Annotated in this window: 84 protein-coding genes and 1 riboswitch (1 of these 85 only partly in view); of the genes, 36 read left to right on the forward strand and 48 right to left on the reverse strand. The window is 62.2% G+C overall.

Annotation, left to right across the window (positions count from 1 at the left end; genetic code table 11):
• Positions 1-152 carry the 5' portion of a CbtB-domain containing protein gene (locus ACGYLA_RS01180; protein ID WP_082849519.1) on the reverse strand. The gene continues 19 nt to the left of window position 1, outside the view, so 152 of the gene's 171 nt are visible here — the first part of the coding sequence; it begins with the start codon at positions 150-152; its stop codon lies off the left edge, out of view.
• Between the two features lie 33 nt (positions 153-185).
• Positions 186-403, reverse strand: a riboswitch (cobalamin riboswitch).
• 165 nt (positions 404-568) lie between these two features.
• On the opposite strand from ACGYLA_RS01180, the gene ACGYLA_RS01185 reads away from it, so the two are divergent.
• The gene (locus ACGYLA_RS01185) at positions 569-1579 is read left to right on the forward strand and encodes a PAS domain-containing protein (protein WP_394429654.1); all 1011 of its coding nucleotides are present in this window, start codon (positions 569-571) and stop codon (positions 1577-1579) included.
• Positions 1580-1582: 3 nt separating this feature from the next.
• Here ACGYLA_RS01185 and pncB read toward each other — a convergent pair whose 3' ends face one another.
• Both pncB and pncA read right to left on the reverse strand, forming a co-directional pair.
• A complete protein-coding gene (gene pncB, locus ACGYLA_RS01190) occupies positions 1583-2875 on the reverse strand; it encodes a nicotinate phosphoribosyltransferase (protein ID WP_394429656.1) in 1293 nt (430 codons plus the stop codon).
• Between the two features lie 69 nt (positions 2876-2944).
• Positions 2945-3541, reverse strand: a complete 597-nt coding sequence (pncA, locus tag ACGYLA_RS01195; protein WP_394429658.1) for a bifunctional nicotinamidase/pyrazinamidase — start codon at positions 3539-3541, stop codon at positions 2945-2947.
• Between the two features lie 98 nt (positions 3542-3639).
• Between pncA and ACGYLA_RS01200 the strand changes: the two genes are divergently transcribed.
• Positions 3640-4539, forward strand: a complete 900-nt coding sequence (locus ACGYLA_RS01200; protein WP_394429766.1) for a rhodanese-related sulfurtransferase — start codon at positions 3640-3642, stop codon at positions 4537-4539.
• A 9-nt stretch (positions 4540-4548) separates the two neighbouring features.
• On the opposite strand, the gene ACGYLA_RS01205 is transcribed toward ACGYLA_RS01200, so the two are convergent.
• The 5 genes from ACGYLA_RS01205 to ACGYLA_RS01225 form a co-directional block, all read right to left on the reverse strand.
• Positions 4549-5877: an NAD(P)/FAD-dependent oxidoreductase gene (locus ACGYLA_RS01205; RefSeq protein WP_394429660.1), complete on the reverse strand. Its 1329-nt coding sequence runs from the start codon at positions 5875-5877 to the stop codon at positions 4549-4551.
• Entirely contained in the window at positions 5874-6695 is an 822-nt protein-coding gene (locus ACGYLA_RS01210) for an ABC transporter permease (protein ID WP_067265716.1), read from the reverse strand. Before ACGYLA_RS01210 ends, ACGYLA_RS01205 begins: the two co-directional genes overlap by 4 nt.
• Positions 6692-7567 (reverse strand): ABC transporter permease subunit, encoded by an 876-nt coding sequence (locus ACGYLA_RS01215; RefSeq protein ID WP_067265718.1) that lies wholly within the window; start codon positions 7565-7567, stop codon positions 6692-6694. The genes ACGYLA_RS01210 and ACGYLA_RS01215 overlap by 4 nt, the downstream gene beginning before the upstream one ends.
• Before the next feature lie 2 nt (positions 7568-7569).
• Positions 7570-8697 carry an ABC transporter ATP-binding protein gene (locus ACGYLA_RS01220; RefSeq protein WP_394429662.1) on the reverse strand — a complete coding sequence of 376 codons (1128 nt, stop codon included), beginning with the start codon at positions 8695-8697 and terminating at the stop codon, positions 7570-7572.
• A gap of 100 nt (positions 8698-8797) precedes the next feature.
• A complete protein-coding gene (locus ACGYLA_RS01225) occupies positions 8798-9883 on the reverse strand; it encodes a polyamine ABC transporter substrate-binding protein (protein ID WP_394429664.1) in 1086 nt (361 codons plus the stop codon).
• A 145-nt stretch (positions 9884-10028) separates the two neighbouring features.
• Here ACGYLA_RS01225 and ACGYLA_RS01230 point away from each other — a divergent pair, with 145 nt between their 5' ends.
• A complete protein-coding gene (locus ACGYLA_RS01230) occupies positions 10029-10730 on the forward strand; it encodes a GntR family transcriptional regulator (RefSeq protein WP_394429667.1) in 702 nt (233 codons plus the stop codon).
• Positions 10731-10805: 75 nt separating this feature from the next.
• Complete coding sequence (locus tag ACGYLA_RS01235) at positions 10806-12200, forward strand: aspartate aminotransferase family protein (RefSeq protein WP_394429669.1); 1395 nt, start codon at positions 10806-10808, stop codon at positions 12198-12200.
• Positions 12201-12233: 33 nt separating this feature from the next.
• Here the strand turns inward: ACGYLA_RS01235 and ACGYLA_RS01240 are convergent, their stop codons facing one another.
• The 7 genes from ACGYLA_RS01240 to dapD form a co-directional block, all read right to left on the reverse strand.
• A complete protein-coding gene (locus ACGYLA_RS01240) occupies positions 12234-13532 on the reverse strand; it encodes a lytic murein transglycosylase (RefSeq protein ID WP_394429671.1) in 1299 nt (432 codons plus the stop codon).
• Between the two features lie 101 nt (positions 13533-13633).
• Positions 13634-15904, reverse strand: coding sequence for a ribonuclease R (rnr, locus tag ACGYLA_RS01245; RefSeq protein WP_394429673.1), 2271 nt, complete (start codon positions 15902-15904; stop codon positions 13634-13636).
• Between the two features lie 32 nt (positions 15905-15936).
• Positions 15937-16506 carry a TIGR04282 family arsenosugar biosynthesis glycosyltransferase gene (locus tag ACGYLA_RS01250; protein WP_394429675.1) on the reverse strand — a complete coding sequence of 190 codons (570 nt, stop codon included), beginning with the start codon at positions 16504-16506 and terminating at the stop codon, positions 15937-15939.
• Positions 16503-17648, reverse strand: a complete 1146-nt coding sequence (dapE, locus tag ACGYLA_RS01255) for a succinyl-diaminopimelate desuccinylase (protein WP_394429677.1) — start codon at positions 17646-17648, stop codon at positions 16503-16505. The genes ACGYLA_RS01250 and dapE overlap by 4 nt, the downstream gene beginning before the upstream one ends.
• 101 nt (positions 17649-17749) lie before the next feature.
• Positions 17750-18088, reverse strand: coding sequence for a hypothetical protein (locus ACGYLA_RS01260; protein WP_067261079.1), 339 nt, complete (start codon positions 18086-18088; stop codon positions 17750-17752).
• A gap of 74 nt (positions 18089-18162) precedes the next feature.
• A complete protein-coding gene (locus ACGYLA_RS01265) occupies positions 18163-18417 on the reverse strand; it encodes a GlsB/YeaQ/YmgE family stress response membrane protein (RefSeq protein ID WP_394429679.1) in 255 nt (84 codons plus the stop codon).
• A gap of 57 nt (positions 18418-18474) precedes the next feature.
• A complete protein-coding gene (gene dapD / locus ACGYLA_RS01270; protein ID WP_067261075.1) occupies positions 18475-19302 on the reverse strand; it encodes a 2,3,4,5-tetrahydropyridine-2,6-dicarboxylate N-succinyltransferase in 828 nt (275 codons plus the stop codon).
• A 173-nt stretch (positions 19303-19475) separates the two neighbouring features.
• Here dapD and ACGYLA_RS01275 point away from each other — a divergent pair, with 173 nt between their 5' ends.
• On the forward strand, positions 19476-20339 hold the full coding sequence (locus ACGYLA_RS01275; protein WP_394429681.1) for an LOG family protein: 864 nt from the start codon (positions 19476-19478) through the stop codon (positions 20337-20339).
• Positions 20340-20367: 28 nt separating this feature from the next.
• On the opposite strand, the gene ACGYLA_RS01280 is transcribed toward ACGYLA_RS01275, so the two are convergent.
• Both ACGYLA_RS01280 and ACGYLA_RS01285 read right to left on the reverse strand, forming a co-directional pair.
• Positions 20368-21333, reverse strand: coding sequence for an NAD(P)H-dependent flavin oxidoreductase (locus ACGYLA_RS01280; protein WP_394429683.1), 966 nt, complete (start codon positions 21331-21333; stop codon positions 20368-20370).
• Between the two features lie 3 nt (positions 21334-21336).
• The gene (locus tag ACGYLA_RS01285; protein WP_394429685.1) at positions 21337-22950 is read right to left on the reverse strand and encodes a GMC family oxidoreductase; all 1614 of its coding nucleotides are present in this window, start codon (positions 22948-22950) and stop codon (positions 21337-21339) included.
• A gap of 280 nt (positions 22951-23230) precedes the next feature.
• Between ACGYLA_RS01285 and ACGYLA_RS01290 the strand changes: the two genes are divergently transcribed.
• From ACGYLA_RS01290 to ACGYLA_RS01300, 3 genes are all read left to right on the forward strand, one after another.
• Positions 23231-26431, forward strand: coding sequence for a CHASE domain-containing protein (locus tag ACGYLA_RS01290; protein ID WP_394429687.1), 3201 nt, complete (start codon positions 23231-23233; stop codon positions 26429-26431).
• A gap of 153 nt (positions 26432-26584) precedes the next feature.
• Positions 26585-28237: an ATP-binding protein gene (locus ACGYLA_RS01295; RefSeq protein ID WP_394429689.1), complete on the forward strand. Its 1653-nt coding sequence runs from the start codon at positions 26585-26587 to the stop codon at positions 28235-28237.
• Between the two features lie 12 nt (positions 28238-28249).
• A complete protein-coding gene (locus ACGYLA_RS01300; RefSeq protein ID WP_067261066.1) occupies positions 28250-28621 on the forward strand; it encodes a response regulator in 372 nt (123 codons plus the stop codon).
• A gap of 89 nt (positions 28622-28710) precedes the next feature.
• Here ACGYLA_RS01300 and ACGYLA_RS01305 read toward each other — a convergent pair whose 3' ends face one another.
• From ACGYLA_RS01305 to ACGYLA_RS01325, 5 genes are all read right to left on the reverse strand, one after another.
• Positions 28711-29070 carry an Hpt domain-containing protein gene (locus ACGYLA_RS01305; protein WP_067261064.1) on the reverse strand — a complete coding sequence of 120 codons (360 nt, stop codon included), beginning with the start codon at positions 29068-29070 and terminating at the stop codon, positions 28711-28713.
• Positions 29067-30038, reverse strand: a complete 972-nt coding sequence (locus tag ACGYLA_RS01310; protein WP_168612990.1) for a PleD family two-component system response regulator — start codon at positions 30036-30038, stop codon at positions 29067-29069. Before ACGYLA_RS01310 ends, ACGYLA_RS01305 begins: the two co-directional genes overlap by 4 nt.
• 288 nt (positions 30039-30326) lie before the next feature.
• Positions 30327-31697 (reverse strand): aspartate aminotransferase family protein, encoded by a 1371-nt coding sequence (locus tag ACGYLA_RS01315; RefSeq protein WP_394429691.1) that lies wholly within the window; start codon positions 31695-31697, stop codon positions 30327-30329.
• 48 nt (positions 31698-31745) lie between these two features.
• Positions 31746-33230, reverse strand: a complete 1485-nt coding sequence (locus ACGYLA_RS01320) for an NAD-dependent succinate-semialdehyde dehydrogenase (RefSeq protein ID WP_394429693.1) — start codon at positions 33228-33230, stop codon at positions 31746-31748.
• Positions 33231-33358: 128 nt separating this feature from the next.
• Complete coding sequence (locus ACGYLA_RS01325) at positions 33359-33892, reverse strand: Lrp/AsnC family transcriptional regulator (protein WP_394429695.1); 534 nt, start codon at positions 33890-33892, stop codon at positions 33359-33361.
• Positions 33893-33914: 22 nt separating this feature from the next.
• On the opposite strand from ACGYLA_RS01325, the gene ACGYLA_RS01330 reads away from it, so the two are divergent.
• The 8 genes from ACGYLA_RS01330 (at position 33915) to doeB (ending at position 41931) form a co-directional block, all read left to right on the forward strand.
• On the forward strand, positions 33915-35291 hold the full coding sequence (locus ACGYLA_RS01330; RefSeq protein WP_394429697.1) for a PLP-dependent aminotransferase family protein: 1377 nt from the start codon (positions 33915-33917) through the stop codon (positions 35289-35291).
• Between the two features lie 137 nt (positions 35292-35428).
• Positions 35429-36439 carry a TRAP transporter substrate-binding protein DctP gene (gene dctP / locus ACGYLA_RS01335; RefSeq protein WP_394429699.1) on the forward strand — a complete coding sequence of 337 codons (1011 nt, stop codon included), beginning with the start codon at positions 35429-35431 and terminating at the stop codon, positions 36437-36439.
• A 73-nt stretch (positions 36440-36512) separates the two neighbouring features.
• Positions 36513-37151 (forward strand): TRAP transporter small permease, encoded by a 639-nt coding sequence (locus ACGYLA_RS01340; protein ID WP_271692590.1) that lies wholly within the window; start codon positions 36513-36515, stop codon positions 37149-37151.
• Between the two features lie 3 nt (positions 37152-37154).
• On the forward strand, positions 37155-38441 hold the full coding sequence (locus ACGYLA_RS01345) for a TRAP transporter large permease (RefSeq protein WP_067262546.1): 1287 nt from the start codon (positions 37155-37157) through the stop codon (positions 38439-38441).
• A gap of 12 nt (positions 38442-38453) precedes the next feature.
• Positions 38454-38894 carry a universal stress protein gene (locus ACGYLA_RS01350; RefSeq protein WP_067262549.1) on the forward strand — a complete coding sequence of 147 codons (441 nt, stop codon included), beginning with the start codon at positions 38454-38456 and terminating at the stop codon, positions 38892-38894.
• A gap of 17 nt (positions 38895-38911) precedes the next feature.
• Positions 38912-39703: an ectoine utilization protein EutA gene (locus tag ACGYLA_RS01355; protein ID WP_394429702.1), complete on the forward strand. Its 792-nt coding sequence runs from the start codon at positions 38912-38914 to the stop codon at positions 39701-39703.
• 60 nt (positions 39704-39763) lie between these two features.
• Entirely contained in the window at positions 39764-40945 is a 1182-nt protein-coding gene (gene doeA, locus ACGYLA_RS01360; protein ID WP_394401580.1) for an ectoine hydrolase DoeA, read from the forward strand.
• Entirely contained in the window at positions 40942-41931 is a 990-nt protein-coding gene (gene doeB, locus ACGYLA_RS01365) for a N(2)-acetyl-L-2,4-diaminobutanoate deacetylase DoeB (protein ID WP_394429704.1), read from the forward strand. The genes doeA and doeB overlap by 4 nt, the downstream gene beginning before the upstream one ends.
• A gap of 16 nt (positions 41932-41947) precedes the next feature.
• Here doeB and ACGYLA_RS01370 read toward each other — a convergent pair whose 3' ends face one another.
• From ACGYLA_RS01370 to ACGYLA_RS01430, 13 genes are all read right to left on the reverse strand, one after another.
• On the reverse strand, positions 41948-42907 hold the full coding sequence (locus ACGYLA_RS01370; protein WP_209216794.1) for an ABC transporter ATP-binding protein: 960 nt from the start codon (positions 42905-42907) through the stop codon (positions 41948-41950).
• Positions 42904-43881 carry an ABC transporter ATP-binding protein gene (locus tag ACGYLA_RS01375; protein ID WP_067262560.1) on the reverse strand — a complete coding sequence of 326 codons (978 nt, stop codon included), beginning with the start codon at positions 43879-43881 and terminating at the stop codon, positions 42904-42906. Before ACGYLA_RS01375 ends, ACGYLA_RS01370 begins: the two co-directional genes overlap by 4 nt.
• 3 nt (positions 43882-43884) lie before the next feature.
• Positions 43885-44790 carry an ABC transporter permease subunit gene (locus tag ACGYLA_RS01380; protein WP_394429707.1) on the reverse strand — a complete coding sequence of 302 codons (906 nt, stop codon included), beginning with the start codon at positions 44788-44790 and terminating at the stop codon, positions 43885-43887.
• Positions 44790-45797 (reverse strand): ABC transporter permease subunit, encoded by a 1008-nt coding sequence (locus ACGYLA_RS01385; protein ID WP_209216797.1) that lies wholly within the window; start codon positions 45795-45797, stop codon positions 44790-44792. Before ACGYLA_RS01385 ends, ACGYLA_RS01380 begins: the two co-directional genes overlap by 1 nt.
• Positions 45791-46900 (reverse strand): M24 family metallopeptidase, encoded by a 1110-nt coding sequence (locus tag ACGYLA_RS01390; RefSeq protein WP_394418654.1) that lies wholly within the window; start codon positions 46898-46900, stop codon positions 45791-45793. Before ACGYLA_RS01390 ends, ACGYLA_RS01385 begins: the two co-directional genes overlap by 7 nt.
• Positions 46901-46978: 78 nt before the next feature.
• On the reverse strand, positions 46979-48571 hold the full coding sequence (locus ACGYLA_RS01395) for an ABC transporter substrate-binding protein (RefSeq protein WP_067262570.1): 1593 nt from the start codon (positions 48569-48571) through the stop codon (positions 46979-46981).
• Between the two features lie 64 nt (positions 48572-48635).
• Complete coding sequence (locus ACGYLA_RS01400; RefSeq protein WP_394402040.1) at positions 48636-49226, reverse strand: helix-turn-helix domain-containing protein; 591 nt, start codon at positions 49224-49226, stop codon at positions 48636-48638.
• A gap of 202 nt (positions 49227-49428) precedes the next feature.
• A complete protein-coding gene (locus ACGYLA_RS01405; RefSeq protein ID WP_394429709.1) occupies positions 49429-50235 on the reverse strand; it encodes a metallophosphoesterase family protein in 807 nt (268 codons plus the stop codon).
• Positions 50232-51020, reverse strand: coding sequence for an ATP-binding cassette domain-containing protein (locus ACGYLA_RS01410; protein WP_394429711.1), 789 nt, complete (start codon positions 51018-51020; stop codon positions 50232-50234). The genes ACGYLA_RS01405 and ACGYLA_RS01410 overlap by 4 nt, the downstream gene beginning before the upstream one ends.
• Positions 51013-51987, reverse strand: coding sequence for an ABC transporter ATP-binding protein (locus tag ACGYLA_RS01415; protein ID WP_394429713.1), 975 nt, complete (start codon positions 51985-51987; stop codon positions 51013-51015). Before ACGYLA_RS01415 ends, ACGYLA_RS01410 begins: the two co-directional genes overlap by 8 nt.
• Positions 51984-52802 (reverse strand): ABC transporter permease, encoded by an 819-nt coding sequence (locus tag ACGYLA_RS01420; protein WP_394429715.1) that lies wholly within the window; start codon positions 52800-52802, stop codon positions 51984-51986. Before ACGYLA_RS01420 ends, ACGYLA_RS01415 begins: the two co-directional genes overlap by 4 nt.
• Positions 52799-53743, reverse strand: coding sequence for an ABC transporter permease (locus ACGYLA_RS01425; protein WP_394429717.1), 945 nt, complete (start codon positions 53741-53743; stop codon positions 52799-52801). The genes ACGYLA_RS01420 and ACGYLA_RS01425 overlap by 4 nt, the downstream gene beginning before the upstream one ends.
• A 50-nt stretch (positions 53744-53793) precedes the next feature.
• Positions 53794-55287: an ABC transporter substrate-binding protein gene (locus tag ACGYLA_RS01430; RefSeq protein WP_394429719.1), complete on the reverse strand. Its 1494-nt coding sequence runs from the start codon at positions 55285-55287 to the stop codon at positions 53794-53796.
• Between the two features lie 236 nt (positions 55288-55523).
• Here ACGYLA_RS01430 and ACGYLA_RS01435 point away from each other — a divergent pair, with 236 nt between their 5' ends.
• The gene (locus tag ACGYLA_RS01435) at positions 55524-56654 is read left to right on the forward strand and encodes an NAD(P)/FAD-dependent oxidoreductase (protein WP_394429721.1); all 1131 of its coding nucleotides are present in this window, start codon (positions 55524-55526) and stop codon (positions 56652-56654) included.
• On the opposite strand, the gene rlmN is transcribed toward ACGYLA_RS01435, so the two are convergent.
• Together rlmN and ACGYLA_RS01445 are read right to left on the reverse strand one after the other, a co-directional pair.
• The gene (rlmN, locus tag ACGYLA_RS01440) at positions 56651-57832 is read right to left on the reverse strand and encodes a 23S rRNA (adenine(2503)-C(2))-methyltransferase RlmN (protein WP_394429723.1); all 1182 of its coding nucleotides are present in this window, start codon (positions 57830-57832) and stop codon (positions 56651-56653) included. The two genes, ACGYLA_RS01435 and rlmN, sit on opposite strands and share 4 nt — an antisense overlap.
• 89 nt (positions 57833-57921) lie before the next feature.
• Complete coding sequence (locus tag ACGYLA_RS01445; RefSeq protein ID WP_271688566.1) at positions 57922-58422, reverse strand: MarR family winged helix-turn-helix transcriptional regulator; 501 nt, start codon at positions 58420-58422, stop codon at positions 57922-57924.
• 234 nt (positions 58423-58656) lie between these two features.
• Between ACGYLA_RS01445 and ectA the strand changes: the two genes are divergently transcribed.
• From ectA to ACGYLA_RS01465, 4 genes are read left to right on the forward strand one after another with little or no spacing between them, the layout of a single operon-like run.
• Positions 58657-59190: a diaminobutyrate acetyltransferase gene (ectA, locus tag ACGYLA_RS01450; RefSeq protein WP_067261582.1), complete on the forward strand. Its 534-nt coding sequence runs from the start codon at positions 58657-58659 to the stop codon at positions 59188-59190.
• Between the two features lie 52 nt (positions 59191-59242).
• The gene (ectB, locus tag ACGYLA_RS01455) at positions 59243-60535 is read left to right on the forward strand and encodes a diaminobutyrate--2-oxoglutarate transaminase (RefSeq protein WP_394429725.1); all 1293 of its coding nucleotides are present in this window, start codon (positions 59243-59245) and stop codon (positions 60533-60535) included.
• 5 nt (positions 60536-60540) lie between these two features.
• A complete protein-coding gene (locus ACGYLA_RS01460; RefSeq protein ID WP_067261585.1) occupies positions 60541-60933 on the forward strand; it encodes an ectoine synthase in 393 nt (130 codons plus the stop codon).
• 5 nt (positions 60934-60938) lie between these two features.
• Positions 60939-62375 carry an aspartate kinase gene (locus ACGYLA_RS01465; protein WP_394429727.1) on the forward strand — a complete coding sequence of 479 codons (1437 nt, stop codon included), beginning with the start codon at positions 60939-60941 and terminating at the stop codon, positions 62373-62375.
• A gap of 169 nt (positions 62376-62544) precedes the next feature.
• On the opposite strand, the gene ACGYLA_RS01470 is transcribed toward ACGYLA_RS01465, so the two are convergent.
• Entirely contained in the window at positions 62545-63069 is a 525-nt protein-coding gene (locus tag ACGYLA_RS01470) for an invasion associated locus B family protein (RefSeq protein WP_082851954.1), read from the reverse strand.
• 186 nt (positions 63070-63255) lie between these two features.
• Here ACGYLA_RS01470 and ACGYLA_RS01475 point away from each other — a divergent pair, with 186 nt between their 5' ends.
• Positions 63256-64236, forward strand: coding sequence for an asparaginase (locus ACGYLA_RS01475; protein WP_209216824.1), 981 nt, complete (start codon positions 63256-63258; stop codon positions 64234-64236).
• A 54-nt stretch (positions 64237-64290) separates the two neighbouring features.
• On the opposite strand, the gene serB is transcribed toward ACGYLA_RS01475, so the two are convergent.
• A complete protein-coding gene (gene serB, locus ACGYLA_RS01480; RefSeq protein ID WP_394429729.1) occupies positions 64291-65166 on the reverse strand; it encodes a phosphoserine phosphatase SerB in 876 nt (291 codons plus the stop codon).
• Between the two features lie 154 nt (positions 65167-65320).
• Between serB and ACGYLA_RS01485 the strand changes: the two genes are divergently transcribed.
• The 3 genes from ACGYLA_RS01485 to ACGYLA_RS01495 all read left to right on the forward strand — a co-directional run bounded on the left by ACGYLA_RS01485 (position 65321) and on the right by ACGYLA_RS01495 (position 69039).
• A complete protein-coding gene (locus ACGYLA_RS01485) occupies positions 65321-66484 on the forward strand; it encodes a phosphoserine transaminase (RefSeq protein ID WP_394429731.1) in 1164 nt (387 codons plus the stop codon).
• Positions 66485-66579: 95 nt separating this feature from the next.
• Positions 66580-68175: a phosphoglycerate dehydrogenase gene (serA, locus tag ACGYLA_RS01490; RefSeq protein ID WP_394429733.1), complete on the forward strand. Its 1596-nt coding sequence runs from the start codon at positions 66580-66582 to the stop codon at positions 68173-68175.
• Positions 68176-68310: 135 nt separating this feature from the next.
• A complete protein-coding gene (locus tag ACGYLA_RS01495) occupies positions 68311-69039 on the forward strand; it encodes a metallophosphoesterase family protein (protein ID WP_394429735.1) in 729 nt (242 codons plus the stop codon).
• A gap of 5 nt (positions 69040-69044) precedes the next feature.
• Here the strand turns inward: ACGYLA_RS01495 and tdh are convergent, their stop codons facing one another.
• The 3 genes from tdh to ACGYLA_RS01510 form a co-directional block, all read right to left on the reverse strand.
• Entirely contained in the window at positions 69045-70085 is a 1041-nt protein-coding gene (tdh, locus tag ACGYLA_RS01500) for an L-threonine 3-dehydrogenase (protein ID WP_394429737.1), read from the reverse strand.
• Positions 70085-71269, reverse strand: coding sequence for a glycine C-acetyltransferase (locus tag ACGYLA_RS01505; RefSeq protein ID WP_394429739.1), 1185 nt, complete (start codon positions 71267-71269; stop codon positions 70085-70087). The genes tdh and ACGYLA_RS01505 overlap by 1 nt, the downstream gene beginning before the upstream one ends.
• A gap of 94 nt (positions 71270-71363) precedes the next feature.
• Entirely contained in the window at positions 71364-71930 is a 567-nt protein-coding gene (locus tag ACGYLA_RS01510; RefSeq protein ID WP_394429768.1) for a helix-turn-helix domain-containing protein, read from the reverse strand.
• A 115-nt stretch (positions 71931-72045) separates the two neighbouring features.
• Between ACGYLA_RS01510 and ACGYLA_RS01515 the strand changes: the two genes are divergently transcribed.
• Positions 72046-73227, forward strand: coding sequence for an acetyl-CoA C-acyltransferase family protein (locus ACGYLA_RS01515; protein WP_394429741.1), 1182 nt, complete (start codon positions 72046-72048; stop codon positions 73225-73227).
• A 27-nt stretch (positions 73228-73254) separates the two neighbouring features.
• Here ACGYLA_RS01515 and ubiB read toward each other — a convergent pair whose 3' ends face one another.
• Both ubiB and ubiE read right to left on the reverse strand, forming a co-directional pair.
• Positions 73255-74787, reverse strand: coding sequence for a 2-polyprenylphenol 6-hydroxylase (gene ubiB / locus ACGYLA_RS01520; protein ID WP_394429743.1), 1533 nt, complete (start codon positions 74785-74787; stop codon positions 73255-73257).
• Entirely contained in the window at positions 74787-75539 is a 753-nt protein-coding gene (gene ubiE / locus ACGYLA_RS01525; protein WP_067261168.1) for a bifunctional demethylmenaquinone methyltransferase/2-methoxy-6-polyprenyl-1,4-benzoquinol methylase UbiE, read from the reverse strand. Before ubiE ends, ubiB begins: the two co-directional genes overlap by 1 nt.
• Positions 75540-75639: 100 nt before the next feature.
• Between ubiE and mutM the strand changes: the two genes are divergently transcribed.
• The 9 genes from mutM (at position 75640) to ACGYLA_RS01570 (ending at position 87017) form a co-directional block, all read left to right on the forward strand.
• Positions 75640-76491, forward strand: coding sequence for a bifunctional DNA-formamidopyrimidine glycosylase/DNA-(apurinic or apyrimidinic site) lyase (mutM, locus tag ACGYLA_RS01530; protein ID WP_209216843.1), 852 nt, complete (start codon positions 75640-75642; stop codon positions 76489-76491).
• A gap of 64 nt (positions 76492-76555) precedes the next feature.
• Positions 76556-77332 carry an enoyl-CoA hydratase gene (locus tag ACGYLA_RS01535; protein ID WP_067261165.1) on the forward strand — a complete coding sequence of 259 codons (777 nt, stop codon included), beginning with the start codon at positions 76556-76558 and terminating at the stop codon, positions 77330-77332.
• A 175-nt stretch (positions 77333-77507) separates the two neighbouring features.
• Complete coding sequence (gene rpsT / locus ACGYLA_RS01540) at positions 77508-77771, forward strand: 30S ribosomal protein S20 (protein WP_067261164.1); 264 nt, start codon at positions 77508-77510, stop codon at positions 77769-77771.
• A gap of 521 nt (positions 77772-78292) precedes the next feature.
• Positions 78293-79654 (forward strand): chromosomal replication initiator protein DnaA, encoded by a 1362-nt coding sequence (gene dnaA / locus ACGYLA_RS01545; protein WP_136720544.1) that lies wholly within the window; start codon positions 78293-78295, stop codon positions 79652-79654.
• A 162-nt stretch (positions 79655-79816) separates the two neighbouring features.
• Entirely contained in the window at positions 79817-80935 is a 1119-nt protein-coding gene (gene dnaN / locus ACGYLA_RS01550; protein WP_209216850.1) for a DNA polymerase III subunit beta, read from the forward strand.
• 59 nt (positions 80936-80994) lie between these two features.
• A complete protein-coding gene (gene recF / locus ACGYLA_RS01555; protein WP_394429745.1) occupies positions 80995-82092 on the forward strand; it encodes a DNA replication/repair protein RecF in 1098 nt (365 codons plus the stop codon).
• Positions 82089-82709, forward strand: coding sequence for a LysE family translocator (locus tag ACGYLA_RS01560; RefSeq protein WP_394429747.1), 621 nt, complete (start codon positions 82089-82091; stop codon positions 82707-82709). Before recF ends, ACGYLA_RS01560 begins: the two co-directional genes overlap by 4 nt.
• 79 nt (positions 82710-82788) lie before the next feature.
• Positions 82789-85203, forward strand: coding sequence for a DNA topoisomerase (ATP-hydrolyzing) subunit B (gene gyrB, locus ACGYLA_RS01565; RefSeq protein ID WP_394429749.1), 2415 nt, complete (start codon positions 82789-82791; stop codon positions 85201-85203).
• 632 nt (positions 85204-85835) lie between these two features.
• Complete coding sequence (locus ACGYLA_RS01570) at positions 85836-87017, forward strand: cytochrome b/b6 domain-containing protein (RefSeq protein WP_394429751.1); 1182 nt, start codon at positions 85836-85838, stop codon at positions 87015-87017.
• A 75-nt stretch (positions 87018-87092) separates the two neighbouring features.
• On the opposite strand, the gene ACGYLA_RS01575 is transcribed toward ACGYLA_RS01570, so the two are convergent.
• The 4 genes from ACGYLA_RS01575 to ACGYLA_RS01590 form a co-directional block, all read right to left on the reverse strand.
• Positions 87093-87671, reverse strand: coding sequence for a YceI family protein (locus tag ACGYLA_RS01575; protein WP_067628442.1), 579 nt, complete (start codon positions 87669-87671; stop codon positions 87093-87095).
• A 776-nt stretch (positions 87672-88447) separates the two neighbouring features.
• A complete protein-coding gene (locus ACGYLA_RS01580; protein WP_394429754.1) occupies positions 88448-90430 on the reverse strand; it encodes a tyramine oxidase in 1983 nt (660 codons plus the stop codon).
• Positions 90431-90504: 74 nt separating this feature from the next.
• A complete protein-coding gene (locus ACGYLA_RS01585) occupies positions 90505-91923 on the reverse strand; it encodes an aldehyde dehydrogenase family protein (protein ID WP_394429756.1) in 1419 nt (472 codons plus the stop codon).
• Positions 91924-92023: 100 nt separating this feature from the next.
• Positions 92024-92968 carry a helix-turn-helix domain-containing protein gene (locus ACGYLA_RS01590; protein WP_394429758.1) on the reverse strand — a complete coding sequence of 315 codons (945 nt, stop codon included), beginning with the start codon at positions 92966-92968 and terminating at the stop codon, positions 92024-92026.
• An 880-nt stretch (positions 92969-93848) separates the two neighbouring features.
• Here ACGYLA_RS01590 and ACGYLA_RS01595 point away from each other — a divergent pair.
• Entirely contained in the window at positions 93849-94292 is a 444-nt protein-coding gene (locus ACGYLA_RS01595) for a hypothetical protein (protein WP_394429760.1), read from the forward strand.
• The last annotated feature ends 61 nt before the right edge of the window (positions 94293-94353 follow it).

Consider the following 94353-nt stretch of genomic DNA (forward strand, 5'->3'; position numbering starts at 1 on the left):
GTCGCGTGGCGCACGTCATGGGCGGCATCATGCAGTGCTGCGGCCTGCACATGGCCGGTCAGCGCCATCAGAGCCACACCCAATACGGCGGCAAACAGCGCCGGTACGAGTTTGCTGCGCGTGGCACCGGCGGTCTTAATCATCGTCGTCATCTTCAATCTCCTTACCGTCACACCCGACGGCATCTAGCGTTTCATTTGCCTGGCAGGTCTCCTGGCTCGCGGGTCGTGGCCTTTGCCCGCCTTCCCCGTCCGAAAGGACAAGTGGCACGAGGGGCATTGGCTTACCGCTTACAGTCGCGGGGGCGGCTTCGGCTTCAGGGTCGGGCGACCCCTTACTGAATTCCCTTTTCGGTCCCACACTCAAAGGCGCTTTTCGGGACACCAAGCGCCCTCAATTACGCATTTTAGGCCCTTCCTGACAAGCCGCATTTATCGAACCTCGCGGAACCGTATGGCGCATACAGCATTTAGTAGATAAATATGGCCCAACCCCCAGTATGCGGGTTGACCCAAAAGCCACGTGCAGGGCACATTGACGGCCAGTTTCGATCAGAGGGCGGAAATTCATGAACGACAACACGGTCTCCGCCGCTCGGCAGACCCTGACCGAAGACGTTCTAGGCAAGGTCGTGCGCTATGCCCGCCTGCCGCTGTGCATCACTGACCCGACCCTGCCGGACAATCCCATCGTCTATGTGAATGACGCTTTCACCGATCTCACCGGCTATGGCTTGGATGAGATCGTGGGCCAGAACTGCCGCTTCCTGCAAGGTCCGGAAACCACGCGCGAAAGCGTCGATGCGGTGCGCGAAACCCTACTGGCGCGCCGGGTCGACACGGTTGAGATCGTGAACTACCGCAAGGATGGCAGCCGCTTCCTGAACGCCCTACAACTGGGGCCGATCAATGACGAAGACGGCAATCTGATCTACTTCTTCGGCTCGCAACTCGACGTTTCCGAACGCCGCCGGGTGGAACGGGAGCACCGGCAACTGGCCGATGACGAATTGCTGCACCGGCTGCGCAATATCGTCAACGTTATGACTGCGATGGTCCGCCTGACCGCCCGTGAGGAGCCGACCCCGGCGGCCTTTGCCGACAAGGTGATCGAGCGGCTGGCCGCCTTGGGCGCGGCGCATTTCGACACGATTGGCCGCAGCGACCAGCATGAGGTGGATTTCGAGACGCTGATGGGGCCGATCATGCGGGCCTATACCTCGGCCACCGAGGATCAGATCAACCTCACCGGGGCGAATCCGCTGATCTCGCACCGCCTCGTTTCGCCCCTGACGCTGGCCTTGCACGAACTGGCGACGAATGCGGTGAAACACGGCTCGCTCAGTTCCGATACCGGGCGGGTATCGCTGGATATCACCATCCTTCAGGAGCCTGCGCGCATGCGGTTTGTCTGGCGCGAAACAGGTGGGCCAGAGGTCATCAAATCTCCGCGCAACAGCGGCTCGCGGATCATCCAGTCCTTGACCCGCGCGGTCGGCGGCACCCTGCACTACGATTGGCAGCCCGAAGGGTTGATTGCCACGGCGGAGTTCCCCGTGGCCGCCCTTAACGAAGGCTGAGCGTCAGACGATCACCTGCTGCGCGGCCTGCTTTCCGACCCCGAAAACACGCTTGTAACGCGCGATTTCATCCGCCGGCCCCATCGCCTTGTTCGGGTTGTCCGAGAGTTTGACCGTGGGCCGCCCATTGGCGCTGACCGCTTTGCAGACCAAACTAAAGGGCGCCAGCGCATCATTCGGCACCAGCCCGCGGAAGTCATTGGTCAGCAACGTACCCCAACCGAAAGAGACCTTGGCCTTGCCCGCGAACTGCGCGTGCAACTCCTTGATTTTGTCCACATCCAGCCCATCGCTGAAGATCACCCGCTTGGTCGTCGGGTCCTCGCCACGCGCGCGCCACCAGTCAATGGCCGTCTGCGCCGCCGTGGCCGGATCGCCGCTGTCGACGCGGATGCCGGTCCAACCCGCCAGCCAATCCGGCGCGTGATCGAGAAAGCCCTTGGTGCCGTAGGTATCGGGCAGGATGATCCGCAGATTGCCCTCATGCTCATCATGCCAATCCGACAGCACGTCATAGGGCGCGCGGGCAAGGGCGGCGTCATCCTCGGCCAAAGCGGCATAGACCATGGGCAACTCATGGGCATTGGTGCCAATCGCCTCAAGCTCGCGCATCATGGCGATGCGACAGTTGGAGGTGCCGGTAAAGGCATCGCCCAGCCCCTCATGCATCGCCTGCACGCACCAATCCTGCCAAAGGTAGGAATGCCGCCGCCGGGTGCCAAAATCCGCGATTGAAAGGTTGTCGACCTCGCGCAGCGCTTCGATCTTTTCCCAGACGCGGGTCATGGCGCGAGCGTAAAGCACCTGAAGCTCGAACTTGCCCATCGGGTCGAGCGCGGCGCGGCTGCGCAGCTCCATCAGCACCGCCAGCGCGGGGATCTCCCAAAGCATGACCTCATGCCACTTGCCCTCAAAGGTCAGCTCATACTGATCGCCCTTCCGCTCCAGATGATAGGGCGGCAGGCGCATGCCCTCGAACCACTCCATGAAATCGGGGCGGAACATCTGGCGTTTGCCGTAGAAGGTATTGCCGCGCAGCCATGTGCTCTCCCCCCGGCTGAGGCTGAGCGAGCGGATGTGATCGAGTTGCTCGCGCAACTCCCCCTCGTCGATCAGCTTGGCCAGCGGGATATGGGTGGAGCGGTTGATCAGGCTAAAGGTGACCTGCGTGTCCGGCTTGTTGCGAAACACCGATTGGCACATCAGCAGCTTGTAGAAATCCGTGTCGATCAGCGACCGCACGATGGGGTCGATTTTCCACTTGTGGTTATAGACGCGGGTGGCGATGTCGACCATGGGAGGTTCCTTATTGCGTGCCCCTTCATGCCAAGGGGGCGGACAGATGGGCAAGGGGAAAGCGGCGGATCAGGCCAGCGTCACCCCCGCCGCGCGCATGCCTTCGCGGGCCTTGGCAAGCGATCCGTCCAGATCAATCGCGCGGCACAGGTCTTCGCGCACATCGACCTTGAACCCAAGTTTTGCCGCGTCCACAGCCGAGAAGTTCACGCAGAAATCCAGCGCCAGCCCCACCATGGTCAGCCGCTCGATCCCGCGCGTGCGCAAATAGCCTTCGAGCCCCGTGGGCGTGCGGTGGTCATTCTCGAAAAACGCCGAATAGCTGTCGATGTCGGGGTTGTAGCCCTTGCGAATGATCAGATCGGCGCGGTCGGTTTGCAACTCGGGGTGGAACTGCGCGCCAATGCTGCCTTGGATGCAGTGATCGGGCCACAACACCTGCGGGCCGTAGGGCATGGTGATGACCTCGTAAGGCCCGTTGTCCTTATGCGATGAGGCAAAAGACGAATGCGCCGCCGGGTGCCAGTCCTGCGTCAGGATCACCGCGTCGAAGTCGGGCATCAGCGCGTTGATGCTGCGCAGAATCTCATCGCCCTGCGGCACTTCCAGCGCGCCGCCGGGGCAGAAATCATTTTGAACGTCGATCACGATCAGGGCATGGGTCATGGGCATTCTCCTTACCGAAAGGGGTAGGGCTGCGGGTGGGGTAGGTCAATGGCACGCGCCGGATTGAGCTTTGCCGCCGAAGCGCTTATTTGACGCTCATGTATACCATCGCCGCCCTATATCACTTCACCCGCTTCGACGATCCCGCCGCGCTCAAACCCGCGCTCTTGGCGCTTTGCGAGGCGCAATCGGTCATGGGCACGCTGCTGTTGGCCCCCGAAGGGGTGAACGGCACCATCGCCGGGCCGCGCGCCGGGGTCGACGCCGTGATCGCCCATCTGCGCGCCCTGCCCGGCTGCGCGGATCTGGAATGGAAAGAGGCCACCAGCGACAAGCCGCCCTTCGGCAAGATGAAAGTGCGCATCAAGCGCGAGATCGTGACGATGGGCCAGCCCGATGTCGATCCCCGCGCCAAGGTGGGCCATTACGTCGACCCCAAAGACTGGAACGAATTGATCCGCTCCCCCGATGTGGCGGTGATCGACACGCGCAACAGCTACGAAGTGGCGATTGGCACCTTCGAAGGCGCGGTCGACCCCGAGACCGAGAGCTTCGGTGAATTCCCCGCGTGGTGGGAGGCGAACAAAGACCGCTTCCACAACAAGAAGATCGCGATGTTTTGCACCGGCGGCATCCGTTGCGAAAAATCGACCAACTATCTGATCGGTCAGGGCGTCGAGGATGTCTTCCACCTCAAAGGCGGCATCCTGAAATACCTCGAAGAGGTGCCCGAACAGGAAAGCACATGGGAAGGCGACTGTTTCGTCTTCGACAACCGCGTCAGCGTCGGCCATGGGCTGCGCGAGGGGCCGCATATGCTTTGCCACGGCTGCCGCCGCCCGATCCTGCCTGAAGATACGCAGCACCCCGCCTATGAGGCTGGGGTGTCCTGTCATCAATGTGTGGATGAGACCTCGGCAGAGGATAAGGAACGGTTCCGCGAACGCCAGCGCCAGATCACGCTGGCCAAGGAACGCGCGGCGCGGGAAGAGGGCTGACCGCCCGCCTCAGCGATCCGACAGCGCGAAGCCTGCATAGACAAAGGGCATGACCGCCCGGCGAAAACGGCCCAATTCGAACCGTGCAAGCGGGGCGCGCATGGGGGCGGGATAGGGCCGCTCGGGCGTGATGCCGCGAACCAGATCGGCCAAAATGGCGCCGGAATAGCTGGCCATCGCCACGCCATTGCCGTGGTAGCACAGCCCTGCGAAGATCCCCGGCTGATCCGGCACCTGCCCCACGAAGGGCATGCGATTGCGCGCGATACAGACCATCCCGGACCAGCCATGCGGCGTTTCGACATGACGCCACGCGGGGAACATCGCCTCGAAATCCGCGCGGGCCCGGGCCAGCGCGCGCCGCTCGGAATTGGGGTTGGACATCAGCCCGCCTCGCACGCCGAACAACATGCGATTGTCGGGCATCAGCCGGAAGTAATGCAGCAGATGGCGGCTGTCATAGCAGGCCTGTTGGCTGGTCCAACCTTGGGCGGAAAGCTCTGCCTCGGTCATCGGGCGGGTCACGATCACGCTGGATTGCGTCGGCATGTAACGCGCGGCCAGCCATGGCGGCAGGTCTTCGGAGGAATAGCCATTGGTGGCGATGATCACCCGCTCGGCCCGAATGCGGCCCTGCGGCGTCGTGACCTCGAACGCGCCCTTGCGCCCTGTCACCCCGGTGGCCGGGCTGTTGTGATAGATCGCGGCCCCCGCCTCTTCCGCGGCCTGTGCGAGGGCGGTCACATATTTGCGGGGGTTGAGGCCAAAGCCAATCGGCACGGTGATCGCGCCCTCGAAGCCTGCGTTCAGCCCCTCGGCGGCCAGATCGGCCTTTTCGGTCAACCGGGCCGTGACGCCGTAATTCTCCGCGTAGTACTCCAGCCTGCCGCGCATCTCTTCGAAATCGCGCGGGCGGTGGGCCAGCTGGGTTTCCCCTCGAGAATGCCGATCAACATTGATGCCGCGGGCGGCGATGAAATCCTCCACCTGTCGGATCGCCGCCACCTCGGCCTGCCGCCAGCCAAGCCGCTCTGCCCGCCCGGATTTCCGGTCAAGCGCCGCGTCGTCCAGCATCCCGCCGCCCAAGCAGCAAAAGCCCCCGTTGCGGCCCGAAGCGCCAAAGCCCACCCGCTCGGCCTCCAGCACCGTGGCCCCGACCCCGGCCTGCGTCAGATGCAGCGCGGCGTTAAGGCCGGTGAAACCGCCGCCGATGATCACAACATCGGCCTGCGCCGCGCCTTGCAGCGCCGGACGCTCCGGCGCGCCATGGGTCTGATCCCACCAGCAGCCCGCACGCGGCGCTTCGGAATAGGCGAAATCCGCGTAGATACGCTTCATGCGGCGGGCCGTTCCGCCGCGCGGGCCTCCTCCTGCGCGCGCAGGCTTGAGCGTTTGCTGACCAACGATGCAGTGATGACCCCCACGGTCACGATGGCGATCATGATCGTCGATAGCGCGTTGATCTCGGGCGAGACGCCCAAGCGCACGGCGCTGAAGATCTTGATCGGCAGCGTCGTCGCCGACGGCCCGGCGGTGAAGGAGGCGATGACCAGATCATCGAGGCTGAGCGTGAAGGCCAGAAGCCAGCCCGAGATCACCGCAGGCGCGATGATCGGCAGGGTCACGAGGCGGAAGGCTTCCCACGGGGAAGAACCGAGGTCGAGCGCGGCCTCTTCCAGCGAACGGTCGAAGGACACTAGCCGCGAGGAGACGACGACCGAGACATAGCACATCGAAAAAGTCGTATGCGCCAGCACGATGGTCAGCACGCCCCGGTCCAGCCCGATGCCGATGAAGAGCAAGAGCAGCGAAAGGCCGGTGATCACCTCGGGCATCACCAGCGGCGCGTAGATCATGCCGGAGAACAACGTCCGCCCCATGAACCGCCCGCCGCGCACAAGCACATAAGCCGCCATCGTGCCCAGCACCGTGGCGATAGAGGAGGAGATCACCGCGACCTTCAGCGTGACCCAAGCCGCATTCAGGAAGGCTTCGTTCTGCAACAGCTCGCCATACCAGCGGGTCGAGAATCCGGCCCAGACCGTCACCAGTTTCGAGGCGTTGAAACTGTAGATCACCAGAATGATCATCGGCAGGTAGAGAAAGGCGAACCCCAGCGTCAGCGAGGTCACGTTGAACCATGTCATCCGCTTCATTGTTCGGCCTCCGCCTGTTTCTGCTGGTTGCGCTGGAAGAGGATGATCGGAATGATCAGGATCAGCAGCAGGATCACCGCCACCGCGCTCGCCACCGGCCAGTCGCGGTTGTTAAAGAACTCCTCCCACAGCACCTTGCCGATCATCAGCGTGCCCGAACCGCCCAAAAGCGAGGGGATCACGAATTCACCCAAAGCCGGGATGAAGACAAGGAAGCTGCCCGCCACGATGCCGTTGCGCGACAACGGGATCGTCACCAGCCAGAAGGCTTGCAAACGCGAGCAGCCGAGATCCTCCGCCGCCTCGTTGAGCGACTCGTCGAGCCGGTCGAGCGCGGCATAGATCGGCAGGATCATGAACGGCAGGTAGGTATAGACGATGCCGATATAGACTGCCGTATTGGTATTAAGGATCTGTAAAGGCTCTGCCGTTAGACCCAACCCCATCAAAAGTTGGTTCAGCAGCCCTTCGTTGCTGAGGATGCCCATCCACGCATAGACGCGGATCAGGAAGGAGGTCCAGAACGGCAGGATCACCAACATCATCAAAGTGGCGCGCCACTCTTCGGGGGCGCGGGCCATGCCATAGGCGATAGGATAGCCAACCAAGAGCGTCAGCGCGGTCGATACAACGGCGATGCGCAGGGAGCTAAGGTAGGCTTTCCAATAAAGATCGTCAGAGGCGAGGAAGGTAAAATTCTCAAAATCCAACTGGGCGATCAGGGCGCTGATGCCGTCCTTGATCGTCGGCGTATAGGGCGGGATCGCCAGCGCCGTATCGGAGAGGGAGATTTTGAAAACGATCAGGAAAGGCACCAGAAACAGCGCCAACAGCCAGAGGTACGGGACCGCGATCAGGGCGAAACGACGCATGTTCATTGCGCCAACAAAACGCCCGCGGTGGCGCTCCATGAAATCCAGACCGGGTCTTCCCATGTGATGTCACGGCGCGCGATGCGGCGAGTGTTGGCCGTCTGCGCCTTGATCACCTGCCCACCGGGCAGTTCGACGTGATAGGTGGAGAGGTTCCCCAAATACGCGATGTCGAGCACTTTGCCCTGAAGCGCATTGGGCGCATCCTCGGGCCGCTCGGTCGAAATGCGGATTTTCTCGGGCCGGATCGCAAGATGGGCTTGCTGCCCCTCACTGAACGACGCGACGGAAGTCGCGGTCAGCGGCGGCTGCCCTTCGATCCAGTTCAGGTGATATTGATCTTGGCCAATGGCCTTGGTGCTGGCTTCGATGATGTTCACATCACCGATGAAGTCGGCCACATAGACGGAATTCGGCGCCTCGTAGATTTCAGCCGGGGTGGCCACTTGAATCACGCGCCCCTCGTCCATCACCGCCACGCGGGAGGCGACGGTCATCGCCTCTTCTTGGTCGTGGGTCACGATGACAAAGGTGGTGCCGGTGGATTCTTGAATGTCCATCAGCTCGAACTGGGTGTCTTGCCGCAGCTTCTTATCAAGCGCGCCCAAGGGTTCATCGAGCAGCAGAAGCTTCGGCGCTTTGGCTAGCGAGCGCGCCAGCGCCACACGCTGCCGTTGGCCGCCGGAGATCTGATGCGGTTTGCGGCGGGCGAATTTCTCTAGCCGGGTGAGCTTCAGCATCTCGGCCACGCGGGCGGCGATGGCGTCCTTCTCCATCTTGTCGCGGCGCAGGCCGAAGGCGATGTTGTCCCAGATGCTGAGATGCGGAAACAGCGCGTAGGATTGGAACATCATGTTCACCGCGCGTTTGTTCGGGGGCACCGGGGCGATGTCCTGCCCTGCCAATTCGATGCGCCCGGTGGTGGGGCTTTCGAACCCGGCCAGCATCCGCATCATCGTCGTCTTGCCACAGCCCGAAGGCCCAAGCAGGGCAAAGAATTCCTGCGCGTAGATATCCAAAGACAGATCGTCGATGGCGACGAATTCGCCGAATTTCTTGGTCACATTCTTAAAGCGAATGAGCGGCTTTTCGTCGGGGTCGTTCCAGGGGGCGAAGACGGTTGGGCTCACGGTTGAGACATCCTTTGATCGGGCTTTGCTCGGGCTTTGATCGGGGTCGCGGGGCAAGAAAAAGGGGCGCGACCAGACTGGCCGCACCCCCTGTCTCAGATCAAGTACCGGACTTGATCTTGGTCCAGAGCCGGGTCACCACGCGCTGTACTTTCGGCGGGTAAGGTGTGGTGGTGAACAGGTTGTTCAACGCCGCCTCAGAGGGGTAGATCGCCGGGTCGCCGATCACATCCTCGATCAGCTGCTCCTGCGAGGCTTCGTTGCCGTTCGCGTAGTACACATAGTTCGACGCGGCGGCCATATTCTCGGCGTCCATGATGAAGTTCAGGAACTTATGCGCACCATCAGGGTTCGGCGCGTCGACCGGGATGGCCATCTGGTCAAACCACATCTGCGCGCCTTCGGAGGGGGCGTTATAGGCGATTTCAACACCGTTGTCGGCTTCATCCGCGCGGTCACGGGCCTGCAGGATATCACCCGACCAGCCCACCGCGACGCAGACGTCACCGTTGGCCAAAGCGTTGATATATTCCGAAGAGTGGAACTTCTGGATGTAGGGGCGGACCGGCATGAAGACCTCTTCGGCCTTGGCGATCACATCGGGGTCATGGCTGTTGGGGTCTTCGCCGATATAGTTCAGCGCAGCGGGGATCATCTCTGCCGGGGCATCAAGGAAATGCACGCCGCAGTCGGCCAGTTTTTCCATATTGGCCGGATCGAAAACCAAGTCCCAGGAGTCGATCGGGGCATCTTCGCCCAGGATTTCTTTCACCTTGCCGACATTCACGCCGATGCCGGTGGTGCCCCACATATAGTTGATAGAATGGGCGTTATCGGGATCATATTGTTCGGTCCGCGAAGAGACCACGTCCCACATGTTTTCGAGATTGGGCAGTTTGGACGTGTCCAGCGGCTGGAATGCACCGGCTGTGATCTGGCGCTGCAGGAAGGTGCCCGAGGGGACGACCACGTCATAGCCGGACCCACCGGCGAGCATTTTGGTCTCCAGCACCTCGTTGCTGTCGAACACGTCATAGACCAATTCGATGCCGGTCTCTTCTTCGAATTTATCCAGCAGGGATTCGTCGATATAGTCGGACCAGTTGTAGACCCGGACCGTTTCGGCAGTGGCGGCACCTGCCATCAAGGTGGCGACGGCGACGCTGCTTAGTAGCACATGTTTCATTTCATACTCCCGTTAGACAGGTCGGGTTGATCCCCACCTTTCGTCAATTTGATCAAGTTTTGCCTCTTCGGGCAAGATGGTTTATGCTTTCATGCAGAATGAAATGCTGCAAGACACGGCGAAACAAGACGGAAAGACCGCTCCCATGGGTTCAGAAAAAACCGATCCGAGATTGCTTCCCGCCGCCGATGCGGCGGTCAAGACACCGATCCATCAGCATGTTTACGAACGCCTGCGCAAGATGATTCTCTTCGGCGATCTGGCCCCCGGACAGGGGGTCACGATCCAAGGTCTGACCGCCGCTTTGGATGCGGGCATGACGCCGGTGCGCGAAGCCATCCGCCGCCTGATCTCGGAAGGGGCGCTGACCCATTTGGGCAACCGCCGGGTCACCGTGCCGGAACTGACCCATGCGGGGCTGGAAGAACTGGAATTCATGCGGGAAACGCTAGAGCCGGAACTGACCAAACGCGCCGCAAACCGCATGACGGATGAGCGTTTGAACGCTTTGAAAGACTGTGACAACGCGCTGAACCATGCCATCGACCGGGGCGATGTCGGCGGTTACTTGATGCAGAACTACAGCTTTCACCGGATGATTTACGACCTTGCCGAAGCGCCGATCATGGCCGCGACGGTGGACCGTCTTTGGCTGCGTTTCGGCCCCTCGCTTCGGGTGGTTTGCGGGCGATACGGCACCAGCAATCTGCCCGATAAACATGCCGAACTTTTGGCGGCCTTTGCCGAGGGCAACGCCGCTTTGGCGGGTGAGGTCATGGCGGGCGATGTTGCCCAAGGAATGACCCAAATTCGCGCAGCCCTTGATGGTCTGCCCGTTCCGCGTTGATTCGATTGACATGCTATAATTTGATCATATTCTGCGACGAAGCTTATTTTTCATGCAAATAGAAGGTGCATCCCCATGCCGCCCATCACGAATCACCTCCCCACCGCGGACCTTCAGTCGCTGGATGCGGCGCATCACATGCATCCTTTCACCACCAATGATGAACTGGGCGACAAGGGCGCGCGCATCATCACAAGGGCCAAGGGCATCTACCTGACCGACAGCGAGGGGAATGAGATTCTCGACGCGATGGCCGGGCTGTGGTGCGTGAACCTTGGCTATGGCCGCGAAGAGATGGGCAATGTCGCCGCGCGACAGATGAACGAACTGCCCTATTACAACACCTTCTTCCAAACGACCCATGTGCCCGCCATCGCGCTGGCCAAGGAGCTGGCCGATCTGGCCCCCGGTGATCTGAACCACGTCTTCTTCGCCGGGTCGGGGTCAGAGGCGAATGACACCAATCTGCGCATGGTCCGCACCTATTGGGCGCAAAAGGGCAAACCTGAAAAAAGCCATATCATCAGCCGCAAGAACGCCTATCACGGCTCTTCGGTCGGCTCGGCCAGTCTCGGCGGCATGACCTATATGCATGAGCAAGGCGGCCTGCCGATCCCCGGCATCCACCACATCGGCCAGCCCGATTGGTATGCCGAAGGCGGGGATATGTCGCCCGAAGACTTCGGTCTGAAACGCGCGCAGGAGCTGGAAGCGAAGATTGTCGAGCTGGGCGCGGACAAGGTCGCGGCCTTCATCGCCGAACCCGTTCAGGGCGCGGGCGGGGTCGTCGTTCCGCCCAGCACCTATTGGCCCGAGATTCAGCGCATCTGCGACAAACACGATATTCTGCTGATCGCTGACGAGGTGATCTGCGGCTTTGGTCGGACGGGCAATTGGTTTGGCTCGCAGACCATGGGCATCAAGCCGCATATCATGACCATCGCCAAGGGGCTGAGCTCGGGCTACGCGCCCATCGGCGGGTCGATCGTTTGTGACGAGGTGGCCGAGGTCATCAACGCCTGTGAGTTCAACCACGGCTACACCTACTCCGGCCACCCGGTGTGCGCCGCCGTGGCGCTGGAAAACCTGCGGATCATGCAGGAAGAGAACATCGTCGCCCATGTTCAAAACGTCGCCGCCCCCACGCTGAAGGAGGCGCTGGACAAGCTGGGAGAGCATCCGCTGGTGGGCGGGGTGAACGTATCGGGCCTGATGGCCTCCCTCCCGTTGACGCCGCATAAGGAAAGCCGCGCGAAATTCGCTGATAGCGGCACCGCCGGGTACATTTGCCGCGAACATTGCTTTGCCAACAATCTGGTGATGCGCCATGTCGGCGACCGGATGATCATCTCTCCGCCGCTGATCATCACACCCGAAGAGATCAAGATCTTCGCCGAACGGGCGACCAAGGCACTGGATGCGACCTATGCCGATCTGAAAGACAAGGACATGCTCAAAGCCGCGTCCTAAAACATCGGGTTGCCCCCAATTGGGGGCGCCCTCTCACTCTGCGCGCAGTCGAGCCAGCAGCCGGGGGGAGGCATAGCCATCGGGCGCGATCCCCTCGGCCTTTTGATAGCTGCGCACGGCATTGACGGTCAGCGGCCCGATCTTGGCGTCGATCTTTTGCGTGTCAAAACCCGCTTCGGTCAGCAGGGTCTGCAATTCGATCCGCTCATCAAAGCTCAGCGCGCGGTCTTCGCGGGGCCAGTCCTGCTGTATCTCGCCCGCGCCGCCGATGCGGTCGGCCAGATGGCCCACACCGATGACATAGGCATCCGCCGTGTTATAGCGCTCGATCACCGCGAAATTGGGGAAGATCATGAAGGCGGCACCCTCGGCGCCCGCAGGCAGCAAGATCGACGCGGGCCCATGATCCGCCACCGCCCCGCCATCGAGCGCGGTGACGCCAAGATCGGCCCATTCCGCCGGGGTCTTGGTCACCGCACGGTCGGCCAGCAGATAGTCGAACCCCTCCGGCAGAGCCACTTCGACCCCCCAGGGCTGCCCTTCGGTCCAGCCAAAATGCTTGAGATAGGCGGCGGTAGAGGCCAGCGCATCGCTGGGGTCATCGCCCCAGATGTCGCGCCGCCCGTCGCCATCCCAATCGACCGCATGGGCGTGGAAGGACGAAGGCATGAACTGCGTATGCCCCATCGCGCCCGCCCAAGAGCCGCGCAATTGATCGGCATCGGTATCGCCCGCCTGAAGGATGCGCAGGGCGTCGAGGAGCTCGCCTTCGAAAAATTCCGCCCGCCGCGCGTCATAGGCAAGGGTGGCCAGTGAATCCAACACCCGATCCCCGCCCCGGAAGCTGCCATAGGCGCTCTCTAGCCCCCAGATCGCAGTGACGATCTCTTTCTCGACACCGTATTCCGCTTCGATCTCTTCCAGCGTGCGTTGCCATTGAGCCAATGCCTTCTGCCCGTTCTGCACCCGCAGATCCGAGGTGGCGGTGTCGAGGTAATCCCAAATCGTTTTGGTGAATTCCGATTGGTTGCGGTCGCGGCGGATCACCTCCGGATCATAGCTGACCGTATCCAATGCCCGGTCAAAGACATCCGGGTCGATGCCATGTTGCAGGGCGCGGGGGCGGAATTCTTTCACCCAAGCGCGCAGCCCGGCATCGTCGCCGCTAGCCTCTGCCACGGGTTCCTGCGCTACTGGCGCCACGGCGGCCAGCACGGCCTGCGGCGCGCGCGGCGCGGGGCGCAGGGATTCAGTCGGGCCTAACGCGAAGGCCGGAGCCCCCATGCCAGCTGTCGCCAGAATGCCTGAAATCATCGCGTAGTGCCGGATCATAATCGCCTCACCTCATAGAGTTACGGCAAATCCTATGCCCGCCCCGCCCCGGTGGAAAGGGAGGGGGCCGGCCATCCGCGAAGCTCCGCCGGTTTGCCGCCTCAGCGGCGGGTGCGGGTCACTTTGCGTTTGATCTTGTCCTTCTTGCGCTTGGCCTTCACGGCCTTGCCGCGCGGCTTGCTACGGCCCGCCGGGCTGCGGCGGCCCCCACCTCCGCCCTGTTTGACCTTTTGGTCTTCGATCTCAAGCAATTCCAGCGCAATGCCCCCGGTCACGGGGACCGCCTCTGCCAGCCGCACAGTGACACGCTGGCCGAGGCCGATGGTCATCCCGGTGTCCGAGCCCATCAGCGTCTGCGCCTCGGCGTCGTGGTGGAAATACTCCCGCCCGAGCGAGCGCATCGGCACCAGACCATCCGCGCCCGTCTCGTCCAACTTCACAAAGGCACCAAAACGCGCGATGCCGCTGATCCGCCCGGTGAACTCGTTGCCGACACGCTCCGACAGGAAGGCGGCAAGGTAACGGTCGGTCGTGTCGCGCTCTGCCACCATCGAGCGCCGCTCGGTGTCGGAGATATGCGCGCCGGTCTGCTCCAGCCCCTCAATCTCTTCGGGCGTCAGCCCATCCTTGCCCCAACCATGCGCCGTGATCAGCGCGCGGTGCACGATGAGGTCAGCATAGCGGCGGATGGGCGAGGTGAAATGCGCGTAGGAGCGCAGGGCAAGGCCGAAGTGCCCGATATGCGCCGGGCCATAATAGGCCTGCGTCATCGAGCGTAGGGTGCTGAGATTGATCAACTCGGCATCATTGGTCCCCGCTGCCTGATCCAGCAGGCGGTTGAGATGCGCGGTTTGCAGCACCTGCCCCTTGGCCAGCGTGAAACCCGCCGCCTGTGCGGTTTCGCGCAGGGATTCGAGCTTCTCTGGCGAGGGTTCCTCGTGAATGCGGAACAGCAGCGGGGTTTTCTTTTTGATCAGCGTCTCGGCGGCGGCGACATTGGCCAAGACCATGAACTCTTCGATCAGCTTATGCGCGTCGAGCCTTTCGCGGAAGTTTACCGACTTTACCTTGCCATCATCGCCCAATTCGATGCGGCGCTCGGGCAGGTCCAACTCCAGCGGCTGCCGCTCGGCGCGGGCGGTCTTCAGCGCACCGTAGGCGGCGTAGAGCGGCTTCAACACCGGCTCCAACAGCGGGCCGGTGCGGTCGTTCGGGTTGCCGTCGATGGCGTCCTGCACTTCCTCGTAATGCAGCGAGGCGGGCGAGCGCATGAGGCCCCTGTGGAACGTATGGCCGATCTTGTTGCCCTTGGCATCCAGCACCATGCGCACGGCGATACAGGCACGCGGCACGCCCTCGTGCAATGAGCACAGATCACCCGAGAGCCGATCCGGCAGCATCGGCACCACGCGGTCAGGGAAATAGGTGGAGTTGCCGCGCTTGCGCGCCTCGCGGTCCAACGCCGAGCCCGGCGTCACATAGGCGGCCACATCGGCAATGGCGACCCAAACGACATGGCCACCCTCGTTCTTGGGGTCGTCGTCGGCATGGGCATAGCAGGCGTCGTCATGGTCCCGCGCATCGGAGGGGTCGATGGTGACCAACGGCAGGTCGCGCAGGTCTTCGCGACCCTTGAGGCCTTGTGGTTTGGCCGCATCGGCCTGTGCGATCACATCGTCGGGGAATTCGTCCGGAATGCCATGCTGGTGGATCGCGATGAGCGAGACCGCGCGCGGCTCGGACGGGTCGCCCAACCGTTCGACGATGCGCGCGCGGGGGGAACCCATACGCGCCTTCGGTCCGGCCTGCTCGGCCTCGACCAGTTCACCGTCTTTCGCGCCATGTGTATGGTCGGCACCGACGCGCCATTCGCGATCCGTGCCCTTGTCGATCGGGACGATCCGCCCGCCTTCGGCCGCTTTGCGGAAGATACCCAGCACCTTGCGCGGGTTGGAGCCGATGCGGCGAATGAGCCGGGCCTCATAGTGGTGATCTTCGCCTTTCACCAGCGTCAGCCGCGCCAGAATGCGGTCACCTTCGCCAAGCGCCGGATCACTCTCGCGCGGGATCAGCAGGACGACAGGTTCTTTCCCCTCGCCATGCCACTCCATCGGTTTGGCAAAAAGATCGCCGTCGCTGTCCGGCCCCGTGACCAGCAGCACCGAGACCGGCGGCAGGCGGTCGGGATCCTGATAGCTGCGCTTGCGCTTTTCCAGATGGCCCTCGGCCTCCAGCTCTTTCAGCACGCGCTTCAGATCGATCCGCGCCGCGCCCTTGATGCCAAAGGCTTTGGCGATGTCGCGCTTGGCGGTCAGCGTTGGGTTCTGTTCGATCCAGTCGAGGATCTCGGATTTGCTGGGTATCTTGCTCATACCTCAGCAGGTAGCACGCAGCCCCCCTGTCGTCATGGCAAATCGTGAATTTCGTCCACGTCGCGCAGGGTGGCGACTTCGGCGATGCGGTAGCCCGGCAGGGTCGCGCGGCTGTCAGCCAGCGCATGCGGGCCGGACCAGCGCACCCCGTCAAACAGGCTGGGCGGCGCGCGGCGGGGGTGTTTCAGCCCCACGAGCCAATAGCCGCCATCGGGCGCCGGGCCAAACACCGCGTCATGGTTGCCAAGCGCATCGAATGCCCGCGCCAGTTCCTTGCGGTTGATGCCCGGAATATCCGCCCCGATCACACAGGCCGGTCCCGGCGCGCTGCGCAGCATCCGCGCCATGCGGTCACCGAGGTTGCCCCTGCCCTGCGGCCAGCGTGGCAGATGCGCGGGCCAGACGCGGCTTTGCAGCCCTTCCACGTCCGGGGCCACGGCCAGCACCACCTGCCAACGGGGGTCTTCGATCCGACGCAACAGGCGGCGGGTCTGATGGCGAAACCACCAAGCCGCGCCGACCATGCCGATGTCGCGGCCCAGACGGGTTTTCACCCGACCGGGGCGCGGCTCTTTCACCATGACGATAAGCGTTGGTTTCACGTGAAATAATTCCGCAGCACGCGCCCATAGATGGATTTGAGCTGTTCGATATGTTCGACCCGCACATGCTCATCAACTTGGTGCATGGACTGGCCCACCAGACCGAACTCCACCACCGGGCAATGCGCCTTGACGAAACGCGCGTCCGAAGTGCCGCCGGTGGTGGAAAGCTCGGGCTGCACGCCCGTCTCAGCCTCAACCGCGCCCGCGACCAGATCGGACAGGGCGCCCGGCGGGGTGATGAAACTCTCGCCGGAGATCTTGATCTCTACATCCACTTGCAGGCCGAATTCCTCGGCGATCTTATCCGCCTCGCCCCGCAGCCAGTCGCTGAGGCTCGCGCCCGAATGGTGGTCATTAAACCGGATGTTGACCGCGCCGCGGCATTGCGCCGGGATCACATTGGTTGCCTTGTTGCCAGTATCCACGGTGACCACGGCCAGCGTCGAAGGGTCGAAGTGATCGCTGCCCTGATCCAACTCATGGCTGGCCAGACGATCCATCAGCCGCACCATCGCGGGCAGCGGGTTGTTCGCGCGGTGCGGATAGGCCGCATGGCCCTGTTTGCCCGTCACCTTGAAATGCGCGTTCATCGAGCCGCGCCGCCCGATCTTGATCATATCGCCCATGGTCTCGGGGCAAGTCGGCTCCCCCACAAGGCAGACATCCATCCGCTCGCCGTTCTCCGACATGTAGTCCAAAAGAGCCGTGGTCCCGTCGAGGGCATCGCCCTCTTCATCCCCGGTGATCGCCAGCACGATGGAGCCATCGGGCGGCGTGTCCTTTACGAAATCCACCGCCGCTGCGACGAAAGCCGCCACGCCCGATTTCATATCCGTGGTGCCGCGACCATACATGATGCCGTCCTTGATCTCGGCCCCGAAGGGGGGCATCGACCAATCCGCCTCATCCCCGATGGGCACGACATCGGTATGACCGTTGAAGCCGAAGGATTTGGTGTTGCCCTTGTTGCCCCAGCGAGCAAAGAGGTTGCAGATGCCGCCCCGGTCGACGCGCGTACAGTCGAAACCCGCCGCGTCCAACACTTCTTCGAGCACTTCCAGCGCCCCATCGTTCGCGGGGGTGACAGAGGCGCAGCGCACCAGTTTCGCGGTGAGATCAACAGGGTCGAGACCGGACATATCGGCTCCTTTTCAGGGGTTATCGCTTGTCCGGTAACTTGTGTGGGCAAATCGCGCCGATGCCAAGGGGGCGCATTGCAATTCCCCGTGTGGGGCGCGGGTCAGTCGTAAAATGGGGTCATTTGCGCGACGATGACCGAGTTTTCTTCCAAAGCGCGCTGCATCAGGGCGCGTTCCTCGGCGTCGATCTCCTGACCTTCGGCCTCGCGCTCTTCCAGCGTGCCGTAACCGGTCACGTCAAGCGGGTTGGTATCTGCCTGTTTGAGGATCGCCACCGTCTCGCGCACAGCTTCGGCCTCATCAATGCCGGAGGCGAAACACATCAGCGCAGCACCGGTGGCCTTGTCGGGCAGACCGTCACCGTCCTTGCGGCCGATCTGAACCAAAAGGGTAAAGACCTGCTGGCGCGAAGGTTTCTTGGTTTTCTTGGGTTCAGACATGATAAGGGCCGCCGATTGCTTTCGGCAGCCCTAACCTTTTCACTTGGATTTGGAAAGGGGCCGCGCCCCTGCCCTTAAGTCTTGCCGCGGACCATCCGTGTGACCCAGATCAGCAGGCAGGCACCGATGACACCCACCACCAACTGACCGAACCAACCGCCCAGCGTGCTGCCAACGATCAGCATCAAGAGCCAGTTCGCGACCAAGGCACCAACGATGCCGAGGATGATGTTCATGATCAGACCCATGTCCGATTTCATGATCTTTTCCGCGATCCAGCCCGCAAGGCCGCCCACGATGATTGCGGCAAACCAACCGATACCCGTCATGTCGTCAATCTCCTTTAAATTCAGGTCTCAACGCCATGACGGGGCATTTGGTTCCGATCAGTCGCGCAGCAGCTCGTTGATCGAGGTTTTGGAGCGGGTCTTGGCGTCCACCCGTTTCACGATCACAGCGCAGTAGAGGTTCACGTTGTTCTTCGACGGCATGGTGCCAGCCACGACGACCGAACCTGCGGGCACTTCGCCATACATGATCTCACCGGTCTCGCGGTCGACGATCTTGGTCGACTGGCCGATGAAGACGCCCATGCCCAGCACCGAGCCTTCGCGCACGATGCAGCCTTCGACGACTTCCGACCGCGCGCCGATAAAGCAGTTGTCTTCGATGATGGTCGGACCGGCCTGCATCGGTTCCAACACGCCGCCGATGCCGACGCCGCCCGAAAGGTGCACGTTCTTACCGATCTGGGCGCAGGAGCCGACGGTCGCCCATGTATCGACCATGGTGCCAGAGTCGACATATGCGCCGATGTTCACGAAAGACGGCATCAGCACCACGCCCGGCGCGATATAGGCCGAGCGGCGCACGACGCAGTTCGGCACGGCGCGGAAGCCCGCCTCTTTCCACTCGGCATCGCCCCAACCTTTGAACTTGCTGTCGACCTTGTCCCACCAACCAGCGCCCTGCGGGCCGCCTTCTTGATGTTCCATGTCCTTGATGCGGAAGCCCAGCAGCACGGCCTTCTTGGCCCACTGATTGACGTGCCACTGACCGTCGTCCTGCTTTTCCGCCACGCGCAGTTTGCCGCTGTCGAGCGCGTTCAGCGTCTCTTCGATGGCGTCGCGCACTTCGCCAGTGGTGGCGGATGTGATCTGATCGCGGGTATCCCAAGCGGCTTCGATGGCGGTTTCAAGTTGGGCGTTGGACATGGGGCAAGTCTCCGAATGATGAAAAGGCCTTTTGAGGGCTATAGCCTTGCGCCGCCAAGGGTGCAATTGCCGGGCGATGAGGGGCGTGGTCATTCGCCGAACAACAGGGCATCTTGACCTAAGCGACCATCGCGCCACCTGAGCCAAGCCCTAGACCAAGGAAAGACCCGAGGATGACCGAGGAACACCGCCACCCCCTGCGCCGCGCCAATGTGGACCGCGCCAAAGCCCAAGACGCCCCCGACACGCCGCAAACCCGCGCGCCCGCCTATCGTCTGGCCTTTACCGACGATGACTTCATGTGCCGCGATGAGCTGCGCCCGGTGCGTCTGCAACTGGAGCTTCTCAAACCCGAACTGCTGCTGGACGCCCATGGCATCCAATCGACCATCGTGCTCTTTGGCGGGGCGCGCATTCCCGAACCGGCCGAGAAACACACCGCCCGGACCAAGACACTGGCCGATCTGTCGCGTTTTTATGACGAGACGCGCACCTTTGCCCGTCTGATGACCGAAAAGTCGATGGAAAGCGGCGGCACCGAGAATGTCATCGTCACCGGCGGCGGGCCGGGTGTGATGGAAGCGGGCAACCGCGGCGCGCTGGACGCGGGCGGCCATTCCATCGGCCTCAACATCGTACTGCCGTTCGAGCAGGCGCCCAACGAATATGTCACGCCCGAGCTATGCTTCAACTTCCACTACTTCGCGATCCGCAAGATGCACTTCCTAATGCGCGCCCGCGCGATCTGCGTCTTCCCCGGTGGTTTCGGCACGATGGACGAACTCTTTGAGGCGCTGACGCTGATCCAAACGGGCCGCATGAACCGGGTGCCATTCTTGCTGTTTGGCCGTGAGTTCTGGGAAAAGATCATCAACTGGGACGCGCTGGCCGATGCGGGCACGATCTCAGCCGAAGACCTCGACCTGTTCCGCTTTGTCGAAAGCGCGGATGAGGCGATGGAGGTGATCGAGAATTGGGAGACCGCCCCCGCTCGCGAACATGTGCCGGGCCGCGAAGAGGTCGAAGATCACGGCTAAGCCGCCTTGGCCCACCCCCCCAGACCCGTCACCGGGTGAAGGTCTGGCCCAAGGCCGCTTCGGCCCCTTGGACGATATCGCGCAGGATATCAGCGGCGGGGCTGACCGCACCGATCAGCCCCGCCACCTCTCCGACAAAGGCGTTGGCGGTGCGGGCATCCCCCGCGGCCACCGCCGCCTGCCAGCGCGGCAGCTCCTGCGCCAGCGCGGCGCGCAACCCGTCGGGGTCGTCATGCCAGCGGTTGGTGAAATCGTTGCGCAAGACACGACCCGTGTAGCGTTTGGGCCAATCATAGCCGCGCATGATGTCGGTCACGGTGCTACGCAGCGTGTCATCACCGCTGGCCTTGAGCGCGGCCTCTCGCATCGCGGGGTGCACCAGCGCCTCTTCCGAAGCCCAGAAGCGCGAGCCGACGACCACACCATCGGCCCCCAGCATTAGCGCCGCTGCCAACCCGCGCCCATCCGCCACGCCGCCTGCGGCGCAAAGCAACGTGTCAGGCGCATGGCGGGCGATGTGATCCGCGACTTCGGGGACGAGGGTAAAGGTCGCGCGTTTCTCGCCGTGGCCGCCAGCCTCGGCCCCTTGGGCGACGATGATCTCGGCCCCCAGATCGATCGCATGGGCGGCATCGCGCAGGGTTTGCACCTGACAGATCAACGGCACCTTTGCCGCGCGGATCGCGGGGAGGAACTCTGCCGGGTCGCCGAAGGAAAGAAAGATCGCTGAGGGATCACGGTCGAGCGCTTGTTCCAGCGCCTGCGGATGCTCCCGCAGCTTCCAAGTGATGAAACCGCAGCCGACCGATTGGTTGCCCGCCACATCCATCTGCTCAGCGATCCAATCGCCGGCATCATAGGCACCGCCGATCATCCCCAAACCGCCCGCGCCTGAGACCGCCGCGGCGAGCCGCCCGCCTGCGGCAAAGGCCATCGGCGCTTGGATAATCGGGTGGTCGATCCCCAGCCGTTTGGTTAGCCGCGTGGTCAGCATCGCCTACCGCCCCGCCAGAATGGCATCAGCGGCCTTTTCGGCGATCATCACCGTTGGCGAAGCCGTGTTGCCCGAGACGATCTTGGGCATAATCGACGCGTCCACCACGCGCAGACCGCTTAAGCCATGCACCCGCAGATCGCTATCGACCACCGCCATCGGGTCGCTGCCCATCTTGCAGGTGCCGACGGGGTGGAAAATCGTCGTGGCGATGTCGCGCGCCTTGTCGAGCAGGTCTTCGTCGCTCTGCACGGCGGGGCCGGGCAGGATTTCCTCGGGCGCATAGGGGTTCAGCGCCCTGGCCGTCATGATGTGACGCGCCTGTTTCATCGCCGTGACCGCCACTCGTTTGTCATTCTCGGCAGAAAGATAGTTCAGCCGGATATCGGGCTGCACCGCGCTGTCGCGGCTGGTCAGATGGCAACTGCCGATGCTTTCGGGCCGCAGGTTACAGACCGAGACGGTGATCGCGGGGAAAGGGTGCAGCGGATCCCCCAGCTTGTCGGTCGACAGGGGTTGCACGTGATACTCCAGATCCGGCGTCTCAAGCGCGGGGTCGGACTTGGTGAACATGCCAAACTGGCTGGGCGCCATCGCCAAGGGACCGCTGCGGCGCAGGAGGTATTCCAGCCCCATCCGGCCCTTGCCCCAGATCGAATGGGTCATCGTGTTGAGCGTTTTGGTGTTCTGCACCTTGTAGACAGTGCGGATTTGCAAATGGTCCTGAAGGTTCTCCCCAACGCCGGGCAGATCGTGCAGCGTGTTGATCCCCATGCCGCTCAAAAGGTCACCTTGCCCGATCCCCGACAGCTCAAGGATCTTGGGCGAATTGATCGCCCCCGCCGAAAGCAACACTTCGCCCTCGGCCTCGGCGCGCATCGCGCGGCCTTTATGGGTGAAACGCACGCCAGTCACACGCTTGCCGTCCAAGACCAACCCATCGGTATGCGCATGGGTGATCACCCGCAGGTTGGGGCGCTTCATCGCCGGGCGCAGGAAACCGCGCGCCGTGTTCCAGCGCACCCCGCCCTTCTGGTTCACCTCGAAAAAGCCCGAACCTTCGTTGTCGCCATCGTTGAAATCGGCCCGCGGCTCGATCCCGAACTCCCGCGCGCCGTCTTGCACGGCCTCCAGAATGTCCCACCGCAGGCGCTGCTTGCTGACCTTCCACTCGCCCCCCGCGCGGTGCATCTCGCTGCCGCCCGCATGGTGATCCTCGGATTTCAGGAAATAGGGCAGCACGTCGTCCCAGCTCCACCCGGCATTGCCCAGTTGCCGCCAATGGTCATAGTCCGCCGCCTGCCCGCGCATGTAAATCATGCCGTTCACCGAAGAGCAGCCACCCAGCACCTTGCCCCGTGGGTAAGCCAGAGAGCGCCCGTTCAACCCCGCCTCGGGCGCGGTTTTCATCATCCAATCCGTGCGCGGATTGCCGATACAGTAAAGATACCCCACCGGCACCTTCACCCAGTGATAGTTGTCATCCCCCCCGGCTTCGAGCAGCAGAACCCGATTGGCCGGATCGGCGCTGAGACGGTTGGCCAAGACACAGCCCGCGGTGCCCGCACCGACGATGATATAGTCATAGCGGCCCTCTAACTGGGTCTCGTCATTCATGGTGGTCTCTCCCGATATTTAGGCCCGCCTCCCCGGCCCGTCATTGGTAGAGCGCGCGGTGACGGGTCACAATCCCTGCCGTAAATCGCCCGGCCTCCCGCGGCTTTTGCCGCAAAGCCACATTCACCGCGCTTTGCATGCGCGGCGAATCCGTTTGTTGATTTTTTCGACCCATGGGTGAATATGACCGGATTGGACATACCCCCCCCGCGATGCGCGACGTTCATTTCGGGGAAAGATTTTGCCGCCATTTGGTGGCCAGAAACAAAGGCTTGAACTGGTGCGGCGACCCGAATTCATACTCTTTCTCGGATGTCTCGCCATCACCTTTGGGGTGTTCCTCTACAGCAGTCGCAGCAATGATGCCGCCGCCGACCGGGCCTTTGATCGCATCGCCGAGGAAAGCCTGAAAAGCCTTGATGCGCGGATGCATACCTATTTGCAAAGCCTCAATGGCATCGCCGCCTTCATGAACGCCTCTGACGAGGTGACGGCCAGCGATTTCGCGCATTATGTCGATACGCTGGAGATCGACAGCTTCCTGCCCGGCATCAACGGCATCGGCTTTGTTGCCCCCGTCGCCCGAAGCACCGAAGAGGCGTTCATCGAAAAGGTCACCGCCCTCGGGATCGAGGATTTCCGGATTCACCCCGACACCGGCAATGCCGAGAAGATGGTGATCCAGTATATCTACCCCCAAGGGCCGAATGCAGAGGCCGTGGGCCTTGATATCAGCTTTAACGAAGACCGCCGCCGCGCCGCCCTGCGCGCCCGTGAGACGCGAGAGCCGAAGCTCACCCCGCGCATCCTGCTGGTGCAGGACAAGACGCGCCAGCCCGGCTTCCTGCTGCTGCGCCCGGTCTTTGCCGCCGACAACAGCCCGGCGCAGGAGACCGCCGGTTTCATCGGTTGGGTCTATGCGCCCTTTGTCGGGGCCAACCTGCTGTCCGGGCTGACCCCAACTCAGGGAGAGTCCTATGACATTCAAGTCTACGATGGGCTGACCACGGCCCCCGAAAACCGGATTTTTGACAGCACGCCCGAAGGCATCGCCACCGGCCACCACAGCATCACCCAGACCATCGAACGCTTTGGCCGCCCCTGGACCGTTGTTCATGTCAGCACCGCCAGCTTTGACCGCGCCACCCATAGCGCGGTGCCGGAAATCCTGCTGGTCTCTGGCATCCTTCTGGCGATCCTGTTCTTCGTGGCCTTCCGCAGCCTGCGCCAGCGCAGCGCCGCGCTGAGCGAGCTTGCCGTGCTGCGCGAACGCCAGATCGACGCTCATGAAGAAGAAAACCGCGCCGTTATCGAAAACGCGGTGACGCCCATCTTCTTGCTCGACAGCAATGACCGGGTGCTCTTCGCCAACCAAGCGGCGCTGGTCTGCTTTGGCTATGGGCATGAGGCGCTCAAGGGGATGGAGTTTGGCGAACTCGTCACCGATCTGGTTGAGGATCACGACCACGAACAGGTCAACGCGGCGGGCAAGACCTGCTTTGGCCAAGACCTCAAGCTTAATCTGCAACGCAACAATTGGACCACTCACACCGGCGAACGGCGGGTGACCGCAATCGTGCGTGACCTGACCTCGGAACTGGCGGTGCAGGATGAGCTGGCGCGGAACAAGGCGCTCTATGACCTCGCCCTCGAAGGCGCGCAGATCGGGGTTTTCGACATCGACCTGCGCACCGGCAAATCCGAGGTGTCCGACACATGGCGGCGCATTCTGGGAATGGCGGATTTCGAGCGGCTGCCCGACCCGCAGGGGGAATTCCTCAAACGTGTCCACCCCGATGACCTGCCTCTGCTGACCCAGACTGATCAGGCCTGCATTTCGGGGCAGCAACAACGTTCCGTCACCGAATACCGGCTGAAGATCGGCACCGGTGAGTGGCGCTGGATGCGCTCTGACGCGGTGGTGACCGAACGCGATGAGAATGGCACCGCTCTGCGGATGGTCGGCACCCAGACCGATGTGACCGACATCGTCCACGCCCGCAACGCCCTTGAAACCAGCGAGCGGCGGTTTCGCCAAGTGCTGGCCGCGGCCCCGGTGGGCATGGCGATCTTGGGCGAAGGCGGCGTGTTCAACAGCGTCAACAGCGCGCTTTGCACCCTTTGCGGCTATAGCGAAGAAGAGCTTTTGTCGAACACCAAACTGGGCGATCTGATGCCCGAGGGCGATCTGCAAAAGCTCTACGGTGAGGTGCGCGGGCTGGTCGATTCCCGCAGTTCGCAAAACTATCAGGCCGAATACCGCATCACCCACAAGCTGGGCTATGAACGCTGGGGCCTGTTCAACGTCTCTTGGACCTATGACAAGAACGCCCGCGGCTATGTCTTTATCGTGCAGATCAACGACATCACCGACCAAAAGAAGCTGGAACATATCAAGAGCGAGTTCGTCTCGACCGTCAGCCATGAGCTGCGCACGCCGCTGACCTCGATCAAAGGCGCTTTGGGGCTGATCGACACCACGGACAACAGCCGCTTCCTCCCCGCGCATATCCGGCTGATCGACATCGCCCGCAGCAATGCCGACCGCCTGTCGCATATCGTGAACGACATTCTCGACCTTGAGAAGATTTCATCGGGCGAAGTGCAGTTCGACTTCCACGATGTCGATCTGAACAAGGTGATCACCGACTCGGTCAACGAAATGTCGCCCTTTGCGATCACCCATAACAACACCCTGGGCCTGCAACTGCCCGACAAGCCGCTGACAGTTCGGGTGGATGAAAGCCGCACCCGGCAGGTGCTGGCCAATCTGATCTCGAACGCCTGCAAATACTCCGATGCCGAGAGTGAGGTGCAAATCCGCGCCGAGCGGCTGGGGGACCGGGCCATCGTCTTTATCCAGAACACCGGCCCCGGCGTACCGGAAAACTTCCGCCCGCGCATCTTTCAGGCTTTCTCGCAGGCTGATGGCTCCGACACCCGAGCCAAGGGCGGCACCGGGCTGGGGCTCAACATCACGCGGCAGATCATCAAGCGCCAAGGCGGCACCATCGGATTTGAAAGCATCCCCAACGGCGTCACCGTCTTTTGGTTCACCTGCCCCATCGCCGAGGCGCAGACCGCGCAAACGCCCGCCAGCCCCGACGTGGAAGCAGAGGAGCGGGACACCAAGCTGCGCGTGCTGCATATCGAAGACGACATCGACTTTGCCGAAGTGATCCGCACCGGGTTGGACAGCGTGGCGGAGGTGACTAATGTCACCAACCTTGCCCAAGCGCGGAAGTTGATCGGCCAGGATGAACTCGACGTCGTGATCCTTGATTGGTCCCTGCCCGACGGCGATGCACGCTCTTTGTTGGAAGATATCACCCGCCTGCATCCCGCGGCCAAGATCATCAGCCTTTCCGCGGACAACAACCGCGAACCCGACCCCCGCGTGGGGATCAACCTTGTCAAATCACGGAGCGGGATCAGCTCGGTGGTCAACTCAATTACGGGGACAACCGCCCGCGCCTCTTAACCGGCGCATTATAAACCGTGGCATTTCAGCGGAGTGACGCTAAAGTGCGACATGCCATATTATTGCCAATATGCTCTGGCATTTTGATTAAATTACAATGCACAAGTCATGCTATAGTTTTAAGCATGTCCGCTTCGGGGCGAGGAATTCCAAGTGTCGTCAAAGCCATTTACCAAGCGTACCGCCGCCACATTTTTTCTGGGCACTGCCATTTCCGGCAGCTGGTACACCGCAACATCCGCAATTTTCGCGGGCCAAATGGGGGAGGTTATCCCCGTCGTCGGTGCGATCATTCTGGCGGGTCTCACGCCCTTTGCCGCGACCGCATTGCAAGCAAACCCGCAGTCTCCTGCCGATAATTCAGATATGGAACAAAGGCTTAAGGCGTTCGACAGCCATGCCATTGTGAATATCGTTGATACGGGCGGGATGCTGGAACAGGTCAACGACCGTTTCATCGAACTGACAGGCTACACCCGCGATCAATTGATCGGCCAGCCTGTGTCGATGCTTTACCAAGAAGAGTTTCGCGAACTTGCCGAAGAGATCCGTGCCACCCTGATGGCTGGCAAGACGTGGCAGGGCGAAACCCCGCTGCGCTGCGCCGATGGTCGGGTGATCCAGACGCAGTGCACCGTGATGCCACTTTTCGACAAAAAGGGCGCCTGGGCCGGGTCGATCTCGGCCCGCACCGATGTGACCCATGCCAACGAACTTTTGGCCGAACGCGACACGGCGGAAACGCTCTATGAGTTGCGCGATGACATCTGGATCGTCGACGCCGAGACAGAGCGGTTCAGCTATATGAACCGCGTCGCCATGAGCCGCACTGGCTGGAGCAAGGACAGCTACCGCACGCAAACGCTCGAAACCCTGACCGAGGAAAGCGACAACCCGGCCCTGCTGGACGCCTGCCGCGCGCTGAAAAAGTCGGGCAAAGCGATGACGCAGTTCGACACGCAACTGTTTGGCAACCATTTCCAAGTTACGATCAAGCTGCTGCCCACCGGCGGGGCGGCGGGACGGTTCCTGATCATGCTGCATGACATTTCGGATATCATCAACGAAGAGCGGATGAAGTCGGAGTTCATCTCGATGGTCAGTCACGAACTACGTTCGCCCCTGACCTCGATCAAGGGCTCCATGGGGCTGCTCTTGTCGCGGGCGGCGGGCGAATTGCCCAGCAAGGCGCGTGCCCTGCTGGAGATCTCCCACCGCAACGCCGACCGGCTTGTGCTGATCATCAACGACATCCTCGATCTTGAGAAAATCGCCAACGGGCGGTTAGAATTCAATCTTGAAGAAGTCGACATCGCGGAACTTCTGCACGAAACCAGCGCCGCCAATGCCTCACTCGAACAGCGCCATGGCGTGCGCATTCAAGTCGAAGGGACGGAGGACTTGAACAAGGTCACCACGGACCCGAACCGGGTCATTCAGGTGCTGACGAACTTCCTGTCGAACGCGGCCAAATTCTCCAAACCTGGGGAGCGTGTGACCATCCGCGCCGAAGAGAATGACGACGAATTGCGCATCTCCGTGGCCGACCGTGGCCCCGGCATTCCGGCTTCCGAGCAGCACAAGGTGTTCCAGCGGTTTGCCGATCTGTCCAATTCCAACCGGGCCGACAAAGGCGGCACCGGGCTGGGCCTTAGCGTTTGCAAAGCCATCGTCGAGAATCTCGGCGGTAAAATAGGTTTTGACAGCCGTGAGGGATTTGGTACGACATTTTACTTTACCCTGCCGAAGAAAAATTCTCAGGTAGCGGCAGAGGAACCGGCCGCGTTGCTGCGCGAAGCCTCCTAGAGAGAGTATGGAATGATCAAACTGCTGCACGTCGAGGATGACGCCGATATTCGTGAAATCGCGCTGATGGCGCTTGAACTGAGCGGCGATTTTGATGTCGTCCAATGCGAGACCGGGGAAGCGGCGCTGAATCAGGTTCAGTCCTACACGCCCGATGTGATCCTGCTCGATATGATGATGCCCGGCATGACCGGTCGCCAGACGCTTGAGAAGATGCGCGAGATGGAGAGCCTGCGCGACGTGCCCGCGATCTTCATGACCGCCCGCGCCCAGCATAATGAGATCGAAGAGCTTCGTGATCTGGGGGCGGCTGACGTGATCAGCAAACCCTTCGATCCGATCTCGCTGGCGGATCAGGTCAAGGCGGCGATGCAAGCAGGCTAAGCCGACTTGCCTTTGGCCTGCCCTTGCGGGCGGGTTTGCGATGAATTGTCAGTAAGTTTTGGACCGGCTCAATACCGGGCGCCGCGCCCTTAGGCGTGGGCGTCGATTTCCTGCCGGCAATGGGCGACGAACCCATCCAGTTCCGAGATGATCTCGATCGGGCAATCCGCGTGATTGGCGCGCGGGCCGGCCAGATGCTCGACAATCTGCGTTTCGCATTTGCGTGCCAGACGGCCCAGCTCTTCGAAGCCGAGCGACCCGGCGCTGCCCGCGATCTGGTGCAGAATGGCCTGCGCGCTGGCCAGATTGCTTTTGATTTCGTCTACGGTGGTCCCGTCCCAGGCGGCCAACCCATGGGTTGCGATCAGCGTCTGACGCTCGTCCAGCATTTCGACAAAGCGCTGCCTGATGCGCTCTATGCCGGGAAGTTCCGCTAACATTTTAGTCATGCTTGTTGATCATTCTGCCAAAAATCATTGAGCGATCTCGTATGCGCCTCACTGGCGGCTTCTGCACTTGCATGGGCCTGCGCCAGCGCATCCATGACGGAATTGCCACTTTTCCAGATCAGCCGCACGGCCTCTCCCGCGCTGACACGCGGGTGAACACGCTCGCCATTATTGTCGAACAATTCGGTTTGAGACAACTCAAAGTTAACCGCATCCATCAAACCGCCCATATTCGGGCGCCAGCCGCTCTCTGTAACGCATACGAAAGTGCCATTGCCCGCGTAGGACATCAGCACCTGATGATCGACGAGCGTATCGGACAGGATTTCGGCCACATCGGAGACAAGGCTATAGAACTCGAAAGAGGTCATCGTCGCGTGGAAGGCATCGACCTCGCGGATGGTGAAGGCAAAGGCGGTGGAGCCAAAAAGTGCGCTGCGCGACAGTTGGGCGACGTAGTTCTCCATCGCGGTATAGTCGATCACATTGTCCACGTCATAGATCGGGACCGGCTCGAACAGCTCCATATGCGTCGCCTGATCGGCGATAGTCTTGGCGGCAAAGATCTTTTTGGTCCGCTGCTGACGCTCTTTCACCATGCCTTCGACCAGCCCGATGCGGGCCTTGAGTTCGGCAATCTCGAAAGGCTTGGTCACATAGTCGGTCGCGCCGGCGGCAAAGGCTGCGTCGATATAGCGTTTGTCGGACATCGCGGTGAGCATCAAGATCGGCGTATCGGCATGGCGCGCCGAATTGCGGATGTGCTGCGCCAGTTCGATCCCATCCATGCCCGGCATCTGAATATCAAGCATGAAGCAATCAATCGGCCCGAGATTGGGATCACCCAACATATCAACCGCATGCAGAGCCGATGGGGCGGTCGTTAGGTCATGCGCGCCGATGATCTCTACAAATTGCCCAAGCAATTCGAGGATAATCGGATCGTCATCCACCGCCAGAATTCTCATTACATCTCTCCACAGATAAAAATCTTTGGCCCCAAACTGGACGGACCGCTGCTTTCTTCTAATTTCTCTGGGAACTGTGGCCTAATTTTGGCGAATTCTTAGTAAATAGGCGACAAACCGGGGCACTGTTTCCATATCGGGGGAATTTGGCCCGATGAACGGCCCTGTTTACCGTTTTTTCATTTCTGATCGGTCTAGCTGCGGCACCTCTCTCGGGGTGTGATTCCCTCCAATGCAAACGGCCCGACGTTTCCGCCGGGCCGCTCAAGTGTCTCGTAGCTTTAAGCCTTAGCCCAAGGTCGCCTTGATCGCGTCGGCGGTGACCCCCACGACCTTATCCGCTTCTTCGCGGGTCAGGCAGAAGGGCGGCGCAAAACCAATGATGTCGCCTTGGGGCATGGCGCGGGCGATGACGCCGGCCTTGACCATATCGCCGACGATGGTCGGCACCACTTTGCGCGCCGGATCGAAGGGCGTGCGCCCATCGCGGTCTTCGACCAGCTCCACGGCGCAGAGCATGCCTTCGCCCCGGATATCACCCACCTTGGGGTGATCGCCCAATGCGGCTTTCATCTGCGCATTCAGATAGCCGCCCACGTCCGAGGCATTCTCGATCAGCTTCAGATCGTCGATCAGCTTGAGGTTCGCGATCCCCGCAGCCGCGCCGATGGGGTGGGCCGAATAGGTCCAGCCGTGGCCGATTGGGCCGTTTTCATCGGTGCCCTGCTCCAGCACCTTCCACATCTTGTCGCCCACGATGGAGCCCGACAGCGGCGCATAGGCCGAGGTCAGCCCCTTGGCGATGGTGATCAGGTCAGGCTTCATCCCGTAGTGATCCGAGCCGAACATTGAGCCCAGACGGCCAAAGCCGGTGACGACCTCATCCGCGACCAGCAGGATGTCATGCTTGTTCAGCACCTCTTGCACGGCGACCCAATAGCCCTCGGGCGGGGGCACGATGCCCCCGGTACCCAGAACCGGCTCCCCGATGAAGGCGGCGATGGTGTCGGCCCCTTCGCGTTCGATCAGCGCTTCCAACTCGCCCACCAGATGGGCGGTGAACTCCGCCTCGCTCATGTTGGCGTCGGGGCGGCGGTAGTAATAGGGCGCGTCAGTGTGGACCACCTGCGCCAGCGGCAGGTCGAATTTCTTGTGGAACAGCTCCAACCCGGTGAGCGAGCCGGTCACCAGCCCCGAGCCGTGATAGCCACGCCAGCGCGAGATGATCTTTTTCTTCTCGGGGCGGCCAAGGATGTTGTTGTAATACCAGATCAGCTTGACGTTCGTCTCATTCGCGTCCGAGCCACCAAGGCCGAAATAAACCTTGCTCATGCCTTCGGGCGCGCGGTCGAGGATCATCTTGGACAGGGTGATGCTCGCCTCAGTGCCATGGCCAACGTAGGAGTGATAATACGCCAGTTCATGCGCCTGCTCGGCAATCGCCTCGGCAATCTCGGTGCGTCCATAGCCGACGTTCACGCAGTAGAGGCCCGCGAAAGCGTCGAGCAATTCGTTGCCGTCGCGGTCAGTGATATGGCTGCCCTTGGCGGTCTTGATCACACGGGTCGGGCTTTCGCCGCGCGCGTGCTGCGCCAGATGGGTGGAGGGGTGAAAGAAATTTTCACGGTCCCATTGTTCAAGCATATCGTTCTTCAGCATTGGTCTTTCCTTTCTTCCGGCGCGGCTTTGCGCCGTATCTTTTAAATCTTAGGCCCAGTCACGGCAGACGTATTTGACTTCCGTAAAGGCTTCGAGCCCCAGCCGCGATCCCTCGCGCCCGATCCCCGATTGTTTCGTGCCGCCAAAGGGGATCGGCGCGCCGGTCACCTTGGTACGGTTCACCGCCACCATGCCAAAACACAGCGCCCGGCTGGCACGGTAGATGCGGCGGGGGTCTTGGCTGTGGACATAGGCCACCAAGCCATACTCCGTGTCATTGGCCCGCTGGATCGCCTCATCCTCGCTGTCGAAGGCCGCGATGGCGGCCACGGGGCCAAAGGTTTCCTCGCGCATGATCAGCGCATCGGGCGGTACATCTGCCAGCACCGTCGGCTCAAAGAACAGCGGCCCCGCCGCGTGACGCTTGCCACCACAAAGCAGCCGCGCCCCACGGTCAAGCGCATCTTTGACGTGTTCTTCTTGTTTGGCCACGGCTTTCTCGTTCATCAACGGGCCGATGTCGGGGTCATCCGCCCCGATGCCGACGGTGAGCGCTTCGGTCGCGGCGGTGAACCGCGCGCAGAAGGTGGCATAGCTGTCGCGGGCAATGAAGAAGCGGTTCGCGCCGAGGCAGTCCTGACCGGAGGTGGCGAACTTGGCCTTGATCGCCTCTTCGACGGCCCGGTCCATATCGGCATCGTCAAACATGATGAAAGGCGCATGGCCACCGAGCTCCAGCACCAGACGTTTCACGCTGTCCGATGCCTGACGGTACAGCAGTTTGCCGATCTCGGTGGAGCCGGTGAAAGAGATGGCCCGCACGCGGGTGTCCTCCATCCACGGTTTCACGATCTCGGGCGCCTCGCCGGTGACGACGTTGAACACCCCTTTGGGCAGCCCTGCCTGTTCGCCCAATTCGGCCAGCGCCAGCGCCGAGAAGGGCGTTTCTGCCGAAGGATGCGCCACCACGGTGCAGCCCGCCGCCAGCGCCGCCCCCGCCTTGCGGGTCAGCATGGCAGAGGGGAAGTTCCACGGCGTGATCAGCGCGGCCACGCCCACCGGCTCGCGCCAGATTTCCACCTCGGCATCTGGCAGATGCGAGGTGACGCCTTCGATATTCGGGCGGCGGGCCTCTTCGGAATAGAACTCAAAGAAGGACGCGGCATAGTCGATCTCGCCGCGCGACTCGGAGATGGGTTTGCCCTGTTCGGCGGTCATGATCCGCGCCAGATCCTCGCGGTTCTCCAGCATCAGGTCGCGCCAGCGGCGCAGGATCGCGCCGCGCTCTTGCGGCAGGAGGCCCGACCAATGGGGAAATGCGGCATGGGCGGCATCCACCGCGCCGCGGCTGTCCTCGGCGCTAAGCTTGGCCACCGCCCCCAGCACCGCGCCGCTGGCCGGATCGGTCACCTTGAAATCATCGCTCTGCGCCCCCGCGACCCATGCGCCATCGACATAGGCAAAGTGGCGAGCCAATGCGCCCCGCGTCAGCGCGGGCAGACCATCGGCGGGGGTTGGGATCATCTTGGTCATCGGGCACCTCCTTGGGATGAATTGCCCCGAAGGTAAGGCAGGATGCGGCGCGGGTTTGACCGAATATCAGCCGATCGGCAGGAGGTTTTGCGGCGCAGCCCCCGGCCCGCCGCAAAAACTACGGCGACTCAGCTTTCGCCCTCAGGCAGCAGCAGCGCCAGCGGCAGCGGTGCCGATTTAACCGATTTGGTGACGACATAGGTAAAGTAGCGGCTCAGCCCGGCCTGCTGAGCCAACAGCGCGTCCATCAGACGTTGGTAACTGTCGATGTCGCGGGTGACGACCTGTAGCAGATAGTCAAAGCCGCCGCCCAAGGCCCAGCACTGCACGATCTCATCATGCTGCGCGATCACGGCCTCGAACCGCTGAAACGCCTCGGCCCGGTGGTTGCCCAATTCGGCCTGCACAAAGACGGTGACATGCGGGGCGATGCGGCGCAGGGCGACATGAGCCTGATAGCCGGTGATGATGCCTGCAGCCTCCAGCCGTGACAGCCGTTCGCCGCAGGCGGTGGCGCTCAGGTTGACCTTGTCGGCAAGCGCGGATTTGGCGATGCGCCCCTCGCGAGAGAGGATCGACAGCACCGCGATATCGCGCTTATCGAGTTTGACAAAGCTCATATCCGCTTCATGCGAGCGCATGCCGGACTTGTCAATTGTCATGATTGTGGTGATCATCCAGATCATGACAAAATGGCGCCCAGACCCCGGATCCCTGACCCGCCCTGCCTATCGTTCACTCGTTCAGGCGATTGAAACGGCGATACAGAACGGCGTGCTTAAACCCGGAGACCGCCTGCCGACGCAGCGCCAGATGGCCTTTGACCTGTCGCTGAGCGTGCAGACCGTCAGCCGCGCCTATGACAAGCTGGTTGAGGCGGGCAAAATCGTCGGTGAGGTGGGGCGCGGCACTTTCGTGCGCGCGGCGAGCGATGAGATCTCCATGCCCTTCGTCAGCCGCAAGGCCGCCGGGCGGCTGTTGGATATGTCGATCCTGAAACCTGTGCTGGATCACGCCCATGAAGAGGCGATGCAAAAGACACTCCGCGCCATGGCCCGCTCCCTGCCCCGCGCGATGATGGGCGGGTTTCGCCAAGACCTCCGCGCCGGGGACAGCAGCAGCGCAGTGCGGCGCTGGCTCTCGCTCTGCGGGCTGGATCTGGAGGGGATGGCGGTGATCCCCACCAATGGCAGCACCAGCGCGATGACCGTGGCGATGATGACGGCGGCCCAACCGGGCGATCTGATCGTCAGCGAAGACATCGGCCACCACACCCTGCGCCCCCTCGCCCGTTTTTTGGGCATCCGCCTGCAAGGGGTGACCGTCGACGCGGGCGGCATCTGCCCAGAAGTGCTGGAACGGATCTGCGCGAAAGAGCCGGTGAAGGCCGTCTATCTGATCCCCAATGGCGCCAATCCGCTGGCCTTTACCATGACGGAAAGCCGCCGCGCCGCGGTGATCGAGGTGGCACGACGCCATGACCTGCTGATCATCGAAAACCAGTCATGGGGGCCGTTGCAAGACGCGCCGCCGCCACCGATGGCGGCCATGGCCCCGGAACGGGTGCTCTATTTCACCAGCCTCACGAAATGCCTGCTGCCGGGGCTGCGGGTCGGCTATCTGGTGGTGCCGGATCACCTTGGAGCCTCCGCGGCCAACCGGCATATGGTGACCAGTTGGATGGCCACCAATATGATGACCGAGATCGCCGGCCGCTGGATCGAAGAAGGCACCGCCGAAACCCTGCTCAACCGTCAGCAATTGGCCCTGCGCGACCGCGCCGATTTCGCCGCCAATGTGTTTCGCGGCCTCGACATGCGGACCAGTTCGAACGGGCTGCACCTTTGGCTGCCCTGTCATGATATTTACGAAGAGGCCGAACTGGTCAAATCCATCCGCGAAAGCGGGGTCGCCGTGGCCAATGGGGCCAGTTTCGCCATCGGACCACCAGACCGCCACCCGGGGCTTCGCGTCTCGATCGGGGGGCAATCCTTTCCCGAATTCGCCCGGGGGATTCGCATGATCGATGCAAGATTACGCAACAGGGGTAGGGCGGAATGACTGTGAGAGCGCCTCAAATTGTCATGGATCAATATTCACATTGACATGATTGGGATCGGTTTAAATGATCTAGCAGTCAGGACATTAGTTTCGCTGCGGCCTTTGTGCTGCGCGGGCAATAAATGAAAGGGAGACAGATGGCTAATTTCAAGACCGTTATCACCGGGGGTATCCTCGCAGCCGTGACAAGCGTCGCAGGCGCGGCCTCCGCCGACACATGGCGCTATGCATTTGAAGAGGCACTGGACGAGGTGCAGGGCAAATACGCCCAGAAATTCAAGGAAGAAGTCGAAGCGAACTCCGACCACGAAGTGCAGCTTTTCCCCTATGGCACCTTGGGTGAATCCGTTGACACGATGGAACAGGCGCAGGCCGGTATCCTTCAGTTCGTGGACCAATCCCCCGGCTTCACCGGCGCGCTGATCCCCGAGGCGCAGGTCTTCTTCGTGCCCTACCTGCTGCCGCAGGACGACGAGGAACTGTTCGAGTTCTTCCGCACCTCCAAGGCCATCAACGAAATGTTCCCCGAGCTTTATGCAGAGCAGGGTCTGGAACTGCTCAAGATGTTCCCCGAGGGTGACGTCTGCATGACCACGCAAGAGCCGGTCAAAACGCCCGAAGACCTCAATGAGGTCAAGTTCCGCGTCATGACCAACCCGCTCTTGGTCGAAAGCTACAAAGCCTTTGGTGCCACGCCGACACCGCTGCCATGGGGCGAAGTCTATGGCGCGATGCAGACCGGCATCATCCAAGGTCAGGAAAACCCCGGCTTCTATCTGGAATCCACCAAGATGTATGAGGTGACCGAGGTCATCACCTGCATCGGCCACAACAACTTCACCACCGCTGTGATGGCCAACAAGGATTTCTATGACGGTCTGTCCGACGCGGACAAAGAGGTGGTTCAGAACGCCTCTGACGCGGCATTCGAATACATTCTCGAATACCAGTCCGGCCTGCAGGAAAAGTCGCTGGATAACATCGCCAAGGCGAAGCCCGACATGCAGATCAACATCCTGTCCGAAGAAGAGCGTCAGCCCTTCAAAGACAAGGCCGCATCGGTCGAAGAAGCCTTCATCGAAATGACAGGCGACAGCGGCAAGGAAATCCTTGAGCAATTCAAGGCAGACCTTGAAGCCGTCAAGTAAACGACTTTCTCACCCTCCGGCATCGCCGGGGGGTGACCTTATTTTGACGCGATCCATTTGAACCATCTACGGGATGACGCCGGTGACGGAAGACAACCACAGTTCGCAACTGCAATCGCAGACAGATACCACCGGCACCGATGACGCCCCAGTGGGCACCTATAAATCCACCCTCCCCGGCCCTCTGGGCACGATCGACAACGCGATCAGCTGGCTTGAGTCCGTAATGCTCGCCGCTGGTGTCTTGTTGATGGCCGCCAATACAATTGCCAATGTGGTGGGCCGCTTCGTCTTTCAAAGCTCGATTTTCTTTTCCGAAGAGCTGAATAGCGTTCTGATCATTCTCATCACCTTTGCGGGCATCTCCTATGCCGCGCGGCATGGGCGGCATATCCGCATGTCAGCGATTTTCGACGCCCTCCCCCCGCGCCCGCGCAAAATGCTGATGATCTTCATCGCCTTTGTCACCGCCGTCTTCATGTTCGGCCTTGCCTGGTACGCGCTGCAATACATCATGACCCAAGCTGGGCGGGGCCGCCTGCTGCCTGCGCTGCAAGTTCCGGTCTGGTGGACACTGGTCTGGGTGCCTTTCGGCTTTTTCATGACCGGGCTGCAATATCTGCTGACCGCGATCAAAAACATCATTGAACCAGATATTTACCTGTCGACCAGCGTTCTAGAAGGCTACGACGACAACGAGCGGGAGGTCTGAGCCATGGCCGTCACCATTTTCTCTGTCATGGTCGTTCTGCTGCTGCTCGGCTTTCCCATGATGATCCCGCTGATCGTGGGGGCTTTCGTCGGTTTCTATTCGCTCTTCGGCGGTTTCGGCCAGCTTGAGACGATGGTGCAGCAGATGATGGCAGGGGTCAGACCCGCCTCACTGATTGCCGTGCCGATGTTTATCTTTGCCGCCGACATCATGACGCGCGGCCAATCCGCCGGGCGGCTGATCGATATGGTGATGTCTTTCGTCGGCCATATGAAGGGCGGTCTCGCGGTCGCCACCGCTGCGGCTTGCACCATGTTCGGCGCGGTCTCGGGCTCCACACAGGCGACGGTCGTCGCCGTTGGCTCCCCGCTGCGGCCCCGGATGCTCAAGGCGGGCTACAAAGACAGTTTCGTGCTGGCGCTGATCGTGAACTCCTCCGACATCGCCTTCCTGATCCCACCCTCCATCGGGATGATCATCTACGGCGTCGTCTCCAACACGTCGATTGCCGAACTTTTCATCGCGGGCATCGGGCCGGGGCTGCTGATCCTCGCGCTCTTCTCGGTCTATTCCGTGATCTACGCCTACCGCCACAACGTCCCCACCGAAGAGAAAGCGACATGGGGCGAGCGTTTCCGCGCGGTGCGTCAAGCGCTCTGGCCCCTGGGCTTCCCGGCGATCATCATCGGCGGCATCTACGGCGGCGTCTTCTCCCCGACCGAGGCGGCGGCGGCCTGCGTGCTCTATGCCATTTTCCTTGAGATGATCGTCTTTCGGGAAATCGACTTTGCCGGCATCTATGAGACCGCGAAATCGACCGGGCTGATTACCGCCGTGGTTTTCATCCTCGTCGCGGCGGGTGCGGCATTCTCTTGGGTGATCTCCTTCGCGCAAATTCCCCAAGCGGTGCTGACCGGCATCGGGATCGACAGCATGGGGCCGATTGGCGTGCTCTTCGTGATCTCGGCGGCCTTCTTCATCGGCTGTATGTTCGTGGACCCCATTGTCGTGATCCTCGTCTTCGTGCCGATCTTCGCCCCGGTGGTGGACTCGGTTGGCCTCGACCCGGTGCTGGTCGGTACGGTCATCACGTTGCAAGTCGCCATCGGCTCGGCCACGCCGCCCTTTGGCTGTGACATCTTCACCGCCATCGCGGTCTTCAAACGGCCCTATATGGAGGTCATCCGCGGCACCCCGCCCTTCATCATCATGCTGCTGAGCGTCTCGGTTGCCCTGATCTTTTTCCCGCAGATCGCCCTGTTCCTGCGCGATCTGGCCTTTGCGAAATAAGAGGAGAGCGTCATGTTCACCCATATCCTCGCCCCCTATGACGGCTCGGTGAATGCCGACCGCGCGCTGATGAAAGCGGCAGAGATGGCCAAGCTGACCGGGGCGAAAGTGACGCTTTTGACGATCTACCGGCATCATTCAATGCTGGAGGCGTCGCTCTCGATGGTGCGGGTGAACGATCCGGGCAATATCGACGACGCCATGCAGGCCCATGCGACCGAGATCATCACCCACGGCAAGCAACTGATGAAAGACGCGGGCGTCGAGAATGTCCGCGCCTTCGTCCGCTCTGGCCGCCCCGCGCGGGCGGTAACGGAATTTGCCAAGAAACATGAGGTTGACCTGATCGTCATCGGCTCGCGCGGCCTTGGGGCCACGGGCGACAGCTATCTCTTGGGCTCGGTTTCTCACAAGGTTACGGGGCTCGCGAAATGCCCCGTGCTTGTCGTCTAGGTCAAAGGAATATTCAGGTGACACCCCCTGTGCAAAGCGAGACGCTTGATTGCCGTTTGCGTGAAGATGACCCCGTGCGGCTCGGTGCGATGCTGCTGTCGACCGACATGACCTTTGAACGCGACGCCGCGCGGCTGATCGACCCGGCGCAGGCGGCGCTGCATGTGGCGCGGATCGCCTTTGAGAACCCCACCACCCCGGAACGTCTGCGTGCCATGACCCCCGATATGGCGCGCACGGCGGCGCTTTTGGTGCCGGGCATCCAGCTGTCGGCCATCGCCTTTTGCTGCACCTCGGCTTCGGTCGCCATCGGCAACCCGGCGGTGCGCGCGGCGATTGGCGAGGGGCTGCCCGGCGTGCCCGTCATCACCCCCGCCTCCGCCGCCATCGCGGGCTTTGCCGCGCTTGGCGTGACGCGGGTGGCGATGCTGACCCCCTATCTGCCGGAAACCGCCGCGCCGCTGGCCACCTATTTCAACGATCAGGGGCTAGAGGTCATGCGCAACGGGGCCTTCGCACTGGAAGACGACCGCGACATGGCGCGGATCGACGACGAGAGCATCATATACGGCGCCGCTGCGCTGGATGGCGCGGAAGTAGAGGCATTTTTCCTCTCCTGCACCTCCCTGCGCGGCGTTGACGTGATCGACCGGATCGAAGCACGGCTGGGCAAGCCCGTCGTGACCTCTAACCAAGCGCTGTGCTGGGCGTTGCAACGGATGGGCGGGCTTTCGGGCCGCCCCGATGGCTATGGCCGTCTGTTCGACTGCGACATGCCAAGCGCCCATGCACAAGGCATCATTCCGTGATCCCGGCCCCTCTGGCCGGATCGCATTATTCGGGTAACCAGACATGAAAGGGGCTGGCCTATGACCACTTATGAGGCGAATTTTACAAACAGCGAGTACCAGCGCCGGGTCGACCGAACGCGCAAGACCATGGCCGCGCGCAATCTCGATGCCATCGTCGTCAGCGATCCGTCGAACATGTCTTGGCTCTCGGGTTATGACGGTTGGTCCTTCTATGTTTACCAAGCGGTGATCCTGACCCATGAGGGCGAACCGGTCTGGTGGGGCCGCGGTATGGACGCGCTCGGCGCCCGGCGGACGGTCTTCATGGAGGACGACTGCATTCGCGGCTATGACGATACCTACGTCCAGAACCCCGAAAAACACCCGATGGAAGACCTCTCGGCCCTGCTGAGCGAGATGGGGTTGGAGCAGGCGCGCATCGGCGTCGAGATGGACAACTACTATTACTCCGCCCGCGCCCATGACACGCTCAAGACCAAACTGCCCAAGGCGACCTTCATGGATGCCACCGCGCTGGTGAACTGGGAACGCGCGGTGAAATCCGAGCGCGAGATCGAATATATGGAACGCGCTGCGCGCATCGTCGAGGAGATGCACGTCCGCATTCTCGAAGTCGCCGTGCCCGGCATGCGCAAAAACGATCTGGTGGCCGAGATCTATGCCACCGGCATTCGCGGCGCACAGGGGTTCTGGGGGGACTATCCGGCCATCGTGCCCATGGCCCCCTCGGGCATGGACGCCACCGCCCCGCATCTGACATGGGACGACCGGCCCATGCAGCCCAATGAGGCGACGTTCTTTGAGATCGCAGGCGCGCATCGACGCTATCAATGCCCCCAGTCGCGCACGCTGTTCTTTGGCGATGTGCCGCAGAAATACCGCGACGCGGAAAGCGCCGTGCTGGATGCGATTGACGCAGGTCTCGAACAGGCCAAACCCGGCAACCGGGCCGAGGATATCGCCAATGCCTTCAACGCCACGCTGAACAAGGCGGGATTCGAGAAGGACAGCCGCTGCGGCTATGCCATCGGCATCAGCTACCCACCAGACTGGGGGGAGCGCACGATCTCTTTCCGCCGTGGCGACAAGACGATCCTAGAGCCCGGCATGACCTTCCATTTCATGCCCGCACTTTGGCTTGACGATGGCGGGCTTGAGATCACCGAGCCGATCCGCATCACCGAGACCGGCCATGAATGTTTCTGCACCACACCGCGAAAGTTGTTTGTTTCCGCATGACCAGCAATCCCATCACCCCGACCATCCCGCTCGACCAACCCGGCGCGCATCACGGTTTCCTGCGCCTGCCCTACAGCCGCGATGACAGCGCATGGGGGTCCGTGATGATCCCCATCACCGTCATCAATGGCGGCGACGGCCCCACGGCGCTGCTGACCGGCGGCAACCACGGCGATGAATACGAAGGCCCGATTGCCTTGCAGGAACTGGCCGCCACACTGGATCCGGCGCAGGTCACCGGTCGCGTCATCATACTGCCGATGATGAACCAACCCGCCTTTGCCGCAGGCCGCCGCTGCTCGCCCATCGACGGCGGCAATATGAACCGCAGCTTTCCGGGCAGCCCGGGCGGCACGGTGACCCAAAAGATCGCGCATTACATCGCCACCGAACTGGTGCCGCTGGCCGATATTGTGCTGGATTACCACTCCGGCGGGCGCACGCTGGATTTCCTGCCCTTCGCCGCTGCGCATATCCTGCCCGACAAGAAACAGGAGGCCGCCTGCATGGCCGCGATGGCGGCGTTCAACGCGCCCTACTCCATGAAGATGCTAGAGATCGACAACCGCGGCATGTTCGACACCGAGGTCGAGGAGCAGGGCAAGGTCTTTGTCACCACCGAATTGGGGGGCGCGGGCACATCGACAGCCAAGAGCATCGCCGTGGCGCGCAAAGGCGCGCGCAACCTGCTGATCCATGCGAAAATTCTGCAAGGGGAGCCGGAGGTGGCCGAGAGCGTGATGCTCGACATGCCCGACGGGCGCTGCTTCACCTTTAGCGAGACCACGGCCCTGTTGGAGCCGCTGGTCGATCTGGGTGACGCGGTGACCGAGGGCCAGCCCATCGCCCGCCTCTGGCCCAGCGACCGAAGCGGTCAGCCAGCGATCCTCGCCCATGCGCAGCTTAGCGGCATCCTGACCGCCCGGCATGTGCCGGGGCTGGTCAAGATGGGCGATTGCATCGGCGTGGTGGCGCAGGTGGTCTGAACCACCCGCGCCCGCCTCATTCGTCGATGGGGAAGTAGCAGGCCGCCGGATGCGGTGCGCCCTCTAACGGGGGGCGCTCCTTGCGGCAGACATCCTGCACCTTCCAGCAACGCGGGGCAAAGGGGCAGCCTTCGGGGATCGCCAGCGGCGAGGGCAATTCGCCCTGCAGTTTGATCCGCTCCTTGCCGCCTTCCGGATCGGCGCGCGGCGTGGCCGACAAAAGCGCCGCCGTATAGGGATGGCGCGGATTGTCGAAAACCTCGTCCTTCGGTCCCTTTTCGACCGCGCGGCCAAGGTACATGACGATCACGTCATCGGCCACATGGCGCACGACCGACAGGTCGTGGCTGATGAAGAGGTAAGCCAGATCCATCTTCTCCTGCAGATCCACCAGCAGGTTCAGGATCGCTGATTGGATAGACAGGTCCAAAGCCGAAACCGGCTCGTCCAGCACCAGCACTTTGGGGTCCAGCATCAGGGCGCGGGCCACCGCGATGCGCTGGCGTTGCCCGCCCGAGAACATATGTGGGTAGCGGTCGTAATGCTCGGGCCGCAGGCCGACGAGACGCAGCATCTCGCGCGCCTTCTCCTCGCGCTCTTTCTTGGACATGTCCTTGCGATTGATGACCAGCGGCTCTTGCAGGATCGTGCCGATCTGCTGGCGTGGGTTGAGCGAGCCATAGGGGTCCTGAAAGACGATCTGCACATGCTGGCGCAGGTCGGCCCAATCCTCGGGTCGCACCGGTTTGCCGTCGAGCGTGAGCGAGCCTGCGGTCGGCTCTTCGATCATCGTGACCATGCGCGCCAGCGTGGACTTGCCGCAGCCGCTCTCGCCCACCACGGCCAGCGTCTTGCCGGGGTGCAGTTCGAAATCGAGACCCGCGACGGCCTTCAGCGTCTGGGTCTTGCGCAGGAAGCCGCCACCAACCTGATAGTGACGCTGGAGCGCGTCGGCGGTCATTACGGGGGCGGTCATGACGCGGCCCTTTCATTGGTGTTGAGCGGATAGAAGCAACGCGCCTTGCCGAGATCTTCGCCCAAGGGCGGCGGGTTCTCGGCGCGGCATTTGTCGTTGGCGAACTTGCAGCGCGGAGAGAAGAGGCACCCCGCAGGCCGGTCGAACTGACCGGGCACCACGCCGGGGATCGTCGGCAGACGTTTCTCCGTGGCGCGCTCGGGCAGCGCGTCCAGCAGCGCCGCGGTGTAGGGGTGGTGCGGTTCGCGGAAAAGCGGCAGCACCTGCTGTTCCTCGATCTTCTGACCCGCATATTGCACGCTCACGCGCTCGGCGGTTTCGGCGACCACGCCCATGTCATGGGTGATCAGCACCAGCCCCATGCCGGTCTCGTCGCGCAGCGAGGTCAGCAGGTCGAGGATCTGCGCCTGAATGGTCACGTCGAGCGCGGTTGTCGGCTCATCCGCGATCAGAAGCTTCGGCTTGCAGGCAATCGCCATGGCGATCATCACGCGCTGGTTCATCCCGCCCGACATCTGGTGCGGGAAGACCGAAAGGCGCTTTTCCGGGTCCGGAATGCCGACCTGTTCGAACAGTTCAATCGCCCGCTTGTGCCGCTCAGCCCGGTTCAGGCCCAGATGCACGCGCAGGGATTCCTTGATCTGCCAGCCCACCGGGAAACAGGGGTTGAGCGAGGACATCGGCTCTTGAAAGATCATCGCCAGATCATTGCCAACAATCTTGCGCCGGGCGCGTTTGTCCATTGTCAGCAGGTCGTGGCCGTCGAAGGTCAGCTCATCGGCGGTGACGGTGGCGGTCCAGGGCAGAAGCCCCATCAGCGCCAGCATGGAGACCGACTTGCCCGAGCCGCTTTCTCCGACGATGGCGAGGATCTCACCGGTGTCGACATCCTGGTCGACGCTGTCCACCGCGCGGAACTTGCCCGAGGCGGTGGCGAAATCGACCGAGAGGTTGCGGATACGCAATAGTGACATCAATCAGCTCCGCTTCAGTTTCGGATCGAGGGCGTCGCGCAGACCGTCGCCCATGAGGTTGATCGCCAGCACCGTGACGAGGATCGCAAGCCCGGGGAAGGTCACGACCCACCATGCGCGCAGGATGAACTCGCGCGCTTCGGCCAGCATGGTGCCCCATTCGGGGGTCGGCGGCTGTGCGCCCATCCCGAGGAAGCCCAAGGCCGCCGCATCGAGGATCGCGGTCGAAAACGACAGCGCGGCCTGCACGATGATCGGCGCAAGGCAGTTCGGCAGCACGGTCACGACCATAAGCCGCAGCGTGCCTGCCCCCACGACGCGGGCCGATGTGACGTAGTCCTTCTGGCGCTCAGAGATCACGCTGGCGCGGGTCAGGCGCACGTAATGCGGCTGTAGCACGATGGCGATGGCGATCATCGCGTTGGTGAGGGACGGCCCAAGGATTGCCACCAGCACCAAAGCCAGCAAGAGCGACGGGAAGGCCAAGATGATGTCCATGATCCGCATGATGATCGTGTCGACCCACTTGGGCGCAAAGCCCGAAATGAGGCCGATGATGATCCCGCCCGAGGCGGCGATGGTCACCACCACGATGCCCACGAAGAAGGAGTAGCGCGCGCCAACGATCAGCCGCGAGAGCATGTCACGACCCAGCGGGTCGGTGCCGAGGATGTGGCTCCAAGTGCCACCGTCCTGCCAGACGGGCGGCTGTAGCGTGGCTGCGCGGAACTGTTGAGTTGCGTCATGCGGGGCGATCCATGGGCCGAACAGCGCCAGCACGGCGAAGATGGCAAAGATCCACAGGCCGATCACGGCCCCGCGGTTTTCACGGAAATAGAACCAGAATTCGCGCAAGCGGCCGGGGCGGTCGTGCACCATTTCGGCTTCGGCAGAGAGTGCGTCGTCCATTAGCGTTTCCTGATTTTCGGGTTGATGATGCCGTAGAGCATGTCGACGGTAAGGTTCACGACCATGACCATGACGGCGATGAGCAGAAGGCCACCCTGAACCACCGGGTAGTCACGGCGGAAGATGCTGTCGACCATCCACTTGCCGATGCCCGGCCAGCTAAAGATCGTCTCGGTCAGAATGGCGCCCGCCAGCAGCGTGCCGACCGACAGGCCGATCACGGTGATGACGGGGATAAGCGCGTTGCGCAGGGCGTGGATGCCGTTGATCCGGCCCGTCGACATGCCCTTGGCGCGGGCGGTGCGGATGTAATCCTCGCCCAGCACCTCAAGCATCGCCGAACGGGTCTGCCGCGCGATCACCGCCAGCGGGATCGTCCCCAGCACGATGGTCGGCAGCAGCAGGTGCCGCAGCGCCGAGAGGAACGCCCCGTCCTGCCCGGAGGCAATGCTGTCGATCAGCATGAAGCCGGTGGCGTTGGGGAAGTAATAAAGTAGGTCGATCCGGCCCGAGACTGGCGTCCAACCCAAGTTACCGGAAAAGACGATGATCAGCAGCAAGGCCCACCAGAAGATCGGCATCGAATAGCCCACCAGCGCGGTCGACATCAGCGCCCGGTCAAAGAACTTGCCCCGGTTCACCGCCGCGATCACCCCTGCGGGCAGGCCCAAGGCCACGGCGAAGATCATCGCGCAGAGCGACAGCTCCAGCGTGGCGGGGAAGAGCGAGAAGAACTCATCCCAGACCGGGCGTTTGGTTACGAAGGACGTGCCCAAATCTCCCTGTATCACGCCGGTGAAGTAATCCCAGAACTGCACATAGATCGGCCGGTCAAAGCCGAACTGCTGTTGCAGTTCGAGATAGCGTTCTTCGGAAATGCCGCGCTCACCGGCCATGACGACGATCGGGTCGCCGGGCAGCAAGCGGATGAAGGCGAATGATATCAGCGTGACGCCGATAAAGGTGGGGATGAAGGTCGCAAGGCGCGACAAGACATATTTCAGCACGGGAGCACCATCAGTTCCTTCGGAAAGTTGGTCAGGGATTTGTAGCCATCTTCGGTAATCAGCACGTCATCTTCGATGCGCACCCCAAAGTTGCCGATCTCATAGAGACCGGGTTCGTTGGTGTACACCGTTCCGGCGGGTAAAGTCATGTGGTTGCCGCGCATGATATAGGGCGCTTCATGCACATCGCGGCCCAGACCGTGGCCGGTCTTGGTGCGGATGCGGTCGGCAAAAGGAGAGGCTTCGAGCACGCCGGTCACCACATCGTCGATCTCATGCGCGGTGACGCCTGCGCGGGTGGCCTCCAACCCGGCAAGGTTGGCGCGCAGCACGGTGTCGTACACGGCGCGCCCCTCGTCGCTGACATGGGTAAGGAAAACGGTGCGGGTGATGTCGGCGGCAAAGCCGTCCTTCCGCGCGCCGAAGTCGATCAGCAGCGCATCGCCTGCTTTGACGCGGTAATCCTCACGCGCCTTGGCATGCGGGCGGGCCGAGCCGTCACCGGCGGCGACGATGGGGGCGAAGGACAGATCGTCGGCCCCTTCGGCAAAGACCATCTGCACCAGCTTCTGCTCGATCTCTTTCTCGGTCTGGCCGAGCTTCACGCTATTCAGCGTGGCGCGCAGGGCGCGTTCGGAAATGTCGATGGCTTTTTGCAGGGCTGCGACCTCGGCCTCGGTCTTGATCATGCGGGGGGCGGAGATCTCGCGCTCGGCGTCGATGATCCGCAGATCGGGCTGCGCTTTCTTCAGCGCGTGATGCACGAAGACGCGCATCACTTGGCCTTCAACGGCAAGCGAGGTGATGTTCAAATGTTGCATCAGCGCGGCGAAGGCATCGTCATAGCCCGTCTGGTCGCGCCAATCGAAAACGGCCCCGTCGAAACCGACCAACTCCCAACTGCCCAATTCAAGGTTCGGCACCAAGGCGGCAGCGGGGCCGCGGGCGGGGATCACCAGAACAAAGGGGCGTTCGTGGCTCATGAAGGCATGGTCGACGGCGCGGGTGAAATTCGGGCCGGGCACCAGCGCCACGGCATCGACCGATAGGTCGGCGGCGATATCGGCATAGGCCGACAGGCGATCATTCAGCGAAGGGGACATGGGCTGGCTTTCGGGCTGGCGAGGTTAATAAAATGGGGACGGCACAGGATGCCGCCCCCTTTGGTCAAAGCGGCAGGGTTACTGCTTCAGGCCAACTTGGTTGAAGATGTGGCCACCCAGCGGGTGCACGACATAGTTTTCAACTTCGGGGCGCATGGTCATATAGACGACCGAATGCGCGATGGTGGCCCAAGGCGCTTGATCCTTGAAGATTTCCTGCGCTTCTTCGTAAAGCGGCGCACGCTCTTCTTGGGTCGGCAGAACCTTGGCTTTCTGGATCAGCGCGTCGAATTCCTCGTTGCACCACTGGGCGCGGTTGGATTTCTCGACACCGTCACAGCCCAGCAGAACCGCGAGGAAGTTGTCTGGGTCACCGTTGTCGCCGGTCCAACCCAGCAGCACAGCACCGTCACGGTCCTTGGACTTGGAGCGCTCCAGATACTCACCCCATTCGTAGGAGACGATTTCGACATCGACGCCAACCTTGGAGAAGTCTTCCTGCATCAGCTCGGCCATACGGCGGGCATTGGGGTTGTAGGGACGCTGAACCGGCATCGCCCAGATCTTCATCGACAGATCGCTGACGCCCTCTTCCTCGAGCATCGCCTTGGCGGCCTCGGGGTCATAGTTGTCGTCTTCGATGGCGTCGTTGTAGGACCACATGGTCGGCGGCAGCGGGTTCTTGGCGATTTCGCCGGACCCTTGGAACACCACGTCGATGATCGCCTGCTTGTCGATCGCCATGTTCAGGGCCTTGCGGACCTTGGCGTTGTCGAAGGGCGCGACCTGCGTGTTATAGGCCAGATAGCCCACGTTCAGACCTTCTTGCTCCATCACGACGATGTCTTCAGCGTCTTTCATCGCCTGAACATCGGCAGGGTTCGGATATGCCATCACGTGGCACTCACCCGCCTGCACCTTCTGGTAGCGCACGGAGGCGTCAGGCGTGATCGCGAAGATCAGGCTTTCAACCTTGGCCGCATCGCCCCAGTAGTCGTCGTTACGCAGGTAACGGATGACCGCGTCTTTCTGATAAGCTTGGAATTTGAACGGGCCGGTGCCGATGGGCGCTTGGTTCACCATTTCAGGCGTGCCGGCTTCCATCATCGCGTCGGCATATTCCTTGGACACGATCGAGGCAAAGTCCATCGCCATGTTGGCGATAAAGGGCGCTTCGGGACGGGTCAGGTTGAAGGCCACGGTGTAATCGTCGACCTTCTCAATGCTTTCGATCAGGTCGGGCATGGACATGCCGCCGTAGTATTCCCATGTGCCGCCAGAGACGGTGTGATAGGGGTTCTCTTCGTTGCCCTGACGGTCAAAGCTGAAGATTACGTCGTCGGCGTTAAAGTCGCGTGTCGGCGTGAACTGGTCGTTGGAGTGGAATTTCACACCTTTGCGCAGCTTGAAGGTCACGGTCATGCCGTCTTCGCTGACTTCCCAGCTTTCGGCCAGCGCGGGCACGACTTCGGTCGTGCCGACTTTGAACTCGGCCAGACGGTTGTAGATCGGGTGGCTGGAAGCGTCGAATGTGGTGCCGGCTGTGTACAGCGCAGGGTCAAAACCCTCGGGCGAGCCTTCGGAGCAATAGACCAGCGATTGGGCCGATACCGCCGAGGCTCCAAGGGCCGCCAGCATGGCACCGGTGGCCAATTTCGTTGTAAAAGACATAATATTCTCTCTCCTGGTTGGTTTGTTTCTTGGCAGCGGGGTATCCGCCGCAGGTGATACGCCCTTACGGGCGAGACGACGCGAATGCGGTGGCGACTGCCCCTTCATTCGGACGTATTCTATTGGCGCCAGCAGCCTGTTCATATTGCATCCGCCCCACCCAAAGCACGCGGGCGGGCTTGTCGGTCTTGTTGGACCACGAATGCGGGCTGCTGCCGAGGTAATGCAGGCTGTCGCCGGGCCGCATGATATGCTCCCCCCCATCGACGACCTGCGCGATCTCTCCCTCAAGGATATAGATCACCTCTTCGCCCTCATGCACGACCTCTTCCGAGGCATAGCCCGGCGGCACGTTCATGATGTAGGAGGACAGCTCATGGCCCGGGAAATCCGCACCGATCTTTTCATATTCGATGGATGAGCCCGAAACGGCAAAGCGCGGACGCTCGGCGGCACGGGTCAGGCTGTCTTGGGTCTTGGGCGTATGGATGAAAAAACTGACATCGACCTGAAGCGCCACGGCGATCTGCGACAGGGTGCCCAGCGACGGCGTGGCCCGGCCCCGCTCCACCTGGCTCAGATACCCGACCGACACGCCAGAGGCTTCGCCCAACTGCTGTAGAGTCAGGGACAAACGATGACGCTGCTTGCGCATGCGCGCGCCAAGCGTCGATACACTGTCGCCATTGGCAGTCAGCAAATTCACCCTCCCCGTGAACAGCGGCCCGATCTCATACCGGGTATAGCCTTTTCATGTCTCGCTGTGTGAAATTAAAAAGGTTGAGGGTCAACAATAATTTTTTTACTACACCGCGGCGCAGGGCGCGAGGCTGCGACCAACGGGGGTGGATGTCATTCTACTCAAAGGATTTTAGCTGCGCCCGGTCGATCCGCGCCAATTCAGACGCCGTCGGGTCAAGCGGGGCAAAGGAAACGCTCAAGCCGCTGGGGTGCCATTCGCAAAGGCCGAATCCAGTGCCCTCCACGATACGCAGGTCGCGGGTTTCGGTCAGGTCGATGGTCGAATGCAGCCCGTTGGAAATGACTACCGGAATGCCGTGCCAATGGCTCACCCGGTTCACATGCACATGGCCCGAGAGGATGCCCGCCACGCGCTGCCCCTTCAACATCTCGGCCAAACGCGCACTGCTCGCTGCGTCCAGACTGCCCCATGCGAGGGCCGCGGGATCAATGCGCGGCGGGTGGTGGATCACCAAGAGTTTCGCCAGATCGCCATAGCGCTCAAGTGCGGCTTCCAGAAACTCGAACTGCGCGTCGTCCAGCGCCCCGGCCACCTTGCCCGGCACGCTGCTGTCCAACGTGATGGCATGTAGATCGCCCTGCGGCGCGTCATGGAAATAGGGCGCATCGGCCAGCCCCGGCGCAAAGACCGCGTTGAACCCATCGCGTTTGTCGTGGTTGCCGAGGGCCATGACCAGCGGCGCTTTCAGCGGCTCCATGATCTCGCGCACAAGGGCATAGCTTTGCTGGTCGCCGTGATTGGTCAGATCGCCGCTGGCCACCACGAAATCGGGCTGGGGCTCCATCGCGTTGATCACCTCCACCACGCGGCGCAGGGTGGCAGGCGTATCACTATGCAGATGCGGATCGTTCAGATCGGGATGCGAGATATGCAGGTCGGTCAGGTGGACGAAACGGGTCATGGGCGTACTCCTGCGGCTGTCAGCAGGGTTTTCGTATAAGGGTGCTCGGGGCTGCGCAACACATCTGCCGCCGCACCGCTTTCCAAGGTCTTGCCATGCTGCAGCACCAGCACCCGGTCGCAGATCGATCCGACCACCGCAAGGTCATGGCTGATAAAGACCATGCCGAGGCCCAGATCATCCTGCAGGTCCATCAAAAGGTTCAGAATTTGCGCCTGAACCGAGACATCAAGGGCCGAGACCGCCTCATCCGCGACCAAGAGCGCGGGGCGGGTGACGATGGCCCGCGCGATGGCGATGCGCTGGCGCTGCCCGCCCGAGAACTCATGCGGATATTTGCCCGCGTCCGCGGCATGCAGCCCGACCTGCTCCAAGGCTTCGGCGATGCGATGGGGGATATCCTCGGTCTCACCATTGGCGCGCAACGGCTCGGCGATGGACCAGCCGATACGGCGGCGCGGGTTGAGCGAGCCGAAAGGGTCTTGGAACACCATCTGAAAATCGCGCCGCAGGCTGCGCAATTCTTGCCCCCCGAGCCCATGCAGATCGCGCCCCCGAAACAGCACCGCGCCCGCGTCCGGACGCTCAAACGCCATGATCAGCCGCGCCAATGTGGATTTGCCCGAACCGCTTTCCCCGACCACGCCCAAGGTCTCGCCCGCGTGCAACGAGAAGGAGGCGTTTTCCAAAGCCGTCAGCACCGGCGGGGCACGCAGCAGACTTTGGCGCGGCAGTTTGTAGCGGCGGGTCAGGTTGCGGACCTCTAAAAGCGGCGCGTCAGTCATGGCGCCCCTCCGTCAGCAGGTGACAGGTGGCGGCACGGCCCGCGTCGGTCTGCACAAAGTCTGGGCGCTGCGCGGCGCAGTGAGGCAGTTCCACCGGGCAGCGCCCCGCAAAGCGGCAGCCCTGCGGCAGCCCATGCAGCGGCGGGACCGCGCCCGGAATAGTCGGCAGCCTGCGCCGTTTTCCTTGGGCATCCCGCCCCGCCACGCCCGGATCGGGCCGCGCGCCCAAGAGCCCCTTGGTATAGGGATGCGCAGGCCTGCCCAGCACCTCTGCCGTGCGGCCCCGCTCGACCATATCGCCCGCATACATCACCACGATGTCCTCGGTCGCCCGCGCCACAGCGGCGAGGTCATGGCTGATGAAAACCAGCGCCATCTGCCGCTCCCGCGCGAGCCGTTGCAGCAGGTCGGTGATCCGCAGCGCCACATTGGCGTCAAGCGCGGTTGTCGGCTCATCGGCGATCAGCAGCATCGGGTTGCAGGCCAGCGCCAGCGCGATCAGCACCCGCTGGCGCTGGCCGCCCGACATCTCATGCGGGAACTGCCGCAGGCGACGGTCGGGATCGGGAATACCCACCTCTTCGAACAGGCTCAGGGCGCGGGCACGGGCAGCGCTGCGTGTCAGCCCGTCATGCAGCAACATCGGCTCCATCACCGTGTCGCCCACCCGCCGCAGCGGGTTAAGCGCGGCCATCGGTTCCTGAAACACCATCGCCACGCGGCGGCTGCGCAGCCTCTGCCAATCGCGCTCAGACGCGGCGGCCATGCCCTGCCCGTCGATGCGTAGCTCCCCGGTCAACCGCGCGCTTTCGGGGGCCATGCCCATCAAACAGAGCGCCAGCAGCGTCTTGCCCGAACCGCTTTCGCCGACGACCCCCAAACGGTCGCCGCGCTCAATCACCAGATTGGCGTCGCGCAGGGCGGCGGCAGTGCCGAAATGGATCGAAAGATTGCTAAGCTCAATCATCGCGCACGCACCAGTCGGGGATCGGTGATGTCGCGCAGCCCGTCGCCCAGCAGGCCGAAGCCCAGCACGGCCACCACGATGCACAGACCCGGATAGATCGCCAGTTGCGGGGCGAGATACATCAGCGTCTGCGCCTCCGACAGCATTCGCCCCCAGCTCGAGGCGGGCGGCTGCGCGCCGAGGCCGAGATAGCTCAGCGCCGCTTCGGCGAGGATCGCCACCGCGAACTCAATGGTGGCCTGCACGATCACCGCCGCGGCGATATTGGGCAGGATGTGATCCCGGCTGATCGCGAAGCGCCCGCGCCCGGCGGCCCGCGCGGCGGCGACATAGTCGCGCGTCCAGATCTGGTTCGCCGAGGCGCGGGTGACGCGGGCGAAAATGGGAATGTTGATGAAGGAGATCGCCAGTACCGCGTTGGTCAGCGACGGCCCGAAGACCGCCGCCAGCATGATCGCGAACAACAGCGCTGGAAAGGCAAAGCCCAAGTCGGCGAGCCGCATCACCGCATCCTCGACCCAGCCGCCAAGCGCGGAGGCCAGAAGCCCCAGCCCCACGCCGATGCTGCCGCCCAAGAGCACCGCCACCAGCGCCACGGTCATCGAGTTGCGCGCCGCCGCCATCAGCTGCGCCACCACGTCTCGGCCCAACTGGTCGGTGCCGAGCCAATGCGCCGCAGAAGGCGGCGCGAACTTGGTGCCGATCGACATCGCCTGCGGGTCATGCGGGGTCCAGACAAGCGACAGCGCCGCCACCCCGACGACGAGGCTCACCAGCAGCGCACCCAGCAGGAAGTTCGCCGGAAGCTGCCTCATGCCCGCGCCTTCAGCCGGGGGTCGATGACGACGTAGAGCAGATCGACCACGAAATTCGCCGTCACCACGATGGCGGCGAACAGCATCACCAGCGCCTGCACCGTGGGCAGGTCACGGTTGGCGATGGACTGAAAGATCAGCCGCCCCAGCCCCGGCAGGTAAAAGACATTCTCGATCACGATGGTCCCGGTCACCAATGCGGCGAACTGCATGCCGACGATGGTCACGATCGGCACCAGCGCATTGGGCAGCACATGCCGCCAAAGAACCCGTTGTCGAGACAGCCCGCTGGCGCGGGCGGTGCGCACGAAGTCCTGCCGCATCACCTCCAGCGCCGAGGAGCGCGTGACCCGCGCCAGCACCGCCGATTGCACCAGCGCCAGCGCCACCGTGGGCAGGATGAGCGAGCGCAGCGCCGCCCCCGGATCGTCCCAGCCCGCAAAGCCCCCCGGCGGCAGCCAGCGCAGCTTCACGGCAAAAAACATCACGAGCAGGATCGACAGCCAGAAGGCCGGCACCGCGATGCCGAGCTGACTGAGAAACATCACCCCCCAGTCGCCCGCGCGCCCATGCTGCGCCGCCGCCGTGATGCCAAGGCCCAGCGCCAGCACCAGCGTTACAAGCATCCCCGCCACGGCGAGAGAGATCGTCATCGGCAGTCGTTCGGCAATGAGTTCCGAAACCGGCACGCGAAAGGAATGGCTGAGGCCAAAGTCCCCCTGCACCGCGTTCCAGACCCACGAAACATAGCGGGTCACCAGCGGCTCGTTCAGCCCCAGCTGTTCACGCAGCGCCGCGATGGCATCCTCGCTGGCGTCCATGCCAAGAATGGTCAGCGCCGGATCGCCCGGCAGCACGTTCATCACGGCAAAGACGACGAGCGAGACGGCGAGCAGGGTCAGCACGAAACCGAGCGTGCGGCGGAAGAGGAAATAGGCCACGAAGTCAGGTCCAAGAACCGCGGCGCCGGGGGCACCGCGGCCGTTTCAGATTAGTCGGCGATGCGCACGTTCTTCAGCGGCATGTAGAGCACGGGCGAAGAGGACCAGTAGCCTTCGACCTCTTGGCGGAAGACGCCCAAGAGAGGCAGCTGGAACAGGAAGCCATGCACCGACTGGTCGGACAGCATCTGCTGGCCCTGCTTGAGCAGTTCATTGCGCGCCTCGGCGTCGACCTCAGTTTGGATCTTCTCCCACAGGGCGGTCATCTCGGCATTGTCGTAGCCGTAGAAATAATCCGGGCCGCGGGCGAAATTGCCCATGTCGTTGGGGCTGGTGTGGGCGATGATGGTCATGTCGTAGTTCTTCTTCTTGTAGACCTCATCGATCCAGAAGCCCCATTCGACATTCTCGACCTTGGCGTCGATCCCGGCCTCCGACAGCTGGTTCTGGATGATTTCGGCCGAGCGAGTGGCGTAAGGGAACGGCGGCACGCGCAGGGTCATGGTGGCCCCCGCAACCCCCGCCGCCTCGAACATCTCCTCGGCCTTGGTGCTGTCATGCGGATAGGCGTCCGTCAGGTCGACATAGGCGGTGCCATGTGGCGGGTAGAAGCTGCCGATCGGCACGGCTTGGCCGTACATCGCGCCCTCGATGATCTCGTCCCGGTCGATGGCGGTGGCCACGGCGCGGCGCACCTCGACATTGTCGAAGGGCGGCTTGGCGTTGTTCATGGCAAGGATCACCTCGCCCTCGGTCGAGCCGACGTTGACGCGGAAGCGCGGGTCGGCCTCGAACTGCGGCAGCAGTTCCGGCGCGGGAAAGCCGGGGAAAGCGTCCAGTTCTTCGGCCATCATCGCCGCAGTGGCGGCTGCGGGGTCGGAGATAAAGCGGAAGACCACCTTGTCGAGCGCCACGTCATCCGCGTCGCGGTGATCGGGGTTCTTGACCAGCGTCAGCCGGTCGCCGCGGGTCCAGCTGTCGAACTTGAAGGGACCGGAGCCCACCGGATTGGCGTTGTTGGTCTCCACGCTTTCCGAAGCCACGATGGCGCTGTCGCCCTGCCCCATGTTGAACAGGAAAAAGGCATCCTTGTTCGTGAGCGTAATCTCGACCGTTTGGGGATCCACGGCCTTGACGCTTTCGATCGGCTCGAAAATGTCCTTCGACGGGTTCACGCTGTCTTCACCCATGGCGCGGTCGAAGGAATAGACGACATCCTCGGCGTCTAGCGTGCTGCCGTCGTGGAAGGTCACGCCTTCGGCCAGTGTGAAGGTATAGGTCAGCCCGTCTTCCGACACCTCCCAAGACGTCGCGAGATTGGGCTGCACTTCCCCGTTCTCGGCCACGGTGGTCAGCGATTCGAAGACGTTTTGCGTCATCATGCTGTCGATGGAGGCGGTGGCATCCGCCGTGGGATCGAGCGACGTGGGTTCCTGCTGCATGCCGATAACAAGCTCGGCGGCGGCAGAGGCCGAGGCCGAGGCCATCAGGCCAAAGGCCAGCGTCAGCGCGGGAAGGGTTCTGGAAAGGGTCGGTTCGGACATGGGGCAGCACTCCTGTGGGTCGGGGCGCGTTCGGCATCACCGCATGCGCCCTTTGTGACAGACTGCGCCGGGCGGGGGCGTTCGGTCAACGGCTTTGCCGCGCCGGGCGAAAATTTCATGCAATTGCAACAATATGGCGGATTTATCCGATTGCCCGCAGGGACAGAGGCGGGCGGTGCTTCGGCCCTTTTGCCCCGCCGCAGGCAGTGCTAGCCTCCGCGCAGAGAGGGCAGAGTATGAACAATTCAACGACATGTTTTGATTGCATCGTGATCGGTGCGGGCATTGCGGGCGCTTCAGTCGCCGCTGAACTGGCCAGCGACCGCCGGGTGCTGCTGCTGGAGCGCGAAAGCCAGCCGGGCTATCACACCACGGGCCGCTCTGCCGCGCTGTTTACGGTGACCTATGGGCCGGAGGTGATCCGCGCCCTCTCTCGTGCCTCTGCGGCGTTCTTTCACGACCCTGCCAGCCCGCATCTGGCGCATCCGCTGTTGGAACCCCGCGGCGCGGTCTTCGTCGCGCGGCAGGACCAGCAAGCATCGCTTGCCCGCACTGCCGAGGAGTTGGGCCCCCATGTCACTCCGCTGAGCGGGGCCGAGGTCGAGACGCACGTGCCGTTGCTGCGCAAAGGCTATGCCACCGGCGGGCTGCGGGACGCCTCGGCGGCGGATATCGACGTGAACGGGCTGCATCAGCACTACCTCAAGACTTTCCGCGCAGCGGGCGGCGTTTTGCACACCAAGGCCGAGGTGCAGGCGCTTCGCAAAGAGGGTGACTGGCAGGTCGACACGAACCAAGGTACCTTCCACGCGCCGGTGATCGTCAATGCCGCAGGGGCTTGGGCGGATGAGATCGCCACACTGGCCGGGTTGAAACCTGCGGGCCTCACCCCCAAACGCCGCACCGCGCTGACGGTGGCCCCGCCTGCGGGCATGGTGCCGGACCGTTGGCCGATGGTGGTGGATATTGATGAACAGTTCTACCTCAAGGCCGATGCAGGCAAACTACTGATCTCTCCCGCCGATGCCACACCCTCACCCCCCTGCGACGCACAGCCCGAGGAACTGGATATCGCGATCTGCATCGACCGGATCGAAACCGCATTCGAGCTTGAGCGCCCCCGCATCGAAAGCCGTTGGGCCGGGTTGCGCAGCTTCCTGCCCGACGGCGATCCGGTGGCGGGCTATGATCCTGAGGGTGAGGGGTTCTTCTGGCTTGCTGGCCAAGGCGGCTATGGCATCCAGACCGCCCCGGCGCTCGCCCGCGCCGCGGCGGCATTGGTGCGGGGCGCGGAAATCCCCGGCGACATCGCCGCCGAGGGTGTCACTGCAGAGGCACTGGCGCGCGGCCGTGCGGGGCTGGCTTAACCGCCCATCCCCGCCTCGGCCTCGATCTGGCGGCGCGATTTGCGCGCCCGCTCGGTTGCCGATTTCAACTGACCACAGGCGGCCATGATGTCTTCGCCGCGCGGGGTGCGGATCGGCGAGGCATAGCCGGCCTGATAGATGATGTTGGCAAAAGCCCGGATGCGGTTGTTCGACGACCGCTCATAGGGCGAGCCGGGCCATTCGTTGAAGGGGATGAGGTTGATCTTGGCCGGAATGCCCTCGATCAGCTTGACCAAACGATGCGCGTCCTCGTCGCTGTCGTTCACGTCCTTCAGCATCACGTATTCAAAAGTGATCCGCTCGGAATTGCTGACCTTGGGATAGGCTTTGAGCGCCTCCAGCAGCGCCTCAATGTTCCAACGCTTGTTGATCGGCACCAGCTTGTTGCGCACCTCGTCGGTGGTGGCGTGGAAGGACACGGCCAACTGGCAGCCGATCTCGGCGGCGGTGCGGTGAATCTCGGGCACGACGCCGGAGGTCGACAGCGTGATGCGGCGGCGCGAGAGCTGGATACCTTCGGGGTCCATCGCGATCTTCATCGCATCGCGCACGTTCTCGAAATTATACAGCGGCTCGCCCATGCCCATAAGCACGATATTGCTCAAAAGCCGGGTTTCATCCTTTGGCGCGCCGATTTCAGGCCATTCGCCCAGATCGTCACGCGCCACCATGACCTGACCGATGATTTCCCCCGCTGTGAGGTTGCGGACCAGCTTCTGCGTGCCGGTGTGGCAGAAGGAGCAGGTGAGCGTGCAGCCCACTTGGCTGGAGACACAAAGCGTGCCGCGCCCCTCTTCGGGGATGTAAACCACCTCGACCTCATGACCGCCCGCGATCCGCACGAGGTATTTGCGGGTGCCATCCTCGCTGACCGCACGGGTCACCACCTCGGGCACTTCGATCACAAATTTCTCAGCCAATTGAGCGCGGTAGCCTTTGGCGAGGTTGGTCATCGCGTCGAAATCCCGAACGCCCCACTGGTAGATCCACTGCCAAATCTGCCCCACACGCATCTTCGCTTGTTTCTCGGGCGTGCCATGGGCGATCAGCGCGTCGCGCATGGCGTCGCGGGTCAGGCCGACAAGGTTGATCGGCCCGTCGGGCAGCTTACGGGGAAGGGTCATCACGTCTTGGGTGATGGGCGCGGAAGCGGACATTTCAAAGACTCACTGGCTAGGGATGGGTCTCTATATAAGAAAAGGCGCGATTTGCAAAAGGGTTTGGCCGCCGAGGTCTGGGACCGCCCTCAATAGGTCTTCTTGCTTGTGCGCAACTCCCCCGTCGCGAGAACCGGCGCGGCATCCAGACTGTCCACGTTCAGCATCGCCGCCACACGCTCCAACGACGACACCAGCTGCGCCTGCTCCCAATCGGCGAGATCCGCAAAGGCCCGGACGTAGCGCTGTTGCAGCGCATCGGGGGCTTCCTCCAACACATCTTCGCCTTGAGTGGTCAAGGTGATGTTGGTCTGCCGACGGTCCTGCGCCGAGGGCTGGCGCGAGACCAAGCTGCGCGCCACCAGCTTGTCGACCAAGGCGGTCACGGTGGCTTGGCTCACCCCCATCTGATTGGCGAGGGTCTTGGCCGTCGGGTCTTTCTTCTCTCCCACGATCTGCAAAACGCGCAGCTGCGCAGGGGTCACCCCCGCGGCCTGCGCCAGATCGCGCGCATAGAGTTCGGTGGCCCGCAAAATGCGGCGCAAAGCGATCAGACTTTCGTCGACCCGGTCGGGATGTTTCTGCGTCATGGTGCATCATTGCACATTGGCGGCATTCTCAGCAATCGCTCAAAACCCGCCTGATCGCTTAGTATAGCTAAGCGAAGCCGCCTAATTTCATTCGGAAAACGAAACAAATATGCACAGTTCTATGGCGCTTAAAGCACGCTATAAGCGCATTTTGAAGTAATTTGCTTTGATTGTTGAAGTATTACCGTGCATGACTTATTTAGCCTATCGAAACAATCAGGGAGCCACGAACGGATGCAGAATAAACTCGACATGAAAAAAGCCCGCACACCCAAGCTGCGCAAGCCCAATGCCGAGGACGGAGCCGCCATCTGGCGGTTGATTCGCGACTGTAAGCCGCTCGACGAAAATTCGCTCTATGCGAACCTGATCCAAGCCGACCACTTCCGCGACACCTGCGTAGTGGCCGAGTTGGACGGTGATATCGTGGGCTGGATCTCCGGCCATATGATCCCTGCCCAAGATGCTTTCTTTGTCTGGCAGGTCGCCGTCAGCCCCAAAGCCCGTGGCCTTGGGCTGGGTAAAACCATGCTGATGGAACTGGTGAACCGGGATGAGACCGAGGACGCCAAGACCCTCAAAACCACGATCACCCGCGACAACGACGCCTCTTGGGGGCTGTTCCGCAGCTTTGCGAACCACATCGGCGGCGATCTTTCCGATGCGCCCCACTTTACCAAAGACGCCCACTTCGAGGGCGCGCATGACACCGAACATATGGTGACGATCACGCTGCCCGAGGCCGCCGCGCTGAAACGCGCCGCGTAAACCGCAGCTGACAATTCACACGACAGACTCTCTAGAAGAGAAAGGAATTCCTATGCCTAAGGACATGGCACAGAACACGACCATCTTTACCCGCCGCGAGAGCGAAGCCCGCTCCTACTGCCGCGGTATGAACGCCGTTTTCACCCGCGCCAGCGGCTCGGAAATGTTCGATGGCGAGGGCAACCGCTACATCGACTTTCTCGCCGGCTGCTCCTCGCTGAACTACGGGCACAATGACCCGGACATGAAGCAGGCGCTGGTGGAGCATATCACCGCTGATGGCATCGCCCACGGCCTCGACTTTCATAGCGAGACTAAGGCGGCCTTCCTCGAAGCCTATGAGGAGAAAATCCTCAAGCCGCGCGGCATGGACTATAAGGTCATGATGACCGGCCCGACCGGCACCAACGCCGTTGAAGCCGCGATCAAGCTGGCCCGTAAGGTGACGGGGCGCACGAACGTGATCTCCTTCACCAACGGCTTCCACGGCATGACCATGGGCGCGCTGGCGCTGACCGGCAACAAAGGCAAGCGCGGCGGCGCGGGCGGAGGCTCGCTGGCCGATGTCACCCACATGCCCTTCGAAGGCGCATTGGGCGAAAACGTGAACACGCTTGAGATGATCGACGCGATGCTGTCGAACCCGTCGTCGGGCATCGACGCGCCCGCGGCCTTTATCTTTGAGCCGATCCAAGGCGAAGGCGGGTTGAACGCGGCCTCCGACGCATGGATGCAGGGCATCGAGAAGATCGCCCGCAAACATGGTGCGCTGCTGATCGTTGACGACATTCAGGCGGGCTGTGGCCGTTCGGGGAGCTTCTTTTCGTTTGAGGCATCCGGCATCAAGCCTGACATGATCACCCAAGCGAAATCGCTTTCCGGCTTTGGCCTGCCCTTCGCAGCCCTGCTGATCGCGCCGGAGCATGACATCTGGAAGCCCGCCGAGCACAACGGCACCTTCCGCGGCAACACCCATGCCTTCGTCACCGCCCGCGTCGCGATTGAGAAGTTCTGGTCCGATGACACCTTCGAAAAGGCGCTGGCCGAGAAAGCCGTGCTGCTGACCACCGCGCTCAAGGATGTGGCCGATCTGGTCGACGGTGCCACGCTGAAAGGCCGCGGTCTGATGCAGGGCGTCGACGTCGGCTCAGGCGAGTTGGCCGGTGCGATCTGCGCGCGCGCCTATGAATTGGGCCTTGTGATCGAAACATCGGGCGCGAACGACGAGATCGTAAAATATCTTGCCCCGCTCACCACGCCGGAGAAGGTTATGCGCGAAGGCTTTGATATCCTTCTTCAAGCGACCCGCGATGTGACGGGCAACATGAAACTGGCAGCGGAGTAATACCGATGATTGTACGCGATTTTAACAAACTTCAGGGCACAGACCGTCACGTGGCGGATGCGAAATGGACCTCCACACGGATGCTTCTGGCCGATGACGGGATGGGGTTTTCCTTCCACATCACCGTGCTTGAGGCCGGGTCGGAACACACGTTCCACTACAAGCACCACTTCGAAAGCGTCTATTGCATGAAGGGCAAAGGCTCGATCACCGATCTCGCCACCGGCGAGACGCATGAGATCACCCCCGGCGTGATGTACGCCCTGAACCTGAACGACAAACACACCCTGCGCGCAGAGGAAGAACTGCACATGGCGTGCTGCTTCAACCCGCCGGTCACCGGCAACGAAGTGCACCGCGAAGATGGTTCCTATGCGCCTGCCGAGGAGGTCGCTTAAGTTTTATGACTCAACCGTCCCACACTGTCGAAAAAATCGGCGGGACGTCCATGTCCCGCGTGAACCAACTCAAAGATACGCTCTTTGTCGGTGACCGTAAGGGCGCGGACATCTATGGGCGCGTCTTCGTGGTTTCCGCCTTTGGCGGGATCACGAACCTGTTGCTGGAGCACAAGAAATCCGGCGAGCCGGGCGTTTACGCCCATTTGGCCAATGCCAGCAACGATCACGGCTGGCACGAGGCGCTGACCCGCGTCTCGGCTGAGATGCAGCGCGTGCACCGCGAGGTGCTGGAGCATCCCGGCGACATCGAACAGGCCGACGCCTTTGTGTCCGAGCGCACCCATGGTGCCCGCAACTGCCTGATCGACCTACAGCGCCTCTGCGCCTACGGCCACTTCCGCCTGTCGGAACACATGTTGCAAATCCGCGAGTTGCTGTCCGGTCTGGGCGAGGCGCATTCCGCCTTCGTCACCACAATCCTGCTGCAGCGCGCCGGCGTGAGCGCCCGTTTCGTCGACCTCTCGGGGTGGCGTGACGAGGGCAACGTGACGCTCGATGAGCGCGTCGCGCAGGCGATGGAGGGCATCGACCCTCATACGGAAATGCCCATCGTGACAGGCTATGCGCAATGCGCCGAAGGTCTGATGCGCGAATTCGACCGCGGCTATTCCGAGGTGACCTTCTCCAAGCTTGCCGCTCTCACCGGCGCGCGGGAGGCGATCATTCACAAGGAATTCCACCTGTCGTCCTGTGACCCGAAACTGGTGGGTGAGCATGCCGTCAAGAAGATCGGCCGCACGAACTACGACGTGGCGGATCAGCTGTCGAACATGGGGATGGAGGCGATCCACCCCAAGGCGGCCAAGACCCTGCGCCAAGCCGACGTGCCGCTGCGCGTGACCAATGCTTTCGAGCCCGAAGACCCCGGCACGCTGATCGACGACCGTCAGGCCGAAGCGCCCGCGGTGGAAATCGTGACCGGTCTCGACATCGTTACGCTGGAGTTGTTCGAGCAGGACATGGTCGGCGTCAAAGGCTATGACACCGCGATCCTCGACGTACTGACACGCCACAACGTGCGGATCGTCTCGAAGGTCTCGAACGCCAATACGATCACCCATTATCTGGACGCTTCGCTGAAGACGATGCGCCGGGTGGAGAAGGATCTGGCCGAGATTTACCCCACCGCCGAGATCACCACCCGCACGCTGTCCATGGCCTCGGTCATCGGGCGCGATCTGAATGGCTTGTCGGTGTTGCAGCGTGGCCTCGTGGCCATCGCAGAGGCTGGCGAGACGGCCATTGGCGCGAGCCAAGGGCCGCGCAACGTGGACGTGCAGTTCATCGTCGAGCGGGAAAGCCTGCAACCGGTGATCAAGGCGCTGCACGGTGCGTTTATCGAGGAAGAGGTGGCGGCGCCGCTCTCGCGGGCGGCCTGACGCCGGAATATACGACGTATTCTTAGCCGCGGCTCCCGAAAGGAGGCCGCGGCTTTTTCGTGCAAGGGCCATCGCCTGCGGCTTGTCCCGGGCCCGGGTGGCAATCTCGACCCAAACAAAAACGGCCCCGCAATCGCGAGGCCGTCCCAAACTCTCAAATCTCAGAGGCTCACCCCCCGCAGCGCTTCTCCGCATCTTCCACCGCAGCGGTGAAGCCCAGAAGCGAGAATGTGTCCTTGGTCTGCGTCCCGCGCGAAGACTTGCCGACCAGCGTCGCATCCGCACCGCGTTTCATCGCGGCGATGATCTTGGCGTCATCCGCAGTTGTCGCGGGCCACGCCCATTCGCCTTCGGTGAACAGCTCATAGGTATTGCCCGAAATGCTCATCGTCACGGTCGAGCCCGAGGCGAAAGGATAGCCGCCGGTGAAAGCAACCTGACCCTTGGCCTCTGCCGATGGACGATAGAATACCATCAGCAATGTCTGGCCCCGGTTCACCGCCACCACACGCCCATCGCGCGTGTTGACCACTTCCTTGGGGGTCGAGACGCCCCAGCATTCCGTCGGGTTATCTTCTACAAAGACGCTCCAGTCGGTCTTGGCCGCCACCCGGTTGGTGCTCTGCTCTTGCGCCACTGCGCCGCTCGCCACAAGGGCGAGCGCCCCAAGTGCAAGACCACATGTCTTCATCATTCCCATCTGTCCAGCCTCCAGCCGTCCTTGACCTCAACACGTCCACAGACCCCAACCGGGCAACCTCGGGCGGGTTGCTCTCTCGCGGGTGTCTGTTATCTGTTCGACACCAACCACAATAACGGCAAACGCGCGACCGACGAAACCCTGATTGGCAGGTTTTCGCCCAGAAACAGGATGAACCTCATGACCAAAGCAGCCCCCTTTGCGGAAATCTGGCGCGGACCCTTTCTGGAAAGCGTGCATTCCGGTCACGCCGTGATCTGCGATGCCAGCGGCCAGATCGTCGAGGCTTGGGGCGACCCGGAAAAGGTCATTCTGCCGCGCTCTTCTTCCAAGATGATCCAAGCGCTGCCGCTGATCAATTCCGGCGCGGCGGACAAGGCGGGGCTAAGCACCGAGCAACTGGCGCTGGCCTGCGCCTCGCACCAAGGAGCCGCCATCCACACCGACCGGGTGGGCGTCTGGCTCGACACGCTGGGTCTGGACGACGACGCCTTTCGCTGCGGCCCGCAGGAGCCCGCCGACCGCGACGCGATGGAGGGGCTGATCCGCGCCCATGAGAAACCCTGCCAGATCCACAACAACTGCTCGGGCAAACACGCAGGCTTCCTGACGCTGAACCAACATCTGGGCGGCGGCGCAGATTACGAAAAGCCAGAGCATGCGGTGCAAAAAGCCTGCCTTGAGGCTTTCGAGACGGTCACCCAAGAAACCTCCCCCGGCTATGGGATCGACGGCTGCTCGGCCCCGAACTACGCTTGCACCCTGCATGGCATGGCCCGCGCCATGGCCCATTTCGCCGCCGCCCCCGAAGGCTCTGCCGAGGCGCGCCTGCACGAAGCCATGCGCCTGCACCCCGAACTCGTCGCGGGCGAAGGCCGTGCCTGCACGGAACTAATGCGGGCGATGGATGGCAAGGTCGCGTTGAAAACCGGAGCCGAAGGCTTCTTCATCGCCATCTGGCCCGAGCGCAAACTGGGCATCGCATTGAAAGCCGCCTGCGGCACCACCCGCGCCGCCGAATGCGCGATCACCGCGTTGATGGTCAAACTGGGGGCGCTGGACGCCAACCACCCCGCCGCGCTCAAGCGGATGAACGCGCCGATCAAGAACTGGCGCGGGCTTGAAACCGGGATGCTGAAACCAGCGGCGGGGCTGCTTTAAGCCACTCGCGCTGCCGCCTTGCTCTAAGGAAGCGGCAGCGCCCCGCGGGCAGGCTCAGCCTGCAAATTCGCTACGCGCATAGCCCTGCACGAACAGCAGCGCGGTCAGATCGCCAAAGTTGATGCGGATGTCACATTCCGCCGCGACAGAAGGCTTTGCATGTAGCGCCACGCCCATGCCCGCGCGCCCCAACATGCCCAGATCATTGGCCCCATCACCCACGGCGATGACCTGATCCTCGGTGATCCCCAGCTTTGCCGTGATCTCTTCCAGCGCGGTGACCTTGGCCTCGCGCCCAAGGATCGGAAGCCCCACATCGCCCGTCAGCGCGGCCTGTTCAACCAGCAGCGTATTGGCGCGATTCTCATCAAAGCCCAGCATCTCGGCCACTTTGGCTGTGAAGGCGGTGAACCCGCCCGAGACCAGCGCGGCATAGCCGCCATTGGCCTTCATCGTGCCCACCAGCGCCCCGCCGCCGGGCATCAGGGTAATCCGCTCGGCCAAAACCTTGTCGACCACGCTGGCCTTTAGCCCTTTCAACAGGCCGACTCGCTCGCGCAGAGCGCCGTCGAAGTCCAACTCACCGTTCATGGCGCGGGCGGTGATCTCTTTCACGCGTTCTCCGACGCCTGCCTCATCGGCCAATTCGTCGATACATTCTTGCTGGATCATCGTGCTGTCCATATCGGCGAGCAGCATCTGCTTGCGGCGGCCTTCGGTCGGCACGATCACCAGATCGGCCCCCATGGACTGGCAATCTTCCCAGACATTCCAACGGTTTTCCGGCATCTGGGCCAGCGCAAACTCCGCCGCCTCATCCGGGGCCAGCCAAAGCGCGTCACCCCCGCCCCAAGCATTGCGCAGGCTTTCCACCAGCGCGGGGTCGAGGCTGGGGTTGGTGGGGGAGGTCAACAAGATTGCCGTGAACATAAGTTTCCGATCCGCATCATTCGCGCCGCGCAAAGCGACATGACCGGCGTCCTAGCGTCATTTTGCGACTTGCGCCAGCCCGGCCTCCCCGCGTATCCCGGCAAGTGGGACACCCTTCCCCAACGAAGGGCGATTATCTGAGAGGGTAGCATCAATGGCTATTGAACAACCGGCACCGCGCCCGGAAGCGAAACCTGTTGCCGTACCGGCAAACCCACGTTTCTCCTCCGGCCCCTGCGCCAAAATCCCCACATTCGATCTGACCAAGCTTGGCGATGCCCCGCTGGGACGCAGCCACCGTGCCGCGCCCGGCAAGGCCAAGCTCGCCGAGGCGATCGAGACCACCCGCGAAGTGCTTGGCGTGCCCGCCGACTACCGCATCGGCATCGTGCCCGCCTCCGACACTGGCGCTTTCGAGATGGCCATGTGGTCGCTCCTGGGCGAACGCCCGGCCGAGATGGTCGCTTGGGAAAGCTTCGGCGCAGGCTGGGTCACCGACGTGGTCAAACAGCTGAAAATCGAGGCGCAGGTCCACACCGCCGAGTATGGCGAGATCGTCGACATGGCCGCGCTGAACTATGACAACGACGTCTGCTTTACTTGGAACGGCACGACCTCTGGCGTGCGCGTACCCACGGGCGACGTGATCCCGGCGGACCGCGCGGGGCTCACGCTCTGCGACGCGACCTCCGCCGCCTTCGCGCAGGACCTGCCGTGGGACAAGCTCGATGTGACAACCTTCTCTTGGCAGAAGGTGCTGGGCGGCGAAGCGGCGCATGGCATGCTGATCCTCTCCCCCCGCGCCGTGGAACGGCTGGAGAGCTACACCCCCGCGTGGCCGCTGCCCAAGATCTTCCGCCTGACCAAGGGCGGCAAGCTGAACGAGGGCATCTTCCGCGGCGAGACGATCAACACGCCATCGATGCTCTGCGTCGAGGATTACCTGCTGGCGCTCGACTGGGCCAAATCCGTGGGCGGCCTGAAAGGCCTAATCGCGCGTGCAGACGCAAACACAAAGGCCGTGGCCGATTTCGTCGAAGCGCATGACTGGATCGACTTCCTCGCCACCGATCCCGCGACACGCTCCAACACCTCGGTCTGCCTCAAGTTCACCGACGACCGCATCAAAGACGGCGCCGCCTTTGCCAAGGCCGTGGCCAAGCGGCTGGCGGACGAGGGCGCAGCGCTCGACATCGGCGCCTACCGCGATGCCCCTCCGGGCCTGCGCATCTGGTGCGGCGGCACGGTCGAGACGGCGGACATCGAAGCGATGCTGCCTTGGCTCGCATGGGCTTTCGAAGCCGAAATCAACGCGTGATGCGATGGTGCGCGAGGATCGCGCACCCTACTCCCCCCTCTCGTCGGCTGCGCGTCTCTGCGCACCGCTGACCCCGTTTATGAAGGACCAGAGAAATGGCCCCCAAAGTACTCATTTCCGACAAACTCTCCGAAGCTGCCGTTCAGATCTTCCGCGACCGCGGCATCGACGTGGATTTCCAGCCCGATCTGGGCAAGGACAAAGACAAACTGGCCGAGATCATCGGCAATTATGACGGCCTCGCCATCCGCTCGGCCACCAAGGTGACGGAAAAGATCCTCGCCAATGCGCCGAACCTCAAAGTGATCGGCCGCGCAGGCATCGGCACCGACAACATCGACAAGGAAGCCGCCTCGAAACAGGGTGTGATCGTGATGAACACGCCCTTCGGCAACATGATCACCACCGCGGAGCACGCCATCGCGATGATGTTCGCCGTGGCGCGGCAGATCCCCGAGGCGAGCGCCTCCACCCATGCGGGCAAATGGGAGAAGTCCAAGTTCATGGGGGTCGAGCTGACTGGCAAAACGCTGGGCGTGGTCGGTGCGGGCAACATCGGCGGCATCGTCTGCGACCGCGCGCGCGGGCTGAAGATGAAGGTCGTGGCCTATGACCCCTTCCTGGGCGAGGAAAAGGCTGAGAAGATGGGCGTGGAGAAGGTCGAGCTTGATGAGCTGCTGACCCGTGCCGACTTCATCACCCTGCACGTCCCCTTCACCGAGCAGACGGCGAACATCCTGAGCCGTGAGAACCTCGAAAAAACCAAGCCCGGCGTGCGCATCATCAACTGCGCCCGCGGCGGTCTGGTGGACGAGGAAGCGCTGGCCGACCTACTGAAGTCGGGCCATGTGGCGGGCGCGGGCTTCGACGTCTTCGCCGAAGAACCGGCCAAGGAAAACCCGCTCTTCAACCTGCCCAACGTGGTCTGCACCCCGCACCTCGGCGCCGCGACCACCGAGGCGCAGGAGAACGTGGCCCTGCAAGTGGCCGAACAGATGTCCGACTACCTGCTGACCGGCGCCGTGACCAATGCGCTCAACATGCCCTCGGTCACCGCCGAAGAGGCCAAGGTCATGGGGCCGTGGGTCAAGCTCGCTGGCCACCTCGGGGCCTTCATCGGCCAGATGACGGACGAGCCGATCAAGGCGATCAACATCCTCTACGACGGCTCGGTCGCCAAGATGAACCTCAAGGCGCTGAACTGCGGCGTCGTGGCGGGCATCATGAAACGCGCCAACCCGGACGTGAACATGGTCTCCGCCCCCGTGGTCGCGCGTGAGAAAGGCATCCAGATCTCCACCACCAACCAGGACAAGTCCGGCGTTTTCGACGGCTACGTCAAGGTGACCGTGGTGACCGAGAAGCGCGAGCGCTCCATCGCGGGCACCGTCTTCTCGGACGGCAAGCCGCGCTTCATCCAGATCAAGGGCATCACCATCGACGCCGAGATCGGGGAGCACATGCTCTACACCACCAACGAAGACGTGCCCGGCATCATCGGCACGCTGGGCCAGACCATGGGCGAGAACGGCGTGAACATCGCCAACTTCACTCTCGGCCGCCACACCGCCAAGGGCGAGGCGATTGCCCTGCTCTATGTCGACGATCAGGTGCCCGAGACAGTGATCGGCAAGCTGCGCGACACCGGCATGTTCCGGCAGATCAAGCCGCTGCAATTCGACGTGGCCTAAGGCCCGCACGACCTGCACAATCTGGAAGCGCCCCCTCGCGGGGCCCTTTTGCTTTTGGGGCATTGTCGGGCCTAAGCCTTCCCTTCCCCGCCGCTTTGCGGCATCACGAGGGGGTGCAGAAGGACAGGAACGATCATGCCCAGCCCCATCTATGCCATCGGAGACATCCACGGTTACGCCGCCGAGCTTGAGCGCGTTTTAACCCTGATCGAAAAAGACGGCGGGCCGGAGGCGCAGATCGTCTTTCTGGGCGACTACACCGACCGCGGCCCCGACAGCAAAGCGGTGATCGAACGGCTGGCCGAAGGGAAAGCCGAGGGCCGCAATTGGACCTTTCTGATGGGCAATCACGACCGCATGTTCAGCTGGTTCATGGAGGATTTCCCCCGCCACGATCCGCTGCTGCTGGTTGAACTTAACTGGCTGAACCCGCGTTTGGGCGGCGACACGACACTGGGGTCCTACGGCGTGTCGGTCAGCGGGCGCGACCGGATGTCAGAGGTGCATGAGAAAGCCCGCGCAGCGGTGCCGCAGAGCCATGTGGATTTCCTCAAGACCCTCGCCCTGTCACATCAAACGCCCGGCCTGTTCTTTGCCCATGCGGGCATCCGCCCCGAGGTGCCGCTGGACGATCAGCGCGAGAATGATCTGCTGTGGATCCGCAAGGAGTTTCACCAATACACCGCGCCGCATCCCAAGCTGATCGTCCATGGCCACACGCCGGTCGACAGTGCCATGCACTATGGCAACCGGGTGAACCTCGACACCGGGGCGGGCTATGGCAAACCGCTCTGCGCAGCGCTGTTCGAAGGGGAGGACGTTTGGGTCCTCACGCAACAGGGGCGCAATCGCCTGCGCCCCTGAGCGGTTCAGGTCCAGTCCAGCACCACCTTGCCCGACCGCCCCGATTTCATCGCGGCGAACCCCTGCTCGAAGTCATCCACCTCGAAGCGGTGGGTGATGATGGCGGAGACATCCAGCCCGTTCTCCAACATGGCGATCATCTTGTACCAGGTCTCGAAAATCTCGCGGCCATAGACGCCCTTGATGGTGATCGCCTTGAAAACAATCTGGCTCCAGTCCACCGGCGACTTGCCCGGCGGGATGCCGAGCATGGCAATGCGCCCGCCCATGGTCATGGCCTCCACCATCTGGTCCAGCGCTTGCTGGTTGCCCGACATCTCAAGCCCGACGTCAAAACCCTGCTTCATCTTCAGCCGCGGGATCACATCGGCCAAATCCTCCTTGGCGACGTTTACCGGCACCACATCGGCGACTTTCTCGGCCAGCGCCAGCCGGTCGGGGTTCACATCCGTGATCACCACATGCCGCGCGCCGACGTGACGCGCCACCGCGGCGGCCATGATGCCGATGGGGCCTGCGCCGGTGATCAGCACGTCCTCGCCCACCAGATCGAAGCTGAGCGCGGTATGCACCGCGTTGCCCAAGGGATCGAGGATCGCGCCGATGTCGTCGGAAATCTCGTCCGGCAGCGGCACCACGTTGAAGGCGGGCAGCTTGAGGTATTGCGCAAAGGCCCCCTGTTCATTGACGCCGATGCCCCGCGTCGCGGGATCGAGGTGGAACTTGCCCGCCCGGCTTTGCCGCGACTGCTTGCCGATCAGATGCCCCTCGCCCGAGCAGCGCTGGCCGATCTCCAGCCCCTCGACATTACGGCCCAGCTCCACGATCTCGCCGGCGAATTCATGGCCGGTGATCAGTCCCACCGGCACGGTCCCGGCGGCCCAGTCGTCCCAGTTCCAGATATGGATGTCGGTGCCGCAGATGCCGGTCTTGTTGATCTTGATCAGCACGTCCTCGGGGCCGATCTCGGGCACCGGCGCATGGGTCATCCACAACCCCTCGCGGGGGTGCAGTTTGGCCAGCGCCTTCATTTCGTTCGTCGCCATCAGATCACCCCGCAGGCCTTGCCGGCCGTCTCAAAGGCTTTCAGCGCGCGGTCGAGCTGTTCGCGGGTCAGCGCCGCGTTCATCTGGGTGCGGATGCGCGCCTGACCGCGCGGCACCACCGGGAAGAAGAAGCCCGAGACATAGACGCCTTCGTCGAAAAGCTTCGCCGCCATGTCCTGCGCCAGTTGCGCCTCGCCCAGCATGACCGGCACGATCGGATGTTCGCCGGGCAGCAGGTCGAAACCCAGCTTCTCCAGCCCCGCGCGCCAGTATTCGGTGTTCTCGAAAAGACGCGCGCGCAGATCGTCGCCCTCTTCCACCAATTCCAGCGCGCGGATACCGGCGCGCACGATCGACGAGGGCAGCGAGTTCGAGAACAGATAGGGCCGCGCGCGCTGGCGCAGCAGGTCGATCACCGGCTGCGGCCCTGCGATATAGCCGCCGATGGCGCCGCCGAGCGCCTTGCCCAGCGTGCCGGTCACGATGTCCACCTTGACCCCGTGATGCGCCGGGGTGCCCGCGCCCTTTGGCCCCATGAAGCCGGTGGAATGGCAATCGTCGACCATCACCAGCGCCTCGTATTTTTCGGCCAGCGCCACGATCTCGGGCAGCTTCGCCAGATAGCCGTCCATCGAGAAGACCCCATCGGTGGCGATCATAATGAAGCGCGCGCCGTCCTCGCGGGCCTGTTTCAGCTTGGCCTCCAGATCCGCCATGTCGCTGTTGGCATAGCGGTAGCGCTTGGCCTTGCAGAGCCGGATGCCGTCGATGATCGACGCATGGTTCAGCGCGTCTGAAATGACCGCATCCTCCGGCCCCAGCAGCGGCTCGAACAGCCCGCCGTTGGCGTCGAAACAGGCGGCGAAGAGGATCGAATCGTCGTGCCCGAGGAAGCTCGCCAGTTTCTGCTCCAACTCGCGGTGAATGTCCTGTGTGCCGCAGATAAAGCGGACCGAGGCCATGCCGAAACCCTTCTCGTCCATCGCTTCCTTGGCCGCTGCGATCAGCTCGGGGTGATCGGCGAGGCCAAGGTAGTTGTTGGCGCAAAGGTTGATGACTTCGCGGTCGCCCACCGCGATCTCGCCGCCCTGCGGGGTAGTGATGAGCCGCTCGCTCTTCATCATGCCCTCGGCGTCGATCTCGGACAGGGTGTCATTGACATGGGACAGAAATGCTTGGGTCATGAGGCTCTCCTTTACAGGGGACTTCTACCATAGCGGAGGCGTTTCCGAAATAGAGGATTTCCGGAATGGCGGATTTTTTCCGGTATCGCGGAAACTAGGCGTCTTGAACCACCAGAAAGGCGCGCACCGGCCCCTCGGTTGCGCGGATCGCATGGGGCACGTCGGCGGCATAGCGCGCGGTGTCGCCGGCCTGCAGCCGCTCGGTCCCGGTGCCGCTGGTGACCTCCACCGCGCCCCCGAAAACACTGAGATGCTCGCGCGCGCCGCGGGTGTGGGGCGCACTGTCGAGCACACCGCCCTCGGCGATGAGCAGCTCGTAGACTTCGTGATGCCCGGCTTCCTCAGGCGGCGACAGGATGCGAATGCGGCAACCGTCGCCCAGATTGCTGATCGTCGGCACAGCGGCACTGCGCAGCACCTCAATCTGCGGCTCGCCGGGGGCGGCGTCGAGAAGACCGGCGAAGTCCACCTGAAGCGCGCGGGTGAGATTCCACAGCGTCGCGATGGTGGGGCTCGATTCGCCGCGCTCAATCTGGCTGACCATGGAGCGCGACACGCCCGAGAGCTTCGCCACGGCGTCGAGCGACAACCCCTGCCCCTGCCGCGCCTCTTTCAGGCGGGCGGGCAGCTGTGTCAGGATCTTGTCGGTGTTGTCCGTCATGGCGGATATGTCGCGCGGCGCCCCCTCCCTGTCAAGCTGTCGCATGACGGGACGTTTCTCCTGACTTTGCCGCGCCCGCCCCCCATAGTGCCGCCAACGATTAGAGGAGAGTTTCATGTCAGACGATATCGTCATCCTGAGCGGCGCACGCACCGCCATCGGCACTTTCGGCGGCAGCCTTGCCGCCACACCGCCCACCAAGCTGGGCAGCACCGTCGCGGCGGCGGCGATGGCGCGCGGGGGCGTCGATCCGGCGCAGATCGGCCATGTCGTCTTCGGCACCGTCATCAACACCGAGCCGCGCGACATGTACCTCAGCCGCGTCGCCGCGCGCGACGCGGGCGTGCCCGACGAGGTGCCAGCGATGAACGTGAACCGGCTCTGCGGCTCGGGCGTTCAGGCACTGGTCTCGGCCACCCAGAGCCTGATGCTGGGCGATGCAGACTTCGCGCTCGCCGGTGGCGCCGAAAGCATGTCGCGCGCGCCCTATGTGCTGCCCGACGCCCGCTGGGGCCAGAAGATGGGCGATGCACGCAGCCTCGACATGCTGCTGGGCACGCTGAACTGCCCCTTCGGCACCGGACATATGGGCGTGACGGCAGAGAACGTGGCGGATGAACACACGATCACCCGCGAGGAAATGGACGCCTTCGCCCTGCAAAGCCAGGAACGCGCGGCGGCGGCCATCGCGGCAGGGCATTTCAAGGACCAGATCGTGCCGGTCGACGTAAAGGTCAAGCGCGACATGGTGCCCTTTGACACCGATGAACACCCCAAGGCCACCACGGCCGAGGCGCTGGCCGGGCTGCGTCCCGTCTTCCAGAAAGATGGCCGCGTTACGGCGGGCAACGCCAGCGGCATCAACGACGGGGCCGCGGCGCTGGTGCTGGCCCGCGCGGAGGCCGCGAAATCTGCCGGGCTGACGCCCCGCGCCCGCATCCTCGGCTACGCCCACGCCGGCGTGCGCCCCGAGGTCATGGGCATCGGCCCGGTCCCTGCCGTGCGCCGTTTGCTGGAGCGCACGGGCCTGAAGGCCGATGACTTCGACGTGATCGAAAGCAACGAGGCTTTCGCGAGCCAAGCGCTGGCCGTGAGCAAGGAACTGGGCTTCGATCCTGCAAAGGTAAACCCCAACGGCGGGGCCATCGCGCTTGGCCACCCGGTCGGCGCGACGGGGGCGATCATCACCGTGAAGGCGCTGTATGAGTTGGAGCGGATCGGCGGCAAACGCGCGTTGATCACCATGTGCATCGGCGGCGGGCAAGGCATCGCCATGGCGATCGAACGTATCGCCTAAGCGCGGGGGGCTTTGCGGCCCCCTGCCCTAAAGCAGTGCGTTGATCAGGGCGATTGTGGTGGCACCGGCAACACCGGACATCACCGCAGTCGCCGCGATATAGCGCCAGAACCGCGGGCGCCGCTCAGGCTGCTCTTCGGCCTGACGGTTCAGCGCCTGTTCGACCAGCCCCGGCAGACGCGGGCCAAAGCGGGCCATGACCATCGCCGTGTCGCGCAGATCAGAGACGATGGCCCGGGGACCGAGCGACTTGGTGATATAGTCGGTCACGATGGGGCTGGCGACTTCCCAGATGTTGATATGCGGGTTGAGCGAGCGGGCCACGCCCTCGACCACGACCATGGTGCGTTGCAGCAAGATCAACTCAGTCCGGGTTTCCATGCCGAAACGCTCGGTCACCTCGAACAGATAGGTCAGCAGCCGCGCCATGGAGATGCGGGTGGCATCCATGCCGAAAATCGGCTCGCCCACCGCGCGCAGGGCGCGGGCGAATTCATCGACATCCTTATCGGCGGGGACATATCCTGCCTCGAAATGCACCTTGGCGACGCGCTGGTAATCGCGGCGGATGAAGCCATAGAGAATCTCGGCATAGACCCGGCGGGTGTAGCTGTCGATATGGCCCATGATGCCGAAGTCATAGGCTATGATATCGCCATTGGCCGCGACCTTGAGGTTACCCTGGTGCATGTCGGCGTGGAAATAACCGTCGCGCAGAGCGTGCTGAAGAAAGAGTTGCAACACCCGCTCCGACAGCGCCACCCGGTCGTGCCCCGCCGCATCCAGCGCGGCATTGTCGCCCAGCGGCAGCCCGTCAGCCCAGCCCAGCGTCATCACGCGGCGGCCGGAATAATTCCATTTGATCTCGGGCAGTTGAAACCCGGCGTCATCCTTGGTGTTGGCGGCGAACTCCGACGCGGCAGAGCTTTCGAGCCGCAGGTCCAACTCCCCCCGCACGACGCCGTCGAAATGCTCGATCACCTCCATCGGGCGCAGGCGGCGCGACCCGGGCGAGAAAATCTCGGCCATGCGGGCGGCGAGGTAGAAGGCGTCAATGTCCTTGCGGAAGGCTTTTTCGATGCCGGGGCGCAGGACTTTGACGGCGACCTCTTCGCCGCTCTCGGCCAGCCGCGCGTGATGCACCTGCGCGATGGAGGCCGCGGCGACGGGTTCGCTGAACTCGGAAAAGATCGCGCTGACCGGCTCGCCCAACTCCTGCTCGACCGCGCTGCGGGCCAGCGCCATGTCAAAGGGGGGCAACTTGTCTTGCAGCACGCGCAATTGCACCGCCAGATCGTCGCCCACCACATCGGGGCGGGTCGACAGCACCTGACCGAATTTGATGTAGGCCGGGCCAAGCGCCGTGAGCGCGCGGGTGGCGGGCGGCATCGTCGGGTCGCCCTTGTAGCCCAGCCATTTGAACGGAAGGCCAAGCGCGCGGGCCACGAAACGCAGCGGCGGGGAGGCATCGAAAGCATCCAGCACCACATTCATCGCCCCGGCGCGTTCCAAGGTCGCGCCCGTGCGGATCAACCGCCAGATATTGTGCGGACCGCGCATCAGAGCTTCCAACCCGAATGCAGCGCCGCGATCCCCATCGACAGGTTGCGATACTTGGCCTGCCCAAAGCCCGCCGCGCGCACCATCGACAGAAAAGTCTCTTGATCGGGGAAATTGCGGATCGATTCGACCAGATATTGATAGCTGTCGCGGTCGCCCGCGATGGCTTGGCCCATGCGCGGGATCACGTTGAAACTGTAGAGGTCATAGGCCTTCTGCATTGCCGGGTTCGGCAGCTGGCTGAACTCCAGCACCATCAGACGGCCACCGGGGCGGAGCACGCGGTACGCCTCGTTCAGCGCCTCTTGCGGGCGGGTCACGTTTCGGATGCCGAAGCTGATTGTGTAAACGTCAAAGGTGTTGTCGGGGAACGGCAGCGCCATCGCGTCACCCACGACCCAATCGAGGCTGCCGGTCAGCCTGTCCGCCTCGGCCCGCTGGCGGCCTTCGACCAGCATCGGCTCGGTCAGGTCGAGCACCGTGGCATGGCCGTGTCCGGCACGTTTGAGGAATTTGAAAGACACATCGCCAGTGCCCCCCGCCACATCGAGCAGTTTCTGACCGGGGCGCGGGGCGAGCCAGTCCATCATCGCTTCTTTCCAGACGCGGTGGATCCCCATACTCATCACATCGTTCATGATGTCGTATTTGCTGGCGACGGAGTTGAACACACCCTGCACGCGCCCGGCCTTTTCATGTTCGGGCACGGTCTCGAAACCGAAATGGGTTGTTTTGTCAGCGTCCTGGGTCATCTGCTCTTGCGATCCTCTGGTTCTGTCCCTTGTTATAGGGTGCCGGGGGGCAGGGACAATGCGTGCCTTTTGTCACAGGCAAGCCAGAGGGGAAACCGAGATGCCGGAACTGCCAGAGGTCGAAACCGTCCGCCGGGGGCTGGCCCCCGCGATGGAGGGCCAAGTGATCGCCCGCGCCGAGGTGAACCGCCCCGATCTGCGCTGGCCCTTCCCCGAGCGGATGGCGGAGCGGCTGACAGGGCAGCGCGTCGGCCTGCTGCGGCGGCGGTCGAAATACATCCTCGCCGATCTGGCCAGCGGGGAATCGCTCTTGGTGCATCTGGGCATGTCCGGGCGGATGCTGGTTTCGGGGGACCCTCTGGGGCAGTTTCAGCACAACCACCCCGCGCCCGAAAAACATGACCACGTCGTGTTGCATATGGGTAACGGTGCGCGGATCACCTTTAACGACCCGCGCCGTTTCGGCGCGATGGATTTGATGCCCACTGCCGGGGCCGAAACGCACAAGCTGCTGGCCTCGCTCGGGCCGGAACCCTTGGGCAACGACTTTCACGAAGCGCATCTGGTCGCCGCGCTGAAAGGCCGCAACACGCCGATCAAATCGGCGCTGCTGGATCAGCGGATCGTGGCGGGCTTGGGCAATATCTATGTCTGCGAAGCGCTTTACCGCGCGGGGATTCACCCGGCCCGCAAGGCCGGGCGCATCTCGGCCACGCGGGTCGCCGGGCTGGTGCCGATCATCCGCCAAGTGCTGGCCGACGCGATCACGGCGGGGGGATCGTCGCTCAAGGATTTTCGGCAGGCGGATGGCGAATTGGGCTATTTCCAGCACAGTTTCGACGTCTATGGCCGCGAGGGCCAAGCCTGCCGCAGACCGGGTTGCGACGGGGCAATCGCGCGCATCGTGCAAAGCGGACGCTCTTCCTTCTATTGTCCGCGTTGCCAAAGATAACTTGAAACATGGGGGTGCCGTGGTATGCACATTCCCCTGAGCGCAACAACAAAGAGCATTCTTGATGGCTTACGAAACGATCACCGTGGACGTGGACAACCATGTGGCCCTGATCACCCTGAACCGCCCGGATGCGCTGAACGCGCTCAACGAGGCGCTGCTGGGTGAACTCGCCAAGGCGCTGAAAAGCGCGCAGGAAAACGACAAGGTCCGCTGCATCGTCATCACCGGCTCGGAGAAGGCATTCGCCGCCGGGGCCGATATCGCGATGATGCGCGAGAAAAGCTTTGTCGACGTCTTCATGGGGGATCTTTTCACGCCCGAAACCGATCAGATTCTGCGCGTGCGCAAGCCGATCATCGCCGCTGTGTCGGGCTATGCCCTCGGCGGGGGCTGCGAGCTGGCGATGATGTGCGACTTCATCATCTGTTCGGAAAGCGCCAAGTTCGGCCAGCCCGAGATCAACCTTGGCGTCGTGGCGGGCATCGGCGGCACCCAGCGTCTGACCCGTTTGGTGGGCAAGTCCAAAGCGATGGACATGAACCTCACGGGCCGCTTCATGGATGCCGAAGAAGCCGAACGCTCGGGCCTCGTGTCGCGCGTGGTGCCGGTGAAAAAGCTGATGGAAGAGGCGATGGGCGCCGCAGCCAAGATCGCCGAGAAATCCATGATCTCGGCCACCGTGGTCAAGGAATGCGTGAACCGCGCCTATGAGGTGCCGCTGAGCGAGGGGTTGCTGTTCGAACGCCGCATGTTCCATTCGCTGTTCAACACCGAAGACCAGAAAGAAGGCATGTCCGCCTTCCTCGAAAAGCGCGAAGCGCAATTCCGCGACAAATAAGCGTCGCCCCCGGCGCGGCTTGCATTGCCGCGCCCGCTGCCTTATAGGCGGCACCAATACATGCGCGTGCAGCCCGCTCTGGCTAGAATCACCTACCCCAAAGGGGGATCCGGATTTTCGGTCGGGTTGGCGTCACGCATTGCTACGCAACATATGAACCCGAAGGCTGATACTCATGGCAAACACCCGTCAATCCGCAAAGCGCGCCCGTCAAAACGAAAAGCGTTTTGCGATCAACAAAGCACGCCGTTCGCGCATCCGCACCTACCTGCGCAAGGTCGAAGAGGCGATCACCTCCGGTGATAAAGAAGCCGCAACCGCCGCTCTGAAAGCCGCCCAGCCCGAGCTGATGCGCGGCGTCACCAAAGGCGTTTTCCACAAGAATACCGCGTCGCGCAAAATGTCGCGCCTGTCCGCGCGGGTCAAAGCACTGGGCTAATTTGGCTTCATAGCCAAGCCCTTAGAAACACAAGAGGCGCCGCATTGCGGCGCCTTTTTTCGTGCGGGTGCAGCGAAAAAAACACGCCAGAGATTCTTTTCCGGCAATCTCTGAGTCAAGATGGAAGATATGTTGAAGCGAACCGGAAACACTTGCTACCAAAGGTCCAGCGATTCATTTCGCTTGGGGGGACAGGCCCTGAACACGGCGTCAGCCAACTGGCAGAATGCCAAATTCAGGGGGGTGCAAGTGACCGTTCACAGACGGTTCCGCGCGCCATCGTGAATGCTGCTGCCAGCACGTTTACCCTGTCGATGAGAACACGAACGGTTCGTTCAGCGCCTCTTGCGCCGGTTTACGGCACAGAAGGCTCATGGGCAGGCCATTCTTTAAAAGTCCGAAGGACACAGGTCGGTCATCCGCGTGGGACCGGGTGGATGACCTGTTGCCGGGTGAAACAATATTAAGGGCCGGGATCCACTCGGCCTCTGTGCGAAGAGCAAAGCGGGACGTAAGGCACGATGACATTAGATCACTGGGGCGAGATCAAAGAGCGGCTTCTAAAGACCGTGGGGCAGAACAACTACACTACCTGGATTGAACCGCTTGTGCCCGGCGCCGTCGAAGACGGAATCGTGACACTCAAGGTGCCGACGAATTTCTTCGGCAACTACGTCAGCCAGAACTTCTCGGACCTGATTCTGCATGAGATCAACGCGACCGGCACCGATGCCACGCGCCTGAACTTTGCCCTGAATCAGCAGCCCACCCCTGCCGCCGAAAAGCCCGCCCCGGCTGCGCGTCAGACCTCGGCTGCCGCGAAACCTGCCGCCAATTCGCAGCTCAGCACCGCCCCGCTCGACCCGCGCTTCAGCTTTGACAATTTCGTCGTCGGCAAGCCCAACGAACTGGCCCATGCCGCCGCCCGCCGTGTCGCTGAAGGCGGCCCCGTGACCTTTAACCCGCTGTTCCTTTATGGGGGCGTCGGCCTTGGTAAGACCCACCTGATGCACGCGATCGCCCGCGAATTGCATGAGCGCAAGCCCGAGATGAACGTGCTCTACCTCTCGGCTGAGCAGTTCATGTACCGTTTCGTGCAGGCCCTGCGCGACCGCAAGATGATGGATTTCAAGGAAATCTTCCGCTCCGTCGACGTGCTGATGGTCGATGACGTGCAGTTCATCGCGGGCAAGGATTCAACGCAAGAAGAGTTCTTCCACACGTTCAACGCGCTCGTGGACCAGCACAAGCAAATCATCATCTCCGCCGACCGCGCCCCGGGTGAGATCAAGGATCTCGAAGACCGCGTGAAATCGCGACTGCAATGCGGCTTGATCGTCGATCTGCACCCCACTGACTACGAGTTGCGCCTCGGCATTCTGCAAAGCAAGGTCGACGTGCAGCGCAAGACCTATCCCGACCTTGAAGTCGCCGACGGCGTGTTGGAATTCCTCGCGCATCGCATCACCTCGAACGTCCGTGTGCTCGAAGGTGCGCTGACCCGTCTCTTCGCCTTCGCCTCGCTGGTGGGCCGTGAGATCGACATGGGGCTGACCCAAGATTGTCTGGCCGACGTGCTGCGCGCCTCCGAGCGCAAGATCTCGGTCGAGGAAATCCAGCGCAAGGTTTCCGACCATTACAACATCCGCCTGAGCGACATGATCGGCCCCAAGCGTCTGCGCAGCTACGCGCGCCCGCGGCAGGTGGCGATGTATCTGTGCAAGCAGATGACCAGCCGCTCCCTGCCCGAGATCGGCCGCCGCTTTGGCGGGCGCGACCACACCACCGTCATGCACGGGGTGCGCCGGATCGAAGAACTCAAGGTCTCGGACGGGCAGATCGCCGAGGATCTGGAACTGCTGCGCCGGGCGCTCGAATCCTAATCATAGCGGCCTGAGGGTTGTCCTCAGGACACGGTCAAACAGCGATCGGGGGCGCAGCTTGCGCCCCTCTTGCATTCACTTCAACAAATCCACAAAAGTTCTTGTGTAAGCGTGGGAACCGGGTAGTTTGCCTCTCCCGGCAGTCGGTATGGGAGAAGGCATATGAAATTCAGCATCGAACGCGCGGCACTGCTCAAAGCCGTTTCGCAAGCCCAATCCGTGGTCGAGCGCCGCAACACCATTCCGATCCTCGCCAACGTGCTGATCGAGGCCGAGGGCAGCGATGTCTCCTTCCGCGCCACCGATCTGGATATCGAGGTGGTCGACAAGGTCGCCGCCCAAGTGGAACGCGCGGGCGCCACCACCGTTTCGGCCACGCTGCTGCACGAAATCGTGCGCAAACTGCCCGACGGCGCGCTGATCAGCCTCACCGCCGACACCGCCGCTGGCCGCCTGACGGTCGAAGCGGGCCGCTCCAACTTCTCGCTGGCCACCCTGCCGCGCGAGGATTTCCCCGTCATGGCGTCTTCGGAATATGCCTCGAACTTCTCGGCCCCGGCCCCGGTGCTGCGCCGCCTGTTTGACAAGTCGAAATTCGCCATCTCCACCGAAGAGACGCGCTATTACCTCAACGGGGTCTACCTGCATGTGGCGGATGCCGAGGGCGGCAAGGCGCTGCGCTGCGTGGCCACCGACGGTCACCGTCTGGCCCGGATCGACGCCGAGATGCCCGAGGGTGCGTCGGAGATGCCCGGCGTGATCGTGCCGCGCAAGACCGTGGGCGAGCTGCGCAAACTGCTCGACGATGACGAGATGGAAATTGCCGTCTCGGTCTCGGAAACCAAGATCCGTTTCGCGACCCCCGCCATCACCCTGACCTCCAAGGTCATCGACGGTACCTTCCCCGACTACACCCGCGTGATTCCGCAGGGGAACACCCGCAAGATGGAAGTTGACGCTGCCGATTTTGCCCGCGCGGTGGACCGTGTGGCGACCGTCTCGTCCGAGCGCTCCCGCGCCGTGAAACTGCAACTCGACGAAGACCGCCTAGTGCTGTCGGTCAACGCGCCGGACAGCGGTGCGGCGGAAGAAGAGCTGGCCGTGGCCTATGGCGACGAGCGGCTCGAGATCGGCTTCAACGCGAAATACCTGCTGGAGATCGCAAGCCAAGTGGACCGCGAAAACGCCGTCTTCCTGTTCAACTCCTCGGGCGATCCGACCCTGATGCGCGAGGGCACCGATACCTCGGCGGTCTATGTCGTCATGCCGATGCGCGTGTGACGCTGGCGAAAATTTTCACAATTTCCGCGCCGTTTTCTTTCAAAGAAAACGGGGTCTGAATGGCGCAGCTGTATCTCTCCGGTCTCGGCCTCTCGCATTTTCGCTCGCACAAACGGGCGGTGATCGATGTCGACGCGCGTCCTGTGGCGCTCTACGGCCCCAACGGCGCTGGCAAGACCAATGTGATCGAGGCGATCTCGCTCCTGTCGCCCGGACGCGGGCTGCGGCGCAGCAGCGCGCAAGACATGACCCGCCGTCCCGAGGCTTTGGGCTGGAAAATCACCGGGGTCTTGCACGGCCCAAGCGTTCTCCACGAGGTCGAAATCTGGTCCGAGGGCGGTGCCGCCCGGCAGACCAAGATCGACGGCAAGGCTGCGGCCCAGACAGCGCTTGGCCGCATTGCCCGCGTGCTCTGGCTCATCCCTGCGATGGATCGGCTCTGGATCGAAGGCGCCGAGGGGCGGCGGCGCTTTCTCGACCGGGTGACCCTGTCGATGCTGCCCGATCACGCCGAACTGTCGCTCAGCTACGAGAAGGCCATGCGCGAGCGCAACCGTCTGCTGAAGGACATGGTGCGCGAGCCCGCGTGGTACGCCGCCCTCGAAGACCGCATGGCCGAGACCGGGGCGCAGATCCATGCCAACCGGCAACAGGCCCTCACGGCCCTCGCGAGCGCGCAGGAGGAGGCGCAGACCGCCTTCCCCATCGCCACGCTGATGCTCCAAAACGACATGCCCGACAGTGCCGAGGGGCTGCGCCGGGCGCTGTCGGACAACCGGATGCGCGATGTCGCCGCCGGGCGCACGCTGATCGGCCCACACCGCGCCGATCTGGAGGGCACCTATGCCGCCAAGGGCATCGCCGCGCGGGATTGCTCCACCGGGGAACAGAAGGCGCTGCTGGTCTCGCTCATCCTCGCCAATGCCCGCGCCATCGCCGCCGATTTCGGCGCGCCGCCGATCCTGCTACTGGACGAGGTGGCCGCGCATCTCGACGCGGGCCGCCGAGCGGCGCTTTACGACGAGATCACGGCGCTCGGCGCGCAGGCCTGGATGACGGGCACGGGGCCGGAGCTTTTCGACAGCCTTGGGGACCGCGCGCAATACGTAGAAGTCACCGAGGATGACGGCCTGTCGCAGGTGGCGCGGCAGTCATGACCCTCTCGCCCACCGACCTGCTGCTCTACTGCGGCGCTCTGCTGATCCTCTTCCTCACTCCCGGCCCGGTCTGGCTGGCGATGATGGCCCGGGCGCTTTCGGGCGGGTTTCAGGCGGCGTGGCCGCTAGCGCTCGGCGTCGCGATCGGCGACATGCTCTGGCCGTTGGTGGCGATCTTGGGGATCACTTGGATCGTCTCGGCCTTCGACACGCTTATGGAGGTGCTGCGCTGGACCGCTGCACTGGTGTTCATCGCCATGGGGCTGGGCCTGATCCGGCAGGCGGGTGCGAAGATCGACACCGACAGCCGCCTCACCCGCCCCGGCATGTGGCCCGGTTTCATCGCGGGGCTCATTGCGATCCTCGGCAATCCCAAGGCGGTGCTCTTCTACATGGGCGTGCTGCCAGGCTTCTTCGATCTGCGCGCGGTCACCGCCCCCGACATCGGGCTGATCCTCGCCGCCTCGGTCATCGTGCCGCTCGTCGGCAACCTCGTGATCGCCCTCCTAGTGGGCCATCTGCGCGGCTTTCTGACCGCTCCGCGCACCCTGCGACGGATCAATCTGATCTCCGGCGCGATGCTGGTTTTCGTGGGCCTGATCATCCCCTTCGCCTGACACAAAATCTTGTGTCATTCGCGTGACAATGCCGGTCGAAAACACTATAAATCGGGCAAACGATAAGGGTTTTTTCCGCATGTCCGACACTGATCTGACACCACAGGAATACGGTGCCGATTCCATCAAGGTTCTCAAAGGGTTGGAGGCCGTTCGCAAACGCCCCGGCATGTATATCGGGGACACCGATGACGGCTCGGGCCTGCACCACATGGTCTATGAGGTCGTGGACAACGGCATTGACGAGGCGCTAGCCGGTCATGCCGATGCGGTGACCGTCACGATCCACGCGGATTCCAGCGTATCGGTGAGCGACAACGGCCGCGGCATTCCGGTGGGCATCCACGAAGAAGAGGGCGTCTCGGCCGCCGAAGTCATCATGACCCAGCTTCACGCGGGCGGAAAGTTCGACAGTAACTCCTACAAGGTCTCGGGCGGTCTGCACGGGGTCGGCGTCTCGGTCGTGAACGCGCTTTCGGACTGGCTGGAACTGCGCATTTGGCGCGAGGGCAAGGAACATATCGCGCGGTTCGAGGGGGGCTTCACCACCAAGCACCTCGAAGTCGTGGGCGAGACCGACCGCACCGGCACGGAAGTCCGCTTCATGGCCTCGACCGAGACATTCTCGAACATCGACTACAGCTTCGAGACGCTGGAAAAGCGCCTGCGCGAACTGGCCTTTCTGAACTCCGGCGTGCGCATCATCCTGAAGGACGAACGCCCCGTCGAGCCGCTGCAGACCGAGCTTTACTACGAAGGCGGCGTGAAGGAATTCGTCAAATACCTCGACCGGCACAAACACGCGGTCATGGACGAGCCGATCTTCATCACCGGGGAGCGGGACGACATCGGCATCGAGGTCGCCATGTGGTGGAACGACAGCTACCACGAGACGGTGCTGCCCTTCACCAACAACATCCCGCAGCGCGACGGCGGCACCCATATGGCGGGCTTCCGCGGCGCGCTGACGCGCACGATTAACGCCTATGCCCAGACCAGCGGCATCGCCAAGAAGGAGAAGATCAGCTTTACCGGCGACGACGCCCGCGAGGGTCTGACCTGCGTGCTGTCGGTGAAAGTGCCCGATCCGAAGTTCTCATCACAGACCAAGGACAAGCTGGTCTCCTCCGAAGTGCGCCCGGCGGTCGAAGGGCTAATGAACGAGCGCCTTGCCGAATGGTTCGAAGAGAACCCCAACGAGGCCAAGCAGATCGTCGGCAAAATCGTGGAGGCCGCACAGGCCCGCGAGGCGGCCCGCAAGGCGCGCGAGTTGACCCGCCGCAAAACGGCGATGGACGTCAACTTCCTCGCCGGGAAGCTCAAGGATTGCTCGGAAAAAGACCCGGCCAAGACCGAAGTCTTCCTCGTCGAGGGGGACAGCGCGGGCGGCTCGGCCCAGACGGGCCGTGACCGGCAAACGCAGGCGATCCTGCCGCTGAAGGGTAAGATCCTCAACGTTGAGCGCGCGCGTTTCGACCGGATGCTTGGCTCTCAGGAAATCGGCAACCTCGTCATGGCGCTCGGCACCGGGATCGGGCGGGATGAGTTCAACCTTGACAAGCTGCGCTACCACAAGATCGTCATCATGACCGACGCTGACGTCGACGGCGCGCATATCCGCACACTCTTGCTGACCTTCTTCTACCGCCAGATGCCCGAACTTATCGAGAACGGCCACCTCTACATCGCGCAGCCGCCGCTCTACAAAGTCTCGCGCGGCAAGTCCGAGGTCTACCTCAAGGATGAGGCCGCGATGGAGGACTACCTGATCCAGCAGGGTGTCGACGGCGCCATGCTGCGCCAAGGCAATGGCGAGGAGATCACCGGTCAAGACCTCACCCGCGTGGTCGACATGGCCCGCCAGCTGAAACGCGTGCTGGAAGCCTTCCCGACCCATTACCCCCGCCATATCCTCGAACAGGCCGCAATCGCCGGGGCCTTTGTCGAGGGCGCGGTGGACAGCGACCTGCAGGGCGTGGCCGACAAGGTCGCCGACCGTTTGAACCTGATCGCGCTGGAATACGAGCGCGGCTGGCAGGGCCGGATCACCCAAGACCACGGCATCCGCCTCGCCCGCATCCTGCGCGGCGTGGAAGAGGTGCGCACCCTCGACGGCCGCATGCTGCGCTCGGGCGAGGCGAAGAAATCCGGGAGCTTCACGCAGCACCTGCAGGAGGTCTACGACCAGCCCGCTAAGCTCATCCGCAAGGACCGCAGCCAGATGATCTATGGCCCCATGGACCTGCTCAACGCGATCCTTGCCGAGGGCGAGAAAGGCCTGTCGCTGCAACGCTACAAAGGTCTGGGCGAGATGAACCCCGACCAGCTGTGGGAAACCACTCTCGACCCCGACGCGCGCACGCTCCTGCAGGTCCGCGTGGAGGACATGGCCGAGGCGGACGATCTCTTCACCAAGCTGATGGGCGACGTGGTCGAGCCGCGCCGCGAGTTCATCCAGCAGAACGCGCTGAGCGTGGAGAATTTGGATTTTTGAGGCGGTGTAGAGGTGCGTGTAATCCTGCCCGCCCCCCATAGTATTGCACAAATTGCGCATAGATCTGCACGACCTTAGGTTTGCTTGGCCTGCGACGACATGGGTGAAGCAACAATTGCTCTTCAGGTTGCTTTTTTAAGCTAGGAGCGGCTTTCGGGCTCTAGGATCGCAAGAACTTAGGCCACGATGAGGTCTGCTGGGCGCCAAGGGCGGATAGTGTGCATTCACTGAAACTACGAGGTTGCCACGCGTCGATGGCGATAGCTGACATTCAAGCAACTGCGGAACAGATGTTTGTGCTGCGGTGCGAAAGGCGGCTTTGAGCCCAAACCGGACACTCACATCCCCTTTCGACGCCACAGCACGGCTTCACCAGATCGGCCATTCGTTAATTCCGCGACGCCGCGCGAGAAAAACCGATCGCCAAGGATTACGCTGCGTTCCCGCAAACACCCATACATTGCATGGATAGTTAAGCCGAAAGACGTGCGCATGCGGGCACCTGCCCTCCGAGTTGCGCCTCGCTAAACCGTGGCTTTTCCATCTGCGCACAGAGGTTGTGTGAAAACAACGGAATGTGCTGGCGGCGAAGTCTTGATATCGGAAACCCAGTCAAGACATGCGAGGGTCCGATGATATCAAACACAACCGCCAGCTACGGGCGCGTCGCCCGTTTTTTCCATTGGAGCATCGCGCTCCTGGTGCTGTCAGACATAGCACTTGGATTGATCGGGAAGTTCACGCCGCGTAGTGGCGATACCGTGGTCTTCCTTCGGCTGTTATATTCGTCTCATAAGACGATCGGCGTGACGATCTTGGCTTTGGCAGTATTGCGGGTCGGCTGGGCAATCTCGCAACCGCGTCCCGTGCCTCTCCATCCCGACCGGCGCCTCGAAACCTTCGCCGCGGACACGGCGCATTGGGTGCTCTACGCCGCCATTTTCGTGCTCCCGCTTTCCGGCTGGGTGATCCATTCGGCCGAAGTGGGATTTGCGCCAATCTGGTGGCCCTTCCCCCAAAGCTTGCCGTTTATTCCGGAATCGGAGCGCCTTGCCGGTGCGGCAGCCAATGTTCACTGGATTGCGGGGATCGTTTTGGCAACGATGGTCGCGGCGCATATCGGGGGCGCAATTAAACACGCGCTGATTGACCGCGATGGCACCTTGGCCCGCATGTGGAACGGACGGGCTGCCGGCAAGGCGGCCACTCACCCCGGCAAGACGGCCTCCGTTCTCGCCGCAATAGGGATCTGGACCTTTGCAATCGGCGGCGCCCTGACCGTGTTTGGCCCCGCTCACAACGTGGAAGCCGCGTCACAATTCCCTGCTAAACAGACCGAAGGATGGGTCGTGCAGGACGGCAGCCTGTCGATCACAATCAAGCAAATGAGGGCCGAGGTCACCGGCGGATTTGCCAATTGGCAGGCTGAGATCGAGTATGATGAAGTAACCCGAATAGGCGCCGTTAAGACGGTGATCGATATGACCTCCCTTACACTTGGGTCCGTGACGGACCAGGCGAAAGGCCCCGAGTTCTTCGATGTCGCCGCCCATGATACCGCCGTGTTTCAGGGCAACATCGTGCTAATCGGCGGACCGAAGCACCAAGCCTCCGGCTCCCTGACACTGGTCGGGCAGAGTGTTCCCGTCACGCTCGACTTCGATCTCGAGGTGACAGGACGCACGGCCAAAGCCTCGGGCGGCACGGTTCTGGACCGCCGTGACTTCGGCATGGGAATGGCCTATCCGGACGAAAGCTCTGTCGGGTTTGCTGTGGAGGTCCGGATAGAACTGGTGGCAACTAAGCCAGAATAGACCCTGCACCATCGAGACGAAAAAAGGGCCGCGCGAGGAATCGCGCGACCCTTGTGGTAAAGTATGAGGCTTCGATTATTTAGCGGGCACCATTGCTTCGATCGAGATATCGATCGCAACCTCATCCCCGACAAACGGGGCGAACTGGCCCATGTCGAAATCCGAGCGCAGCAGCTTCGTCGTCGCGTCAAACCCGGCCCAGGGCCGGTTTTCCATCGGATGATCGCCCAACTGGTTCAGTGTTGCGTCCAAGACGACGGACTTCGTGATGCCATTCATGGTCAGATCGCCGGTGATCTTGCCGGTCTCTTCGTCGGTTACTTCGATTGACGTCGAGGTGAATGTCACCAAGGGGTTCGCTTCGGCGCCGAAGAAATCTTCACTCAGAAAATGCGCTTCGCGGGCGGGCCAGCCGGTGATGAGGCTCTTGGCGGGAAATGAAACAGAGACGCTCGATGCTGCCGGGTCTTCTTGGTCCAGCTCTATACTGCCCTCGAACCCAGAGAACATGCCTGTGGTGGTCGAGAAACCCAAGTGATTATAGCTGAACACGATCTGACTATGGGAAGGATCGAGCACATAGGTCATCGTTTCAGCCTGCGCCGCAGTCGCGAGTGTTGCGCCCATTGCCGTCGTAAGAAGGAAGTTTTTCATCTGAATCTATTTCTCCGTTTGAGATGCATACGTTACGTCAGGTGCACCTAATTTAGACGCAAAAATACGCAACTCTCTACCTTCAAACACACTCTGTGCGTTATCGAACAGCGTGCGGAGTTTCTACCAGAAAGCGCGAAGATATCTGCCCAAAGAAGCCCTAAGTTCCATCTCGAAGACTTCGAATGGCGCCTCAAGCCGTAATCTCTCAGGTCTTTAATAGATTAAGCAATTACCCCTGGATGGTTGCACATTATCCCGATCCCGACGTTGTTCCGCGGTCGGGTTGAAAGGCTGTTTGTGATAGAGTGGCGATGAAGCGCATAGAGCAGCTCGCTTTGCCGCAAAGGCTATCGGGAATGTATAGCCATCTCTTCTTTGCCGCGCTCAACAACATGCTAAAATGGAACCACCTTTTCAGGGTTCAACCAAAAGCGCATTGCGTATTCGGTGCCAAAGACATTGATCGATCCCACGCCCTGGACCGCGACTGGTCTGAAGCCGGGCAGCGACGTGCCCGTCTCGAGGGGCGACCCTCTGGTGTGCCGGACATTTCGAACCCCTCCAAGCATTCGTCACGGTGACCGACGAAAACGTGCTCAGGGTCGCTGAGTTAACGAACCCCAGTTGGACAGTGGTTTGGCAATCATCAGATCAAGATGCGCACCGCCACTAATAATCGTTAAACAATGATAGTCTTGCACAGAATGCTTAAGGCCCCCCTGGAGAGAGACGAGCAGCCCCCACTGCCCGTCTTTCTCTTTTCTCACGTGCCCTTATTCAGGATCGCGGATGGTAATCGCCGGGTTCATCGGGAAGAAGTTATGCGGCATGATATGCACCGTCTTCCACTCCGTCGACATGACAGGCCAATCTTCCATGCGCGGCACATGGTGAAACCCTGCTGTGAACCACGTTACGATGTCCTGATCCTGTAGCGGCGCGTCTTCCTTGACCCACTGCGCCAGCGTGTCGGACCCATCGCTTTGCAACGCGAACTTGCCGCCTGCATAGCGTTCCTCAGGGTCATGCACCGTGTTCCATACCGAATTCTCGATATAGGCGTTGCGGATCATCGGGGGGTCGTTCTTAAAGTCGAATGGCCCGTAAGCCACGCTGCCGTGGTGGATCATATAGCCCGGTTTATGCCCCAACGGCCCTTTGCGGTCGGGGTTCTGCAGCATGAAGTAACGCGGCTTGAACGAGGATACCTGATAGGCCGCCTCAGCCTCGGACTTGGGCATGTTATGCTCGACCTTCCATAATGACCGACGCGGGCTATCTTCGGCTACTTCGGCGGGCACGATGTCCATCGTCATGAATCGGTTTTTGGGCTGGTCAATGTCGAAGTCGAGGCGGAAGTTGAAGTAGTGGTCATGGTTCGCCGCCACCAAGTTGGGCGCAATAAGCGTGCCGTACTCCGTCTCTCGCGCCGCCGAAGGATCATCCATTGATGTCGCATCGGCGCCTTTCACACCATCCAGTCCTGTGGCACCAATCTTGATCTCCATTTGGCCGTTCTGCTTGAAACGGTAGTCGATCAGATAGTCGTAGTTCCCCACTTCTGAAGCAGTACGCACCACCAACTCGGTCTCGGGCCGACCCTCGGCGGGGGTGTATTGATCTGGACCTTGGGCAAAGACCTCGAAATGTCGCCACGCCGGATCACCGATGTTGCGCTCAAAGATGCAGACCGCGTCGGGGATTTCCAGCGGCTGACCGTCATCGCCCGCGATCATTGCCGGCAGGAAGGTCGCATAAGACGGGCAGTCGATCCCGGCCACCAGCGGGGTCAGGAACAGCCCGAAGCCATATTCCCCACTGTCCATATAGGTCCGCCAATAGAGCCCGGCGCTCGGGTCCATATAGGGAACAAAAACCTCGGACAGATGCGCTTGATAAAGCAGCGTGCGCCATTCCTCGCCATCCTTCACATCGATGTTCGACAGCACCGGACCGGGGCGTTTGTCGACCCGCAGGCGCATGCGCCACATGTCCCATTCCAGTGCGCCATCGGCATAGGTGAAATTCGGTCCGCCCTCTTGGGTCAGCACGGCGGGATTCGTCGCGGCGCGTTGTGGGGTCCGGGCCTCGATCTCCTCGCCCGTGTAGCCCCAGCCGTCTTCGGGGACCGCCACATTGCCCTCGTCAATCACACGCAGCGCCTTGCCGCTTTGCAGATCGACCACGGCATAGATGTTCTCAATCGGTTTGGCATAGAAATTCGACCCTTCGGGCGAGACATAGCAAGGCACTTTCATTAACCGCGTGCCGTCGTCTTCGTCCGAAAAGAAATTGCCCGCAGTGAGCGGCAGGCAGAACACCTGATCCGGCGTCAGCCCCCGTTTTTCCAGCCCCGCGATCATGTCGGGATGCTCTAGCGCGGCGGTCATAGCGTTGGCGAACTCGTTGAAGAGGATCATCGGCTGACCCTCAGTGGGCGCGCTGCTCTCGATCTCTCCGGTCGTCAGGTTCACGATGGTCTCGACAAAGCCGCTGTTATCGGCGTTGGACATATGCACCATCGCGCGACGGTCGAGCATGTCACCCTCGCTCCACGCCAGCACATCGGCCTTGGGCGGCTCGATCAATTCGATCAGCGGATAGAGCGTGTCATCCCCCGCCAGATCGCCTGCGCGCAGGATTTCGTTGATCTTTTGGTATTCCTCACCGGAAAAACCATCGAGCGGATGCGCGAATGACGCCCCACCGGTCAGCGCAAGGGCCGCGGCCCCGCCGAGTAGAGTTTTACGTAACATGCTTTCTCCCTTCATGTTTTTCTTGAAGGTGCCCGCCATGGCGGACACCGAATGATCGCCCTCGCCTCCCAGCGTCAGGCGAAAATCACCTGAATGTCGGTGTATTCCTTCAGCCCCTCTTCGCCGAACTCGACGCCGAAGCCTGACTTCTTGACGCCCCCGAAGGGCGCGTTGGGTTGGATCATGCCATGGCTGTTGATCCAGACCGAGCCGCATTCCATCCGTTTTGCCACCTCCTTGGCCGCCGCCCTATCAGACGACCAGACAGAGCCACCAAGGCCCACGTCCAGCGCATTGGCCTGCGCCAGCGCATCGTCGAGGTCACTATAACGAATGATCGGCAGCGCGGGGCCGAATTGCTCTTCGTAGACCAACGGGTCATCGGCGCTCATCCCGGTGATGATCGTCGGTGGGAAGAAGAGCCCCTCGCCCGGTTCACCGCCCAGCAGAACTTGCCCGCGTTCCTTGGCCTGCGCCACCAGCTTCGCCACCTTGTCGAACTGCATCTGGTTCTGCACGGGACCGAGGACGCTGTCCTCCTGCGTGCCCTCGCCCACTTTGATGTTGCGTGCATAGGCGACCAGTGCGTCACAGACCGCGTCGTGGATATCGTCATGCAAATAGAGCCGTTTCATCGCGGCGCAGGTTTGGCCGTTGTTGATGAAGGCGCCCCAGAACAACCCTTCGGCAATCGCTTGCGGATCGGCATCGGGCAACACGATGCCCGCGTCATTGCCGCCCATCTCAAGGGTCAGACGCTTCATCGTCTCAGCGCTGGATTGCATGACCTTCTGACCCGTCCCGCAGGAACCGGTAAAGACGATCTTGGCTATGTCCGGGTGCGCGGACATCGCCGCGCCCATGTTGAATGCGCCATCAGCGGCGCTGACCGAATTGACCACGCCTGCGGGCAGCACGTCGTTCATCAGTTCAATCATGCGCAGCGAAGCAAGCGGCGTCATGGGTGACGGTTTGCTGACCACCGTATTGCCGCTACGCAGCGCGGGCAGAATGTGCCAGACCGCGATCAGCACGGGGAAGTTCCACGGGGTGATCGACCCCACCACCCCAAGCGGCTTGCGGTACATCTCGACCCGCCCCTCCGGCGTGTCTTGCAGAACTTCCATCGGCAGCGAGAGCCCCGCGGTATAGCGCGCCCAAGCGACCGCGCCGCCCAGTTCCCATTGCGATCCGATGCCGCCCAACGGTTTGCCTTGCTCGGCGGTGACAAGCTGGGCCAACTCCTCCGCATGGGCTTCGATCTTATCGGCCACGGCTGTGCAAGCGGCGGCGCGTTCTTCGTCGGATGTGGCTGACCACGCGGGGAAAGCCGCCTTTGCCGCGGCGACTGCGCGGTCCAATTCTGCCTGTCCGACATCCGGTGCCGTGCCTGCTTGGCCCCCCGTGCCGGGATTGGCCACGGGGAAACGCGCGCCCGTCTCAACCCGTGTACCGGCCGCGATCAGGCCGATGCTATCGATGGTGTCTTTCATGATGTCCTCCGTCATCCCATTCCGGCACCGCGCCGAAACGCCTCCTCTGGTCAGAGGTTAGGCGCGGATTCGACGGGCATCTTGGGATAACGCGACAGCCCTATTGGACGATCGCGCCACCGTCGCGGACTTCTGCGACAACGGCGCCGGGCGTCATTCCATAGCGCTGCCGGAAGGCGCGGTAGAAATGCGAAAGATCGTTAAAGCCGCAGCGATAGGCGCAGTCGGTGACAGAGACCTCTTTGCCCCCGCGGCGAGAGAGTTCTGCATGCGCTTGGGTCAAACGCAGTTGCAGCAGACGTTGACCCGGCGTTTCGCCCAAGGGTTCGAAATAGCGTTGCAGGCTGCGCAGAGATACGCCCAAATGCAGCGCCAAAGCGCTCGGCCCGAACTGAGGGTCGCGGTAGTGGCGGGTCATGAGTTGTAGGGCTCGTTCGATGATCTGCCCACGGGCATCCAAGGTCTGGCTGCGCCGCTCGTGGAAATAGGCACCCATCAGTCCATAGAACGCTTCGGTCAACTGCAGTCCTGCCTCGGGCGGGCAGTGCATCATCTTGTAGAGCACTGCGCGCAGCGCCAGCCACAGCGGATCATTGCGGTCGATCGCCACTCCGCCATCGCAGACGCCACCGAACCTGCCGATCATCTCATCCCGCGGGAGATGCACTGAAATCTGATGCGCCAATTGCCCGTCATAAACAAATTTCGAGGGACGCGTCGCGTCGACGATAAACATGTCGCCGGGCCGCAAGAGGGTAGATGCACCGCTTTGATGCACCACACACTCGCCAACATCCTGTACCAGCATAAAGAAATATTCGGCCGGATCGCGCCGAATGCAGGTCTGCGTGCGGGCCGCTTCCTGAGCATCGAGCGAAACCAGCGCGGCTTCAAACCCACCCATCCCCCGCTTTCGCGCCAGACCGTGAGACGGCCCCTCGCGGCGCGCAGGTTCCACCTCAAAAGCGCCGCAAATCTGCAGAATATCGTTGCGCAGGACTTCGATGGGAATGGCCTTTGTGGCGATCCGGCTCAATGCCTTCATGATCCCATTCTCCTCAAAAACCGGCGCAGTGACGCCTCTGGGAAAAGGTTATCGCATTCATTTGCATGCATCAAGCGAGGCAAAACTGGGAAATACCGAGCTTTGAGAGCGTTTCTAAAATCTCCATGACAGCTTGAGTGAGTGTTGCGAGCCGAGCAGAGCTTTTGGTCATTGGCGCAAAGGAAGTCATCGAAAAGCCTTGTGATCCTATGTCAATGGGCACGCAAATTTGTACGGCAATGGATGCGCGCTCCTTCTTCCGAGTGCTGAGAATATAAAGGCGACAGACTTCGTGATTAGAACTGCACACTGCCTACGCACTGGCTCTTGATCCACGAGTGATCAGCTTTCGGCCTCAACCATGCACTTTTGATCTCAACACAGGAAGAGCGTACGAGAGGAAAGCTGCCCTTTTGGAGCGCTTTAAGGGAACTCATTACAAGCCCAAGCCCTACACTCCCGACTTTCTAGTAGAGCTTCAGACTGAGAAGCGTTGCTTCTTAGAAATCAGGCACTCGCGGTGGATTCAGAACCCCCCCCAGTGCTTAGAGCTTCCTGACCTATTCTTCGACTTCGGTGAGCGACTGATCGTCATCTCTGAGAACGGGCTACGGTCGGCGCTCGACTACAACCTAAGACTGCTGCGGCCGCATATCGGAGAGCAGTCGTCTGACAAGACTATCAGAACTTTATGCCAGCTACCGCCGGGCGAGCGAATGTTAGGGCAGTTCTTGTCCAAATATCAGCTTTCCCAAGCGGATGCGCTACGGGCTATTCTCGAAGGCTGGTTGTCTGTCGAATTAAGCCGCAAACGGCTTGGCCCGAGATCGCTAGCCGCTCCGACAAATCAGTCACTTAGCCATCTGGAGGTTCTTCCGCTATGACTCCTACGCCTCAGAGGTATCAAGGTTGCCTCCTCAGACTCGACGAGAAGACCTACGAGGTTGAAGACATCCAAGTGGAGGAAGGGAAAGTTCGGCTTATCGATGCCGAAGGGCTTATTCTAAAAGTCTCTATTGATGAATTCCGGACGTACATCTCGACAGGACTGGTGGATGACCCGCAAGAGACCGCTTGGCAACAGCACTCCCTGGCCACCCGTGACGAGCAAGAGGAACTGCAGTTTAGAGTTCGCCTTTTAGAAGAATCTGACCGACTAAAACAGTTAGGACTTTCTTGGAAGGCGCGCCTTCCGATCCTGAAGCGCAAGATGTCGCAAGACCCGAGATATCAAAAACGGCAGAAGCCTTTCCCTTCCCTTAGAACCGTCAAGGGGTGGCAAGCAATCATGAGGTCGAAAGGCATCAGTGTTGATTGTCACTGAGAACTGACCCGGTAGCCCCATAAATTGTCACTGAGAATTGACCCATGTGAACACACTTCCC

It is taken from the genome of Sulfitobacter sp. 1A13679 (assembly GCF_043557115.1).
Classification (GTDB): Bacteria; Pseudomonadota; Alphaproteobacteria; order Rhodobacterales; family Rhodobacteraceae; genus Sulfitobacter; species Sulfitobacter faviae.

Coding starts and splice junctions, on each gene's coding strand:
- ACGYLA_RS01185 (WP_394429654.1), top strand. CDS start 569: ATGAACGACAACACGGTCTCCGCCGCTCGGCAGACCCTGACCGAAGAC.
- pncB (WP_394429656.1), bottom strand. CDS start 2,875: ATGGTCGACATCGCCACCCGCGTCTATAACCACAAGTGGAAAATCGAC.
- pncA (WP_394429658.1), bottom strand. CDS start 3,541: ATGACCCATGCCCTGATCGTGATCGACGTTCAAAATGATTTCTGCCCC.
- ACGYLA_RS01200 (WP_394429766.1), top strand. CDS start 3,640: ATGTATACCATCGCCGCCCTATATCACTTCACCCGCTTCGACGATCCC.
- ACGYLA_RS01205 (WP_394429660.1), bottom strand. CDS start 5,877: ATGAAGCGTATCTACGCGGATTTCGCCTATTCCGAAGCGCCGCGTGCG.
- ACGYLA_RS01210 (WP_067265716.1), bottom strand. CDS start 6,695: ATGAAGCGGATGACATGGTTCAACGTGACCTCGCTGACGCTGGGGTTC.
- ACGYLA_RS01215 (WP_067265718.1), bottom strand. CDS start 7,567: ATGCGTCGTTTCGCCCTGATCGCGGTCCCGTACCTCTGGCTGTTGGCG.
- ACGYLA_RS01225 (WP_394429664.1), bottom strand. CDS start 9,883: ATGAAACATGTGCTACTAAGCAGCGTCGCCGTCGCCACCTTGATGGCA.
- ACGYLA_RS01230 (WP_394429667.1), top strand. CDS start 10,029: ATGGGTTCAGAAAAAACCGATCCGAGATTGCTTCCCGCCGCCGATGCG.
- ACGYLA_RS01235 (WP_394429669.1), top strand. CDS start 10,806: ATGCCGCCCATCACGAATCACCTCCCCACCGCGGACCTTCAGTCGCTG.
- ACGYLA_RS01240 (WP_394429671.1), bottom strand. CDS start 13,532: ATGATCCGGCACTACGCGATGATTTCAGGCATTCTGGCGACAGCTGGC.
- rnr (WP_394429673.1), bottom strand. CDS start 15,904: ATGAGCAAGATACCCAGCAAATCCGAGATCCTCGACTGGATCGAACAG.
- dapE (WP_394429677.1), bottom strand. CDS start 17,648: ATGTCCGGTCTCGACCCTGTTGATCTCACCGCGAAACTGGTGCGCTGC.
- ACGYLA_RS01260 (WP_067261079.1), bottom strand. CDS start 18,088: ATGTCTGAACCCAAGAAAACCAAGAAACCTTCGCGCCAGCAGGTCTTT.
- ACGYLA_RS01265 (WP_394429679.1), bottom strand. CDS start 18,417: ATGACGGGTATCGGTTGGTTTGCCGCAATCATCGTGGGCGGCCTTGCG.
- dapD (WP_067261075.1), bottom strand. CDS start 19,302: ATGTCCAACGCCCAACTTGAAACCGCCATCGAAGCCGCTTGGGATACC.
- ACGYLA_RS01275 (WP_394429681.1), top strand. CDS start 19,476: ATGACCGAGGAACACCGCCACCCCCTGCGCCGCGCCAATGTGGACCGC.
- ACGYLA_RS01280 (WP_394429683.1), bottom strand. CDS start 21,333: ATGCTGACCACGCGGCTAACCAAACGGCTGGGGATCGACCACCCGATT.
- ACGYLA_RS01285 (WP_394429685.1), bottom strand. CDS start 22,950: ATGAATGACGAGACCCAGTTAGAGGGCCGCTATGACTATATCATCGTC.
- ACGYLA_RS01300 (WP_067261066.1), top strand. CDS start 28,250: ATGATCAAACTGCTGCACGTCGAGGATGACGCCGATATTCGTGAAATC.
- ACGYLA_RS01305 (WP_067261064.1), bottom strand. CDS start 29,070: ATGACTAAAATGTTAGCGGAACTTCCCGGCATAGAGCGCATCAGGCAG.
- ACGYLA_RS01310 (WP_168612990.1), bottom strand. CDS start 30,038: ATGAGAATTCTGGCGGTGGATGACGATCCGATTATCCTCGAATTGCTT.
- ACGYLA_RS01315 (WP_394429691.1), bottom strand. CDS start 31,697: ATGCTGAAGAACGATATGCTTGAACAATGGGACCGTGAAAATTTCTTT.
- ACGYLA_RS01320 (WP_394429693.1), bottom strand. CDS start 33,230: ATGACCAAGATGATCCCAACCCCCGCCGATGGTCTGCCCGCGCTGACG.
- ACGYLA_RS01325 (WP_394429695.1), bottom strand. CDS start 33,892: ATGACAATTGACAAGTCCGGCATGCGCTCGCATGAAGCGGATATGAGC.
- ACGYLA_RS01330 (WP_394429697.1), top strand. CDS start 33,915: ATGACAAAATGGCGCCCAGACCCCGGATCCCTGACCCGCCCTGCCTAT.
- dctP (WP_394429699.1), top strand. CDS start 35,429: ATGGCTAATTTCAAGACCGTTATCACCGGGGGTATCCTCGCAGCCGTG.
- ACGYLA_RS01340 (WP_271692590.1), top strand. CDS start 36,513: ATGACGCCGGTGACGGAAGACAACCACAGTTCGCAACTGCAATCGCAG.
- ACGYLA_RS01345 (WP_067262546.1), top strand. CDS start 37,155: ATGGCCGTCACCATTTTCTCTGTCATGGTCGTTCTGCTGCTGCTCGGC.
- ACGYLA_RS01350 (WP_067262549.1), top strand. CDS start 38,454: ATGTTCACCCATATCCTCGCCCCCTATGACGGCTCGGTGAATGCCGAC.
- doeA (WP_394401580.1), top strand. CDS start 39,764: ATGACCACTTATGAGGCGAATTTTACAAACAGCGAGTACCAGCGCCGG.
- doeB (WP_394429704.1), top strand. CDS start 40,942: ATGACCAGCAATCCCATCACCCCGACCATCCCGCTCGACCAACCCGGC.
- ACGYLA_RS01370 (WP_209216794.1), bottom strand. CDS start 42,907: ATGACCGCCCCCGTAATGACCGCCGACGCGCTCCAGCGTCACTATCAG.
- ACGYLA_RS01375 (WP_067262560.1), bottom strand. CDS start 43,881: ATGTCACTATTGCGTATCCGCAACCTCTCGGTCGATTTCGCCACCGCC.
- ACGYLA_RS01380 (WP_394429707.1), bottom strand. CDS start 44,790: ATGGACGACGCACTCTCTGCCGAAGCCGAAATGGTGCACGACCGCCCC.
- ACGYLA_RS01390 (WP_394418654.1), bottom strand. CDS start 46,900: ATGTCCCCTTCGCTGAATGATCGCCTGTCGGCCTATGCCGATATCGCC.
- ACGYLA_RS01395 (WP_067262570.1), bottom strand. CDS start 48,571: ATGTCTTTTACAACGAAATTGGCCACCGGTGCCATGCTGGCGGCCCTT.
- ACGYLA_RS01400 (WP_394402040.1), bottom strand. CDS start 49,226: ATGCGCAAGCAGCGTCATCGTTTGTCCCTGACTCTACAGCAGTTGGGC.
- ACGYLA_RS01405 (WP_394429709.1), bottom strand. CDS start 50,235: ATGACCCGTTTCGTCCACCTGACCGACCTGCATATCTCGCATCCCGAT.
- ACGYLA_RS01410 (WP_394429711.1), bottom strand. CDS start 51,020: ATGACTGACGCGCCGCTTTTAGAGGTCCGCAACCTGACCCGCCGCTAC.
- ACGYLA_RS01415 (WP_394429713.1), bottom strand. CDS start 51,987: ATGATTGAGCTTAGCAATCTTTCGATCCATTTCGGCACTGCCGCCGCC.
- ACGYLA_RS01420 (WP_394429715.1), bottom strand. CDS start 52,802: ATGAGGCAGCTTCCGGCGAACTTCCTGCTGGGTGCGCTGCTGGTGAGC.
- ACGYLA_RS01430 (WP_394429719.1), bottom strand. CDS start 55,287: ATGTCCGAACCGACCCTTTCCAGAACCCTTCCCGCGCTGACGCTGGCC.
- ACGYLA_RS01435 (WP_394429721.1), top strand. CDS start 55,524: ATGAACAATTCAACGACATGTTTTGATTGCATCGTGATCGGTGCGGGC.
- rlmN (WP_394429723.1), bottom strand. CDS start 57,832: ATGTCCGCTTCCGCGCCCATCACCCAAGACGTGATGACCCTTCCCCGT.
- ACGYLA_RS01445 (WP_271688566.1), bottom strand. CDS start 58,422: ATGACGCAGAAACATCCCGACCGGGTCGACGAAAGTCTGATCGCTTTG.
- ectA (WP_067261582.1), top strand. CDS start 58,657: ATGCAGAATAAACTCGACATGAAAAAAGCCCGCACACCCAAGCTGCGC.
- ectB (WP_394429725.1), top strand. CDS start 59,243: ATGCCTAAGGACATGGCACAGAACACGACCATCTTTACCCGCCGCGAG.
- ACGYLA_RS01460 (WP_067261585.1), top strand. CDS start 60,541: ATGATTGTACGCGATTTTAACAAACTTCAGGGCACAGACCGTCACGTG.
- ACGYLA_RS01465 (WP_394429727.1), top strand. CDS start 60,939: ATGACTCAACCGTCCCACACTGTCGAAAAAATCGGCGGGACGTCCATG.
- ACGYLA_RS01470 (WP_082851954.1), bottom strand. CDS start 63,069: ATGATGAAGACATGTGGTCTTGCACTTGGGGCGCTCGCCCTTGTGGCG.
- ACGYLA_RS01475 (WP_209216824.1), top strand. CDS start 63,256: ATGACCAAAGCAGCCCCCTTTGCGGAAATCTGGCGCGGACCCTTTCTG.
- serB (WP_394429729.1), bottom strand. CDS start 65,166: ATGTTCACGGCAATCTTGTTGACCTCCCCCACCAACCCCAGCCTCGAC.
- ACGYLA_RS01485 (WP_394429731.1), top strand. CDS start 65,321: ATGGCTATTGAACAACCGGCACCGCGCCCGGAAGCGAAACCTGTTGCC.
- serA (WP_394429733.1), top strand. CDS start 66,580: ATGGCCCCCAAAGTACTCATTTCCGACAAACTCTCCGAAGCTGCCGTT.
- ACGYLA_RS01495 (WP_394429735.1), top strand. CDS start 68,311: ATGCCCAGCCCCATCTATGCCATCGGAGACATCCACGGTTACGCCGCC.
- tdh (WP_394429737.1), bottom strand. CDS start 70,085: ATGGCGACGAACGAAATGAAGGCGCTGGCCAAACTGCACCCCCGCGAG.
- ACGYLA_RS01505 (WP_394429739.1), bottom strand. CDS start 71,269: ATGACCCAAGCATTTCTGTCCCATGTCAATGACACCCTGTCCGAGATC.
- ACGYLA_RS01510 (WP_394429768.1), bottom strand. CDS start 71,930: ATGACGGACAACACCGACAAGATCCTGACACAGCTGCCCGCCCGCCTG.
- ACGYLA_RS01515 (WP_394429741.1), top strand. CDS start 72,046: ATGTCAGACGATATCGTCATCCTGAGCGGCGCACGCACCGCCATCGGC.
- ubiB (WP_394429743.1), bottom strand. CDS start 74,787: ATGCGCGGTCCGCACAATATCTGGCGGTTGATCCGCACGGGCGCGACC.
- ubiE (WP_067261168.1), bottom strand. CDS start 75,539: ATGACCCAGGACGCTGACAAAACAACCCATTTCGGTTTCGAGACCGTG.
- mutM (WP_209216843.1), top strand. CDS start 75,640: ATGCCGGAACTGCCAGAGGTCGAAACCGTCCGCCGGGGGCTGGCCCCC.
- ACGYLA_RS01535 (WP_067261165.1), top strand. CDS start 76,556: ATGGCTTACGAAACGATCACCGTGGACGTGGACAACCATGTGGCCCTG.
- rpsT (WP_067261164.1), top strand. CDS start 77,508: ATGGCAAACACCCGTCAATCCGCAAAGCGCGCCCGTCAAAACGAAAAG.
- dnaA (WP_136720544.1), top strand. CDS start 78,293: ATGACATTAGATCACTGGGGCGAGATCAAAGAGCGGCTTCTAAAGACC.
- dnaN (WP_209216850.1), top strand. CDS start 79,817: ATGAAATTCAGCATCGAACGCGCGGCACTGCTCAAAGCCGTTTCGCAA.
- recF (WP_394429745.1), top strand. CDS start 80,995: ATGGCGCAGCTGTATCTCTCCGGTCTCGGCCTCTCGCATTTTCGCTCG.
- ACGYLA_RS01560 (WP_394429747.1), top strand. CDS start 82,089: ATGACCCTCTCGCCCACCGACCTGCTGCTCTACTGCGGCGCTCTGCTG.
- gyrB (WP_394429749.1), top strand. CDS start 82,789: ATGTCCGACACTGATCTGACACCACAGGAATACGGTGCCGATTCCATC.
- ACGYLA_RS01570 (WP_394429751.1), top strand. CDS start 85,836: ATGATATCAAACACAACCGCCAGCTACGGGCGCGTCGCCCGTTTTTTC.
- ACGYLA_RS01575 (WP_067628442.1), bottom strand. CDS start 87,671: ATGAAAAACTTCCTTCTTACGACGGCAATGGGCGCAACACTCGCGACT.
- ACGYLA_RS01580 (WP_394429754.1), bottom strand. CDS start 90,430: ATGTTACGTAAAACTCTACTCGGCGGGGCCGCGGCCCTTGCGCTGACC.
- ACGYLA_RS01585 (WP_394429756.1), bottom strand. CDS start 91,923: ATGAAAGACACCATCGATAGCATCGGCCTGATCGCGGCCGGTACACGG.
- ACGYLA_RS01590 (WP_394429758.1), bottom strand. CDS start 92,968: ATGAAGGCATTGAGCCGGATCGCCACAAAGGCCATTCCCATCGAAGTC.
- ACGYLA_RS01595 (WP_394429760.1), top strand. CDS start 93,849: ATGACTCCTACGCCTCAGAGGTATCAAGGTTGCCTCCTCAGACTCGAC.